At 56.5% G+C, this 102,543-nt stretch carries 85 protein-coding genes, 1 tRNA gene and 1 pseudogene (1 of these 87 cut by a window edge); 54 read left to right on the top strand and 33 right to left on the bottom strand.

Going from position 1 to position 102,543, the window contains the following annotated elements; translation table 11 throughout:
* The first annotated feature begins 30 nt into the window (after positions 1–30).
* From G5193_RS17395 to G5193_RS17385, 3 genes are all read left to right on the top strand, one after another.
* Complete coding sequence (locus G5193_RS17395; protein ID WP_421206637.1) at positions 31–3,513, top strand: VWA domain-containing protein; 3,483 nt, start codon at positions 31–33, stop codon at positions 3,511–3,513.
* Positions 3,514–3,598: 85 nt separating this feature from the next.
* On the top strand, positions 3,599–4,159 hold the full coding sequence (locus G5193_RS17390; protein WP_042056172.1) for a hypothetical protein: 561 nt from the start codon (positions 3,599–3,601) through the stop codon (positions 4,157–4,159).
* Between the two features lie 56 nt (positions 4,160–4,215).
* On the top strand, positions 4,216–4,932 hold the full coding sequence (locus G5193_RS17385; RefSeq protein WP_005337338.1) for an SIMPL domain-containing protein: 717 nt from the start codon (positions 4,216–4,218) through the stop codon (positions 4,930–4,932).
* Between the two features lie 136 nt (positions 4,933–5,068).
* Here G5193_RS17385 and ahpF read toward each other — a convergent pair whose 3' ends face one another.
* From ahpF to G5193_RS17370, 3 genes are all read right to left on the bottom strand, one after another.
* Positions 5,069–6,649 (bottom strand): alkyl hydroperoxide reductase subunit F, encoded by a 1,581-nt coding sequence (gene ahpF / locus G5193_RS17380; protein WP_421206635.1) that lies wholly within the window; start codon positions 6,647–6,649, stop codon positions 5,069–5,071.
* Positions 6,650–6,772: 123 nt separating this feature from the next.
* Complete coding sequence (gene ahpC / locus G5193_RS17375; RefSeq protein ID WP_005337335.1) at positions 6,773–7,339, bottom strand: alkyl hydroperoxide reductase subunit C; 567 nt, start codon at positions 7,337–7,339, stop codon at positions 6,773–6,775.
* Between the two features lie 703 nt (positions 7,340–8,042).
* A complete protein-coding gene (locus tag G5193_RS17370) occupies positions 8,043–8,489 on the bottom strand; it encodes a CBS domain-containing protein (protein WP_013723842.1) in 447 nt (148 codons plus the stop codon).
* 212 nt (positions 8,490–8,701) lie between these two features.
* Here G5193_RS17370 and queA point away from each other — a divergent pair, with 212 nt between their 5' ends.
* From queA to G5193_RS17330, 8 genes are all read left to right on the top strand, one after another.
* The gene (queA, locus tag G5193_RS17365) at positions 8,702–9,754 is read left to right on the top strand and encodes a tRNA preQ1(34) S-adenosylmethionine ribosyltransferase-isomerase QueA (RefSeq protein ID WP_042056163.1); all 1,053 of its coding nucleotides are present in this window, start codon (positions 8,702–8,704) and stop codon (positions 9,752–9,754) included.
* A 74-nt stretch (positions 9,755–9,828) separates the two neighbouring features.
* Positions 9,829–10,965 (top strand): tRNA guanosine(34) transglycosylase Tgt, encoded by a 1,137-nt coding sequence (tgt, locus tag G5193_RS17360; protein ID WP_005337329.1) that lies wholly within the window; start codon positions 9,829–9,831, stop codon positions 10,963–10,965.
* A gap of 49 nt (positions 10,966–11,014) precedes the next feature.
* Complete coding sequence (yajC, locus tag G5193_RS17355) at positions 11,015–11,350, top strand: preprotein translocase subunit YajC (RefSeq protein WP_005337327.1); 336 nt, start codon at positions 11,015–11,017, stop codon at positions 11,348–11,350.
* A gap of 18 nt (positions 11,351–11,368) precedes the next feature.
* On the top strand, positions 11,369–13,222 hold the full coding sequence (secD, locus tag G5193_RS17350; RefSeq protein WP_005337324.1) for a protein translocase subunit SecD: 1,854 nt from the start codon (positions 11,369–11,371) through the stop codon (positions 13,220–13,222).
* A 10-nt stretch (positions 13,223–13,232) separates the two neighbouring features.
* Positions 13,233–14,180 (top strand): protein translocase subunit SecF, encoded by a 948-nt coding sequence (secF, locus tag G5193_RS17345; RefSeq protein WP_005337322.1) that lies wholly within the window; start codon positions 13,233–13,235, stop codon positions 14,178–14,180.
* Between the two features lie 84 nt (positions 14,181–14,264).
* On the top strand, positions 14,265–14,633 hold the full coding sequence (locus G5193_RS17340) for a rhodanese-like domain-containing protein (RefSeq protein ID WP_005344690.1): 369 nt from the start codon (positions 14,265–14,267) through the stop codon (positions 14,631–14,633).
* 90 nt (positions 14,634–14,723) lie between these two features.
* On the top strand, positions 14,724–15,659 hold the full coding sequence (gene nlpI / locus G5193_RS17335) for a lipoprotein NlpI (protein ID WP_005344691.1): 936 nt from the start codon (positions 14,724–14,726) through the stop codon (positions 15,657–15,659).
* A 600-nt stretch (positions 15,660–16,259) separates the two neighbouring features.
* Positions 16,260–17,237 carry an AraC family transcriptional regulator gene (locus tag G5193_RS17330; RefSeq protein ID WP_227342450.1) on the top strand — a complete coding sequence of 326 codons (978 nt, stop codon included), beginning with the start codon at positions 16,260–16,262 and terminating at the stop codon, positions 17,235–17,237.
* A 95-nt stretch (positions 17,238–17,332) separates the two neighbouring features.
* Here G5193_RS17330 and G5193_RS17325 read toward each other — a convergent pair whose 3' ends face one another.
* The 3 genes from G5193_RS17325 to G5193_RS17315 all read right to left on the bottom strand — a co-directional run bounded on the left by G5193_RS17325 (position 17,333) and on the right by G5193_RS17315 (position 22,486).
* Positions 17,333–19,714, bottom strand: coding sequence for a beta-glucosidase (locus tag G5193_RS17325; protein ID WP_421206632.1), 2,382 nt, complete (start codon positions 19,712–19,714; stop codon positions 17,333–17,335).
* A 420-nt stretch (positions 19,715–20,134) separates the two neighbouring features.
* Positions 20,135–20,593, bottom strand: coding sequence for a serine protease chaperone (locus G5193_RS17320; protein WP_216953341.1), 459 nt, complete (start codon positions 20,591–20,593; stop codon positions 20,135–20,137).
* 18 nt (positions 20,594–20,611) lie between these two features.
* Entirely contained in the window at positions 20,612–22,486 is a 1,875-nt protein-coding gene (locus tag G5193_RS17315; RefSeq protein WP_421206630.1) for a S8 family serine peptidase, read from the bottom strand.
* A gap of 607 nt (positions 22,487–23,093) precedes the next feature.
* Between G5193_RS17315 and G5193_RS17310 the strand changes: the two genes are divergently transcribed.
* Entirely contained in the window at positions 23,094–23,879 is a 786-nt protein-coding gene (locus tag G5193_RS17310; protein ID WP_421206641.1) for a MetQ/NlpA family ABC transporter substrate-binding protein, read from the top strand.
* A gap of 85 nt (positions 23,880–23,964) precedes the next feature.
* On the opposite strand, the gene G5193_RS17305 is transcribed toward G5193_RS17310, so the two are convergent.
* Positions 23,965–25,815, bottom strand: coding sequence for a DUF3413 domain-containing protein (locus tag G5193_RS17305; protein ID WP_139460789.1), 1,851 nt, complete (start codon positions 25,813–25,815; stop codon positions 23,965–23,967).
* 47 nt (positions 25,816–25,862) lie between these two features.
* Entirely contained in the window at positions 25,863–26,090 is a 228-nt protein-coding gene (locus G5193_RS17300; RefSeq protein ID WP_005333874.1) for a YejL family protein, read from the bottom strand.
* 73 nt (positions 26,091–26,163) lie between these two features.
* Between G5193_RS17300 and yejK the strand changes: the two genes are divergently transcribed.
* The 5 genes from yejK to G5193_RS17275 all read left to right on the top strand — a co-directional run bounded on the left by yejK (position 26,164) and on the right by G5193_RS17275 (position 32,626).
* Positions 26,164–27,213, top strand: coding sequence for a nucleoid-associated protein YejK (yejK, locus tag G5193_RS17295; RefSeq protein ID WP_019445372.1), 1,050 nt, complete (start codon positions 26,164–26,166; stop codon positions 27,211–27,213).
* A gap of 395 nt (positions 27,214–27,608) precedes the next feature.
* A complete protein-coding gene (malE, locus tag G5193_RS17290; RefSeq protein ID WP_005333871.1) occupies positions 27,609–28,790 on the top strand; it encodes a maltose/maltodextrin ABC transporter substrate-binding protein MalE in 1,182 nt (393 codons plus the stop codon).
* A 75-nt stretch (positions 28,791–28,865) separates the two neighbouring features.
* A complete protein-coding gene (gene malF, locus G5193_RS17285) occupies positions 28,866–30,518 on the top strand; it encodes a maltose ABC transporter permease MalF (protein ID WP_421206628.1) in 1,653 nt (550 codons plus the stop codon).
* Positions 30,519–30,530: 12 nt separating this feature from the next.
* A complete protein-coding gene (malG, locus tag G5193_RS17280) occupies positions 30,531–31,421 on the top strand; it encodes a maltose ABC transporter permease MalG (RefSeq protein WP_005333868.1) in 891 nt (296 codons plus the stop codon).
* A 68-nt stretch (positions 31,422–31,489) separates the two neighbouring features.
* Positions 31,490–32,626, top strand: a complete 1,137-nt coding sequence (locus G5193_RS17275) for an ABC transporter ATP-binding protein (protein WP_005333867.1) — start codon at positions 31,490–31,492, stop codon at positions 32,624–32,626.
* Between the two features lie 112 nt (positions 32,627–32,738).
* Here the strand turns inward: G5193_RS17275 and ppk2 are convergent, their stop codons facing one another.
* Positions 32,739–33,554 carry a polyphosphate kinase 2 gene (gene ppk2 / locus G5193_RS17270; RefSeq protein WP_005361444.1) on the bottom strand — a complete coding sequence of 272 codons (816 nt, stop codon included), beginning with the start codon at positions 33,552–33,554 and terminating at the stop codon, positions 32,739–32,741.
* 128 nt (positions 33,555–33,682) lie between these two features.
* Between ppk2 and G5193_RS17265 the strand changes: the two genes are divergently transcribed.
* Positions 33,683–34,483, top strand: coding sequence for an alpha/beta fold hydrolase (locus tag G5193_RS17265; RefSeq protein ID WP_421206626.1), 801 nt, complete (start codon positions 33,683–33,685; stop codon positions 34,481–34,483).
* Between the two features lie 111 nt (positions 34,484–34,594).
* Here G5193_RS17265 and G5193_RS17260 read toward each other — a convergent pair whose 3' ends face one another.
* From G5193_RS17260 to G5193_RS17250, 3 genes are read right to left on the bottom strand one after another with little or no spacing between them, the layout of a single operon-like run.
* Complete coding sequence (locus G5193_RS17260) at positions 34,595–35,401, bottom strand: MipA/OmpV family protein (protein WP_421206624.1); 807 nt, start codon at positions 35,399–35,401, stop codon at positions 34,595–34,597.
* A gap of 38 nt (positions 35,402–35,439) precedes the next feature.
* The gene (locus G5193_RS17255) at positions 35,440–36,507 is read right to left on the bottom strand and encodes an AI-2E family transporter (protein WP_421206622.1); all 1,068 of its coding nucleotides are present in this window, start codon (positions 36,505–36,507) and stop codon (positions 35,440–35,442) included.
* Between the two features lie 25 nt (positions 36,508–36,532).
* The gene (locus tag G5193_RS17250) at positions 36,533–36,766 is read right to left on the bottom strand and encodes a sulfurtransferase TusA family protein (protein WP_069529159.1); all 234 of its coding nucleotides are present in this window, start codon (positions 36,764–36,766) and stop codon (positions 36,533–36,535) included.
* A gap of 121 nt (positions 36,767–36,887) precedes the next feature.
* On the opposite strand from G5193_RS17250, the gene G5193_RS17245 reads away from it, so the two are divergent.
* On the top strand, positions 36,888–38,342 hold the full coding sequence (locus G5193_RS17245; protein ID WP_005333848.1) for a M48 family metalloprotease: 1,455 nt from the start codon (positions 36,888–36,890) through the stop codon (positions 38,340–38,342).
* Positions 38,343–38,460: 118 nt separating this feature from the next.
* Here the strand turns inward: G5193_RS17245 and G5193_RS17240 are convergent, their stop codons facing one another.
* Positions 38,461–38,943: a TlpA family protein disulfide reductase gene (locus G5193_RS17240; RefSeq protein ID WP_421206619.1), complete on the bottom strand. Its 483-nt coding sequence runs from the start codon at positions 38,941–38,943 to the stop codon at positions 38,461–38,463.
* A gap of 60 nt (positions 38,944–39,003) precedes the next feature.
* Here G5193_RS17240 and arsC point away from each other — a divergent pair, with 60 nt between their 5' ends.
* Positions 39,004–39,354 (top strand): arsenate reductase (glutaredoxin), encoded by a 351-nt coding sequence (gene arsC, locus G5193_RS17235; RefSeq protein WP_040066495.1) that lies wholly within the window; start codon positions 39,004–39,006, stop codon positions 39,352–39,354.
* Positions 39,351–39,734, top strand: a complete 384-nt coding sequence (locus tag G5193_RS17230; protein WP_421206617.1) for a DUF2069 domain-containing protein — start codon at positions 39,351–39,353, stop codon at positions 39,732–39,734. The genes arsC and G5193_RS17230 overlap by 4 nt, the downstream gene beginning before the upstream one ends.
* Positions 39,735–39,790: 56 nt before the next feature.
* Here the strand turns inward: G5193_RS17230 and G5193_RS17225 are convergent, their stop codons facing one another.
* Positions 39,791–40,399, bottom strand: a complete 609-nt coding sequence (locus G5193_RS17225) for an ACP phosphodiesterase (RefSeq protein ID WP_421206615.1) — start codon at positions 40,397–40,399, stop codon at positions 39,791–39,793.
* A gap of 386 nt (positions 40,400–40,785) precedes the next feature.
* Here G5193_RS17225 and G5193_RS17220 point away from each other — a divergent pair, with 386 nt between their 5' ends.
* Together G5193_RS17220 and iadA are read left to right on the top strand one after the other, a co-directional pair.
* Positions 40,786–41,568, top strand: coding sequence for an ABC transporter substrate-binding protein (locus tag G5193_RS17220; protein ID WP_019445361.1), 783 nt, complete (start codon positions 40,786–40,788; stop codon positions 41,566–41,568).
* A gap of 66 nt (positions 41,569–41,634) precedes the next feature.
* Entirely contained in the window at positions 41,635–42,765 is a 1,131-nt protein-coding gene (gene iadA, locus G5193_RS17215; protein ID WP_421206611.1) for a beta-aspartyl-peptidase, read from the top strand.
* Positions 42,766–42,868: 103 nt separating this feature from the next.
* Here the strand turns inward: iadA and G5193_RS17210 are convergent, their stop codons facing one another.
* Positions 42,869–43,771, bottom strand: coding sequence for a lysine exporter LysO family protein (locus G5193_RS17210; protein ID WP_421206639.1), 903 nt, complete (start codon positions 43,769–43,771; stop codon positions 42,869–42,871).
* Positions 43,772–44,304: 533 nt separating this feature from the next.
* Between G5193_RS17210 and G5193_RS17205 the strand changes: the two genes are divergently transcribed.
* From G5193_RS17205 to G5193_RS17155, 11 genes are all read left to right on the top strand, one after another.
* Entirely contained in the window at positions 44,305–45,075 is a 771-nt protein-coding gene (locus tag G5193_RS17205) for an ABC transporter ATP-binding protein (protein ID WP_005344729.1), read from the top strand.
* Positions 45,076–45,124: 49 nt separating this feature from the next.
* Complete coding sequence (locus G5193_RS17200; RefSeq protein WP_005337307.1) at positions 45,125–45,898, top strand: ABC transporter substrate-binding protein; 774 nt, start codon at positions 45,125–45,127, stop codon at positions 45,896–45,898.
* Between the two features lie 211 nt (positions 45,899–46,109).
* A complete protein-coding gene (locus G5193_RS17195) occupies positions 46,110–46,850 on the top strand; it encodes an ABC transporter permease (RefSeq protein ID WP_005352911.1) in 741 nt (246 codons plus the stop codon).
* Positions 46,851–46,853: 3 nt separating this feature from the next.
* On the top strand, positions 46,854–47,546 hold the full coding sequence (locus tag G5193_RS17190; protein ID WP_005337302.1) for an ABC transporter permease: 693 nt from the start codon (positions 46,854–46,856) through the stop codon (positions 47,544–47,546).
* Positions 47,547–47,722: 176 nt separating this feature from the next.
* Positions 47,723–48,385 carry a TIGR01621 family pseudouridine synthase gene (locus tag G5193_RS17185; protein WP_421206608.1) on the top strand — a complete coding sequence of 221 codons (663 nt, stop codon included), beginning with the start codon at positions 47,723–47,725 and terminating at the stop codon, positions 48,383–48,385.
* A 7-nt stretch (positions 48,386–48,392) separates the two neighbouring features.
* On the top strand, positions 48,393–49,091 hold the full coding sequence (locus G5193_RS17180; protein WP_421206606.1) for an HAD family hydrolase: 699 nt from the start codon (positions 48,393–48,395) through the stop codon (positions 49,089–49,091).
* Between the two features lie 224 nt (positions 49,092–49,315).
* Entirely contained in the window at positions 49,316–50,452 is a 1,137-nt protein-coding gene (hppD, locus tag G5193_RS17175; RefSeq protein WP_421206604.1) for a 4-hydroxyphenylpyruvate dioxygenase, read from the top strand.
* Positions 50,445–51,596, top strand: a complete 1,152-nt coding sequence (locus G5193_RS17170; RefSeq protein ID WP_421206602.1) for a homogentisate 1,2-dioxygenase — start codon at positions 50,445–50,447, stop codon at positions 51,594–51,596. The genes hppD and G5193_RS17170 overlap by 8 nt, the downstream gene beginning before the upstream one ends.
* A 10-nt stretch (positions 51,597–51,606) precedes the next feature.
* Positions 51,607–52,602 carry a fumarylacetoacetate hydrolase family protein gene (locus tag G5193_RS17165; protein ID WP_421206600.1) on the top strand — a complete coding sequence of 332 codons (996 nt, stop codon included), beginning with the start codon at positions 51,607–51,609 and terminating at the stop codon, positions 52,600–52,602.
* Positions 52,603–52,740: 138 nt separating this feature from the next.
* Complete coding sequence (gene maiA, locus G5193_RS17160; protein ID WP_005361400.1) at positions 52,741–53,376, top strand: maleylacetoacetate isomerase; 636 nt, start codon at positions 52,741–52,743, stop codon at positions 53,374–53,376.
* 457 nt (positions 53,377–53,833) lie between these two features.
* Entirely contained in the window at positions 53,834–55,330 is a 1,497-nt protein-coding gene (locus G5193_RS17155) for a C69 family dipeptidase (RefSeq protein ID WP_421173011.1), read from the top strand.
* Positions 55,331–55,502: 172 nt separating this feature from the next.
* Here G5193_RS17155 and G5193_RS17150 read toward each other — a convergent pair whose 3' ends face one another.
* Positions 55,503–56,027 carry an acyloxyacyl hydrolase gene (locus G5193_RS17150; RefSeq protein ID WP_421206598.1) on the bottom strand — a complete coding sequence of 175 codons (525 nt, stop codon included), beginning with the start codon at positions 56,025–56,027 and terminating at the stop codon, positions 55,503–55,505.
* Between the two features lie 1,171 nt (positions 56,028–57,198).
* Here G5193_RS17150 and G5193_RS17145 point away from each other — a divergent pair.
* The 15 genes from G5193_RS17145 to G5193_RS17075 all read left to right on the top strand — a co-directional run bounded on the left by G5193_RS17145 (position 57,199) and on the right by G5193_RS17075 (position 78,248).
* Positions 57,199–57,573, top strand: a complete 375-nt coding sequence (locus G5193_RS17145; RefSeq protein WP_201996467.1) for a hypothetical protein — start codon at positions 57,199–57,201, stop codon at positions 57,571–57,573.
* Positions 57,560–59,368: a polysaccharide biosynthesis/export family protein gene (locus G5193_RS17140; protein ID WP_254204258.1), complete on the top strand. Its 1,809-nt coding sequence runs from the start codon at positions 57,560–57,562 to the stop codon at positions 59,366–59,368. The genes G5193_RS17145 and G5193_RS17140 overlap by 14 nt, the downstream gene beginning before the upstream one ends.
* 65 nt (positions 59,369–59,433) lie before the next feature.
* Positions 59,434–60,234, top strand: coding sequence for an ABC transporter permease (locus G5193_RS17135; RefSeq protein WP_421206596.1), 801 nt, complete (start codon positions 59,434–59,436; stop codon positions 60,232–60,234).
* Positions 60,235–60,244: 10 nt separating this feature from the next.
* Positions 60,245–60,895: an ABC transporter ATP-binding protein gene (locus G5193_RS17130; protein WP_421206594.1), complete on the top strand. Its 651-nt coding sequence runs from the start codon at positions 60,245–60,247 to the stop codon at positions 60,893–60,895.
* Positions 60,896–60,910: 15 nt separating this feature from the next.
* The gene (locus G5193_RS17125; RefSeq protein ID WP_421206592.1) at positions 60,911–62,137 is read left to right on the top strand and encodes a sugar transporter; all 1,227 of its coding nucleotides are present in this window, start codon (positions 60,911–60,913) and stop codon (positions 62,135–62,137) included.
* Between the two features lie 228 nt (positions 62,138–62,365).
* Positions 62,366–63,358 carry a CgeB family protein gene (locus tag G5193_RS17120; protein ID WP_421206590.1) on the top strand — a complete coding sequence of 331 codons (993 nt, stop codon included), beginning with the start codon at positions 62,366–62,368 and terminating at the stop codon, positions 63,356–63,358.
* 48 nt (positions 63,359–63,406) lie between these two features.
* Positions 63,407–64,582, top strand: coding sequence for a non-hydrolyzing UDP-N-acetylglucosamine 2-epimerase (gene wecB / locus G5193_RS17115; RefSeq protein ID WP_421206588.1), 1,176 nt, complete (start codon positions 63,407–63,409; stop codon positions 64,580–64,582).
* Positions 64,583–64,649: 67 nt separating this feature from the next.
* Positions 64,650–65,900, top strand: a complete 1,251-nt coding sequence (gene wecC, locus G5193_RS17110; RefSeq protein ID WP_421206586.1) for a UDP-N-acetyl-D-mannosamine dehydrogenase — start codon at positions 64,650–64,652, stop codon at positions 65,898–65,900.
* 54 nt (positions 65,901–65,954) lie between these two features.
* On the top strand, positions 65,955–70,754 hold the full coding sequence (locus tag G5193_RS17105; protein WP_421206584.1) for a glycosyltransferase: 4,800 nt from the start codon (positions 65,955–65,957) through the stop codon (positions 70,752–70,754).
* A 46-nt stretch (positions 70,755–70,800) separates the two neighbouring features.
* Positions 70,801–72,315, top strand: a complete 1,515-nt coding sequence (locus G5193_RS17100; RefSeq protein ID WP_421206583.1) for a heparinase II/III domain-containing protein — start codon at positions 70,801–70,803, stop codon at positions 72,313–72,315.
* Positions 72,302–73,072 (top strand): hypothetical protein, encoded by a 771-nt coding sequence (locus G5193_RS17095; RefSeq protein ID WP_421206582.1) that lies wholly within the window; start codon positions 72,302–72,304, stop codon positions 73,070–73,072. Before G5193_RS17100 ends, G5193_RS17095 begins: the two co-directional genes overlap by 14 nt.
* A gap of 149 nt (positions 73,073–73,221) precedes the next feature.
* Entirely contained in the window at positions 73,222–74,226 is a 1,005-nt protein-coding gene (locus G5193_RS17090; RefSeq protein WP_421206580.1) for a galactosyltransferase-related protein, read from the top strand.
* A 22-nt stretch (positions 74,227–74,248) separates the two neighbouring features.
* Positions 74,249–76,339, top strand: a complete 2,091-nt coding sequence (locus G5193_RS17085) for a capsular polysaccharide biosynthesis protein (protein ID WP_421206578.1) — start codon at positions 74,249–74,251, stop codon at positions 76,337–76,339.
* A 7-nt stretch (positions 76,340–76,346) separates the two neighbouring features.
* Positions 76,347–77,681 carry a capsule biosynthesis protein gene (locus tag G5193_RS17080; protein WP_216953368.1) on the top strand — a complete coding sequence of 445 codons (1,335 nt, stop codon included), beginning with the start codon at positions 76,347–76,349 and terminating at the stop codon, positions 77,679–77,681.
* Between the two features lie 60 nt (positions 77,682–77,741).
* Positions 77,742–78,248 carry a hypothetical protein gene (locus tag G5193_RS17075; RefSeq protein ID WP_421206576.1) on the top strand — a complete coding sequence of 169 codons (507 nt, stop codon included), beginning with the start codon at positions 77,742–77,744 and terminating at the stop codon, positions 78,246–78,248.
* A 317-nt stretch (positions 78,249–78,565) separates the two neighbouring features.
* Here G5193_RS17075 and asnB read toward each other — a convergent pair whose 3' ends face one another.
* The 4 genes from asnB to G5193_RS17055 all read right to left on the bottom strand — a co-directional run bounded on the left by asnB (position 78,566) and on the right by G5193_RS17055 (position 83,313).
* Positions 78,566–80,230 (bottom strand): asparagine synthase B, encoded by a 1,665-nt coding sequence (asnB, locus tag G5193_RS17070; RefSeq protein WP_421206574.1) that lies wholly within the window; start codon positions 80,228–80,230, stop codon positions 78,566–78,568.
* Positions 80,231–80,422: 192 nt separating this feature from the next.
* Positions 80,423–80,791, bottom strand: a complete 369-nt coding sequence (locus tag G5193_RS17065; protein WP_421206572.1) for a cupin domain-containing protein — start codon at positions 80,789–80,791, stop codon at positions 80,423–80,425.
* Between the two features lie 143 nt (positions 80,792–80,934).
* On the bottom strand, positions 80,935–82,509 hold the full coding sequence (locus G5193_RS17060; RefSeq protein WP_005344770.1) for a cation:proton antiporter family protein: 1,575 nt from the start codon (positions 82,507–82,509) through the stop codon (positions 80,935–80,937).
* Positions 82,510–82,563: 54 nt separating this feature from the next.
* Positions 82,564–83,313, bottom strand: a complete 750-nt coding sequence (locus G5193_RS17055) for an HAD-IIA family hydrolase (protein WP_005337281.1) — start codon at positions 83,311–83,313, stop codon at positions 82,564–82,566.
* A 197-nt stretch (positions 83,314–83,510) separates the two neighbouring features.
* On the opposite strand from G5193_RS17055, the gene G5193_RS17050 reads away from it, so the two are divergent.
* Positions 83,511–84,575, top strand: coding sequence for an adenosine deaminase (locus G5193_RS17050; protein WP_421206570.1), 1,065 nt, complete (start codon positions 83,511–83,513; stop codon positions 84,573–84,575).
* Positions 84,576–84,688: 113 nt separating this feature from the next.
* Here G5193_RS17050 and G5193_RS17045 read toward each other — a convergent pair whose 3' ends face one another.
* The 4 genes and pseudogenes from G5193_RS17045 to G5193_RS17030 form a co-directional block, all read right to left on the bottom strand.
* Positions 84,689–85,675, bottom strand: coding sequence for a zinc-binding dehydrogenase (locus tag G5193_RS17045; protein WP_421206568.1), 987 nt, complete (start codon positions 85,673–85,675; stop codon positions 84,689–84,691).
* Positions 85,676–85,822: 147 nt separating this feature from the next.
* Positions 85,823–86,944: an alkene reductase gene (locus tag G5193_RS17040; protein ID WP_421206566.1), complete on the bottom strand. Its 1,122-nt coding sequence runs from the start codon at positions 86,942–86,944 to the stop codon at positions 85,823–85,825.
* Between the two features lie 196 nt (positions 86,945–87,140).
* On the bottom strand, positions 87,141–88,676 hold the full coding sequence (locus tag G5193_RS17035) for a TerC family protein (protein ID WP_421206564.1): 1,536 nt from the start codon (positions 88,674–88,676) through the stop codon (positions 87,141–87,143).
* A gap of 302 nt (positions 88,677–88,978) precedes the next feature.
* Positions 88,979–89,905: pseudogene (locus G5193_RS17030) on the bottom strand (cation diffusion facilitator family transporter).
* Between the two features lie 167 nt (positions 89,906–90,072).
* On the opposite strand from G5193_RS17030, the gene G5193_RS17025 reads away from it, so the two are divergent.
* From G5193_RS17025 to G5193_RS17010, 4 genes are all read left to right on the top strand, one after another.
* Positions 90,073–93,144 (top strand): FAD-binding and (Fe-S)-binding domain-containing protein, encoded by a 3,072-nt coding sequence (locus tag G5193_RS17025; RefSeq protein ID WP_421206562.1) that lies wholly within the window; start codon positions 90,073–90,075, stop codon positions 93,142–93,144.
* Positions 93,144–93,632 carry a hypothetical protein gene (locus tag G5193_RS17020; protein WP_216978998.1) on the top strand — a complete coding sequence of 163 codons (489 nt, stop codon included), beginning with the start codon at positions 93,144–93,146 and terminating at the stop codon, positions 93,630–93,632. The genes G5193_RS17025 and G5193_RS17020 overlap by 1 nt, the downstream gene beginning before the upstream one ends.
* Before the next feature lie 168 nt (positions 93,633–93,800).
* A complete protein-coding gene (locus G5193_RS17015; protein ID WP_064336666.1) occupies positions 93,801–94,262 on the top strand; it encodes a hotdog fold thioesterase in 462 nt (153 codons plus the stop codon).
* A 180-nt stretch (positions 94,263–94,442) separates the two neighbouring features.
* Positions 94,443–96,338, top strand: a complete 1,896-nt coding sequence (locus G5193_RS17010) for a DEAD/DEAH box helicase (protein ID WP_199258754.1) — start codon at positions 94,443–94,445, stop codon at positions 96,336–96,338.
* A 450-nt stretch (positions 96,339–96,788) separates the two neighbouring features.
* Here G5193_RS17010 and G5193_RS17005 read toward each other — a convergent pair.
* The 9 genes from G5193_RS17005 to G5193_RS16965 form a co-directional block, all read right to left on the bottom strand.
* Positions 96,789–96,876: transfer RNA gene (locus G5193_RS17005), tRNA-Ser, on the bottom strand.
* Between the two features lie 145 nt (positions 96,877–97,021).
* The gene (locus G5193_RS17000; RefSeq protein ID WP_005337196.1) at positions 97,022–97,639 is read right to left on the bottom strand and encodes a TPM domain-containing protein; all 618 of its coding nucleotides are present in this window, start codon (positions 97,637–97,639) and stop codon (positions 97,022–97,024) included.
* A gap of 20 nt (positions 97,640–97,659) precedes the next feature.
* Entirely contained in the window at positions 97,660–98,385 is a 726-nt protein-coding gene (locus G5193_RS16995; protein ID WP_421206559.1) for a TPM domain-containing protein, read from the bottom strand.
* Positions 98,382–98,972, bottom strand: a complete 591-nt coding sequence (locus G5193_RS16990; protein ID WP_005346564.1) for a LemA family protein — start codon at positions 98,970–98,972, stop codon at positions 98,382–98,384. The genes G5193_RS16995 and G5193_RS16990 overlap by 4 nt, the downstream gene beginning before the upstream one ends.
* An 85-nt stretch (positions 98,973–99,057) precedes the next feature.
* A complete protein-coding gene (gene mepA, locus G5193_RS16985) occupies positions 99,058–99,795 on the bottom strand; it encodes a penicillin-insensitive murein endopeptidase (protein ID WP_005359850.1) in 738 nt (245 codons plus the stop codon).
* The gene (locus tag G5193_RS16980) at positions 99,789–100,694 is read right to left on the bottom strand and encodes an amino acid ABC transporter permease (RefSeq protein WP_421206557.1); all 906 of its coding nucleotides are present in this window, start codon (positions 100,692–100,694) and stop codon (positions 99,789–99,791) included. The genes mepA and G5193_RS16980 overlap by 7 nt, the downstream gene beginning before the upstream one ends.
* Positions 100,694–101,515 (bottom strand): transporter substrate-binding domain-containing protein, encoded by an 822-nt coding sequence (locus tag G5193_RS16975; RefSeq protein WP_019444714.1) that lies wholly within the window; start codon positions 101,513–101,515, stop codon positions 100,694–100,696. The genes G5193_RS16980 and G5193_RS16975 overlap by 1 nt, the downstream gene beginning before the upstream one ends.
* Before the next feature lie 2 nt (positions 101,516–101,517).
* Complete coding sequence (locus tag G5193_RS16970; protein ID WP_421206555.1) at positions 101,518–102,315, bottom strand: amino acid ABC transporter permease; 798 nt, start codon at positions 102,313–102,315, stop codon at positions 101,518–101,520.
* Positions 102,308–102,543: the final stretch of an amino acid ABC transporter ATP-binding protein gene (locus G5193_RS16965; protein ID WP_075115892.1), read on the bottom strand. 535 nt of this gene lie beyond the right edge of the window; the window shows 236 of its 771 coding nt (coding positions 536–771); its start codon lies beyond the right edge, outside the window; it ends in the stop codon at positions 102,308–102,310. The genes G5193_RS16970 and G5193_RS16965 overlap by 8 nt, the downstream gene beginning before the upstream one ends.

Raw genomic sequence — 102,543 nt, 5'->3', positions numbered from 1 at the left:
TTTAGCTTGCCGGCGGACTGGAGCGGGGTCGTGAATGGCAATGTGGCGGGGACCACGGACGAGGGTGGGGCAGACAGCAAGCCCTTCACAGTGACCGTCACTGCAACTAATGATGCTCCCATGCTGACTGTCTCGGATCTGCGCATATCCGAGGAGGGATTACCGGGATCCAATCCAGACAATTCACCCAATCCCGGCGATATTACCGATAGCACCTCGACCCATGCGACGGCAAGTGTGACAGATATCGACAGCAATACCTTTACGTTCACTCTTTCTGCTCCATCTGGCCTGAGCTCTGGAGGGGTACCAGTTGTGTGGAGTGGTATAGGGTCTGCGACACTGGTGGGTTCAGCGGGAGGGATCCCAGTCATACAAGTATCTGTAGATCCGGTTGGTAAATATACCGTCACCTTGCTGGGGCCCATCGATCATGAATTTGGAGACAATAAGGAAGGACTGAAGACATTTACCTTCAACCTGTCAGCCAGTGATGGTGACTTGAGTGATACCAAGCAGGTCAGTGTTGTTATTGAAGACGATATGCCCGTGATCACAGGCATCGAAAGTCTGGAAGTGATGAATGTAGCCGACATCACTACCGGTGGATTGTTTGGCGTCTCTTTTGGTGCTGATGGCCCTCTGGGTACTGGTGGACTGAAACTGACTGGATGGCCTGATTTGGCAGGGATCACCGAAACCTTGTCGACTGATGGCAAGACTCTGGTAGCAACCATTGATGGTAGTGGGCAGCCACCTAAAGTGTTCTATACATTGACACTCAATGACGACAATACTTACAGCTTTGAACTGGTTACTCCCCAGCCAACCCAAACTTTCTCGATCGGGGCACAGTTCGGTGCTGGCGGGCCTGTTGAGACGATCGGAGTTACTGCTGGCGGGATTGGTGTACTGTTCGATGGTCTGCTGTTCAATGGCAGCGTCAATAATCCTCAGGATCTGCCGGGGAGTGATGCAGATAATCTCAACCCGAACAACAATGGTTTCGGGATTAAGAACGGCAACCTGGACAATAACGAAGGGTTCAAGGTATCCACGACTGCAGCCGTTGATGGGCTCTCTTTCAACGTCTACGGGGTTGGCAACACCAATACCAGCACCATACAGTGGGTGGCTTATGCTGCCGATGGCGTGACCGTCGTCGATTCCGGAGAGCTTGTTCTGTCAGGACTCAAAGGGTCGATGCAGTTGGCCAGCATAGAACCCGATGGGGAGTTCAGCCAGCTTTATGTCCGCTTTGTGCTGAATGGCAATGACTCGGTGAGGATCGAGAATTTCGGAGTGATCGACAAGATCACGCCTCCTGATATTGACCTTGATTTCAGTGCTACCTTGACTGATGCCGATGGAGATAAAGCCAGCGCCAACTTTACTGTATCGGTCAAGAGCAATGAGCCTCCCGTCGCGTCCAATATTCTGGTTGTGGGCAGCAACACCTCGGATACCCCCGACACTACCGGGACCCCCGGCACGGATGATGATCACAAGGTGCCCAACTCCAACGGTAGTGTGGATGGTCTGGTTGCAGGCGGTGCTGGTCACGATATTGTGGTGGGGGACATCGGCGGCACCAGTACCAATTTCATCCCGGGTGAGAATTACAATATTGCCCTGGTGGTCGATGTGTCTGGAAGTATGGCTGGAGCACGACTGAATATGCTCAAGGCCTCCCTGACCCATTTGGCCAACCAGTTGAAAGATCATGATGGTGAGATCAATGTCACCTTGATTGGTTTTGCGGCGAATGCCAGCGAGAGTGTGACAATAGTAGGGCTTGATGCCAGTAATGTGAGCAACCTGACCAATGCCATTGATGCACTGGTTGCCAATGGTGGCACCAACTATGAAGCCGCGTTCAATCAGGCCGTGCAGTGGTTCAATGATGGTAGCAAGGCTGCTCCCGGTTACCAGAACCTGACATTCTTTGTCACGGATGGTAACCCGACTTACTACCTCAATGACAGCAATCAGGTCGCCGGACCAGGCAACAGCACCACATTTGAGGTGATCAAGGAGTCGGTGGATGCTTTTGTTTCACTCAGTGCCATCAGCCAGGTCAATGCAATCGGGGTGACCAATGATGTTAACAAGGATTTGTTGAAGTTCTTTGATAACACGACTGAAACGGCAGATCAGTTTTACTCGGCAGGCAGCTTCCTTGACTTGGCCACATTTGGTAGTGGTAGCGGCATAAATGCCGCCTCGGGATGGGTGCTCAGTGGTGATGCTCAGGGATCGCATACTGTTACAAATGGAAGCTTGCGGATCCGGGATGATCGAACCGGTTCTGATTCTGACAGGACAATATTGGCGCTCGCCGTGGCCAATGCCATCCAGGTTTCTGCGGCACAAGCCGGAGCAAGTCTGCAGTTCCAGTATGCCTTGAATGGTGTTAATAGCAGCGACAGCTTCACCTGGAAGTTGGTGAAACTCGAGGGTGGCGTCTGGGATATGCTCAATCCAGTGCAAACGGGCACCATTACTGGCGTTAGTTCATCTGTTTTGACGGCTTACAGCACTATCACAACCGATGGACTGCCTGTCGGGCAATACGGGTTTGTGTTCGAACTGCTCGACAGCTCCAATGACCGGAATGCTGAGGTACGGATAGACAATATCCGGATCGAGCAGGGTTTCAATGCCCCGATCGGCGATGCCCAGATTGTGACCAGTGCCGAGCAGTTGACGGCAGCCCTGACCGAGGGGGATCAGATTACTGTGTTGCTGGGGGCCGGCAATGACGTGGCCGATGGTGGTGTTGGCAATGACATCCTGTTTGGCGATGTACTCAATACCGATACGCTGGCCAGCGAGTTGGGACTGGATCTGCCCCAAGGTTCTGGTTGGCTGGTATTTGAAACGCTGGAGTCCAGTCATGGGTGGACACGTGAACAGACGGTGGATTACATCCGGACCCATATTACTGAGCTGAGTGGGGAGAGTAGCCGCAGTGGTGGTAATGACACCCTATATGGTGGCAGTGGCAACGATATCCTTTTTGGCCAGGAAGGGAACGACACCCTTGTTGGAGGTGTCGGTGATGATTATCTGGATGGTGGTTCTGGTAGCGATATACTCACGGGCGACCTTGGTAAGGACATTCTGATCGGCGGCCTTGGCAGCGATACCATGACCGGTGGTGGGGAGAGTGACACCTTCAAGTGGCTGGCGGGGGATGCGGACGGCAGTATCGATACCATTACTGATTTCACTTTAGGTGATACCAACAATGGTGGAGATGTACTGGATCTCTCGGATCTGCTGGTCGGCGTACCTGCAGTGGGGAACAACGAGGATCTGGCAGCCGTGCTGGACAACTATCTGCAGTTCAACACGACGACCAAGACGTTGACGATAGATCCTGCCGGGGCCGGTGGGAGCCCGGAACTGACCATCCAGTTCCAGAACTCACTCGACCTCGCCTCACTGGGCTCCAATCAGGAGATCATCAAGCACTTGCTGGATGACGGTAACTTGAAGGTTGATCCGTAACCCTCTCTCGGGGCCGGGCTTGCCTGGCCCCTGTTTTTTCTTTAGGTGGATGGATAAGATAGCGGCCGTAGAAGAGAGGGTAATCATGCAGTCATTCAACTGGGTCGACATTGATGGCATCCGTTATAGCTGGGATGGACAGGGCAACATTACCTGCGCAGGTCAGTTTGGCTATCAGGCCTCGATCGCCGGTGATCGGCTGGATGGGATGGAGATAGAGAATGAGGCCGGTGATGTCGCGGGCTCGCTCTATGTTGACTTTGCTGCAGCCTCTATCACCTATGTGCCTGTTTTGGATACCGAGTCTGCCCATAACATGATTCTGGTTGGCCATGAGCAGGGTCAGCAGGAGTATCCACTGGTCAGTTTTCACCCTCCGTTGTTGCAAAATTTGCTTGGGCCGTCTGATACCATCCCTTGGTCTGCGATGGAGGAGGCAATTGGTGGCACCGATCTCGGACAGGCGGTGCAAGGACATGTTCTGTCGTGGGACTCGTTCCATTTCGATGATGAGGTGCAGGTCTGCGGTGCGACATCGTCACAAGATAAGGTAGAGCAGAGCCCAGATGTCTGCAGCGTGGTCACCATCAGTCTCGATCTGACCAATCAGATACTGGATCAGTTCCCCCCCTCGCATGATATATGAATCCCGTAGCTGCACGGGCATAATGGCCTCAATCTTTTCGATTGAGGTTTTTTTCTATGTGGCGTCCCCTTCTTACTCTTTCCGCTCTGGTTGTCAGTGCTCCGCTGCTGGCGATTGAAGTGCCGCAAGCGCCCCATCTGGTGGTGAGCGGTTATGCCGAGCAGAAGACCGAACCCGATATGCTCACCCTCAATGTGGCGGTGAGTGCACTGGATAAGCAGGGCCTCAAGGCCAAGCAGCAGGTCGATACCAAGGTCGCAGCCTTTTTCAGCCAACTGGAAGGGCTGGGGATCAAGCGCAGCGATGTTGAGGCTGGCAACCTGATGGTCTCGCCGGAATATCAGTATGGCGAGAACAAGAAGCCGGTATTGTTGGGATACCGTGCTCAGCGACAATTGGCGGTGAAGCTCTATCAGCTCGACAAGTTGAGCCCCCTGATGGATACCGCACTCAAAGCCGGGCTGGAGTCCGTATCCCAGATTGAGTACGGGTTGAAATCGCCGCAGGTCATCAAGGAGCAGGCCCGTTTGAATGCCGTTGAGGATGCCAAAACCAAGGCTGAATCTCTGGCCAAGGCCTTCGGGATGAAGCTTGGCAAGGTCTACAGTGTGGAGTACCGCAATGCTTCGCCCATTACCGCCTACAGCCGCAACCTGAAGGTAGTGCAGGCCATGGCGATGGCTGCACCTGCGGCGGATATGGCGGACAACAGCTATCAACAACAGCAGATCACGGTAAGTGATAATATCGAGGCTGTTTTCTTGCTGGAGTGATGCCCGTCGTTTAAGTCCAGTCATGAACACCCCCGCCATTTGCGGCGGGGTTTCTATTGCGCATCGATGCAGATATAAAAAAGCCGACGCTCGTGTTTACTAAATCGAGCATCGGCTTTTTGTTGCGCTGGGTTTATCAGGCGGTCACAGCATCAGCCTTGGTCGCTTCCGGCGCCGGGTTGCGGATGAGGTAATCAAACGCACCCAGTGCGGCGGTGGCGCCAGCACCCATGGAGATGATGATCTGCTTGAACGGTACCGTGGTGGCATCGCCAGCGGCGTAGACGCCGGGCAGGGAGGTCGCCCCTTTGGTATCGATCTCGATCTCGCCAAAGCGGGTCATGGCAATCTCGCTCCCTTTGAGGAACTCAGTGTTCGGTACCAGGCCGATCTGGACGAAGATGCCCGCTACCGCCAGGTGCTTGATCTCACCGGTGGTGCGATCTTCGTAATCCATGCCGACCACCTTGCTGCCATCACCGATCACTTCGGTGGTGCGAGCGCTCATGATGATGTCGATATTGCCCATGGAGCGAGCCTTCTTCTGCAGCACTTCATCGGCACGCAGGGTGTCGGCGAACTCCACCACAGTCACATGCTCGACGATGCCAGCCAGATCGATGGCCGCCTCGATACCGGAGTTACCGCCACCAATCACAGCTACTCGCTTGCCCTTGAAGAAGGGGCCATCGCAGTGCGGGCAGTAGGCCACGCCCTTGGTGCGGTACTCAAGCTCGCCCGGTACGTTCAGATCACGCCAGCGGGCACCGGTAGCCAGGATCACGGCGCGGCTCTTCAAGGTGGCACCAGAGGCGAGATCCACGTTCACATATCCATCTTTGCTGATGGCGGCGGCGCGCTGTTCGGTTATCACTTCCACGCCGTACTGTTTGACGTGCTGCTCCAGGCTGGCGGCCAGTTTGGGGCCTTCGGTGTAGGGCACGGAGATAAAGTTCTCGATACCGACGGTGTCCATCACCTGACCACCGAAACGCTCGGCAACGATGGCGGTGCGAATGCCTTTACGGGCGGCATAGATGGCCGCTGCGGCGCCAGCCGGGCCACCGCCCACCACCAGTACGTCGTAGGGATCTTTCTCATTCAGCTCGGCAGCCTTGCGCTCGGCGGCGCCGGTGTCGAGTTTGGCGACGATCTCTTCCAGCGATATCCGGCCCTGGCTGAACGGTTGACCGTTCAGGTAAACATTCGGTACCGCCATGATTTGACGCTCGGCGACCTCTTCCTGGAACAGGGCGCCGTCGATCATGGTGTGAGTGATGCCGGGGTTCAGGGTCGCCATCAGGTTGAGGGCCTGTACTACGTCCGGGCAGTTGTGGCAGGAGAGGGAGATATAGGTCTCGAAGTGGAACTCACCTTTGAGATTGCGGATCTGCTCCTGCACTGCCGCATCGGCCTTGGAGGGGTGGCCGCCGCTTTGCAGCAGGGCGAGTACCAGAGAGGTAAATTCATGACCCATGGGGATGCCGGCAAAGTGAACACGCGGTGCTTGGCCCTGGGGCGCGACGCTCATGGAAGGCTTGCGAACGGCAGTGCCAGAGGTCTGGGTGATCTTGGGGGACATCTCGGCGATCTCGCTGGCCAGTGCCAGCAGCTCTGCAGATTTGTCGCTGTCGTTGCCGGACACGCTGATCTCGATGGGATTGACGATGTACTGCAGATAGGTGTTCAGCTGTTGTTTGAGGTTGGTATCCAACATGGTCGAATTCCTTCTTGTAATGGCGAGTTGGCATTAAATGTGAGTCGGTCTGCTTTCAGGCCTATTTGGCAATGCCGGAAAGCAGACCGGCCCTTATGCGGGCCGGTCTTGGAAGCGGGAGGCTTAGATCTTGCCTACCAGATCCAGGGACGGGGCCAGAGTGGCTTCGCCTTCTTTCCATTTAGCCGGGCACACTTCACCCGGGTGGGAAGCAACGTACTGGGCTGCTTTGACTTTGCGCAGCAGTTCCAGTGCGTCACGGCCGATGCCGCCAGCGTTGATCTCGACGATCTGGATGATGCCCTGCGGGTCAATCACGAAGGTACCGCGGTCAGCCAGACCAGCTTCTTCGATCATCACGCCGAAGTTGCGGGTGATGGTACCAGTCGGGTCACCAATCATCGGGTACTGGATCTTCTGAATGGTGTCAGAAGTGTCGTGCCATGCTTTGTGAGTGAAGTGGGTATCGGTAGAGACAGAGTAGATCTCAACGCCCAGCTTCTGGAATTCAGCGTAGTTGTCAGCCAGGTCGCCCAGCTCGGTCGGGCAAACGAAGGTGAAGTCAGCCGGGTAGAAGAAGACCACGGACCACTTGCCTTTCAGGTCAGCGTCAGACACCTGAACGAATTTACCATTGTGGTAGGCGGTAGCATTGAACGGCTTGATTTCAGTGTTGATGTAGGTAGACATGTAATTGCTCCTTGGTGATGTACATATGCCGGTCTGGTGTTGAAGAGTCTGCCAGACGAGGCGCTTAACTTTCGATGGATTCATCATAGGGGCTTCCACTAATCGAGAAAAGCCGCAATTTTGAATCGCTTAAATCTACTTATTAGATAACTCACTATGGCTGTACCTAACATGAATATCTCAGGCCTACTGAGATAACTCCTTGTCGTGGTTCAATATCTGTGCGCTACATCGCCTTTTCAAGGCATGGGAAGAGGTGTGCAGAGCCACGATAACGCGATGAGATAAACGGTGGTGCAAACATATAGAGCAAACAGGTGGCGAGGAGGTTGAGACCGTTCCTCGCAGCGATGGGGGATGTGCTGACAAGGGGGAGAGCAGAAAACGCGGATAAAAAAATCCCGGCGCTATCGCAACGACAGGGCCGGGTCATCAAACAAGGAATGGCTATATAAACAAATGCTTTACAGCAAAGACTAACTACGGGGTGTGCAAACTTGCAGACATATGAGAGGAAGATAATGGGTGCACAATCCCTCGTCTTCCCCTCGGCAACTATTGCATGGGAGGGATAATAGTGTGACGCAGATCACAAGGCAAGTGTTTGTTGTAATTTTTCAATCAAAATGAAAGTGTTTCATCATTTCAGCTTATTTAGACGGCTGAAAACGCTTTTATTGTAATTTAATTACAACTTAATCTATCAAAAGTCGGTAGGTGGTTCCTGCTCTTCCATCAATTCCAGCAGGTTGATGGCCACGGCAATAAAGTCCGACTCGGTGACAATGCCGATGAGCTTGCGTCCTTTGAGTACCGGCAGGCAGCCATATCTGTGGCGCTGCAGGTAAAGTGCTGCCTCCTTGATGCCGGCGTGAGGATCTACGCTCGCCACTTGCCGTGTCATGATCTCGTCGAGTTGCACGCTGTCGGTAAATTCGGCTTCCCGCTCCGGGCTGATGAGCAGCAGCTTGGATTCCCGGGTGGCCAGGATATCGGTGAGAGTTACCAACCCCAGCAGGTGATGCTGCTCGTCGACGATGGGAATGTGGCGGATCCGCTCCTGCTGCATCAGGTCCATCGCCTGTTTGACACTGTTTGACGGACCCAGAGTGAAGGGGTGTTCGGTCATGATTTCGGATAGGGTCATCATGGTGGGCCTCCTTGTGTATCTGCTTTCACCCTAGCCCAGCGCCCATTGGCAAAACATGATCAGGGTCAATACAGAACATTAAAGAATCATTAACCGGATGTGTGTCTCAATATTGCTCGCTACCCCTTGTCTCTCTTGGGTTTTTGGTCTTTTGGGTTGCCTTGGAAGATGGGGATAACTAGACTAGCCGCCGATTCCCCCCGAGGTGAAAGATGCAAGTATCCGATTTTCATTTTGATCTGCCAGACGAGCTGATTGCCCGCTATCCGATGGCAGAGCGTACTGCCAGCCGCCTGTTGCAGCTCGATGGTCAGACTGGCGCCCTGCGCCACGGTCAATTTGTGGATGTGCTGGATCAGCTCAATCCGGGTGACCTGCTGGTATTCAATAACACCCGTGTCATTCCGGCTCGCATGTTTGGCCAGAAGGCCAGCGGCGGCAAGCTGGAGGTACTGGTCGAGCGCATTCTGGACGAGCACAGCGTGCTGGCCCATGTCCGGGCCTCCAAGGCGCCCAAGCCCGGCACCCGGATGATCATGGATGGTGGTGTGGAGGCAGAGATGCGCGCCCGCCACGACGCCCTGTTCGAGATCCACTTCCTCGACCCGCGTCCGGTGCTGGAGATTTTGGAGGCCATCGGCCACATGCCGCTGCCCCCCTATATCGACCGCCCCGACGAGGATGCCGACAAGGAGCGCTACCAGACCGTTTACAATCAAAAGCCGGGCGCTGTCGCTGCGCCGACCGCCGGCCTGCACTTTGATGAGCCGCTGCTTGAGAAAATTCGGGCCAAAGGGGTTGAAACGGCCTTCGTCACCCTGCATGTAGGGGCGGGCACCTTTCAGCCGGTGCGGGTAGATAAGATTGAAGATCACCACATGCACTCCGAGTATGCGGAAGTGCCGCAAGAGGTGGTGGATGCCATCGCGGCCACCCGTGCCCGTGGTGGCCGGGTGATTGCGGTCGGTACTACTTCGGTCCGTTCGCTGGAGAGCGCGGCCAAGGTCACCCTGGCGCAGGGCAAACCGCTGGCGCCCTTTTTTAGTGACACCGATATCTTCATCTTCCCTGGTTACCAGTTCCAGATTGTCGATGCCATGGTCACCAACTTCCATCTGCCGGAGTCGACCCTGATCATGCTGGTCAGCGCCTTCGCCGGTTATGACAACGTGATGGCGGCCTATCAGGCAGCCGTGGTCGGACAGTACCGTTTCTTCAGCTACGGGGATGCCATGTTCGTCACCCGTCGCCAGGTTGAAGCATAAGCTTCAGCTTATTTACCGGGCCGTGAGCGGCCATCCTATAGTCAGACTGTTTATCTGACGCAGCCGAGGTAGCAATGAAATTTGAACTGAAAACCACCGACGGCCGTGCCCGTCGCGGTCAACTGGTCTTCGAACGTGGTGTGGTACAAACGCCGGCCTTTATGCCGGTCGGGACGTACGGCACCGTCAAGGGGATGACCCCGGAAGAAGTGCGTGAAACCGGCGCCCAGATCCTGCTGGGTAACACCTTCCACCTCTGGCTGCGTCCGGGTCAGGAAGTGATGCGTGCCCACGGCGATCTGCACGATTTCATGAACTGGCAGGGCCCGATCCTGACCGACTCCGGTGGTTTCCAGGTGTTCAGCCTGGGCCATATTCGCAAGATCACCGAAGCGGGCGTCCACTTCCGTCACCCCATCAATGGCGAGAAGATCTTCCTTGACCCCGAGAAGTCCATGGAGATCCAGTACGATCTGGGCTCCGACATCGTGATGATCTTCGACGAGTGCACCCCGTACCCGGCTACTTATGAAGAAGCGCGCAAGTCCATGGAGATGTCCCTGCGCTGGGGCAAGCGCTCCCGCGACAAGTTTGATGCACTGGGTAACAAGAACGCCCTGTTCGGCATCATTCAGGGCTCGGTCTACGAAGATCTGCGGGATGTCTCCCTAAAGGGGCTGCTGGAGATCGGTTTCGACGGTTATGCGGTCGGTGGTCTGGCCGTGGGTGAACCCAAAGAGGACATGCACCGCATCCTCGAGCACGTCTGCCCGAAAATTCCAGCCGACAAGCCGCGTTACCTGATGGGGGTCGGCAAGCCGGAGGATCTGGTGGAAGGGGTGCGCCGTGGTATCGACATGTTCGACTGCGTCATGCCGACCCGCAACGCCCGCAACGGCCACCTGTTCACCACCGATGGTGTGGTGAAGATCCGCAACGCCCAACATCGCAACGACACCAGTACCCTGGATGCCGAGTGTGATTGCTACACCTGCAAGAACTACAGCCGAAGCTACCTGCACCATCTGGACAAGTGCAACGAGATCCTCGGTGCCCGTCTGAATACGATTCATAACCTGCGTTATTACCAGCGTGTGATGCAGGGTTTGCGGGACGCGATCGAGCAGGGTAAATTAGACGACTTTGTAACAGAGTTTTACCGTCGGCAAGGGAAGCCTGTGCCTCCGTTAGCTGAAAATGACGTTAAATAACAACAACATATAATTTTTTTTTAAATCTACATCAATAAGAGGTTGTTAAATGAGCATTATCTCCAAGGCGTATGCAGAAGGCGCAGCACCGGGTGCACAGGGTGGTGGTATGGAAATGATCATCATGCTGGCCGTATTCGGCCTGATTTTCTACTTCATGATCTATCGTCCCCAGGCCAAGCGTGCCAAGGATCACCGCAATCTGATGAGCTCATTGTCCAAGGGTGATGAAGTGCTCACTTCCGGTGGCCTGGTTGGCAAAATTGCCAAAGTGGCTGCAGACAGCGATTACCTGGTGATCGCCCTGAACGACCAGACTCAAGTCACCATCAAAAAGGACTTCGTCTCTGCCGTTCTGCCCAAGGGTTCTATCCAGTCCCTTTAATCTCCCAAGGAGCACAGCGTGTTGAATCGCTATCCGCTGTGGAAATACCTGATGGTGATCCTGGTGATCGCCATCGGTTTTCTATATGCAGCCCCCAATCTTTACGGCGAAGATCCGGCTTTGCAGGTTTCTGCCAGCCGTGGTGCCGAAGTCAAGCTAGATACTCTTGATCTGGTGAAAGAGACCCTTGAAGCGGCCAAGATCCCGGTCAAACATGCTGCATTCGAGCACGGTTTTATCCTGATCCGTTTCAAGAACACCGAAGACCAGCTGAAGGCGCGCGATATCGTTGCCAACAAGCTGGGCGACAACTTCATTACCGCACTCAACCTGGCACCTTCCACTCCCGCCTGGCTCGAAGCCATCGGTGCGGCGCCTCTGAAGCTGGGTCTTGATCTGCGCGGTGGTGTGCACTTCCTGATGGAAGTGGACATGGCCGAAGCACTGACCAAGCAGCAAGAGCAGATGGTGCAGGATTTCCGCTCCGAGCTGCGCACCCAGAAGATCCGTTACTCCGGCGTGCGCCGGGTCGGTGATCAGGTGCAGGTGATCTTCCGTGACGAAGCCGATCAGGAACGCGCCGTTTCTCATCTGCGTCGTCAGAACCCTGATTTGACCTTCACTACCGAGCAGAAAGGGGATGAGTTCATCCTGCTGGCTGGTCTGAGCGAAGCCAAGATAAAGGAAGTGAAGAAGTACGCCCTCGAGCAGAACATCACCATCATCCGTAACCGGGTCAACGAACTGGGTGTGGCCGAGCCGCTGGTACAACAGCAAGGTGCCGAGCGCATTGTCGTTGAACTGCCCGGTATTCAGGATACCGCCCGCGCCAAGGAGATCCTGGGGGCAACCGCGACCCTGGAGTTCCACATGGTCGATGAGACTGCCGACATCCAGGCTGCGGCCGACGGCCGTGTCCCGCCCAGCTCCAAGGTCTATAACGATCGCAACGGTCGTCCCGTGGTGCTGCAAAAGCGGGTGATCCTGACCGGTGACCACATCGTGGGTGCCCAGTCCGGTTTCGACGAGTACAGCCGTCCCCAGGTCAACATCAAGCTGGATGGCCAGGGTGGCAACAAGATGGCCAACTTTACCAAGGACAACGTCGGTAAAGGGATGGCGACCGTCTTCATCGAGTACAAGCCGGTCGGTCAACCTGGTCCGGATGGCAAGCGCAAGTTCCGCAAGCAGGAGGAGGTGATCAACGTCGCCACCATCCAGTCGCGTCTTGGCAGCCAGTTCCGTATCACAGGTATCGACAACGCCAACGAAGCCCACAACCTGGCGCTGCTGCTGCGTGCCGGTGCCCTGATCGCCCCGATCCAGATCGTGGAAGAACGCACCATTGGCCCGAGCCTGGGTCAACAGAACATCGACAGCGGTATGGAAGCCATCGGCTGGGCCATGCTGGTGATCGTGCTGTTCATGGGGATCTACTACCGCGCGTTCGGCTGGGTTGCCAACTTGGCGCTCTGTATGAACCTGGTGTTGATTGTCGGCATCATGTCGATGATTCCGGGGGCCACCATGACATTGCCGGGTATCGCCGGTATCGTCTTGACGCTGGGTATGGCGGTGGATGCCAACGTGCTGATCTACGAGCGTATTCGTGAAGAGATCCGCAACGGTCGGGGTGTTCAGCAAGCCATCCATCTGGGCTTTGATCGAGCATTCTCCACCATCGCCGACTCCAACGTGACCTCGCTGATCACCTGTGTGATCCTGTTCGGTATCGGCACCGGCGCCATCAAGGGCTTTGCCCTGACGCTGGGCATTGGTCTGACCGCCTCCATGTTTACTGCCATCACAGTTTCCCGTGCCATTATCAACCTGGCTTGGGGTGGACGGCGTATCGACAAGCTGCCCATCTGAGGATAGAGAGATGTTTCAGATTCTACATTTTGAAAAACCGATCCCGTTTATGCGCTATGCCAAGCCGGGTGTGGTTTTCTCTTCCGTGCTGATGGTGGTAGCCCTGTTCTTCCTGTTTGATCGGGGGCTGAACTGGGGTCTGGACTTTACCGGTGGTACCACTATCGAGGTGGGGTTCCAGCAGTCGGTGAGCCTGGACAAGATCCATGACGCTCTGGAAGAGCAGAAGATTGAAGGGGCAACCCTGCAACACTTTGGCTCCAGCCGTGACGTGCTGTTCCGCCTGACCCCGAAAGAGGGGGTCAAGGTAGAACAACAGGGTAACGAAGTGCTGGCGGCTGCCAAGCAGCTCGACGAGGGCGCAGTGCTCAAACGCGTCGAGTTCGTCGGCCCTTCCGTGGGTGATGAACTGGCGACAGACGGTGCGCTGGCCATGCTGGCCTCCATCCTCTGTATCCTGGCCTACGTGGCAGTGCGTTTCGAATGGCGTCTGGCGCTGGGGGGCATTCTCTCCCTGGTGCACGACGTGGTGATCACGCTGGGTGTCTTTGCCTACTTCCAGTACGAGTTCGACCTGACCGTACTGGCGGCGCTGATGACCCTGGTGGGTTACTCCCTGAACGATACTATCGTGGTGTTCGACCGCTTGCGGGAGAACTTCCGCAAGGTGCGTAAAGGGGATACCGAATACATCCTGGATCTCTCCATGACCGAGACCCTGAGTCGTACCATTATCACCTCCGGCCTTACCTTTATCGTGGTGCTGGCGCTGCTGCTCAAGGGCGGTGCGCTGATCCACGGTTTTGCCGTGGCCATGGTGATCGGTGTGGCGTTCGGTACCTACTCCTCCATCTATGTGGCGAGTGCGTTTGCCATGTTCCTCGGCGTCAAGCGCGAGCACATGCTGCCCACCCAGGTAGAGAAAGAGGGTGCGGACCAACAGGAAATCCTGCCGTAACAGTGAAGAGCGCCTCATGGCGCTCTTTTCTTATCTCTGCGTGTCGTTTGCTGACGCAGATGATTTCAACAAAAGGAGCTTGCCATGCAACACAATCCCCGTTTTTTGGCGCTGGTTGACGGGATCCGCTCCCGCATCACTGAAACCGATGTTCACCAGATCAAGCGCTGGCAGGACGAAGGGCGCACGTTTCACCTGATCGACGTGCGGGAAGAGAGCGAGTGGGCCAAAGGCCATCTGCCCGGAGCCCAATATCTGGGTCGTGGAGTGATTGAGCGGGATATCGAGACCCTGTTCCCGGATCCCGAGACCACGCTCTATCTCTATTGTGGTGGCGGTTTTCGCTCCGTACTGGCGGCCGACAATTTGCAACAGATGGGTTATCGCAACGTAATCAGTGTTGACGGCGGTTTTCGCGGCTGGCTGGAGGCCGGATACCCTGTCGAATCCTGATTTATTTGATGGAGAGGGGCTCAGCTACATGACAAAGTGGCGGCTGACCTTTACCATATGCGGGGTCAAGCGTAAGCGTCGGAGTGTTCATTGAACGTCAGGAAAGGGATTGGATACCTCCTTGGTATCCTGTTGCTGCTACCCATGTGGGGTTGCAGCAGTAGCAGTCATGTCAACACCCCTAAGGTTCCCAAGGCGCAGCCTGCTTCACTGGTATTGGCGACCCCCCTGCAGGTCTCCTACCAAAGCGAGTTGGCGCTCGCCCGACTCGGGCAGATGCTGAGTGAAATGGAGTTGACCACGGAGCAACGGGCCGAGTTGTTCTATGAACGTGCCGTGGTGTTTGATCGCGTCGGCTTGCGTTCCCTTGCCCGTCTCGATTTCAACAGGGCCCTGCGGGAGAAACCGGATTTCGCTGAAGCCTACAACTTCATCGGTGTCTATCTGGTACAGCAGCAGAACTACGACGAAGCCTATGAGGCATTCGACTCAGCCCTCGAGCTGGCACCCGATTATGACTATGCCTACCTTAACCGCGGTATTGCCCTCTATTACGGTAATCGTCCCGAGCTGGCAGCGGCCGATATGAAGCGTTTCTACGAAGCGCAGCCGGAAGACCCTTATCGGGTGATCTGGCTCTATCTGGCCGAGCAGAAGCTCAATCCCGCTGCGGCCATGAGCCGGATGCGCGAGCGCCTCAACAAGTACGATGACGACGCCTGGAACTGGGATCTGGTTCGCCTCTATACCGGCGAGATCAACGCGTCCCAGCTGATGGGCAACGTGGTGAAAGGGGTGAAGGATAACCGGGAGCTGGCCGAGCGCCTGTGTGAAACCTATTTCTATCTGGGCAAGTTCGAGTTGGGCAAAGGCAACCGCAAGGAAGCCATCAGCTACTTCAAGCTGGCGCTCTCCAACAACGTCTATGACTTCATCGAGCACCGCTATGCTCTGCTCGAACTGGAGTTGATGGCGCGCAAACCCTTGCCGCCGGGTGCCCAGAGCAAAGGCGAACAGCCCTCCTGAATGGAGATGGCGATTACCCGGTGATAAAAAACCTCGATATGAGGCTAATGCCAGTCAGTAAAGCCTGACTGGCATTGTTTTTATCTGCTTTTTCACACCCACTCCCGTGGCTTGGCTCCATGTCACAGTGAGCTTCGTGTCGCTAATCCACACAACCCTACCAGTTTTTCCAACTCTGCCGCCCGCCTCTGAATAATGAACGGGCACATCTGATCCATGCAGCTCAACAGATGGATGGGGCCGACTCCGTGTGAAACCCGGTCGGCTCGTCGTATGCCTCCTGATATGGGTGATTCTCTTCCCTATCGCGGTGGGCGACTGGTTGACTATCGCTGCTCTTGTCCGATTCCTGCCGGACTGCCTCTCTCATAATGGGTGAGGCTGACGATAGGGAGTAAATATGCGTGCTGGCCCGTGCTTTTACACTCCGTTACATCTGCTCGTCCTGTGACCGCCCCATAATGGTCCTTGGTCTCCTAACCCTGTTCGATGGGAGGTGGATCAGTAGTCGATAAAGTGGAGATCACGAGCAATTTCCTGTCAGCACGGAGGCCTGGACGACGGATGTCACAGAGCGTATCAAACCAGTTGATCAGACGAATGCTGGGAGCCTGCCAGCAGCAGGGGGGCGATCCCGATGCCATTTTGATGGCGGGCGGCCTCACGTCGTTCGACATCGAGCGGGAGCAGGGCCGGCTGCCGGCCCACAGCCACTACCGGATGCTGCAACTGATGCAGCCCTATCTGGCCATTTTTCACGAAACCATCCTCTCCTACGACATCGGCCAGCTCTACCAGCACTATCCACCCCTCATCAGCCTGTGCCTGAACCAGCCATCACCGCGGGCGGCGCTAGAGATGCTGCTGGCCTATCGCCCCATCATCGGCAGTTGTGACGAGCTGCGGGTGCGGCGGGGGGCGCAGGCCAGCCAATACCTGTATGTCAATCAGGGGCCCGCCAGCCTGGGGGCGAGTCAGGCCATCCCCAACTTCATCATGCTCTACCGGATTTTGCGGGTCTATCTGGCGGATCCTCGGGTCTCGGTGGGCTTCACGGGGCGGCCGCCACCGCGCCATCAACTGCTGGACCAGTTCTTCGCCACTAGCTGCCGCTGGGAGCAGGGGGAAAACACCCTGACCATCGACAATGCCCAACTCGACTGCCCCAGCCAGTGCTACAACGAGCCGCTGGGTCGTCTGCAACTGGCCCAGCTGGCGCAGATCTGCGCCGACATCGCCGAGCGGGCCCCCTTTGCCTGTCTGGTGGGGGAGCGGATCCGCCACAAGATCCGGGAAGGGGAGCTGGAGAGCAACGAGAGCCTGCTCAAGGAGGTGTGCGCGGCCATGAATGTCAGCCGCTGGACCCTGAATCGCAAATTGCAGGGGGAGGGGAGCAGTTTCTCGACCCTGCTGAGGGAAGCGAGGGTGAGCGAAGCCTGCCGCTTGCTGGGTGAGGGGGATCAACCGCTGCAGAGCATCAGCGATCGGGTCGGTTTCTCGTCCCAGAGCGCCTTCAACCGCTTCTTCAAGGCCAACACCCGGATGACGCCGCTGGCCTATCGCAACGCCCGCCAATAAAAACGGGACCGGTGCAAGGCCGGTCCCGTGGGCGGGTCATTGCTGGGCAATGTTCGGGCAAGGCCGGGCTGGGGGCCCGGCCGTGCCTGCCTTTGTTAGCGGGTGATGGTGGTGACGCTGGCGGGATCCACCCCGGTCGGCAGTGCCAGTGCCCCTGGCGTGGTGTTGCTCACCACGATCTCCTTGCTAACCGTGAAGCTGACCGGCGTGCTGGCGGAGACATCCGACGAGGGGCTGATGTAGGCGCTGTAGCGGCCCGGCTCCACGATCCACTGGTTGCTGGCCTCATCGAAGCTGGCGAGGATGCTGGCCGGAATGGTGAAGCTCAGCTGTTCGCTGGCCCCCGGTGCCAGTTGCGCCGTCTTGGCAAAGGCCTTGAGCTCGATGAGCGGTTTCTTCAGCTTGACCTCGGGGGCGGTCACATAGACCTGGGCCGCCTCCTTGCCTGCCACGGCGCCGGTGTTGGTGATGGTGGCGGTCAGCACCAGGTTGCCGGCGCTGCCGTCCGCTAGGGTATTGCTGGCGATGGCGGGGCTGGTGTAGCTGAAGCTGGTGTAGGAGAGACCGAAGCCGAACGGGTAGGAGACCGCCTGCTCGAAGGTGCTGTAGTAGCGATAGCCCACGTAGATCCCTTCGTTGTAGTAGAGATCGTCCGGTTCGCCGTCCCCGTCGGTGTCCTCGCCCGGGAAGGTGCCGGCGGAGGGTACGCTGGCGTAGCTGTGCGGGAAGCTCTGGGCCAGTTTGCCGCTCGGGTTGACCGCGCCGGAGAGCACGTCCGCCACCGCGTGACCGGTCTCCTGGCCAGCCATGTAGGCCAGCAGGATGCCATCCACCTTGTCGCTCCACTGGGCGGTGTCGATGACGCCGTTGACGTTAAGCACCACTACCACCTTCTTGCCCTGGGCGTGGAAGGCGTTGCTCACCGCGTCGATGAGGGCGCGCTCGTCATCGCCGAGCAGATAGTCCCCCTTGCCGCTGCTGCGATCCGCTCCTTCCCCGGCCTGGCGGCCGATACTGATGACGGCGGCTTGCTGGGTGGCAGCCGCATTGGCGATCAGCGCCGCCAGCTCGCCGCTGATTGGCGCCTCGGCGCAGGTGTAGTAGCCCTTGGCGCCAAATTGCCCCTCATGATAGACCTTGTTGTTCTCGTAAAAATCGCGGTAGTAGCTCTGCAACGCCTCGTTGACCGGGAAGCGTGCCGCCAGTCCCTGCGCGATGGTGGTGGTGCTGGCGGCGTTCACATCCCCGCTGCCGGTGCCGCCCTTGTAGGTGTTGATCTGGTTGATGCCAAAACTGGCCAGGGTGCTGCTTGCCGCCAGCGGCAGGGCCGCGGCGTCGTTGCGCAGCAGCACCATGCTCTCGGCACCGGCCTGACGGGCCAGTTTGGCGTGAGCGATCAGATCCGGGCTGTTGCTGATGGTCAGCTGGCTGTAGGAGGGGCTCTTCATCACCTGGGTCAGGATGTGGATGGCGGCCTCGTTTACCTTGGTCTCGTCGAGATCGCCGTGCTCGATGGATTGCTGCAACTGCTCCTTGACGTTGCCTGGCTCGATCAAATCCTGCCCCGCCAGCACCTGCTTGTAGGCATTGTTGGCCACGTCGCCGGCAAACCAGTCGGACATCACCAGGCCGTCAAACTTCCACTCGCCGCGCAGAAGGTCGGTCACCGCATCCTTGCGCTCGTTGACATAGGTGCCGTTGACCTTGTTGTAGGAGGTCATCACCGCCCAGGGCTGGGCCTCGTCTACCGCTATCTGGAAGCCGCGCAGGTAGATCTCGCGGAAGGTTCTCGGTTCGCCGATGTCGTTGATCTGGTTGCGGTTGGTCTCGGAGTTGTTGCCGAAGTAGTGCTTGATGGTGGTGCCTACCCCGTTGCTCTCCACCCCGTTGACCATGGCGGCGCCGATTTTGCCGGTGAGCAGGGGGTCTTCCGAGTAGTACTCGAAGTTGCGGCCATTGAGCGGGTTACGCTGGATGTTCATGCCCGGGGCCAGCAGGATGTCGACCCCGTACTGGCGCACCTCGTCCCCCATGGCTTCGCCGACGGCCTTGACCAGCTTGACGTCCCAGCTGGAGGCGAGCAGCGAGCCGATGGGCCAGGCGGTGGCATAGTAGCTGGCGCTGTCACCGTCGCGGTTGGCGTTGATCCGCACCCCGGCCGGCCCGTCCGCCAGTTTGAGGGCCGGAATGTCGATGCCGTCCGCGCTGCGCAGCACGCCGTTGATGTAACCCGCCACGCCGGGCACGTCCTGTTTGACGTTGATGGCGCCGTTGGCACTGCCGTAACCGGGGCCGGAGAGCAGGTCCAGCTTCTCGCTCAGGGTCAGCTTGGCCACCATGGCCTCGGCCTGGCCGCGGTAATAGGCATCGTCCTTGACCAGGGGATCCGAGTCATTCTGGTTGCAACCGACCAGCAGGCCGGCCAGCGCCAGGCTGACACCCAGTGAAACCGCTTTCAATTTTGTGGTGATAGGCATGAAGACGTCCTCGTAACTGTCTGAATAAAAATACAAAGGAGATATCGACACCGGGCGCAAGGCATCCGCCCGGGCTGGGCCGCTCTGCTGGCGGCTGCCATTGGATATCGCAAGGAAGGCCGAACGGGCCGGTGGGCCGGCGTTTGGCTGCAGGCAGGTTAACAAGCCGGGCGATGGCTGCCTTGCCCTGGGGGAGCGAGAAATGTGCCGGCGGGAGCAAGGGGGCCGAGTTGTGAGCAAGGTCGCATCGAAAGGCGGTGCCAAAGCAAAGGTGGGGGTGGCAAGAGGGGAAAGGGCAGGGGAGAAGGAGGGAAAACGGATGGCCTGACGGCCACTGAGGATGGCTGCGATCAACACGCGAGGGGGCCGGCGGCCCCCTCGAAGATCAGCTGATATGCCCGGGCAATGGCCCGGGACGGCTCACTTGGGCTGTTTGAGGGCCCCGGCGAGTTCAATCTGCACCTTGACCCCCTCCTGCTTGAGCGCCGTGGCGACGGCGTTCAGATCGGTGCCCGGCTTGGCTTCCAGCAGGGCGATGCCGCCGCTGCTCTGCTTGAAGCGCAGGCCGTGCCGGCTGGCCAGCGCGCTGGCCTGGTTGTCATCGGCTTCCACCAGCAGGGTGCCGCTGACGGTGAGCTCGGGGCTGGCGGCCCCTTGCATCAACACGTCACCGCGGCGCAGGGTCTGTTGCGGGACCTTGCTGTCAAGGCTGCGGGCGACCCGCTTCTTGCTGCCGTTGTCAGGAATGAGGTAGGTCTGGCCATTTACCTCTATAGTGCTGTACTGCTTGCCATCCATGGTGACGGACTCCTGGGCGCAGAGCTGTCCCGAGAGGGGGGCCAGCAGGGTTGCCAGAAGCAAGGTAACAGGTTTGTTCATGGTAATACTCCTAGCGTGTTAGCTGCGGTTGGCATCGTGACCCAGGACCCGCAGGGACCATGAGATCAGCTTGCCCGGTTGGCGATTGTTGCGCTCGGTCAGGGTGGTACGCTCACGGGTCTCGCGATTGAGCAGAGAGACCTGACGGGTACCGTTGGCAACGTCGGTTACTTCCAGTCGCCACTGGCCTTGCGCCGATTCGCCGTAGAACTTGTTGGATAGCATCCGCATGTCGCGCAATCCCTTGGTTCGCACAAAGCCCAGTTGCTGCTGGTCGAGAGATTGGCCGACCAGGCTGTTGAAGGGGCTCAGCAGGATGCTGCGGGTGCCGGCGGGGGAGACCAGTTCGATCAGCAGATCGGGCAGACGCTGATGATCCAGACTCACCATCACCTGAACCGCTTCTACCGTCAAGGGTGTCGCGATGCGGGTTGTTGAGCTGGTCGGGCTGTTGCCCACATCCGCAATGGCGGCGGCACTGCCGGTGACATTGATCTTCTGCCATGGCAGCTGTACCAGCGGGGGCAGGGGCTGGTGATTGGCTGCCAGCTCAAGGGCCTTATTGACGTCGATCAGACCGAAACCGTAAGTCGGGCTGAACCACATGCCGGCGGCATTGCGCTCCCACCCTTCCAGTCCTTTCACGTCGCGCACCTTGCCGGTGCTGCTGGTGTAGCTGACCATCACAGGTTTCTGTGTGGCATCGACCCGGGTTGCGCTGCGCGCCAGCAGATCCCGCAGGTCACGTACCGACAGATCCGGGTAGGCGGACATCAGCAGCGCCATGGCGCCGGAGGTGCTGGGGGTGGCGGAGGAGGTGCCGTTCATCACGCCGTTGTAGTCGCAGCTGGCATCCAGTTGCGGGTTGCCGTGCAGCCGGTTGGTGCTGGGATCGTCGGTGCGGTTGTAACCCATGTCGCAGCCGGGCAGATCCGTGGTCACCATCGCCGGAGCGTCGGTGCCGTACTCGCCGCCGGTCGCGCTCAGGAAGATGTTGCTGCCGACGCTGGAGTAGGAAGATCTGACGCCATCGGCGTTGAGCGCGCTCACCACCAGGTTCCAGAAGTTGCTGTTGGAGGGATCGAGGTTGCTGTTTTCAAACGGCAATTTGGGGCCATTGCCGGTGCGGTTAAGCACATAGCCGCCCGCCGCTATCTTGTTGAAGCCGTTGCCGGCGGCCTTGATATAGGCCGCGCCCTGCGCCTTGAGGGTCTGCTGTTCAAACAGACGATCAAGCTGGGATTGATCCAGAGAGTTGGCAGAGCGGGGATCCACCACACTCATGCCGTAGCTCTGGTTGAACACCCGGTTGTCGCGACTGGCATCGCTGTCGCCAAGGGCGTAGAGCCAATCCTTCTGCAACTGCTGGCTGTTGTCATCCAGCAGGTTGAATCCCTGCAGCTGGGCTCGCGGGGCTATCCCCTTGGTACCGATGGCGTTGTCTACCGCCGCAATAATGCCGGAGACAGAGGTGCCGTGGGCCGTATCCGGATCGGTCGGTGTCGGGTCATCGCTGCCGGTTACCACGTTTTTCGAACCCGGACGTACGTTCTCCGCCAGATCCGGGTGGGCGATGGCCAGACCATCATCCACCACGGCCACATTGACTCCCTGGCCCAGCACGCCGGTGCGATGAGCCCACCAGAGGTTGAGATCATTGCCCGCTATGCCGCCACGGGCGCTGAACCCATCCTGGCCGCTGTTGAGCAGATACCACTGCTGATCCTGCAGGGGATTGGTACCTGGCAGGCAGCGCTCGGTGCTGCTGCGTCCGATATCCATGCCGTTCTCCTTGCCGGTGAGCGGCGCACAACCTTCATTTGCCTGAACGAGCGCACTGGGCAGGGTCGACAGCAGTGCTGTGATCGCCAGTGCTAACGATGTTTGCTTCATTATTTTTTTAACTCCATCTTGGATCGCACCATCCTGAGTGCGACGGAAATCTATACACGGGTGGTAGGGGTTCAAAAAGAGCCATTTTCAAAAAACGCAATGAGGTTCAAAGAAATCCGATCTGGTTTATGGTAGGTATTCCAATGACACTGGTTATGTGTTTTATTGAGAATGGTTCTCACCGTTCGCTACTGATCTTTTTATCTGTAATTCACTCCTCTCGCGACTCTCCTTCGCCGCAGCCATCTCGATTCGGGGCAATCCCGAGGGGAGCTCGTGCGCTCTTGGAAATAAACGGCATGGTGGTGTGTGCCAATGTGAGTGCTGGTATGCGTTCGGGTGAGCCTGCAAGGTGATAAGGTGGGGGTGGGTCAGTGGTTTATTGCTTGGCGGCGGTGGATGGCTCTGTTATGGTAACTTAAATAGCCGTTTGGATGGCTAGATTGCTGCGGTGTGAAGGGCGTTACTTCTGAGGGCGGCCCCGCCGCAGGCCCATAGCTTGATGCGTACCTGACAGGGAGTCCCTATGCCGTTTCGTTCCTTCTTACCTTCTTCTTTGACTGCTTCCTTGCGCGCCACTGCTGGCGCCAGCACCTTTATTGCCGCGATGGCGGTCGGGAGCCTCTCTTTTTCCGCGGTTGCCGCCGATGCGTCCTTGCCGAACAAACAGGAGATTGTGATTGGTACTACGGTGGGGGATTTTGCCGACATGGTGACCGACTCCATCAAGCCGCAGCTGGAGGCCAAGGGGTATAAGGTCAAGCTGGTGGAGTTCACCGACTATGTGACCCCCAATATTGCTCTGGCTGACGGATCACTGGATGTGAACTGCTTCCAGCACAAACCTTATCTGGAGAGTTTTGCCAAAGATCGCGGCTTGTCGCTGGCACCCATTACCCAGGTGCCAACTGGCCCGATGGGGCTCTACTCCGGCAAGCTGGCAGCACTCGACAAAGTGAAAAAGGGGAGCACGGTGGCCATCCCCAACGATCCCACCAATCAGGCGCGGGCGCTGTTGATGCTGCAGGATCTTGGTTGGCTCACTCTCAAGGAGGGGATAAACCCGCTCAAGGCCAGCGAGTTTGATGTGGTGAACAATCCGCACAATCTCAAGCTGGTACTGCTGGAGGCGGCGCAGTTGCCCCGCTCGCGGGAGGATGTGGACTTCTCGGTGATCAACGGTAATTTTGCCGCCTCCAGCGGAATCCCGTTCAGTGAAGGACTGTTTCTGGAGCGCAGCTACGATTTTATCAATTGGGTGGTGGTGAAAAGCGCAGATGCGGAGCAGCCGTTTGCCAAAGATGTGGCGGCGGCCTACAACTCGGCGGCGTTCAAAGCCTATGCAGCCAAGCGTTTCGTTGGCTACAAGTACCCGCAAGGGTGGGGTGGCTAACAGTCGTGAACGTGGCCCGGCTATACAACGAAAAACGCCCCGAATTCGGGGCGTTTTTTATGGTATCAAGCCATCAACGGGCGCTTCACTGGTTGCGATAGAAGCGGTTCAGCTCGTTCATCACCTGGATCATGGCGCCCATATCCGGGGTGCCGTGCTTGATCGGGCGATAGCTGTTGCGCTCCAGCAGTTCGAAGTCACCCTGCTTGTTGAAGTGGGTGATGGTGTCCCCTTCATAGATGGCGAAGTCGTTCTGATCCCCGGCCAGCAGCCAGTTGCGCGGGCTGGTATCAAACAGCGAGCGGCCAACGCTGTAATCGCGCGCCGGATTGCGCACGCCCAGCATCCCCTGCATCAGGGTCGGCGCCAGATCGAAATGGCTGCTCGGTTGTTCCCGAACGTCACTGCCGCGCCCCGGCCAGGCCAGTACCAGCGGTACCTGCACCTGATAGGGTGAGTAGTTGCTGCCTGCGCCCCAGCTGTTGCTGCGGGTGTCGTTGAACTCCTGACCGTGGTTGGAGGTGATGACGACGATGGTGTTGCTGTCCATCCCCTGCGACTGCAATTTGGTCAGCATCTGCTCAAGCAACTGGTCGGTATAGAAGACCGAGTTCTTGTAGCGGTTTTCCAGTTTTTGCAGGTTCTCCGCCCGATAGGCGGTCGCCGGATTGAAGTTGGCGAGCTCCGGTTGGAACGGCCCCTTCATGGTGGCGGGCAATTGGTAGTCGCCGGGGCTCGAGAGATAGACCAGCGAGAACCAGGGACGCTCGGGAGAGCGCTTCTCCAGCCACTGTTGCCAGTCGGTCAGCAGCTTGCCATCGTCACTCTGTTCGGAGACAAACACCTGTTTGCGCAGACCGGCGAGGATGCTCTTGCGATACTTCTGGGCATCTTCCATCGCGCCGAACAGCCCGAACTGGTAATCCTGGCGCAGCATCTCGTCGAACAGCACCGGCGGACGCTTGTCGCTGCTGATGTCCTTGTAGTAGTGACCGGGCAACCCGTAGAAGAGGCTGAACATGCCCATCAGGTCGTCGTTGCCGCCACTCAGGTGATTGCGGAACGTCAGATGCTGGTCCGCATAGCGCTGCAGATTGGGCATGTTGATGTTGTTGAGCATGTCAAAGCGCAGCGAATCGACCACCACAATCAGCAGATTGTTGTGAGTCAGGGGGGCGTTGACGTTGAGCGGGCGCAGCGGATAGTGCATCCGGCTGTCGCTGTTATCCCCCTGGGAAGCAGCCTGCTTCTCGTACTGATCCAGATCCAGCCAGCCATGTTTGGCCAGGAAGGAGCGGGCCGTCATAGGGTAGGAGAGGGGGAAGTTGGCTCTCTGCATGGTGATCGGCTGATAGAGGGTCGCATCGGCCCAGCTGTTGACCACGTGGGTCAGAATAAAGCAGATCAGCAGGGCCAGTCCCACCTGATTTCCGTACTGGCGGCGCTTGCGCTTGTTGATCTTGCGCCAGACATAGGCCGACAGCAGCAGTTGCAGCAGGAAGATGGTGGGCACGGCAACGAAGATGATGCTCCAGATTGAGCCCTCTTCGGTTTGCGCCTGATCCAGCAGCAACTGCCATACCTGACTGTTGAGGTGGAACTTGAACAGCCGGAATACCTGGGTGTCGATTAGCAGCAGCACCAGCGCCAGGGTGGCGATGATGGCCGAGATGAACCGCAGCGGTTTCTCTTTGGGCAGCACGAAGCTGAGCGGGAAGATCGTCAACAGGTAGGTGACAAAACTCAGAAACGAGAAGTGGCCAATCCAGCTTACAACGAGATAGATCACGCCAAGCGTGGTCGATGGCCAGCTGATGGCACCCAGATAACGGGTGGCGATGAGCATGGCCAGAATAATGTTGAAGAAGGAGAACCAATGCCCCCAGGTGATCAGGCGAGAGACATTATCACGATAGGGGTTACCGGTTTCGACCATAGTGATCCATCTGCGTTGAGAAACGTCAAATCAACAGAGTCGGGGACTCAGTGTGCGTCGTGGCGATTATCGACCGATGCGGTCAGGGCCTGGACAAACTTTTCAGTGATGGCCTGGCGCTGGGCCGGTGCCATACCGTTGATGATATTGGTGGTCAGATTGCCAAGCACCATAAGGCTGAGATCCACCGGCGCTTTATGCTTTTCCAGCGCGGTGATCAGGTCGTTCATCAGGGCGTCAAATTGCTCGTTATTGTACTTTGATACGATAGGCATAATCTTCAGTTCATCTCGGTTCAAAGCGCCTTATAATACTTCACCCTTTCGGCTAACACTATGGCTTTGTGACATGAGTCTCGATATCGACAAGATCATTCTTCACTCCTTGCGCCAGGGCGGCGATGGTCAACCCCACGCCGATACCCGCAGCCAGACCCTGCCCCCTGATGAGGCGGTACAGGGACTGATGGCGGAACTGCATCGGATCTACAACGGCAAGGGCGGCAAGGGCTTTGGCTTCTTTGCCGACCCCGAGGCCGCCGTCGCCGAGCTGGCCGACGGTGAAGAGGCTCCCAAGCAGCCTTCACCCGCGTTTCGTATCGCACTCGAACAGCTGCTCGCCGAGCAGACCGAATTCGTTCCCTTCTCGGTCACCGTGACCCAGATGCTGGTCAAGCAGCTGGTGGAGCACGCCCTCGATGAGCAGGGGGTGCTGCTGTTTGCCAAATATAACTACGTCGGGGTCGATTATCTGCTGATTGCCCTGCTTGAGGGCAAGGAGAGCGTCACCGTCAGCGAAGCGCTGGAATTGCGCCATATCCAGTATCTGGATATCGGCAAACTCAATCTGGTGGCCCGCATTGATTTGACCGAATGGAAAACCCAACCTGATTCGCGCCGCTATATCACCTTCAGCAAGGGGCGCATTGGTCGCAAACTGGGCGACTTCTTTATGGATCTGCTGGGTGCCCGCGAGGGGATGGATGCCAAGGTACAAAATAAAGGCTTACTGCAGGCGGTCGAAGATTATTGCGACAGTCGTCAGCTCGAACCGACCGAGCGCAATGACTATAAAAAGCAGGTCTTCAAATATTGCACCGAACAGGCGAGCGCCGGTGAAGAGATCGAAATCAAGGAGCTGTCTGCAGAATTGCCTGGTGACGGTGACCTCGATTTTTACAGCTTTATCGGTCAGGAGTATGAGCTGGAAGAGCGTTTCCCGGCGGATCGCTCTACCCTGCGTGGTTTGACCAAGTTTGTCGGCTCCGGCGGCGGTCTGACTTTGAGCTTTGAGCAGAAGCTGTTGAACAGCCGGATCTTTTACGATCCCCAGACCGACACCCTGACCATCAAGGGTGTGCCGCCCAATCTCAAGGATCAGCTGCTGCGCCAGTCATAATGTGATCCGGCCTTCATTTTTGGCAAAAAGACACCGCAGTTCGCTGCGGTGTCTTTTTATTTAATGGGGCAGGGGGTAGCGAAAGCAACTCGGTGCTTTGTTAACAAATTAAACAGAATTATCCATGTGAAAGGGTTTTCAATGAGGTGAAAACCCTTTCATTCATGTCTTTTTATTTCTATTTGGTAATTTAATTTCTTGTGTTGGCGAGAAATATGCCAATAAATGGCGCTAACCCCCTGAAATAAGAAAATGTTTTCAAAACTTTCTGGAAGGAAATACGTAATTGCATTTCAAAAATGCGAGTTGCGTCATGTGAGCCGTTTGCCGCTTGGGATAATATTCATCTCGCACACAATGCTCTTACAGCGCGGAACTAATACAAGGAAAGGCTCATGAAAAAGAAATTGCTGTCATCCCTGATCGGTCTGGCCACTCTTGGCGTCGCTTGCTCTGCTACTGCTGCCATCGATGAAGGCCAGCTGACCATCTGGATCAACGGTGACAAGGGATACAACGGTCTGGCTGAAGTGGGTAAGAAGTTTGAAGCAGAAACCGGCATCAAGGTTACTGTGGCTCACCCGGATCAGGTTGAAGTGAAATTCCAGCAAGCCGCCGCCACTGGCAACGGCCCGGACATCTTCTTCTGGGCTCACGACCGTTACGGTGAGTGGGTCAAAGCCGGTTTGCTGGTTCCGGTAACGCCGAACGCTGCCACCAAAGGCAAATTTGAACAGCTGGCATGGGATGCCATGACTGTTGATGGCAAAACCTATGGCTACCCGGTTGCCATGGAAGCAGTCAGCCTGATCTATAACAAGGACCTGCTGCCCGAGCCGCCGAAAACCTTCGAAGAGATCGCCAAGATTGACGAGACTCTGAAGAAAAACGGCAAGCGCGCCATCATGTGGGCTTATGACACCCCGTACTTTAGCTATCCGCTGGTGGCTGCCAACGGTGGTTACGCCTTCAAGAAAACCGCTACCGGTTATGACGTCAAAGATACCGGCGTGAACAACGCAGGTGCCAAGATGGGCGTGGGCTACATCTCCGAGATGATCAAGTCCGGTCACCTGGAAAAAGGCATCGACTACGGTGTGATGGACGCCAAGTTCAACAAGGGCGAAGTGGCCATGATGATCAATGGTCCCTGGGCCTGGAGCAACCTGGACAAGAGCGGCATCAAGTACGGCGTAGCGCCGCTGCCGACCCTGAACGGCAAGCCGGCCAAAGCCTTCGTTGGCGTACTGGGTGCCACCATCAACGCTGCCAGCCCGAACAAGGATCTGGCTATCGAGTTCCTGGAAAACTACCTGCTGACCGATGCCGGTCTGGCGCCGGTTAACGCCGACAAGCCGCTGGGTGCCGTTGCGCTGAAATCCTTCCAGAAGACCCTGGAATCCGATCCGCACATCAAGGCCACCATGCTGAACGCCCAGGCTGGCGAGCCGATGCCATCCGTTCCCGAGATGAGCCGTTTCTGGTCTTCCTTCGAAACTGCCCTCAAGAACGTGACCTCCGGTCGTCAGGGTGTTGACGAAGCTCTGGATACCGCTGCCAAGCGTATCGTTCAGTAAGCACGCACTACCCGGGAGGCCGTCATGGCCTCCCACTCTCTCAAATCTCTCTTGGCGTTATAAAGGTTAATTGGCATGGAAGTAGTACCTTCTGTTGAGTCCTATGCCGGTCCGAAGGATAAGCACACCTGGCTTAAGTGGACCATAGCGGCCCTGGTTGCCATCCTCAACGGCTACGCAGCCGTGATGATGTACGCCAGTGGCGAGTGGGTATTCGCGCTGCTGGATCTGGTGGTGGTTTCCGTCGGTCTGTATGTCTTCATGAACAAGAAGACCTATGCCCATCGCTACATCTTTCCGGGTGTTGCGGGCATGGTTGTGTTTATCATCTTCCCTCTTGCCTACACCATTGGCATTGCCTTCACCAACTATTCGGGGTCCAACTTGCTCTCCGTGGAGCAGGCGCGGGACTACCACCTGAAGAAAACCTACAAGGTGGCGGGCGGTGAATTCGATTTTACCCTGCTGGGTGGCGACAACGGCCAGTTCCAGCTGCTGCTGACACAGGATGATCAATCCTTTATCAGCCAACCTGTTTCCCTGATGACCAACAAGGCCCGTGAGCTGGCGTCCCGCGAGGGCCGTGTGCAGATCACCCAGCAAGTGGTCGAGCTGCAGCCCTTCACCGGCGAAGCGGCCAGCAAGGCCGCACCGATCCGCGCCATTGTTGAGCATCGTACTCACCTGAGTGACCTTGATCTGGTGCTGCCGGATGGCGGTACCCACCTGACCCTGAGCAGCCTGCGCAAGTTTGCCGCCCAGAAGCAGCACTACACCCGTCTGATGGATGGTGCCGTGCTCAAGTCCGGCGTGGTGATCAAAGACAGCAACCTGCTGCGTGATACCCAGAATGGCGAGCTGATGCTGCCCAATGGCGAGACCGGCTTCTATCAGTACATCGACGAACAGGGTCAGTTTGTCGGCAAGGGTATTGCTCCGGGCTTTGTGGTGAGCGTCGGTTGGAAGAACTTCGCGCGCATCGTCACCGATCCGGGCATCCAGTCACCCTTCCTGCAGATCTTCATCTGGACCGTGATCTTCTCAACCTGCTCCGTCGCTTTCACCCTGGCTATCGGCATGGTGCTGGCCTGTCTGGTGCAGTGGGAAGAGCTCAAGGGGCGCGGTTTCTATCGGGTCATGTTGATCCTGCCCTATGCGATCCCGGCGTTTATCTCCATCCTGGTGTTCAAGGGGTTGTTCAACCAGAACTTCGGTGAGATCAACATGTTCCTGGAAGCGGCGTTTGGCATCAAACCGGACTGGTATACCAACCCCTTCCTGGCCAAGGTGATGATCCTGATTGTCAACACCTGGCTCGGCTACCCCTACATGATGATCCTCTGCATGGGCCTGCTCAAAGCCATCCCGGAAGATCTCTATGAAGCGTCCGCCATGGACGGTGCCGGTCCGGTGCAGAACTTCTTCAAGATCACCGTGCCGCTGCTGATGAAGCCGCTGACACCGCTGTTGATTGCCTCGTTCGCATTCAACTTCAACAACTTCGTGCTTATCCAGTTGTTGACCAACGGTGCGCCCGACATCATCGGCGCCAGCACCCCGGCCGGTACCACCGACTTGCTGGTGAGTTATACCTACCGGATTGCGTTCCAGGGATCGGGTGGTCAGGACTACGGTCTGGCCAGTGCCATCGCCACAGCCATCTTCCTCATCGTAGGTGCGCTGGCGCTGCTCAACCTGAAATTGTCCAAAGCCGACAAGCAGCTGTAAGGAGGCTTCAACATGGCAATCGTACAACCCAAATCAGTCAAATACCGGGTGTGGGCAACCCACCTGGTCATGTGGGGCTTCCTGGCGTTGATCATCTTCCCGTTGATCATGGTTATCGCCATCTCGTTCCGTAACGGTAACTTCGCGGTAGGGGAGATCATCCCCTCCAATCCGACGCTGGATCACTGGAAGCTGGCGCTGGGCATGTCCATCACCAACGCCGACGGCAGCATCACGCCGCCGCCGTTCCCGGTGCTGACCTGGTTGTGGAACTCCATCAAGATCGCCGGCATCACTGCCCTGATGATCGTGACGCTCTCCACCACCTGTGCTTACGCCTTTGCCCGCCTGCGTTTTCGTGGCAAGTCCACCATCCTGCAGGGCATGCTGATTTTCCAGATGTTCCCGGCGGTGCTGGCACTGGTAGCCATCTACGCGCTCTTTAACAAGATTGGTGACTACATCCCCTGGCTCGGTCTCAACACCCACGGTGGCCTGATCCTGGCGTACATGGGGGGGATTGCCCTGCACGTCTGGACCATCAAGGGCTACTTCGAGACCATCGACTCCTCCCTGGAGGAGGCGGCGGCCATCGACGGTGCAACCCCGTGGCAGGCATTCCGTCTGATCCTGTTGCCCCTGTCGGTGCCCATCCTGGCGGTAGTGTTTATTCTGGCCTTTATCGGTTCCATTACCGAGGTGCCCATGGCCTCCATCCTGCTGCAGGATGTGAACAATCTGACCCTGGCGGTCGGGGCTCAGCAGTACCTCTATCCGCAGAACTATCTGTGGGGTGATTTCGCGGCGGCCGCAGTGCTCTCCGGTTTCCCCATCACTGTGGTCTTCCTGTTGGCACAGCGCTGGTTGGTTGGCGGTCTGACTGCTGGTGGTGTGAAAGGTTAAGTTTATGGCCGGGGGAGTTGACTCCCCCCGCTATCACGATTTGCAAAGATTCAAGAGCGGAGCTCGTCATGGCTGAAGTAGTACTCAACAACGTTCGCAAAAATTACGATCCGGCTGTTCACAAGGACACCCTGCGCAACATTAACCTCTCCATCAAGGAGGGCGAATTCATCGTCTTCGTCGGCCCGTCAGGCTGCGGTAAATCCACCCTGCTGCGGATGATCGCGGGTCTGGAAGACATCACCAGCGGTGAGCTGACCATCGGCGGTCGCTACATGAACGACGTACCGCCGGTAGAGCGCAACGTCGGCATGGTGTTCCAGTCCTACGCCCTTTATCCGCACATGAACATCTACGAGAACATGGCCTTTGGTCTGAAGCTCAAGAAAATGGACAAGGAGAACATCCACAAGCGGGTGATGCGCGCCGCCGAGATCCTGGGTCTCGAGCCGCTGCTGGACAGAAAGCCCAAGGCGCTCTCCGGTGGTCAGCGTCAGCGTGTCGCCATCGGTCGCTCCATCGTGCAGCAGCCGCAGGTGTTCCTGTTTGACGAACCGCTCTCCAACCTGGATGCCGCGCTGCGGGTCAAGATGCGGATCGAGATCGCCAAGCTGCACAAAGAGCTTAACTCCACCATCATCTACGTGACCCACGATCAGGTGGAAGCGATGACCCTGGCCGACAAGATTGTGGTGCTGAGCCCGCTCAAGGCGGAAGCTGCCACCAACCTGGAACAGTTTGGTTCACCGCTGGATCTCTACCACAACCCGGACAACAAGTTCGTGGCGGGCTTTATCGGCTCTCCCAAGATGAACTTCCTGGCGGGCGAGTTGCTGGAGATTGGCGAGCAGGAGTGCCTTGTCAAGTTGACCTCTGGCGATACCGTGCGTGCCCGGGTCGATGCCCGCAGTGGCGCTGTGGGTGACAAGGTGGAGCTGGGCATTCGCCCCGAGCACCTGATGCCGCTGGATCACCCCCATGCGCACAGCAAGGTGAGCGGGATCGTGCAGGTGGCCGAGCACCTGGGCGCCGAGTCCTTCGTTTATATGGATGTGGATGGTCACGACTTTACCGTCAAGGCCACCTCGGATGTGGATGTGGCGACCGGTCAGACCTACAGCGTGGGTATACCGGCCGAAGCCTGCTACCTGTTCGATGCCAAGGAGCAGGCGTTCCCCCGTACCGCCAAATATATCCGTACCTGATTTTTTGTTGTGCTGGTTTTCCTTTCTTAATAATCAATGCCTTTTTGCCGGTCGTCAGACCGGCTTTTTATTGCCTGCGATTTGAACATGCAGGTAAGCAAGGTAACCCGGTTCAAGCCTCGAGTTCGGCGGTAATATCGGGCACAAAGGTCTGGCTGGCCAGCGGCGGGCGCTCATACCCTTCGGTCTTGATGGGGGGGAGCTTGATAGGCTCGTAGTGGATCGCCTCGTAGGGCACCTTGCTCAGCAGATGGGCGATGCAGTTGAGCCGGGCACGGCGTTTGTCGTCCGCCTCCACCACGAACCAGGGGCAATCCTCGGTGTCGGTGTAGGTGAACATGTCATCCTTGGCGCGGGAGTATTCCACCCAGCGCGAGCGGGACTGCAAATCCATCGGGCTGAACTTCCAGCGCTTGATGGGCGTATTTATCCGCTCCTTGAAGCGCTTCTCCTGTTCCTCATCGCTGACCGAGAACCAGTATTTGATCAAGGTGATGCCGGAGCGGATCAGCATCCGCTCAAACTCGGGGCAGGCGCGCAGAAACTCGCGATACTCGGCATCGCTGCAAAATCCCATCACCCGCTCGACTCCGGCCCGGTTGTACCAGGATCGGTCAAACAGCACCATTTCGCCAGCGGCGGGCAGGTGGGCCACATAACGCTGAAAGTACCACTGGGAGCGCTCCCGATCGGAGGGGGCGGGCAGTGCCGTGACCCGGCAGACCCGGGGGTTGAGCGGTTCGGTAATCGCCTTGATGACGCCCCCTTTACCGGCGGCGTCCCGTCCTTCGAACAGCACCACTACCTTCAGCCCCTCCTGCTTGACCCACTCCTGCAGCTTGACCAGCTCCTCCTGCAGATGGGCAAGGTGGTGCTCGTAGCACTTCTTGTCCAGACGCGGCCGCTTCTTGCTCTTCTCCTTCGCCATGGGCTTCTCCTTTTGGCATCCTTTCATGGGTGACTTCTTTGAGTCACTGTCAGCTTGCACCAGGGAGGCGTCACCTGCCAAGGGGGACGTGATACACTGCCCGCCCATCGCTGGCAACAGGAGATAACATGAAGCATTTTATGGAGATAGCGGGCCGCCGGATGGCCTATCTGGACGAAGGGCAAGGGCCGGTACTGCTGTTTGGCCACAGCTATCTGTGGGACAGCGCCATGTGGGCGCCGCAAATCGAGGCGTTCAAGGGCAGCTATCGCTGCATCGTCCCCGAGCTGTGGGGCCACGGTGATTCCGACCTGCTCCCCGAAGGTAGCTGCACCCTGGCGACTCTGGCGCGGGATCACCTGGCGCTGCTCGATGCCCTCGGCATTGAGGAGTTCGTGTTGGTGGGCCTCTCCATCGGCGGCATGTGGGGTGTTGAGCTGGCGCGCATGGTGCCAAACCGCCTTAAGGGTCTGGTGCTGATGGACAGTTTTGTCGGCCTCGAGCCCCAGATCACCTGCGAGCGCTACCTCGGCATGCTGGCGATGATCGAGCAGCTCGGCACCGTGCCGGCGCCCATCATCGAACAGGTGGCGCCTATCTTCTTTGCCAACCAGCCCGATACCGACTTGCTGGCCGATTTCAAGGCGCGTCTGGCTGCTTGGCCAAATGAGAAGATCGCCGCCATGGTGGCGGTGGGCCGCAGCTTTGTGACCCGCGAAGATCGTATCGAGTGGCTGGAGGAGATCACCACTCCCGCACTGGTGATGACCGGCTGCGAGGACAAGGCGCGTCCGGTGCTGGAGGGCTATCTGATGGCCGAGATGCTGGGTTGCCCGTTCAGGGAGATCCCGATGGCTGGCCACATCTCGTCGCTGGAAAATCCGGCCTTCGTCAATCAGCAACTGACCGAGTTTCTGGCGGCGCTGTAAGCCTGAATTGGCAGCTTGAGCAGGCTGTACTACCAGCCTGATGGTCGTGAAAAAGGGAGCCGAGGGCTCCCTTTTGTTTGGTCGTGTCTCACGGTTCAAGACTCATAACCGTTACCAGATATAGCCCAGCGCAAAACCCGCATAGAGCTCGCCATCGTGCTGGACGATGGGGCTGTTTTTGATGTCCCGATCATACCATTCGTAGTTCATGGCAAACATGCCAATCCAGTTGGGGCTGAAGCGGTAGCTGGTGATGAGGGCCGCCATCGGGGATAGGGTGGTACCGGTATCCCAAGCGGGCCGCTGGGCAGTCGCCTCGCTTTCGGAGATGCCGCCGAAGTAGTAGTTGGCCATCTTGTCGCTGCGCAGCATCAGCCCCATCCCCGGCATGATCAGCAGGTTGTCACGCAGGATGGGGAAATCGGCCCACAGCAGCAGCTCCTGTCCCTTGCTGCGGCCGGTGACATCGCTGTTGGCACGCACGGTCAGCAGGGCATAGGGGGTGATGATGTTGCCACCGATCCCGCCTTCCAGCTGCCATTTTCGCTGCTCCATGCCAGTAAAGGCCGGAGCATCCTCGGGATCCAGATTGCCAAAACGGACCCGGCCATAGCCGTAGAGGGCCACGTTCTCATCCTTGTGGAAGTAGTAGCGGGCCCGATCCCCCAGAAACATGAATTGGTCGCCGAAGTAGATAAAGCCGGGGATGGCGTAGAGGGCGTTGTCCTGCGCTTCATAACGGGCCTGCCCCCCGATGAGCGCCGCACCGGCGACAAAGCCTTGTGGCACCGGGCTGGTAGGGCTGTCGCTGGTGAGCAGATCCATGGCGCCAAGATCGATATCGGCACGCGCTGGGAGGGCTGCAGCGAGGAGCAGGGCCGTCAGCCCTGCCGCTCTGATTCGACGAAAAAAGGTCATGGACACTCCGTTGTCACGATTGCAGGGGAAGCAGGTTATTATGCGGCACTGGGCATCTCTTCACGTTTTGGCCAGGCATTGAGCACCGCCTTGACCAGGGTGGCGAGGGGAATGGCGAAGAAGACACCCCAGAATCCCCACAAGCCGCCGAAGACCAGCACGGCGATGATGATGGCCACCGGATGGAGGTTGACCGCTTCCGAGAAAAGCACCGGCACCAGCAGGTTGCCATCGAGAGCCTGAATGACCAGATAGGCCACCATCAGCCAGGCGAACTCGGGGGTGAGCCCCCACTGGAACAGGGCCACCATGGCGACCGGAACGGTCACCACGGCAGCGCCGATATAGGGGATCAGCACCGAGAAGCCGACCGCGACCGCCAGCAGCACCGAGTAGCGCAGTCCCATCAGGGCGAAGGGAACATAGGTGGCGATGCCGACGATAAGGATCTCGATCACCTTGCCGCGGATGTAGTTGATGATCTGGTTGTTCATCTCGACCCACACCCGGTTGACCAGGGTGCGGTTGCGCGGCAGGAAGCGGCGCAGGCTGCCCATCAGTACCCGCTTGTCTTTGAGCATAAAGAAGACCATCAGCGGCACCAGAATGAGGTAGATCATGATGGCGACCACGTTGACCAGCGAACTGAGGGAGGCGCTTACCAGATGCTCGCCGCCGCTGAGGATGCGCTGGCGAATATTGTCGATGACGGTCTCCACCAGACTGACATCGATGAGCTCGGGGTATTTGTCCGGCAGGGTGCGCACATAATCCTGAGCGTGGGTCAGCATGGCCGGCGCCTCTTTGGCCAGATTGATCCCCTGACTGACCAGCGTCGGGATAAGACCCAGCAAGGAGGCGACTGCTACCGCAATAAAGAGGATCAGAATGACGCTGGTGGCCAGGGTGCGCGACAGCCCCGCTTTTTGCAGCCGGGCGACCGGCCACTCCAGCAGATAGGCCATTACCAGTGCCACCAGCAGGGGGGCCAGCAAATCGCCAAACAGCCAGATGATGGTGAAGCAGAACACCAGCAACAGGAAAAGGGTAACGGCATCGGGATCGGAAAAACGGGTCTGATACCAGTGCTTCAATACTTCTAACATGACGGCATCCTTACATCACTGGGGCTCAAGATGGTTGTTTCGCCCCGACAACCAACTGCAAAGAGAGGGTTTTGTCCGCTTCTTGCTGCACCTCGACATGGTGGCCCTGACGGTGCAGATAGGCCGGAATATCCTGCCGGGAGCCCGCATCGGCCAGCCGGATGGTGACGGTTTGACCGCTTTTGGCCTCCCTTAACCAGAGCTTGAGCCGGATCAGCGGCTCGGGGCAACGCCAGGGGGTCAGGTCGAGAATTTCCATGGGGGCTCCATCAGGCAGGTGGCCGCTATTATGGCCGTGATAAGAGCATGAAACAACGCTTGTAGCCCTTGATGGGCAAGGGTATTCTGCCGAGGCCCTTTCTGATGGAGATAGAGATAACGTGGCACGTTTTTCCCCCCTGATGGCATCGCTTCCCCTGCTGGCTTCCCTGATGGGCGCCACGTTTCATGCCGAGGCCAACAATCAGCTTCCCGACATCGGCACGGCCGGGGTTGCTGCCCTGCCCATCGAGCAGGAAGTGCGTTACGGCAACGCTTTTATGCGCTTTGCCCGTGCGGGTCTGCCGATCATCGATGATCCGGTGCTGAGCCAGTACATTGACGATCTGGGTCAGCGATTGCTGACCAACGCCGATGGGGTGCGTTTCCCGTTTACCTTCTTCCTCATCAATGATCCCAGCATCAACGCGGCCGCCTTCCTCGGCGGGCGAGTCAAGGTGCACACCGGCCTCTTCCTCTACGCCGACAGCGAGAGCGAGCTGGCCTCGGTACTGGCCCACGAAATCACCCACGTGACCCAGCGCCATATCGCCCGTTATATGGAAGCGCAGGCGAGCAGCTCGGCGGTGACCCTGGCCGGTCTGGTGGGCTCCATCGCGCTGGCGGTGATCAACCCGACTGCCGGTATCGCTGCGCTGCAGACCACGCTGGGCCTCTCCATGCAGTCTGCTATCAACTACACCCGCGACAACGAATATGAAGCGGATCGCATCGGCATGAAGACGCTTTATGATGCCGGTTTCGACCCCATGGGGATGGCCAACTTCTTCCAGAAACTGGCTGCCGAGTACCGTTACGCCAGCAAGCCGCCGGAAATGCTGCTCACTCACCCGCTGCCGGAGACCCGGATCAGCGAGGCACGCGCCCGGGCGGGCAGCTATGGCCGCCGCGACTTGCCGCCCAGCCTCGACTTCTGGCTGGCCAAGGTGCGGATTCAGGTGCGTTTTGGTACCGATACCCCGCAGGGGCTGCTGAGCTACTTCGATAGCCGGATCCAGAAGGGGGATTACCCGCTCAAGGATGCCGCCATCTATGGCAAGGCGCTGGCGCTGATCCAGCTCAAGCGCACCGACGAAGCGGATACCCTGATGCAGGAGCTGGCGGCCCGTCATCCGGAAGATCTCTTTATCGTCGATGCCCAGACCGACATCGATCTGGCCAAGGGGCGCAGCGCCCAGGCCATCGCGCGCCTCGAGAAGTTCCGCAGCCGGATGCCGGATAACGAAGTGGTGGTGGTCAACCTCGGCAACGCCTACCTCGAGAGCGGCAACTACAAGAAGTCCATCGCCATCCTCGACCCTTATGCCCGTGCCCATGAGGAGAACAATCTGGCCTGGAACCTGCTGGCCGATGCCTATCGCAAGGCGGGCAGAATGACCGAGCTGCATATGGCGCGGGCCGAGATGCTCGCGCTGCGCGGGGATTATCAGGCGGCCATCGACGAGCTGATCGTGGCGCGCGGTACCACCAGCGACCGGATGACCCTGGCTCGTCTGGAGGCGCGCATCACCGAGCTGGAGCGGGCCAAGAAGGATCTCGACAGCCTCAAGGGTTGACGGGCCAGCGGCTCTCACTCGTGACAAGGGCGCCCCAGGGGCGCCCTTGTTGTTTTATGATGGCGAAGAGAATGGCGGGAACGCCAGCGGGCTGGCTTTTTCGCAAGGATTTGGGTGCTCAGTGGCCCACTGATTTGACGGATGCCCTGAGGGCCTCGAGTCGTGATGGGTTGAGTTCGCCAACCAGGGTCTGCTGGAGCTTGCCCTCACCATCGAGCAGATAGCTGGTGGGCAGCCCGGCGGGGTGGGGGAAGGGGAGGCTCGCCTCCTGCCTGGCGATGAGCAGTGGCACCTTGATGTGGTACTGCCCGGCCAGTTTGGCGAGCTCGGCCGGGGTGGCCGGGTCGTAGTTGACCATCACCACGGCAGTTTGCCCCTCATGAGCCAGCGCCTCCAGCAGCGGTATCTCCCGCAGGCAGGGGGCGCACCAGGGGGCGAAGTAGTTGACCAGCAGCGGCTTGCCGGCAAAGTGGCGCAGGCTGACCGACTGCCCTGTGGCATCGGTAAATTCGGGGGCGGGTGTGCAGGCGCCCAGCAGGCCCGCCACAATCAGCCAACAAATTCGTTTCAATTCCTTTCCACTGCCGCTTACCCTGACCATCACTTTCCCCTACAATAGCGCCGTTTCTAGTCCCATCTTGCGATTAATCAGGGAGTTACCATGAGCGAGACCCAAATCTACCACAATCCGCGCTGCTCCAAGAGTCGCGAAACCCTGGCTCTGCTGGAACAGCACGGGATCGCCCCTGATGTGGTGCTCTATCTGGAGCAGGCCCCGAGTGAAGATGAGATCCGCAACCTGCTCTCTCTGCTCGGTTTTAGCGATCCCCGCCAGCTGATGCGCACCAAGGAAGAGCTCTACAAGGAGCTGGGATTGGCCGATGTCAGCGGTGATGCCCTTATTCGCGCCATGCACCAGCATCCCAAGCTGATCGAGCGCCCCATTGTCATCAAGAATGGTCAGGCCCGCATTGGTCGCCCGCCGGAGCAGGTGCTGGAGATCCTCAAGTGAGCACCCGCTTCGCACGTTGGCTGACTCTGGTCGGCTTCTTTGGTCTGCTGGGCTGGGTCATCCTCTGGCATCTGTGGCTGTCACCCCACCCGGCCCTCAACCCCTGGCTGCTGCCGGTGATCTGGACGGTGCCGCTGCTCTTTCCCCTCAAGGGGATAGTGCAGGGCAATCCCTACACCCACGCCTGGGGCAACTTCGTGTTGATGCCCTATTTCCTCCACGCCCTCACCCTGATCACCACGGATGAGGGGGAGCGGTGGCTGGCGGTGGTGGAGCTGGTCTTCACCACTCTCGCGTTTGTCGGCACCATCTATTACGCCCGACTGCGTGGTCGGGAGCTGGGCTTAAGCATTCGCAAAAAGAAAGACGAAGCCAACTGATGACAAACGCCCCGCAAGGGGCGTTTTTTATGGGGAAGCAGCGCTATCCAGAGGGATCACTGTACCCCTTGGGCTGCCCGATATTGGGCCAGCTGCTGCTGGCTAAAGTCCATCAGCTGGGGATAGAAGCGCAGAAATCCCGCCTCGCATGTTTGCCACTGCGACTCATCAAGGGTCAGCAGCGCCTCTCCCAGTTGTACCGGGCGGCGCAGTCGGCGACCTATGCCATTTAGCGCTTGCCCCAGCCCCTCCTTGTGGCGGTAGGAGGCGATCCAGTTCTGCTCGGCCATCCGCTTGAGGGGGAGTGGCAGTCCATCCGGCAGGCGTGGGTGATCCGCCAATAGCTGGTCATAACTGCGTTGCAGGAAGCGGGGCAGGGGCTCGGTGCTGAACAGCTCCCAGTGCTGGCTCAGCCAGTGGTCGTAGATCATATCCACCACTATGCCGCCAAAGCGGCGCCAGGGGGCCTCGAAACAGGCGACGGTCGCCTTGTGCTCGGAGTGGCTGTCGGTGAAAGCGTCAATTTTGCGGTGCAGCCAGATCCCCTCATCGAAGTGGGCGGCAAGCCCCGTGGGCAGCGTGCCTTTGACAAAATCACCGAGCAGGTTGCCGGTGAGGGAGCTTCGGGTGTGGGCAGCCAGATGGAGATGGGCCAGAAAATTCATCGGTCGCTGTGGGTCTGTTATGGGATGGCAAGGTGCTTCGAGCCTAACGGATCCCGCCCGCCTTGACCATGATCGGGATTTTGCTACTGCCCTGCGGCTGCCTCTTGCCGGGCAAAATTCGGGCATGCTAAGGTGATGCCATCTTTGTCACAGGACGCGACAAACCACCATGATGCGCAAAGCCAGAGGCTTTTTTCTGGCCTTCTACTTCAAGCCTTTCTATCTCTCCGAGTGGTTCGACGAATAGATCGAACCTCTGGAGCAGTTCACTGACGCCCGCTTGGGCGTGATCTCGCTCATCCAGATTTTGCCGCTTTTGGTCATCGCATGCATTCGCTTGCGGTGCTTTGTCCGCGCCTGTGCGCTTTTTATGTAATGGAGTACACATGATGAAGATCAGACTGACCCTCTCAGCCCTGTTTGTTGCCAGCCTGCTGGCCACCCCCGCCATGGCCAAGGAGTGGAAAACCGTGCGTTTCGGGGTGGAGGGGGCCTACCCGCCCTTCTCCTGGACCGATGCGTCGGGCGAGATCAAGGGGTTTGATATCGATCTCGCCAACGCCCTGTGTCAGCAGATGGCGGTCAAGTGCGAGCTGGTGGCGCAGGATTGGGACGGCATGATCCCGGCCCTGCTGTCGCGCAAATACGATGCCATCATCGCCGCCATGTCGATCACCGACGAGCGGCGCCAGAAGGTCGATTTCACCGAGAAATATGCCCATATTCCCAATCGCTTTGTGGCGGCCAAGGGGACCGAGCTGACGCTGACCCCGGAAGGCATGGCGGGCAAGCGCATCGGGGTGCAGCGGGCCACCACCCACGACAAGTACCTGACCGACAATTTTGGCTCGAATGTCACCATAGTCCGCTACGGCAATGCCGATGAGGCCTATCTCGATCTGAAAGCGGGTCGGGTGCTGGCCCTGCTGGCCGATGCCTCTGCCATTGAGCAGGGGCTCCTTGGCAAAGAGGGGGGCGACAAGTTCGATTATGTAGGGCCCGCCCTGACCGATCGCCAGTGGTTTGGTGATGGCATGGGGATCGCCGTGCGCAAGAGCGATAAGGAGCTCAAGGGCAAGCTGGACGAGGCGATCAAGGCCCTGCGTGCCAATGGCACCTATCAGCAGATCAACCAGAAGTACTTCAAGTACGATATATATGGTGGTTGACGGGGGGAGGGAGCTTGCTCCCTCTCTTTTCATTGGGCAAGCGACTATCGTGCAAGGAGGATCGCCATGTTGACCCTGATCGAGGGGGCCGAGATCTTCAGCCCCACCCACCTTGGCCAGCAGGATCTGCTGGTGGCTGATGGCCGTATCGCCTGGATGGGCAAGGGGTTGACGGTGCCTGCAAACTGGCCGCTGCATCGGGTCGATGGTCGTGGCCGCTATCTGGTACCCGGGTTGGTGGATCCGCTGGCCCATATCACGGGCGGCGGCGGTGAGGGGGGCTTTGCCTTTCGCACCCCTGAACTGGCGGCGAGCGAGGCGCTCAAGGCCGGCGTCACCACCCTGGTGGCGGCGCTTGGCACCGACAGCCTGACCCGCACTCCCGCGCAGGTGCTCGGCAAGGTGCGCGAGTTTCGCGCCGCCGGGGTGAGCGCCTTTATGTATACCGGCTCCTACCATCTGCCGGTCAAGACCCTGACCGGCACGGTGGAGTCGGACATCATCCTGATCCCAGAGGTATTGGGGGTGGGGGAGGTGGCCATCAGTGACCACAGATCCAGTGCGCCGACCCACGACGAGCTGGCCAGGCTTGCCAGCGAGGCGCGGGTGGCCGGGCTGCTTGCGGGCAAGAGCGGGGTCAGCTTCTTCCATGTCGGGGATGGCAAGGGGGCATTGGCCCCCCTTCGGGCCCTGCGCGATGAGACCGATATTCCGCTGCGCCAGCTCTATCCCACCCACTGCAACCGCAATCCCTGGCTCTTTGCCGAGGCCATCGAGTGGGGCAAGGCAGGAGGTTGGGTCGACCTCACCACCTCGAGCTTTCCCGATCTGCTGGAGGATGGCGAGCGGCTTGCCGCCGATGCGCTCGTCGAGCTGCTGGCCGCCAATGTGCCTGCCGAGCGCATCACCTTCAGCTCGGATGCCAACGCCAGCCTGCCGCGCTTTGATGGCGAAGGGCGGCTAATCGAGATGCGCTGCGGCCAGATTGCCAGCCTGTGGCAGCAGTGCGTGCGCGCGACCCGGCTCGGTGTCTCGCTGGAGAAGGCATTGGCCGTGGTGACGAGCAATCCGGCGCAGGCGCTGGGGCTTGGCAGCAAGGGGCGTATCGGGGTTGGGCAGGATGCGGATCTGCTGCTGGTGCACGACCGGACGTTTGCTATCGAGCGAGTGATGAGTGGCGGCCAGTGGCGCGAATAAGGCTGCGGGCAATATCGCAGCCAGTGCGAGTGCGTGGTTGCTCCAAACAGCAAAAGCCCGACAACAAGGTCGGGCTTTTTTATCTGCAATGTGGGAATCAGGCTTAGAGCGCCAGAAACCCGAGGATCAGGATGGGGCCGAGCAGGCTCAGGATAAAGCCGGAGACAATGGCCACCGGCACCACCTGAATACCCCCTGATTTCTGGATGACCGGCAGGGTGAAGTCCAGCGCCGTGGCGCCGCCGTAACCGATGGCCGCCGAGGGGTGGTGTCGCATCAGGATCGGGATGATCAGGATGGCGATAAGCTCGCGCCCAAGATCGTTGATAAAGGCAGCAGAACCGAGCACCGGCCCCAGTTTGTCGGCCACCAGAATGCCGGAGAGCGAATACCAGCCGAAGCTCGAGCTCATCGCCAGACCATGGGCAAAGGGCATGCCCAGCAACTGGGCCGCCAGCAGGCTGCCCAGCCAGCTGCTGAGGATGACGGTGGCGGCTATCTTCATCCCCCAGGGGTTGAGCAGGATCTGGCGCAGCCGCATGCCAGAGTTGCGCATCTGCACCCCGATGAGAAACAGCAGCAGCATCAGGGCCCACTCGCTCCACTTGTCGATGGGCAGGGCGCGCAGATCCACCAGTAGACCCAGCAGCACACCGCCGAGCACCACAAAGCAGAGCTGCAGGGATTCCCACAGCAGGTGCAGCTTGCCCGGCATCTTGGCATCGCTCGCCTCGTGGGTCGGCGGCGTGCGCTTGTCGAGCCACCAGAGGGCCAGCAGGTTGCAGACCGTGATCGCGGTGAGCATCACCCCGGCGACCTTGAAGATCACCGCCAGATTGCTGCCCAGGTTCTCCACATAGGCAAGCCCGAGCCCCATCAGAAACAGAATGAGGTAGACCATCTTGCCCAGACTCTGGTTGACCAGCTTGATCAGTCGGGCAGAGGAGAGGGGAACCAGATAGCCGATTGCCAGTGGCAACAGGATCAGCAACACATTGAGCAGCATCGAGGCCTCGATCACAAAAACTGATAAAAACACCACCTTATCATTACTTATTGGCTCTGTGTCACATATCTATCGCTTTCATGGCCGAAAACAGCCCTTTTGGGGGCAGATTGTTACTTTTTTGCCACAACCTCTCTGTTTGATAAGGTTCTGTGCGAGCCCGAGTGCACCAATGAAATCAAGTTGATCCAATCGGGTGGTCGATATTTCGCTCGGCAAGGGGGTGCATAAAGCCATTTTGGTGCCTGTTTGGCACACATCACGCTTTTCTCTTGCCACTGATATGATTGGGGTATAAAAAGGCGGTATCGGAATAGCCATTGAAACGGCTGTTTATGCAAACAAAGTGCTGAAAAATACGCAAAGAGCGAATAAAAATAGAGCGGATCCCCTGAAGACCCTCGTTCTGTATTGTTTTTTCACTATCCGGGTGATATTTTCGCTGAAGGTTGCCATCGGTTAACTTTTTGTTAAATGTACGGTGGTTGAGTCACGCCCCCTGCGGCGTCTAGGGACAGACAAGGTTGTAATGGATGAGCGACGTTGCCGCACTGGAAGTACGTGATCTGCACAAATATTTTGGCACCCACGAAGTGCTCAAGGGCATCGACATGACCGCCCACAAGGGGGATGTGATCTCCCTTATCGGCTCCTCCGGCTCGGGGAAGTCGACCTTTCTTCGCTGTATCAATCTGCTCGAAACCCCCTCATCCGGCACCGTCTCGCTCCATGGCGAGTTGATCCGGATGAAAACCAGCCGCGCCGGCGAGCGGTTGCCCGAGGATATGCGTCAGGTGGAGCGGATCCGCAGCCGACTGGCCATGGTGTTTCAAAGCTTCAATCTCTGGTCACACATGACCATCATGCAGAACATCATCGAAGTGCCGATCCAGGTGCTCAAGGTCCCTCGCGCCGAAGCGATGGCCAAAGCGGAACTCCTGCTCAACCGGGTGGGGTTGTGGGAGCGGCGTGACTACTATCCCGGCCACCTCTCCGGTGGTCAGCAGCAGCGGGCCGCTATTGCCCGTGCGCTGGCGGTGGATCCCGAGGTGATGCTGTTTGATGAACCCACCTCGGCACTGGATCCCGAGCTGGTGGGGGAGGTGCTCGGCCTGATGCGCGAGCTGGCCGAAGAGGGGCGCACCATGCTGGTGGTAACCCACGAGATGTCTTTTGCCCGGGATGTATCGAACAAGGTGATGTTTCTGCATCAGGGGCGGGTGGAAGAGGAGGGCAACCCCAAGGAGATTTTCGCCCATCCCAAATCCGAGCGGTTCAAGCAATTCATCTCCTCCATCTACTGATGGCGGGATGCCTGGTTACCCAATCAACTGTTTTATCAAGGAGAGATACATGAACAAGCTGATGCTGGCGACAGCCGTAGTTACTGCCCTCGCGTCCGGTAGCCTGATGGCCAAGGAGTGGAAAGAGGTCCGGATCGGGGTTGAGGGTGCCTATCCCCCCTTCTCCTGGACCGAGCCCAGTGGCGAGGTGAAAGGCTTTGATATCGACATCGCCAACGCACTGTGCGAAGAGATGAAAGTGAAGTGCACCCTGGTCAAGCAGGACTGGGACGGCATCATTCCGGCGCTGCTGTCGCGCAAGTTTGACGCCATCATCGCTACCATGGACATCACAGAAGAGCGCAAGAAGAAGGTGGACTTCACCCAGAAGTACCAGCACATTCCGGCCCGCTTTGCCGCCAAGAAGGGCACTGATGTGCAGCTCGACAAAGCCTTTATGGAAGGCAAGTCCGTCGCGGTGCAGCGTGCGACCTCCATGGATACCTTTATTACCGACAACTTCCCCAACGCCACCATCAAGCGTTACGGCACCGCCGATGAAGCCTATCTCGATCTGAAATCCGGTCGTGTGGACTATGTGCTGGCCGACTCTGCCGCCATCACCGACGGTCTGCTGAAGAAAGAGGGCGGTGATGCCTTCGAATTCGTCGGCCCGAAACTGACCGATCCCAAGTGGTTTGGCGAGGGTGCCGGTATTGCGGTGCGCAAGGCTGACAAGGATCTGAAAGAGAAATTCAACGCCGCCATTCTGGCGCTGCGTGCCAACGGCAAGTACAAGGAAATCAACGACAAGTACTTCGAGTTCGACGTTTACGGAGAGTAAAACAAAGAGACGTTTACGGCGAGTAATTCCAAAAACGTCTACGGCAAGTAACGACAGGTTGATCCCGTCAGTAGTCATCGGGCCCGTCACCTCCCTGAGGGAGTTTACGGGCCCGCATTGATTGCAATGGAGCTGCACATATTTCATTCGGACTGCTATGGAGCCTTCTGGTTAGCAGGTGCGTGAAGATTCAGTGGCGATGGAGCTGCATATGTTTGATTTGAAAGGATACGAAGCCTCGCTGCTGGAGGGCGCCTGGGTCACCCTGGAAGTGGCGCTGGCCTCCCTGCTGCTGGCGTTGCTGCTGGGGATGCTGGGGGCGCTGGCCAAACTCTCTCCCTACAAGTGGGCCAGGGCCATCGCCACTGGCTACACCACCATCATTCGCGGCATCCCCGATCTGGTGCTGATGATGCTGCTCTTCTTTGGCGGCCAGGTGCTGATCAACGGCATCTGCACCTGGGTCAACGAGACTTACAACAGCTGGCTACTGGAGAGTAATCCCAATCAGGAGTGGGTCTCCCTGCTCCCGGACTATATCGACATCAGCCCCTTTGTGGCCGGTGTCGCGACCATCGGTTTTATCTTCGGCGCTTACATGACCGAGACCTTTCGCGGCGCCATTCTGGCGGTGGACAAAGGCGAGCTGGAGGCAGCACGGGCCTTTGGCATGCGGGCAACCCAGGTGTTTGTGCGGATCCTCTTCCCCCAGATGATGCGCCACGCTCTGCCCGGGTTTGGCAACAACTGGCTGGTGCTGCTGAAAACCACCGCGCTGGTCTCCATCATCGGCCTCGATGACATGGTGCGCAAAGCCTCGTTGGCGGCGGGCTCGACCCAGCAACCCTTCACCTTCTACATGGCGGTGGCGCTGATCTTCCTGATCTTCACCGCAGTCTCCACCTCGGCGCTCAAATGGGCCGAGCGTCACTATGCCATCAAGACGAGGTAAGCCATGGATTTCTCAATCATTCTCAAAGAGTGGCCCACCTATTGGGAGGGGCTCTATACCACCGTCTGGCTGGTGGCTCTCTCTCTGATCCTTGGGTTGATGCTGGCGGTGCCCATGGGCATCCTGCGCAATAGCCGCAACTGGCTGATCAAGGGGCCAATCTGGGCCTATATCTACTTCTTTCGCGGCACCCCGCTGCTGGTGCAGCTCTTTATCATCTACTACGGCGCCGCCCAGTGGGAGTGGCTGAAGAACAGTGCCGCCTGGTCGCTCTTCTCCGAAGCCTGGTTCTGTGCGCTGCTGGCCTTCACTCTCAATACCGCCGCCTATACCGCCGAGATCGTGCGCGGGGCGGTACACAATATGCCGCGCGGCCAGATTGAGGCAGCCAACGCCTTTGGCATGACCCGCTGGCAGACCCTGACCCGGATCATTTTGCCCAACTCGTTTCGTCGGGCACTGCCGGCTTACAGCAACGAGGTGATCTTCATGCTGCAGGGCTCGGCGGTGGCGGGCATCATCACCATCGTCGATCTGACCGGCGCGGCGCGGATCATCAACTCCCGATACTACAGTCCGTTCGAGGCGTTTTTGACCGCTGGGCTGCTCTATATGCTGCTCACCTTTGTCATCGTCTGGCTGTTCAAGAAGTGGGAAGCGCGCTGGCACGCCCATCTGCGCCCGCGCAATGTGTAAGGGTTGAGCTGCCAAGATGAGCGAAAATGGCCCCGCCTGTTGCAGGCGGGGTCATTTTTCATCTTCATCCTCTGCCCGCCCGGTTTGCCAAATGGCGGCCGAGCAGGGAGAATGCAGCACTCCCTTGCGCTGCCAGCCGTTGGCTGCGTGCCTTATTCCCCAGTTCCCGAGGTTTTATGTACCGGATATTGTTTGAGCATCCCGCTTTCCTGGTTATCGACAAGCAGCCCGGCATCGGCATGCATGACGAGAAGGGAGAAGATGGAGGAGAGACTGAGCCCGGGCTGGTCAATCGGGTGAAGGCCGATACGGGTCTTACCCTCTATCCGGTACACCGGCTCGACAAGATGACCTCCGGTCTGGTGCTGCTGGCCCGCACCACGGAGGCGAACCGCGAGCTGAGTATGGCCTTTGCGGCTCGCGAGGTGAGCAAACAGTATCTGGCGCTCTCCGATCGCAAACCCAAGAAGAAACAGGGTTGGGTGAAGGGGGATATGCAAAAGGGGCGCGGTGGTAGCTGGATGCTGGCGCGGACTCTGGATAACCCAGCCATCAGCTGGTTTGATTCGGTGTCGGTGCGCGAGGGGCTGCGGCTCTATCGCATCAAGCCGCAGACCGGCAAGACCCACCAGATCCGGGTTGCCCTCAAAAGCATCGGCGCCCCCATTCTCGGGGATGAGCGCTATGGCGGTACGTCAGCCGATCGCGGTTATCTGCATGCCTGGCGGCTCAGTTTCACCTTGGCGGGCGAGCCGTTCGATTTTGTCTGCCCGCCCACGCAGGGGGCCGAGTTTGTCACCCCCGAGCTGACCGCCGCGATTGCCGCTCTTGCACCTTGAGGCTCCCATGATAAGCCGCTCGCCAGCTGAACCAGTGGTGCCGAAAGAGGGCGTGGGCAATAGAGATAACGGGAGTGCAACGCGCTGGATCCTGGCCGACTTTGACGACACCCTGGCCCCCGGTGACAGCCACGCCGGTCTGCTGTGCTATATCCTGCGGCGCCGGATCTGGCCACTGTTGCTGTTGCCGGTGATTGCGCTGGGTGGGTTGGTCTATCTTGTGCCCAGCCAGCGGCGGTGCGGCATCTCCCTTATCTGGTGGGCTATCACGCTTTGGCTCTCTCCCCTCGGTTGGCGCAAGCTGGTGCGCGCCTACTGCCACACTCGTCCGGGGCTCTTTCGCGAGGCGCATCGGCTGCTTGAAGAAGAAGGGCATCGCTGCTGGGTGATCTCCGCCAGCCCGCGGGCGCTGGTACGGGCCCAGCTTGCTCTGCAACGGCCTGCAGACTTGCCTTATCGCACCATAGGCTCTCTGATGCACTACCGGCTTGGCGGTCTGATGCCCCGCTTCTACTGCCACGGTCAGCACAAGTTGCTGCCAGAGATCTGCACCCTTGATACCGAGCTGGCCTTGAGCGACAGCCTGCACGATCTGCCGCTGCTGGGGTTGGGGAAAGAGGCGTGGTTGATCAATCCGACGCCCACGCGACTGCAAAAAGCCCGTGCCCGCTTGCCCCATCTGATGGTCAAAAACTGGCAACTGTAAGGCAAAGCTGACAGCCATGCGGGTCGTCACACTTTGATCCGCAAGGCCGTGGCTTGAATGTCACACTTCATTTACATCTTTTGCTGCCAGCTGCGAAAAACTATCTGCAACCTGCCTCTTCTCTTCCTGCTACGCCCTATCTCTAATGAAACAAGTTGTTAACACTTGCTGCGCCGCTGCGTGCCGCAATCCGTTTTAACCGAATCAAGAGCAAGGAGCGCCCGATGAATGCCACCTCTTCCGCCACCCACACCATCAATCCGTTAGGCACCGACGGTTTCGAGTTTGTCGAGTACACGGCCCCCGATGCCAAAGGGATTGCCGCTCTCAAGAGCCTGTTTGTGTCGCTCGGGTTTGCCGAGGTCGCCAAGCACAAACACAAGCAGTGCTGGCTCTACCGGCAGGGGGATATCAACTTCGTGGTCAATGCCGAGCCTCACTCCCAGGCGGAGCAGTTTGCCAGCCTGCACGGGCCTGGCGTTTGCGGCATGGCGTTTCGGGTGAGTGATGCGGGCAAGGCCCAGCAGTTCGCCATCGCCAAGGGGGCCAAGCCCTTTGTCGGCAAGATTGGCCCCATGGAGCTCAACATTCCCGCCATCTATGGTATCGGCGAGAGCACCCTCTCCTTTGTCGACCGCTATGGCGACAAGGGCTCCATCTACGATGTAGATTTTGTCTTCTACCCCGACTGGCAGGCCCGGATGGCGGAGGTGGATGCCGGTCTCATCGAAATCGATCACCTGACCCACAACGTGCATCGCGGCAATATGGATGTCTGGTCCAACTTCTACGAGCGGATCGGCAACTTCCGTGAAATTCGCTACTTCGATATCGAGGGCAAATTGACCGGGTTGCATTCACGCGCCATGACCGCTCCCTGCGGCAAGATCCGCATCCCCATCAACGAGTCGGCGGATGACAAGTCGCAGATTGAGGAGTACCTGCGCCAGTACAAGGGGGAGGGGATCCAGCATATCGCCATGGCCTCCAGCGATATCTACCAGACCATCCGCACCCTGCGCAGCCGCGGCACCGGTTTTATGCCGACCCCGGATACCTACTACGAGAAGGTGAATAGCCGGGTTGAGGGGCATCAGGAGGATCTGGCGGCCCTCAAAGAGCTGCGTATCCTCATCGACGGCTCCCCCACCAAGGATGGCATCCTGCTGCAGATCTTCACCGATACCGTCATAGGCCCGGTCTTCTTCGAGATCATCCAGCGCAAGGGCAACGAAGGGTTTGGCGAGGGTAATTTCAAGGCGCTCTTTGAATCGATCGAGCTGGACCAGATCCGCCGCGGCGTGCTGGATGGCGGTGAGGATGAGAAGGGTGCCCGCAAAGAGGGAGCGAGCAATGCGTAACTGGATTAACTTTCCCCACCGGGAGGGAACCCACTCCCGACAGGCCCATGCCGATCTGCCGGAACAGGCCATCTATGAGCGCGAGCTGGGGCGTAGCGGCTTTTTTGGCCCTGCCACCCACATGCATCACAAGCATGCTCCTACCGACTGGAACAGTTGGGAAGGGCCACTGCGGCCACGGCTGTTTGACCTCAATGCCCTGCAAGAGGAAGTGAGTTCGCTCTCCCCCTGGGTGGCCCCCGACATTCTCAGCAACCCCCATTGCCGCTACCGGATATGGCGGCTCTCCGAGGCGATGCCGTTTCTGGTGCGCAATGCCGACGGTGACGAGCTGCTCTTTATCCACGAGGGGGGCGGCGAGTTCTTCTGCGACTACGGCCACCTGACTCTGCGCGATGGCGACTATGTGGTGATCCCCCGTGGCACCATGTGGCGCATCGAACCGACGGCGCCCATGTTCATCCTGATGATCGAGGCGACCAACGACAGCTATCAGCTGCCGGACAAGGGGCTGGTGGGCAATCACGCCATCTTCGACCCGACTGCGCTCGATGTGCCCGCCATCAACGAACGCTTTTTGGCCCAGCAGGATGAGAATCCCTGGTCGCTGCAGGTGAAACGCCACGATCAGGTATCGGTCATCACCTGGCCCTTCAACCCGCTGGATGCGCAGGGGTGGCACGGGGATTTGTGCGTGGTGCGCCTCAACTGGCGGGATATCCGCCCGCTGATGAGCCACCGCTACCATCTGCCGCCGTCAGCTCATTCGACCTTTGTGGCGAGCCGCTTCGTGATTTGTACCTTCGTGCCGCGCCCCATCGAGAGCGATCCCGGCGCCCTCAAGGTGCCCTTCTATCACAGCAATGACGATTATGACGAGGTGCTCTTTTACCACGCCGGGGACTTCTTTAGCCGGGACAATATCGAGCGGGGCATGGTCACCTTCCATCCCGCCGGTTTCACCCACGGCCCCCATCCCAAGGCGTTTGCGGCAGGGCAGGCCTATGCCAAGAAGTTCACCGACGAGGTGGCGGTCATGCTAGACACCCGCGATGCGCTGAACGTTGGCAGTCTGTGCGAAGGGATCGAGAACACCCGGTATGTCTCCAGCTGGCAGCGCCCGGACGCGGCTGCCGGCAAATAAGGAATCGCTTATGAAATTGGCAACATTGAACAATGGCAAGCGCGATGGCGCTTTGGTGGTGGTGAGCCGGGATCTGACCCGGGCGGTACGGGTGAGCGAGATTGCCCCGACTTTGCAGGCCGCTCTCGACGAGTGGGCCGAGGTTGCCCCCAGGCTGGAGGTTGTCTATCAGCAGCTTAACGAGGGCCGTGTGGCCGAGGCGTTCCCCTTTGACGAAGCGTCTTGCCTCTCTCCGCTGCCGCGTGCCTATCAGTGGGCCGATGGCAGTGCCTACGTCAACCACGTGGAGCTGGTGCGCAAGGCTCGCGGCGCCGAGATGCCGGAAAGCTTCTGGCACGATCCGTTGATGTATCAGGGGGGCTCCGACAGCTTTTTGGCTCCCCGTGGGCCGATTGTCATGGGCTCCGAGGAGTGGGGGATCGATTTCGAGTCGGAGGTGGCCATCATCACCGACGATGTGCCGATGGGGGTGAGCCCGCAGGGGGCCGCCAGTCACGTCAAACTGTTGATGCTGGTCAACGATGTGAGCCTGCGCAATCTCATTCCGGGGGAGCTGGCCAAGGGATTTGGTTTCTTCCAGTCCAAGCCGTCCAGCGCCTTCTCGCCGGTGGCCATCACCCCGGACGAGCTGGGGGATGACTGGCGCGATGGCAAGGTGCTGCTGCCCCTGCGCACCCATCTGAACGGCGCCCTGTTTGGCGCACCGGATGCCGGGGTGGACATGACCTTCAACTTCTTTGAACTGATTGCCCACGCCGCCAAGACAAGACCGCTCGGGGCGGGTTGCATCATCGGCTCGGGCACCGTCTCCAACTACGATCGCAGCGCCGGTTCATCCTGCATCGCCGAGCGCCGCATGCTGGAAATTCTTGATTGTGATCAAGCTACAACCTCCTATTTGCAGTTTGGTGATAGAGTGTCGATCGCGATGGAAGATCGCTCTGGCCAAAATCTGTTTGGCACCATCTCTCAACAGGTGGTGCCAGCGAGCGGTCAGGGAGGTTGATGGCCAGCGCCGGTTGGCGGCAAGGATATTCCGGATATGTCCGGATCACGACGAGCCTCAACCGGTGCCGGATACACAAGGAGGCAGGTGACGAGCATCTGCCGGGCTTCGGGCCCAGATAAAAAGCAGGGACAGATTATGTTGCAGTTGTTTGGCTATTGGCGTTCATCGGCAAGTTTTCGGGTGCGGATCGTGTTGCAGCTCAAGGGGCTCGCCTACGAGCAGCATCCCATCAATTTGCGGCAAGGCGAGCAGAGCGAGAAGGCCTATCGCCGGATCAACCCGCAAGGGCTGGTGCCGTTTCTGGTGGATGGCGATGTGCAGATCGGTCAGTCGGTCGCCATCATGGAGTACCTCGACGAGACCTATCCCGCCTACTCCCTGATGCCCTCTTCCCCCGACGCGCGGGCACGGGTGCGCCAGATCGTCAACATGATCGCCTGTGATATTCACCCGCTCAACAATCTGCGGGTACTCAACTATCTGGAAGAGCACTTCAGGGCCAACAACGAGCAGGAGGCCCGCTGGTATCGCCACTGGATTGACGAGACCTTCACCGCCCTCGAACAGCTGTTGATGACCACCGCCGGTGTCTACTGCGTCGGCAACGAAGTGACCCTGGCCGACTGCATGCTGGTGCCCCAGGTCTACAACGCCCGCCGCTACGACATGACCCTGGACGATTACCCCACTATCCGCCGCATCGTCGCCAACTGCGAACAGTTGCAAGCCTTTATCAAGGCCGCCCCCGCAAACCAGCCGGATGCGCAGTGACCTACTGACTTGAATCGCGGGATGGCGTCAGCACGCCATCCCGCGCGTTATATCTCCTCATCTCTTTATTTCCCTTCTGTATGCGCCTTGCGTGCCTTGTGTTGACGGCTGAATGTCGCCAAGGATCCTGCACTTGTCACACTTATCAACATTTTGCATCGATTGAGTCTTTATTGTTGGTGTTTTGGGCTGTCAGTCACACTCAAGTCAGTTGATTGGGCCTAGTATCGCCACGCCAGCGGGACAGCGGAAAGCAGAAATGCGCACAGGTCGCCTATCAGGGGGCCTGGCTACCTCCCTGGTTTCCATGGTTTATTCGCACTGCTCTTTTTCGTGTTTACGGTTTGATGGCCCGCACTGTCCGGCCCGTGTCACCGCGCAGATCCCTTGTGACAGCGGCAGGTTGACTGGCGCGCCACCGCTTATTTGCAACCACTCTGTGCAACAAGGAGATCTCATGTATTCCTTCAAAAAGTGCGTCGTCGCACTCTCCATCAACCTTGCTCTCTTCTCGTCGGCGTTCGCCTGTACCACCTTGCTGGTCGGCAGTGAAGCCAGCGCCGATGGCTCCATGATGGTGGCCCGCAGCGCCGACAGCGATGCCCTGAAAGCCCAGCATTTCGTGATCCATCCGGCCAAGCAGGGGCAGAGCGGTATGCACAGCTCCAAGGCTCACAATGGCGCCAATGATTTCAGCTACCCCTTGCCGAAAAACTCCCTGCGCTATACCACGGTACCGAACTGGAAGACCCAGCTGCATGGCGCCACCGGGTTCAACGAGAAGGGAGTCGGGGTGAGCGGCACCGAGTCCATTTTTGCCTCACCCGAAGCGCTCGCCTTTGACCCCTATGTGGAAGATAAGGGGATCACCGAGGATGACATTCCCGATGTGTTGCTCTCCCGGTCCACATCGGCCCGCGAGGCGATCTCGTTGCTTGGCAACATCATCGAGACCATAGGCGCGGGAGAGGGATTTGGTGTCGCCGTGGTGGATGATAACGAGCTCTGGTATCTGGAGACTGCCACCGGCCATCACTGGATGGCGCAGCGTCTGCCGAAAAATCACTACTTTGCCACCGGCAATCAGGGCCGCCTGCAGCAGTACGATCCCGCCAGTGCCGATATGATGGGATCGAAAAATCTGATCGAATTTGCCACCGAGAAGGGGCTCTACCATCCGCAAAAGGATGGGGCGTTCAACTTCTCGAAAGCCTATACCCGCGATGACGAGCGGGACCGCACCTATAACGATCCGCGGGTCTGGACCATCCAGCAGATGTTCAACCCCTCGCTCAAGCAGGCGGTGGATGCCGGTCGTCAGTTCCCGGTCACCCTCGCCCCCGAGAAGAAGATGACGCTGGAGGAGGTCAAGGCGGTGCTGCGCAATCACTATGACGGCACCGAACACGATCCCTACAGCAAGGGGTTGAACGGTCAGGAGCCGTGGCGCCCAGTCAGTGTGTTCCGTACCTACGAGTCCCACGTGATGCAGGTACGCCCCTGGATGCCGCGTGAGGTGGGGGAGGTGACCTATGTGGGCCTCGGCATGGCAGATCTGACCGCCTTCGTTCCCTACTACAGCGGTCTGGAAGCCTATCCGGCGCACTATGCCATGGGTAGCGACAAGGCCGACAGCGACTCCATCTACTGGAAATATCGCAAGCTGCAGACCCTGATAATGACCGATTACCCCAAATTGGCCCCCATAGTGAAGCAGGCTTACCAGAGCTGGGAGGCGAAGATTGCCAAAGAGCAGAAAGAGATGGAAGCCAACTATCTGAAAACGGTCAAAACCGACAAGGCCGCCGCCAACAGCATGCTCAACGACTTCAATCTGCGGGTGATGAAGGAGGCCGAAATGCTGACCGACGATCTCACCAACCAGATCTTCACGGTGCGCACCCAAGATATTCAGACCGATATTTTCTTCGCCAACAAAGCGAAAAAGGACTGATTGCACCCCATGATGTGGTGGGGCGGCAGAGCGTGTCGTCATCCATGTCTTGAGTATGGTGATCTTCTCACTGTCACCTTTGTTATCAGAAGACGACATAACGAAAAGCCTTCACGGGAGTGAAGGCTTTTTTGCAGAGTGTGTTCAGATGAGCACGACGAAGCCTGTCTGGCTAAAAACGGTACTCGATATGGAGGGTATGGCTGTCCAGCCCCGGGTTCTTGTCATACATATAGGCGTTGGACATGTGCTCATACTGATAGCCGATCAGCCAATTCTTGGTGATGGCGTAACCGAGGCCGATACCCAGAGCGAACTGCAAGGGACCGCCGTAATCCTTGTAGCCGTGGCCGCGGGTGCCAAATTGATACTGATCGAGCCAGACCATTTCGCCGGGGATCCAGGTCACCCAGTTACCCCATTGGCATTCGATACGGGCACCGCCTCCCAGTCTTGCTGTCTCTTCATCTTCTACCTTGAGGGTACCGCCACGCACTCCCAATCCAAATTGACAGGCCGAGTCTCCCCAGCGCCAGAACATGTGGTGAAACTTGGCATCGGCGATCTTGATGTCAAGCTTTTCATTGCTGAACGCCTTGCCCAGCTGCAGGGCAAGAACATTGTCATTGGCCACGGCCCCTGTGCTGGTGAGCAGTGAAACCAGCAGGCCAATCCTTGATAGAGTGTTAGCGTCCATGCCCCCTCCAATGTCGTTGAGACCCTGTGGTGCCGATTCAATCGGACACATATCAGGCATAGTCAACAGGCAATAACCCTGTCAATCACGGCCAGAAAAACTAAAAAAAACCATGTTGGCGAATAAATGGTCTATCGCTTTTATGTTCTCAATAACGGGGGAAAAACGGAGTCTGGCTGAACGTTATTTGAACAGTTTGTTATGTGTGATGTTAATGGCGGTCACTTTTCAGGCAATGGCTGAGTGGATTGATGGGGATATCAGAGAGGTTGCCGAACTCGAATAAAGTATTGCTAACCATATTTTAATTGAAAGTTCAATGGATGTAACTCACAAAAAATTAATTTCTTTTTGGAGGAGCGAGGGATAATTAAGAAATTTCTAAATTAATCTTGCTTGTCGTCAAAAATATTTACACCGTGCGAATACATTTATTACCAATGTTGCTTTGAGCGTAAATCTTTTAAAAACAGAGTCTTGTGTCCCTCCTTGTCGTGTGAAGAATGCAGGTGAGTTTTTTGAGTGTTGACCCAATTGTGGCTTATTGATAGCATTCGAAAAAAATGAGAATAAGTATGATATACGTCACATTGTGACGCTCTCATGCACGGGGTGGGTGCTTACATTGCAATCAACTTCTGTCTGCTTTTTGAGCTGGCAGGCATCGTTATTTTCCCTCCTGTTTTAATTTTACATCCATTTTGTCTGTTTTTTGTCCGGGAAGATGTCATTGCCGTGCGGTAGCTATGGCAAAAAAACAGTGTTTCGCATCAACATCGCTACATCTTTACAGCAATTGAGCAGCATTGCTCATTTTAGAGCTCATGCCTACTTCTGATGAGACTATTGCTGTTCTGTCTGAGATCCATCATATATCGTGTCTTGCTCGATTCACTCAGAACATTCTGAAATGTGTGCTGTAAATGGTAATTTTTTGAGCAAAGCCCTCTTGTTCAGACTGCCTGGTATCGCTTCGCAGTCTCGGCAGATTGTCTGTTGATGAGGAACTCAAAACCCGCTTTTGCAGTTGCAGGGCTGGGGATGAACAGCCACATGTCAGTTCGTTTTTTGGTCATGAAAGATAATGAGTCGATCGGCAATAGCGTTGCCAGACCATAAGGCGACCTGGCTTTAACAGATCAACACTTGACTCCATGGGAAATATTGACACATGAATTTTGCAACCCGGTTATTGGCCATATCGTTAGCCATACAAGTTGGTGGCTGTGCATATGAGCCAAAGCAGGTAGAAGCGTCTCGTCCTCTCGTCAACCCGTCAGTTGCTACTGAATTGTATGCCATGCCTCCCGATCTGCAGCAGGCGCTGAATACACTGCCACAAGGCGCTGCATTCAGTAGAAACAATGTTACCTATACCCTGGGGCAACGCTATGTTTCGGCTCTGGGTCTTGAGTGCGTTGAGTTGTTGTTTAACAGCATGCAAGGCCATTCGCAAAGGCGCGCGGCATGCAAGACTGAAGAACAATGGTATCTGATACCTCAACTGGAACAGACCTCTGTCAGCAACCTTCTTGCTGAGCAATAAAATGAAGGCACATGTTTTGAACAAAATGAAAATTTATCAGCTCGGCACACTTCTGTTTCTCATCAGTACATCCTGCGCAACCATGGCCATTGCCGCCCCGGATTTAGCGCAAGCAAATGGATCATCATTTGGTTACACCCTTTCAGGAAAGGCTGCTGAAAACACCGGCACCCAGCTTGGTGGTCAAGCAGCACTGAGTGGGCAGGCCAACACAAGTTCAACGACCGGGAGTTTTACCCAACAGAATCGTCAAGGGATGTTGTTACCCGGTGAGGCAGATGTACGTAAATTACTGCCCCTGGCAGAGGCTGGATTACCTCCTCCCTATGGCGCCAATCTGTTTGCCGGTGGCTATGAGACCGAACGCAGCGATGGCTTGAATGACAATTATCTGATAGCGCCAGGGGACAAGCTTAATATCTGGATCTGGGGTGCCGTCAATTTTTCAAATGTAGTGACGGTAGATAATCAGGGCAATATTTTCATCCCTGATGTCGGCCCGATAAATGTCAAGAATGTACCTGCCAGCCAGGTCAATAATCTGGTGACCAGCAGGATTGGCGATGTTTTTACAAATAATGTCAATATCTACGTCAACCTGCTGACAACAACTCCCGTGAGTGTGTTTGTCACTGGCCCGGTAATACGGCCAGGCCAGTATGCGGGTCAATCCTCTGACAGTGTGCTCTATTTTCTAAAGCGGGCTGGGGGGATCGACTCGGAGCGCGGCAGCTATCGCCAAATAAAGGTATTACGCCAGAACCAGGTCATCCAAAAAATCGATCTGTATGAATTCATGCAGCAGGGCAAAATGCCCAAGCTCTCTTTTAAAGATCAGGATGTCATCCTGGTAGAGCCACAGGGCCCGATGATAAATGTCGCGGGCAAGGTTCGTAATCCCTTCCGTTTCGAATTGACTCAGCGTAATACGCTAGGCTCGGAGCTGGTTAACTACGCACTGCCGCTTGCCAAGGTGAGTCATGTCGGGGTGATAGGTGACCGTCCAAGTGGTCCATTCTCCATCTATTTACCTTACAAGGATTTTGCCAGCCTCCAGCTTAAGGATGGTGACAAAGTCTTGTTCAATGATGACATGCATGCACAGGTTTATGATGTGCAGGTCGCAGGTAGCTATATGGGGCCCTCATATTTCACTGTGCGCAAGCAGACCAAGCTGCATGAGCTGCTCAACCATATTCCCATTGACCCACAGCTTGCCGATTACCAATCCATCTACCTGATGCGCAAGAGTGTCGCTGCGCGGCAAAAAGAGATGTTGGAAGAGTCGCTCAACCGGTTGGAGCGCAGTGTGTTTACTGCTCCTGCCAGCTCGGATGGTGAAGCGTCGATCCGTGCCAAAGAGGCAGAACTGGTGATGCGCTTTGTCGAAAAGGCCAGAAAAATCCAGCCACTTGGCAAGGTTGTGGTCGCAGACAAGGGGATTGTTGCGAACATTCAGCTGGAACAGGGTGACCAGATTGTCATACCGAACAGAACGGACCTGATTCAGGTCGGTGGGGAAGTCTTGATGCCACAGGCTGTGGTCTATAACGCCAATGCGACTCTCGATGACTATGTGGCCTGGGCGGGTGGATTTACCGAGCGTGCGAATGACCAGCGGATTGCCGTGGTTCATGCCAACGGATTGGTGGAGTTTAAAGATAAGGGGAGTGTCCAGCCCGGTGATCAGATCCTGGTGTTGCCCAAGGTTGACAGCAAAACCATGCAATCGGTCAAGGATATTACTCAAATCATCTATCAGATCGCCGTGGCTGCTAACGTAGCAATTAACTAAGCCGCTTCTTGCTGTAAAAAAGCAGACTCGCCAATAGGCGAGTCTGCTATAGGTAAAGCGAACTAATGAATAAACCGATTCTTAATCAAACGCCGCGCACATCCCTGCAGGTGTTGCGAGATGTTGTCTTTGGCCTGCTTATTCGTGAGCTTAAAACCCGCTTTGGTAGTTACCGGTTGGGTTATGCTTGGGCCTTTATTGATCCTTTGCTAATGATTAGTGTATTCAGTCTTATCTTTGGCCTTCGCAACCACAGCGGTTTTGGTGGGGCACCGGCACCACTCTTTATCACCGCCGGGTATTTGCCTTTTCTCTTTTTTAAAAATGTGGTGAGCAAACTGCAAACGGCAGTTAGTTCCAATATGGGGCTGTTTTGCTACCGTCAGGTCACCCCATTTTCAACCTTTATTGCCCGTTTTATGCTCGAAACCATGGTGGGGATGATGGTGGGGGTAATACTGGTTCTAGGGCTACTCTGGCTGGGCTTTGATGCCATCCCCGCCGATCCGCTGCAGGTGATACTTATCTATCTGCTGCTGATGGTATTCTCGTTTTCCCTCGGCATTGTCTTTTGTGTGATCTGCAACCTGATGCAAGAGGCCGACAAGTTTCTCGGTCTGCTGATGATGCCATTGATGTTTATCTCTTGTGTCATGTACCCGCTAGCCACTATTTCGGCCCAATATCGGCACTGGTTTTTATGGAATCCGCTGGTACATGCCCTTGAGCTTATTCGCAGTGGCTGGATTGCCGGCTATAGCAGCCCATATGTTAGTTGGGAGTATCTGGCTGCTGTCACCTTGATACTGCTCACCTTCGCCATGAGTTGCTATCGGTTAAGCCATCGTCGCTTGATTGCAAGTTAAAGTGATCCACATGATTGTTCTTGATTCTGTTACCAAGTATTACCCGACCAAATTTGGCCGTAACTATGTGCTGCGCGATGTATCCCTCACCCTGCCTCGGGATCGCAATATCGGCATTCTGGGGGTCAACGGGGCGGGCAAATCTACTCTGTTGCGACTCCTCGGGGGCATGGATATGCCCAATCGTGGCAAGGTAAGCCGACATTGTCGGGTCTCTTGGCCACTGGCGCTGGGAGGGGGATTTCAAGGCAGTATGACGGGCCGTGAAAATACCCGTTTCGTCTGCCGCATTCATGGGGTGCGCGAAACGGCTGCGGTTGAGGAGTGGGTCAAGGAGTTCTCGGAAATAGGTCAGCATTTCGAGCTACCAATCAAGGGATACTCCAGTGGTATGCGTTCCAAATTTTCCTTTGCGGTTAGCATGGCGTTTGATTTCGATATCTATCTGACTGACGAAATCACCTCGGTGGGCGATGCCCGCTTTAAGCAGAAGTGCATCGATGTATTTAACGAAAAACGTGAAACTGCCAGCCTTATTATGGTGTCGCACGATATGAAAAACCTGCGTCAGCAGTGTGATATGGGAGTTTTATTACGAAATAGCCGATTGGAGGTATTTGACAATATCGACGATGCGATCCGTATTTATCAAAATCTATAATAAGCACAATTAAACATGACACAACCTATCAGAACAGAAAAGCCATCACGCTTCGTGCGGAAGCTTCGCAAACTTGGCAAAGAGCCGAAGCGTTTCTTTATTGATTCCAACGGTTATAAAATCGCTCATCGTTCCTGGCAACAGAGTCTGAAACTGGGCAGCTTTTTGTGGGTTGTAGCCTGCTTTACCATGGCATCGATCTATTTTGGTGGCGTTGCTTCAGACCGTTATGTCAGCCGAAGTGACATCATTATCAAGCAGGCAGATCAAATCAAAATGTTGCCCGATGCCCTGTCTATGCTGGGGCTGGGTGGTAGCAATCATCAGGACGTATTGCTGGTACAAGAGTACCTGCGCTCCTGGGATCTGCTGGCCAAGCTGGATCGCGAATTGGCGCTTAAAGCGCACTACCAAAGCCATGATGCCGACTTCTTCTCCCGTTTATCGGGGGAGGCGACCCGCGAAGAGTTTCTTGAATATTACCGTGATCACCTGACCTTGCGTCTTGATGAACTCTCCGGTGTATTAACTATCGAACTGCAGGCTTTTGATCCTGTATATGGCCAGCAGGTAGTTAGCATGATGCTGAAAGAGGCGGAAGGTTTTATCAACAAGCTGGGCCACCAGGTCGCCATGGATCAGCTTGCGTTTGTCGAGCAAGAGGTTAACCGTTCCCATCAACGCTTGCAGGCAGAGAAAGCCAAGGTACTGGCGTTTCAAAATAGCCATCAGCTAATCAGTCCGGAATCGACCAGCACTGCACGCCTTGGTGTGGTCAGTGAAATTGAAGCCGAGCTGGTGCGCCAGCAGGCAGAACTGAAGCAATTACGCAGTTATATGAAAGAGAGCGCACCAGGGGTGGTGTCGGTGCAAAGCCGTGTTGATGCGTTAAGCAAGCAACTGAAACAGGAAAAGGCGAAATTGACCACCAATGATGCCGGTGCTGGCACTCAGGTGGCGCCTGAGGCGATGAACGAAATCACTGCCCAATATATGGATCTGCAAACCCAGGCCACTCTGGCTGCTGATCTCTACAAGACGGGCCTTATCAGTCTGGAGCAAGCTCGCGTTGAGGCATATCGCAAGCTGAAACACCTGCTGGTCGTGACGAAGCCAACCTTGGCGGAAGAAGCCGAATACCCACGCCGCTTGTATAACCTAGTCACAATTGGTGTTCTGCTTTGCCTCTTCTATGGCCTGATTGTTATGGGGCTGGCGACCTTGCGTGAACATCAGGATTGATAGGGTGATGCAAGATAGGTCAGATCTGTATTCTTGGCAGATGAGAATATCATCTGCCAAAGAGATAACGTTGAGGAATGAGGTCTGCCTGTCAGAATATAGCCAAGTGACTATTTTATAAAAATTTATTGGTTTTTTGATAAAAACCAGTGTGCTGTTCATATTCCACGCTATGTAGATAATAGGTGGTTATGATTTTTACTGGATTATATATGTGGATCAATTTCTTTGGGCAATAATAAACGACCATGTATTGCTTTAGTGGCCGACCAGTTTACTACATTCAGTTTGGCTCCAGACGCAGATTTAATTCAAATAACACCGATAGATTGGCAATGGAAGTTAAGATTTTACAAACCTGACTTTTTATTTGTCGAATCAGCCTGGCGTGGTTATAAGGATAGCTGGAAAGGGAAAATAGCCAGTTATGCCCATAGTTCGCCTAATAAACCAGAGCTGCGGAGGTTGCTGGAATTCTGCCAAAAGCGGAAAATCACAACAATTTTCTGGAACAAAGAAGATCCGTTTCACTTCGAACGCTTTGCTGATGCGGCCGCGTTGTTTGATGTAGTCTACACCACGGACTCCGGCTCACTGGAGCGCTATCATGCGCTCCCCCATCAGCGTTTTCAGCATGTCGGTGTGCTGATGTTTGCTGCCCAGCCACGCTGGTATCAACCTGCAGAGAAGGGAGTGCGGGGTCAGGAGGTCGCATTTCTGGGTGGCTATTATGGTAACGAGCTGGCTGAGCGAAGCAGGGTTCAGGAGGATATTCTTCTGGCATTGCGAGATAAGAATCTGATTATTTTTGACCGGTTTTGGCAGAAAGGAAATGGCTGCAGCTATCCTGAGAAAATACAACCTTACTGTAAACCTGCGATCACTCAAATGTCAGTTGCGAAGGCATATCAGCAATATCAAATATACTTAAACTTCAATACGATTAGTCAATCTTCAACAATGCTATCCCGTCGGGTATTTGAATTGGCCGCTGCTGGCTGCCCTATTATCAGTACGCCTTCGATCGCCATGGATAACATTTTTGGCAAGAGCATTGTCGCAGTGCAGGATGGTGCTGCGGCGCGCGAATGGTGTGAACAATTACAAAATAATGTTCGACTAAGAGACGAATTGGGTCAAAACGCGATGGAAATCGTGCTGGCCCAACACACCTGGCAACACAGGCTGACACAGCTCAACAGTGAACTCAGTCTTTATTAGTTAATTTCGGATAGATAAAACCAATTAGCTCACACGGGAGTGATTATTATGCCAATTAAGGCGCAGCGAGTATTGATCGTTTTTGGTACCAGACCGGAAGCCATCAAGATGGCCCCTATCGTCAAGGCTTTCCAGGCCAATCGCAAGGTTGACGTCAGGGTTTGTGTTACCGGGCAACACCGGGAGATGCTGGATCAGGTTCTCAACCTGTTCGAAATTGAGCCGGAATATGATCTCAACATCATGAAGCCGGGCCAGGATCTGACCGATGTCACGACCGCCATCTTGCAGGGGCTCAAACCCGTTTTTGCCGACTTCAAACCGGACCGCATTCTGGTGCACGGTGACACGGCTACGTCGTTTGCGGCGACACTGGCTGCCTACTACCACCGTATCGCGGTTGGCCATGTTGAAGCAGGGCTACGCACCGGCAACATCTACTCTCCCTGGCCGGAAGAGGGGATGCGTCGTTTGACTGGTGGCATCGCCGATCAACACTACACCCCGACGATCAGCTCGCTGAAAAACCTCATCATGGAGAACATCGCTCCGGAGACCATCTTCGTCACCGGTAACTCGGTGATCGACGCCCTGATTGAGGTTTCCCAACGCATTGATAAAAACCTTGGCATGAAGGCTGAACTGGCCGCGCGCTTCCCTTTCCTCGACAAGAGCAAGAAGCTGATCCTGGTCACCGGCCATCGCCGCGAAAACCATGGCGATGGCTTTGAGCGGATCTGCAAGGCGCTCTCCGTGCTGGCCCAGCGGGATGATGTGCAAATCGTCTATCCGGTTCATCTCAACCCCAACGTACAAGAGCCGGTCAACCGCAACCTCAAGGGGCTCGACAATGTGCATCTGATCGAGCCGCAAGATTACCTGCCGTTCGTCTATCTGATGAAGCAGAGCTACCTGATCCTGACCGACTCGGGCGGTATTCAGGAAGAGGCGCCCACCCTGGGCAAACCGGTGCTGTGCATGCGAGACACCACAGAGCGTCCTGCTGCAGTCAAGGCCGGAACAGTTCGTCTGGTGGGGACCTGTGACGAGACTATCGTTGCAGAAACCGTTCGCCTGCTGGATGACGAGCTGGCCTACCAGGTGATGAGCCATGCCAACAACCCCTATGGGGATGGCAGAACCAGTCAGCGCATCGTTGAGGCCGTCATCGGCTTGAGCGGCGCCCTCGGCCAGCAGATTGATAGCAGCCTGCAAGTGGCCTGATTTACAGATTACATAACTGTCCTTGGGGGCATATTGCCCCCAGTTTTCCTTTTGAGAGCACAAAATAATGAAATTCGAAACCATCTCCGTCGTTGGTCTGGGTTATATCGGTTTGCCAACAGCAGCAGTCATTGCCAGCAACGGCATTCGGGTTATCGGTGTCGATGTCAACCAGCATGCGGTAGACACCATCAATCAGGGCAAGATCCATATCGTGGAACCGGGCCTGGAAGATCTGGTCAAGCAAGCGGTGCAGGATGGCCACTTGAGCGCACACACCAGCCCGCAGAAGGCGGATGCCTTCCTGATTGCCGTACCGACTCCGTTCAAGGGTGAAGATCACGAACCGGATCTGAAATATATCGAGAGTGCTTCCCGTGCCCTGGCGCCCATGCTGGAGAGAGGCAATCTGGTGGTACTGGAGTCCACTTCTCCGGTGGGGGCCACCGAACAGATGGCCAAATGGCTGGCCGAAGAGCGCAGCGATCTGACCTTCCCGCACACTGTGGCAGAAGGCCAGACCCCTGACATCTTTGTTGCCCACTGCCCGGAGCGTGTGTTGCCCGGTCAGGTGATCCGCGAGCTGGTGGAGAACGATCGCATCATCGGTGGCATGGACAAGGCTAGTACCGAAGCCGCCACTCAGGTCTACAAGATGTTTGTCAAGAAGGGTGAGTGCATCGCCACCGAAGCGCGCACCGCCGAGATGAGCAAGCTGACCGAGAACGCCTTCCGCGACGTCAATATCGCCTTTGCCAACGAGTTGTCACTGATCTGTGACCAGCAGGGCATCAATGTGTGGGAGCTGATCTCCCTTGCCAACCGTCACCCGCGAGTCAATATCTTGCAGCCGGGTTGCGGCGTGGGTGGCCACTGCATCGCAGTCGATCCCTGGTTTATCGTCAACCAGAATCCTGAGACTGCCAAAATCATCCACCAGGCTCGCCTGGTCAACGACTACAAGCCGCACTATGTGGTGGAGCAGGTAGAAAAAGCGGTTGCCGGTCTGAGCAACCCGAAAATTGCCTGTCTGGGTCTGGCTTTCAAACCGGATATCGACGATCTGCGTGAGAGCCCGGCACTGGATATCACCAAGACCCTGGCGAACAACCCGGCCTATCAGATCCTGGCAGTTGAGCCCAATATCGAAGCTCTGCCGCCGGTACTGGAAAACCGCAATAACGTGTGTCTTTCTTCGGTTTCTGAAGCAATACAACAGGCTGACGTTGTTGTTATTCTTGTGAAACATAAGTCCTTTATCGGACTGCAGGAGAATGATTTCTCAAGAGCCAAAGTTATTGACTTTGTCAATGTATAAACTTTAACGCTTTAAAATCAGCTTCTATTTATAGCCATGAGTAAATGTGTACTCATGGCTCTTTTACAAGAAAAAATGGCTATGACTGATATAGAAAAAATTAAGCGTGAGCTTGAAGAGTACAAGATAGAAAACCACACATTAAGACTTAAGAATGATAAAATAAAAAGCACTGTATCATATCGCCTAGGCAATGCTTTAATAACCGGGTTCAAAGGATATCGTCAGTTCATTATGCTGCCCTACGCACTTTATAAGCTGCGTCAAGAAATAAGAGGCAGGAGAAAAAAGAAAGAACAAAAGAGCAAAAATAAATCTCTCGTACTCTCACAGCATTCATTTTTCATATTAAGAGATGCGGTAGTTTCTAGCCATATCATGACCGAGCAAGGTGAAATCAACCTTCTTGGCCACATTCAGGTCGAGGATAATGAAAAACAGAATGCCGCATTACTGATCTTCAACATCTCGGGAGAAAGCAATAAAGCTCTGGCAAATAAAATTGGTGTCAGCTGGTCAGAGAAGGTTGGTATGTATCATTACTTGCCAACAAATAATGGCTCCTGTGATTTCTCTTTACAACTTAAAAATGTTCCAGCAGGGAGACTGGAAGTTGCAGCAAGACGTTGGCATAGCAAAGGTTTGGTAAAAATATCAGGGGCGCTGACAATCCAAGAGGAAGCCTCATCCGAAGATAAATTACGCCAATCAGGTATTACTGAAAAATATACCATCTTTTATCATAAAAACTCTGTGCATGATTTTATCATTGCATTGAATAAAGATAACTCTCTTACAGAGATGGATCGAGGGATAGTTCTATCTAATATTCTTAAGGGACTTACCGCGAAGGATCGCAGCTCAATTCAGTCATTGGTCACAGAGATAATAAAATGCTCAATGCCACCAGAGCAAGTTCATGCTGTTTGCCAGCATCTTTATAATGAAGGATGTTATAGAGAGACACATACACTTTATGCTCACTTTAAATCTGGCCTAGACAGTTATAAGAGAAAGTTCATTACAGATATTATTGGGATATTGGATAATGGACTGGGTGTGCCAAATAAATCAGCGCGGAAATTTGCTGCTTCATCTAATAATATCAACTATCTCATTCATTGTTCATTACCACATCATTCTAATGGCTATGCCACTCGTAGCCACTCTGTCCTAACATCACTCAATGCACTAGATATTGATATTACTGGTATTACCAGACCAGGATATCCTTGGGACGTTCGTTTTTCGTCTCCCCCTAGTGATGACTTGCACCATGTTATTGATAATGTCAACTATCGTCATCTTTCAGGCCCTGTCCAGCGAGAGTTGACCATCTCCGAATACATAGACCATGCATCTCGTGTCATTGAATCTAATACCATTGATAATGGTGCTAAATATATTCATGCATGCTCGAATTATCTGAACGCATTCCCTGCTTTATTTGCCGCTAGAAGATTGGGTATTCCTTTTATCTATGAAGTACGTGGTTTTTGGGAGATAACTGAATCCTCACGCAAGCTTGGATGGGAAAATTCAGATAAGTATCAAGTTGATAAGCAACTTGAAACACAGCTTGTACAATCCGCCGATGTCGTCATCACTCTCACTGAGGCCATGAAGGCTGAGATTGTAACGAGAGGGGTACAAGCAGAGCGAATCTTCGTCGCTCCCAATGCTGTTGACCTAGATAAATTTGTTGCTCGGCCGATGAATCTTGAGCTTAAAACTGAGCTAGGTCTTCATGAAGAGCTAACAATTGGCTATGTCGGTTCAATTGTTGATTATGAAGGCCTTGATGATCTCCTGATTGCATCTAGCCAGCTTATCCAGGCAGGATACCGATTTAATGTACTTATCATTGGAGATGGCGGCGCTTTGCCGGGTCTCAAAAAACTTGCCAAAGATCTCGACATAGAACATTGTGTAAAGTTCACCGGAAGAATACCGCACGAGTCCGTTGTAGATTACTATTCAATCATTGATATCACTCCATTCCCTAGAAAAAGTCTCACCGTTTGTGAACTTGTCTCACCGTTAAAACCCTTTGAGGCTATGGCTCTCAGTAAATGCATCATTGCTTCTGATGTCCAAGCAATAAAAGAGTTTATTATCGAAGGGGAGAATGGCCTTCTTTTCGAGAAAGGAAATATTGCTTCTTTGAAAGATGGGTTATCAAAGTTACTCACTGATCAAAAATTAAGGCAACACTTGGCTACCAGTGCCAAAGCATGGGTTTCAGAGCAGAGAACTTGGAAAAGAACAGGGCTGGTTTTCAAGTCAGCATATGATTTTATCAATAAGCAAGAACTCATTTCACATGAGAATGGGGACTTATTATCCTTAAAACAACATGCAGCATACTATCTTGGTAAAGAAGCCTATATTGATATTGCAACAAAACCCCATACGAGTTTCGTTGTCGAGGGAAATACCAGATATATGCTCAAAGGGAAGTGTAATATCAGCCACGCCCGTTCAGCCTTGGTACAATTTAAGTTGTCGCCTGACGTTTCAAAAGAGATGTATGTGACACTTGGCTATCATTGGTCAGAACGAATGGGGGCATACCGTTATATCCCTGTGTTCAATGATGGAAATTACTGCATACCTTTCAAAACGGCTAATAACTCCCTTTTTGCAAGTATCACCATACACCCCTGGGGAAAGAGTGCTGAGAAGATCCTGCATCATAACGTAGTCAATATTGAGAAAAGTTATAACGATAAGGCTGCCGCTGTTTCGGCAATCACGAGTATGGGCTCATGTAAAAACATAGCTATTTATGGTGATGTCAATACGAATCTCATTGATGGTGCTGCGATTTGGCTTATCTCTCTTGCTAAAACACTTGCCAAGATAGAGCACGTTAATGTATTTGTATTTTTGAAAGATAAAATAAAAAGCACAGAAGTTATTGATGATGCCTATAGGTTTGAAAATATTTATTTGATTGAACCCGACAAGGGGCCAATGAAACCAGAAGCAGTTGTCAATACGTTCAAGGACTTTGAAGAAGAGCATGGTTGTTTTGACGCCGTTATCGTGAGAGGGGCAGATGTCTGTAAAGCCCTTGCCGATGCTGGAACTCTGGATGGCAGACTGATTCCTTATTTAACTGATATTCCGCAATCTACCGAGTTGTTGACTGTTGAATGGAAAAATAAAATTGATGATATCATTTACTCTTCCGGCCATGTACTGTGTCAAACAAGTGAGTTGTCTGATTTCTTTGCTTTGAACTTCCCTGATGCTACTACGTCATTGCTTCCACCTATGGTGCCAGCCAAGTTGACCGGAAGGCGAATTGAAGATAACCAAAAGCAAGTTTTGATATACGCTGGTAAATTTGCCCCGGAATGGGGAATCCGTGAGTTATTCAGTACATTTAGAAAATTGCAGGAGACATTACCAAAGCTCGAGCTGCATATTTATGGTGATAAGATTCACAACCCAAAAGATGACCCTAGTTTTTATCAAGAAACGTTGCAACAGCTCAGCAGCGGCAATGGTATTGTCTGGCACGGGCGAGCTGCTCGTCAGCAAGTACTAAATGCCCTGCTTTCTGCAGATCTTGCATGGGCGTGGCGTCATGATAGCCTTGAGCAACACACCAAGGAGCTCTCCACGAAGCTACTCGAGTATGGCCTTGCCAAGATTCCCGTTCTACTGAATCGTTCACCCTTGTATGAAAAATTGTTGGGCAGTAAATTCGAACTATTCGCCAGAAATCAACAAGAGCTCGAGCAACGAGCCCGTTTTGCCTTGATGCTCAAGAAAACAAAGCGTTTGACAGCACCACTGGAGAATCTGGTCAAGCAACACACCTTCGAACACGTCGCTGTCAAGCATTTACAACCCATGCTTGAGAAATTCCCTATGAGGAATAAGTCCGTTATCTTGTTAGCAGGTCATGACCTCAAGTTCTTCACTCACTTGGAGGCAACTTTCAAGCAACAGGGCTTCACCGTGTTAATAGATCGGTGGTTGGGCCATAACAAGCACAATGAACAGAGAAGCAAGGCGCTGCTTAGTCGGGCTGACATTGTCATCTGCGAGTGGGCATTAGGTAACGCGGTCTGGTATAGCCGTCATCTGCAAGCTCATCAGAAGCTACACATCCGCGTGCATGGACAAGAGGTTAACCTCGAGTACTTTAGCAAGATGGACTTTAGCAAGATTAGCTCTATTAATTTTGTGAGTCAGCATCTACTCGATGATGGTCTGCTAAAGCAACCTATGATTCCGCACGAGAAATGCCATGTAATTCCAAACTATGTTCTTTGTGAAAAATTGAACCGACCTAAAATTGATGGTGCTGAGTTTAATATTGGCCTGATTGGTATTGTCCCCAAAATGAAGCGCCTCGATAAGGCCTTGGACATCTTGGAGGAAGTTCGTAAAAAGGATTCTCGTTATTGTCTTTTTATTAAAGGTAAAAAGCCGGAAGACTATCCTTGGATGAAGAACAGACCAGAAGAGATGGCTTTTTATGAAGCGCAATATGCTCGCATTGAAAATAGCAAATGGTTAAAAGGTGCCGTCTTCTTTGATGGGTTTGGTAGTGATATGGCAACTTGGTATCAGAAAATTGGTTATGTATTATCAACTAGTGATCATGAATCATTCCATCTGAGTGTTGCTGATGGTGCGGCAAGTGGGTCATGTCCTATTGTAATAAATTGGCCAGGCTCTGACACACTATATCCGAAATTTTTCATTTTTTCAGATACCGAGTCCGCGGCCATGAAGATCGTAAAAAATAACAATTTCATGCACGATAATAAATCATCTTCAGAGAAATTTGATATCGCAAACATATCAATGAAATGGCTCAATCTCATCAGTTAAAATAATGGTCGCCCTCTCAGATAGAGAGGGCTATTAAAGGTAACACATGTTCTCAGCCTATCGCATTGGAATTCAAGGCTCTTTTGATAAAAGTGGTTTTTATTTTAAAGCAAGACACGACGCAGACACGGTACATATTAATGATAAAACATTTTACATAGACAATAATGACAATAATGTTGTATCACAGATACTTATGTTCAGGTTTTCTGATTCATATTTGAATGATCTAGCTATCAATTCTCAAACGTTATCACTCAACTCTGTATTAGAGATGTGGTTAAATATTGACAAGAGTAATCAAGATAGACCGATTCATTGGGACTCCATGGTTGCGGGGAATCGACTGTTAAAATATCTGTTTATAGTAGACTCCTTATCTTCTGGTAACCTGAAAATAGATAAACATGTAAAATTATCTATTACAGAAAGGATTATTTACCATGTAGATATATTGGAACGTAAAAAACCACTTCCAATTAATAATCATGGTCTGCAAGCAATGCATGCACTTGTTGGTGTAGCAAAAAGTGGATTGGCGGGCCTTTCCTTGGGCCATCAAACGACACTAGTGGAATCAGCGTTTCGTAGCTTATTCAATGAGGAAGGATTCTGCTTAGAGAATTCATCAGAGTATCATTTCTATAGTTTGCAGCTGTTAGATAGCTTCATATCATCTGGTTGGTATAAAGAAACCAGACTTCATGAAATTTTTGACAATGCCAAAAAATTTTCAAATATTTTATTTTCATCTCCCAGTGAAGCCTTCAGTTTTGGTGATTCTGATCGAACATTACTAAGAAGGCAAATACAAAAAAAAGTTATTCACTCTGGTGAAGTAAAGGAAGGCTTATTTTGTAAGCCACAGTCAGGTTTAAGCCTATCGAGAATAGTTAAGGATAATTATTATAGTTCTTTAATTCTAAGCAATTTGTACAATGGTGAGTTCCATAATCACCATGACTATTTATCGATAGAGTGGTTTCACAAGGATATATGGGTAATCTGTGACCCTGGTAAATTCACCTACAATAAATCAGAATATAAAGACTGGTTTATTTCCGATTTGGCACACAATACCTTTTCTCTATCTAGACTAAAGCACGACCATAAAAATTCCAATAAAATTGTGTCTTGCTATAAAGGAAATAATCATGCTTTATTAGGGCAGATATTTGACTCTAATTTCTGTCTGACTAGAAGTATTGAACATCACTTCGAAAAAATAATTATTAATGATTATTTATATGTGCATGATATAAGGATGAATAAATGCATACAATCATTCTTGACCATTGATAGTTCATTTGATGAAGTTGTCAGCGAACATACGCATTCAGTTTGCTTGAAAAGCCGTGAAGGGTATATTGTAACTATATCATCAGGTTCTGACATTTCACTTTCGAGAGGTTCTAGTGATCCTATTTCAGGTTGGGTAGCACCGAGGTATGGAATAAAAGAATCAGCGTTTCAAATTATTTTTAATTATCCAGAAAGTAGAAATATAATTAATAACAAGACAACAGTGATTATATCAAGGGTCGAAAATGTCTCTGTCTGAAAATCATCAGGTTAATGTTAACGGCATCGAATTCAAGTTCATCTTAAATAAGATCGAATGCGCTCGAAATGGTGTCATTATTTTTATGCCGTCGGCTAAATCTAACTTAACAAAAAAAATACACCCCTACTTTCCTCGTGTTATGTGGTCTAAAGAACTAGGTGATTATTGCTCGATTTATGTATCTGACCCATTTGATGGTAAAGAGTATACCGATAATTTTTTGGCAAGCTGGTTTATTTCTGAAGATGGTAAGTCCGCATTGCCTGAGTTAGCATCAATCTTTATGAGTTTAATTCCTGTTAATAGCGGGCCTCTTATTGTATATGGTTCTTCAATGGGTGGTTTTTCTGCATTATATATCGGGAGAATGATCAATTCTGATGCGATTATTGCTGAAGGCCCTCAAATTAACTTGGAGAGGTATCCTACCAGCCGTAATCTGATTGACTCATTACGTTCTCCTCCTTCTCCTGAATGGACAAACCTCTTTCACTTTTATAGAGAAAATGGATTTCCAAGTGGAATGGTTAAAATATTTATCAATGTCGGTGACGCTGCACATATTAAATACATCACAAATGAAATTACTGATCCTGACAATGCGAAGATGATGAAATCCATAAAGCCAGACATGTTTGAAATAAAGATATTACCCCACTTATCAGGTTACGGTCATGTCAATATGCAAATGGAAGAAGGAATTGGAACTATTAGAGAAGTTTTTTCATTATTAATGAGAAAAAAGCAAAAGTAGATCTAAATGCACAATGAAGCTCTTTGTAACTCTGACTGTGTTGACACTTTCGTGAAATTTTTTCATATAGTTGTCTATTTGCAGTCATAACTACATATGCTTGTCTAAGTTCAATCAAGTCCATCGACTATTCACATCACGAGAACAAAATGGATATTGGGGTTGTTATCCCATATTGTCATAGAAAGAAATATCATAATAATGACACTGATAGAATTGAAAGTATACTTAAAATATTCGTGGGTACTGACAAAATAAACGCCCACGTTTGTAAAGTATATGGCGGAGATATATTTTCGCCTGGTTTGGCTAGAAATAAATCCGTTTCAATTTGCAAAGAAAATATTATATTCTTCATGGATGTTGATTTATTATGTTCGCATGATTTTGTTACATATCTCCTTACTAGGAAAGATATATATACCATTGATTCTGTGAGTTTTTTTGAGATGTACCCCTGTCTCTATCTGACCAAGGAGGAGACAGAGCGCTTTGATGGGGATTTTCAGGGCTGTTTGGAGTCTTTTTTGCGGGGAGAAAATCACCGGGTGGAGGGAATCGCCCTGGCTAGCAGTTGCTTGCTGATGAATCGCGAGTGGTTTTTGCAGTTGGGGGGCTTTGACGAGCAGTTTGTCGGCCATGGCGGCGAAGATCTCGAACTGATTGATAGGCTCACCCGTCATTACCCCATCGGGCCACGACCGGATGACTATGCCCTTAATATCAAGGCCCAGCATCCGGGGGATTATCAGGGGTTTCGGCGCTATTTCAGTTATTATGCGCTGCCCCATCTGTTTGCCGGCCGGTTTCTGGTTCACCAGTGGCATCCGCGCCCCCTGACTCACCCTTACCACAAACGGCGGGCTAACAATGATCAGTTGCTTGAGCAGATGCTGGCTCGCAGTGAAGCAGAGCGAGGCCCGTTGAAAGGGCCCGTGGTGCCCTGTAACGACCTTGGCGGGGAGCTGCCGGATTTTCGCGAGTGGATGATCCGTTTGCAGGAGGAGGCGGGCTATCCGGTGAGCGAATATCCGGGGCTGTTGCGCTGGCAAGAGGGGGTGCAGCGCAAGCGGCCACTGTGGCGCAAGCTGCGCAAGCTCTACCTCAACCCTCGGGCCTTTTTCAGAGATATGTTTAAGCCCACATCTCGCTGAACTTTTTATCTGAGCAATTTGCATGACTCTATGGACACAATCCAGCGGCATACTGGCCCGCAGCACTCAAATCAGCGCCTGTCTGGGACAACCCTTGGCGCGCTTTGCTTCCCCTGATGCCGTACAGCCGGGGGATGTGCTGGTCGGCTGGGGCCAGAAGGCTAATACCCACCAGATCAAGGAGCAGGCCAAGACCCTGAGTTTGCCCTATTGGCAGCTGGAAGACGGCTTTATCGGTTATATCGGCCACCCCGCCAGGGGGGGCAAGGCGGTCTCATTGATCGCCGATCCGGTGGGGATCTATTACGATGCCCGCCAGCCCAGCCAGCTTGAACAATTGATTGCCACCCCGTGCGAGCCACAGATGTTGGCACGGGCCGAGCGACTGATCGATGAGCTGGTACGCCTCGGGGTCACCAAATACAACTGTTATGCCACTGCCCCCGATCAGTCGATTGCCAGCGGCAGCGTGACCGCCCTCTCTGCCGTCGGGGACTATGGCGGCTTGCCATCAGGGCTTGCCACTCGTCTGCAGCAGAGCGCCAAACCCAGGATCCTGCTGGTCGATCAGGTGGCGGGGGATCTCTCCATTCCGGGGGCGCTGGCCAGTGAAGCTGATTTTGTGGCGATGGTGGAGGCGGCCCGCCGCAATCATCCCGATGCGCGCCTGTTGCTGCGCACCCATCCCGATACTCGCCTTGGCAAGAAGCGCGGGGTGTTGGCCCGTCTGAACCTGGATGATGTGGAGATTGTGGCCGATCACTGCCATCCCCATGCGCTGCTCAATGTGGTGGATGCGGTCTATACGGTGTCATCCCAGCTTGGTTTTGAAGGCCTGTTGCTTGGCAAGCCGGTCTATTGCTTCGGTATGCCGTTTTATGCGGGTTGGGGGCTGACCCATGACAGCAAGCAGTGTGAACGGCGCAACGTAAAAGTGTCGCTCGCCCAGCTGGTCGCGGCAGCCTTGATCCGCTATCCCCGCTATCTCGACCCTGTGCTGGGCCAGCGTTGCGAGGTAGAGGAGGTGGTCGCCATTATTGCCAATCAGCGCCGTCCCGCGCCGCGCTGGCGCAGGCTTTATCTGGTCGGTTTCTCGCTGTGGAAGCGGGCATTTATGCAGGCGTTTTGCCAGCATTTGGCCGATGAGTTGCGCTTTGTGCGCAAGCCACCCAAGCGGTTGACCGGTGACGAGCAGATATTGGTGTGGGGTAGCCGCCACCCCGATCTCGCCTCTGCAATCCGGGTCGAGGATGGTTTTATTCGCTCGAGGGGGCTGGGCTCCAATCTCTGTCGTCCCTCCTCCTTGTCACTGGACCCGGTCGGGATCTATTTCGACAGTCGCACTCCCAGCGGGCTGGAACAGTTGCTCAACTATCAGGAGTTGACAGAGGCGGAGGTCAAGCGCGGGGATGCGCTGCTCGCCTTGCTACGGGAACACAGGGTCAGCAAATACAATGTGGGCGAGCCGCAGCACTACACCAGGCCCGATGATGGTCGTGAGCTGGTGCTGGTGGTGGGTCAGGTAGATGGCGATGCCTCCATCCTGACCGGGAGCCCCCATATTCGCAGCAATGAGCAGTTGCTGTGGGCGGTGCGAGCGGCCAAACCCGATGCTCATATTCTCTACAAGCCACACCCTGATGTGGTGGCGGGCAATCGTGGTGGGGCGATTTCTGCGGCTTGTCTGGCGGAGTGTGTCGATAGCCAGGTGCTGGATATTGGGCTCACCAGCCTCTATCCCCATGTGGATGAGCTGCATACCATGACCTCGCTCAGTGGCTTCGAGGCGCTGGTGCAGGGGGTCAAGGTGACGACCTGGGGCCAACCCTTCTACAGTGGCTGGGGGTTGACCACGGATGCCAATCCGCCTGCTCGTCGTCGACGTAGTCTGCCGCTGGCGGCGCTGGTCTATCTGACGCTGGTTGCCTATCCGCTCTATCTCGATTGGCAGACCGGGCTCTGGATAAGTCCGGAGCAGTTGATCCACCAACTGGCGAAGCAGGGACACTCATCGGCCCAAAAAGCGAGCCGCTGGCAACGCTGGCAGCTCAAGCTCGGTTACTTGTTCCAGACGCTCATGCAGCGCCCCTCTCTCTCCCCGTTTTTGAGATAAGTCGTCAATGAAGATTTTGTTACTGCAAGGCCCGCTTGGCCCTTTCTTTCAGACCCTGAGTCGCCAGTTGACCGAGGCGGGACATCAGGTGGTGAAGATCCATTTCAATGGCGGGGATGAGTGCTGGCCCTGTGCCGGAAAAAATCTGCGTTTTCGCGGGAAACCGGAAAGCTGGAACGCCTTTTTCCGCCGGGTGCTCAAGCAGCAGGGTATCGATACGGTGATCTGTTACGGGGACTGCCGTTATTACCATCTGGAGGCTGGCCGTATCTGCAAGTTGAAGCGAGTGCCATTCTGGGCGATGGAGGAGGGCTATCTCAGACCCGATTTCGTCACGCTGGAGCAGGGGGGGGTCAATGCCTTCAGCCCCTGGTATGAGCGGCGCGATCAACTTGCCCAATTGGATTGGCCTGTGCCTTATGACAGCTCGCTCAAGGTGGGCAAGACCTTTGCGGTGCGCGCCTGGTATGCCAGTCGCTACCACATCAACAAGTCGCTGTTCCGTTGGCGTTATCCCCACTTTGTGAATCACCGTCCCTGGAGTCTGGTGCAGGAGGCGATGGGGTGGGTCTGTGGCGCCATGGTGAAATACGGCAACTTGCGCCAGGATCGCGCCCTGCTCAAGGCGTTGCCGCAGCACGCCGGGCGGATCTTCTTTGTGCCACTGCAAGTGACCGAGGATTTTCAGATCCGGGAGCACTCTGACCTGAGCGGGGTGGAGGAGATGGTTGCGCAGGTGATCAACTCCTTTGCGGAGCATGCCAAACCCGAAGATGTGTTGCTGTTCAAGCACCACCCCATGGATCGGGGCTATGTCAGTTATCGTGCCCAGATAAACAGACTCATTGCGGTGCTTGGCCTGGAGGGGAGGGTCTTTTACGGTTATGAACTGCCGCTGCCAACCCTGTATCCCTTGCTCAAAGGGGTGATCACCATCAACAGCACGGTCGGTCTCTCTGCTTTGCTCCATGATGTACCCACCTTCTGCATGGGGCGGGCACTCTATGATATTGACGGTCTGACCACCAAAGGTTCGCTGGCCTCCTTCTGGCACTCGCAGAGCCCTGTATGTGCCGAGACATTCAAACGGGTGCGCCACTCCTTGCTCCATCTGACCCAGCTCAATGCCAGTTTTTACCGTCATCTGAAAATGAGTGCGCTGGCGGTCATGGAAAAAATGAAGCTTTCAGCGCCGAATATGCGTGATGAGCTTGTATCGCCGGAACGCCGTATGAGGGTGAATAATACCATGTGCCTTACATTACCCTGGCTGGCCACTCTCGATGGTATTAGCGACCCGTTTACATCTATCGGTTCAACCGCTCTGATGTTACTCGTTTGATGTCTGCCTATTTTTGATTTAGTGTGTTAGTGAGAGGTAAATAAAACCAGGAAGGTTAACATGAACATTCACGGTTGCTTGTTATCCATTGGACTCTTGGGGTTGCCGACTTTTTCCATGGCAGCTGAACATGATCTTTCACTTATTATTCACGGGGCATCAATACACAGTGATTGTTCGCAGGGATCAGGAAAAAAAAGCAAAACCTGTGACTTTAATGGTTTTAACCCGGGATTGGGATTGGCGTGGGTGTTCTTGGGTGACAACGACACGGGAAAACTTGCGCTGCGCGGCGGGCTTTATCGGGATTCTCTAGAAAATACAGCTGGTTATGCGGGTTTCTCTTATCGGAAAGAGTGGTATCTCACCGAACATGTTTTTGCTGGGGTAGGGGCGCAGGCTGGTTATCTCAACGGTTCGGGTATTGATGGTTTTGCCGCTTTGCCGATAGTGATACTGGGTTACAAGTCAGTTGCATTGGAAGTCGGTTATGCACCCAAGGTTGATTGGGTACCTGGGGGAGACCATGTCGCGGTCACCACCTTCTCATTGCGATGGACGCTGTAATATTAGCGAAATATGATCGCCATTACGCATTGTACTTTGTCATTTTGCCACGTTTTTTTAATACACATTTGTGGTGGATATAATCTGGCAAGCTGTGTGAAATATATTTCAGGCCAGATTTTGACTTGTGAGTCATAAAATGGTGCCCCATTTTATCTGAGCAACAATTATTGTGGATTTATTTCAAGATGAGCTAAGTGGCATATTCATTTATCAATATTGATTGCATCTGGAACATTTAAAAATAAAAAGCCCTTCACCATGGTGAAGGGCTTTTTGCTATCTGGCGTTAGCCGATGGGGTCGCCCCGCTCTGGCTTAGTAGCCCTGCTGGTGCACGTCCATCACGGCGCGGCCTGACGGGTCGGCCATCTCCTTGAACTTGGCATCCCACTCCAGCGCGGTGGGGGTGGAGCAGGCGACCGACTTGCCGTAGGGCACGGTACGGGCGGCGGCTTCCAGCGGGAAGTGCTCGTCGAAGATGGCGCGGTAGAAGTAGGCCTCCTTGGTGAGCGGGGTGTTGATGGGGAAGCGGAATGCCGCCGCCTCGAACATCTGATCCGTCACTTCCTGTTCCACCATGGCTTTCAGGCTGTCGATCCACGAATAGCCTACGCCGTCGGAGAACTGCTCCTTCTGACGCCAGGCCACTTCGTGGGGCAGCAGGTCTTCGAATGCTTCGCGCAGGATGTGTTTCTCGATCTTGCCCTTGCCACACATCTTGTCGGCAGGTTGCAGGCGCATCGCCACGTCCATGAACTCCTTGTCGAGGAAGGGCACGCGACCCTCGACACCCCAGGCTGCCATCGACTTGTTGGCGCGCAGGCAGTCATAGAGATGTAAAGAGGCGAGCTTGCGCACGTTCTCTTCGTGGAACTCGCGGGCGTTGGGCGCCTTGTGGAAGTAAAGGTAGCCACCGAACAGCTCGTCAGAGCCTTCGCCGGAGAGCACCATCTTGATCCCCATCGCCTTGATGTAACGGGCCATCAGGTACATGGGCGTGGAGGCGCGGATGGTGGTGACGTCATAGGTCTCGAGGTGATAGATGACGTCGCGCAGGGCATCCAGACCCTCCTGCACGGTGAAGTGGATCTGGTGGTGGATGGTGCCCAGATGATCGGCCACCTTGCGGGCAGCGGCCAAGTCAGGCGACCCTTCCAGCCCCACGGCGAAGGAGTGCAGTTGCGGCCACCAGGCTTCGCTCTTGCCATCGTCCTCGATGCGGCGCGCCGCATAGAGCTTGGTGATGGCGGAGATAACGGAGGAGTCCAGTCCGCCGGATAGCAGCACGCCATAGGGCACGTCGCACATCAGCTGGCGTTTGACCGCCGCTTCCAGCGCGGCTTTCAGCTCGGCCTTGTCGCTGACGTTGTGCTCGACCGCGTTGTACTCCATCCAGTCACGCTGGTACCAAGTTTTAAGCTCGCCATCCTTGCTCCACAGGTAGTGTCCCGGCGGGAAGGTTTCGACGCTCTTGCAGACCGGCACCAGCGCCTTCATTTCGGAGGCGACATAGAAGTTGCCGTGCTCGTCGCGACCGGTATAGAGGGGGATGATCCCCATGTGGTCGCGACCAATCAGGTAGGCATCCTGTTCGGCGTCATAAAGAATGAAGGCAAAGATGCCGTTGAGATCGTCGAGAAACGCCGGGCCCTTCTCCTTGTAGAGAGCGAGCAGCACTTCACAGTCAGATTTGGTCTGGAACTGGAAATCGACCTTGAGGCTTTTCTCCAGCTCTTTGTGGTTGTAGATCTCGCCGTTGACCGCCAGCACATGGGTGCGCTCGGGGTTGTAGAGCGGCTGGGCGCCATTGCCCGGGTCGACGATGGCCAGACGCTCATGCACCAGAATGGCTTTGTCTGAGCTGTAGACGCCGGACCAGTCAGGCCCGCGGTGACGAAGTCGCTTGGACATCTCCAGCGCCGATTTGCGCAGGGCTACTGCATCGAACTTGATATCCAGAATGCCGAAAATTGAACACATTGGCGGTAATCCTCTTGATTTTTATATGAGCCCCCCACGTTTGGGCTCGAAATTCCGTTTACATTCCTCGTCAAACACAATGCCTAGCGGAAAAACCTTTTGCAAGCGGGAAAACCGCAGAAAATCATGCCGTAAGCGTCAAGCGGATCAACAGGATAAGGGCTGCTGCAACGGGGCTGGGTGACGTGAACGTCAAGTCGAGGCGGGCTCGAAGATCACATAAACCTTGCGACAAGGGGTGAGGGTCTCCCACTCACCGACAAAGCCTGCCGGAATCACGAATTGATCCCCGGGTTTGAGAGCAAGCTGGCCGCCCTCACTGTCGTGGATCACCACATCCCCCTCCAGCAGCTGGCAATACTCGTGCTCGGTGTAGTGGATGACCCAGCGGCCCGGCTCGCAAGCCCAGAAGCCCACGTGAAACTGCTGGCTTGGGTCGGAGTAGTGGTTCCACACCGTTTGCGCCGGGTGGCCCGCTTTAATGCGCTCGGGGGCTGGCATCAGCGGGGTAGGGGCCGCCTCGTGGCGGCCCGGCAAAATCCAGTCGTTGAGGGTCTTCATGGTGCCTCCTTGGCTGCGGCAGATAGGAACGCGGGGCCATCCCGGCCCCACGTTTGTTCGTTTTATTAAACGAGGTTGTGCATAACTTAAACGATGTGCATTCCCTTGCCAAGAGCCCTTGCCAAGGGCCGCTGGTCGACGACTCAGAGCGGCTGCAAGCGGCGGATCACATGGCGGGCAAAGCCGCTGCCCGCCTCGTTGTAGACGTTGAACACCGCATCCACCCCCTGCTCCTGCAGGGAGGCGATATCATCCTCGAAGCGGACGATGGCGGCGATCTTGCCGTTGAATCCATGGCTGCGCAGCTTCTCGATGGCGTAGAGGTTACCCGAGTGGTGGGGCATCGCCAGCAGCACCAGATTGACCTGATTGGAGAGCAGCACCTTGTCCCAGAAGTCGGTATCGGTGGCATCCCCCTCGATGACGTTCATCCCCTGGGCGCGCAGGGTGGGTAGCTTCTCGCTGTCGTTCTCCACCCCGAGGATGACGTTGCCGTACTTGTTCTCCAGCTCGAAGTAGGCCCCCTGACCGATCCGCCCCATACCGAGGATGATCACCTCGGCATCACCAAGCTCTATGGGCCTGTCTTCCGGATGGAGGTTGCTCGCTTGCAATCCTCGCAGCCAGTGGCCGATGCGGTGATAAATGCGCTCGCTCTGGGCATTGAGCGGGGCGGAGATCATAAAGCTCGCCGCCAGCGCCAGCGAGACCGCCACCAGCCACTCGTGGGAGAGCCAGCCTGCCTTGGCGGCGATGGCGGCGACGATCAGGCCAAACTCCGAGAAGTTGGTGAGCGCCAGGGTCGAGAGGAGGGCAGTACGCACCCTCAGGTGGGCGCCGCTGTAGACCAGATAGTAGAGAACGCTTTTGAGCGGCAGGGCCAGCACCAGCGCCAGTGCCAGCAGCATGGTGTCGTGGGTCGGCAGGCCGTTGAGGCCGATGGTGAGAAAAAAGCAGACCAGAAAGAGGTCTTTGAGGTTGAAGAGCGCCTTGGCCAATCCCGCCGCAGCCGGATGAGAGGCGAGCAGCATGCCGATGATGAGGGCCCCCAGATCCGGCTTGAGGCCGACCACTTCAAAACCGGCTGCCCCGACCACCAGCGCCAGAAACACCCCGAACAGCACCTGCAATTCGCCGTGCCCGGCCCGCTCCAAGAGCTTGAACAGCAGCGGGCGCAGCAGCGGCAGTCCCAGCACCCAGAGCGCCCAGATGCTGGGCCACTTGCCACTGGAGAAGGCCAGAAACGCCACGGCGAACACGTCTTGCATGACCAGTACCCCGATGGCGATACGGGCGTAGAGGGCATTCATGTCGCTGCGATCTTCCAGCACCTTGACTGCGAAGACGGTGCTGGAGAAGGAGAGGGCAAAGCCCAGCAGCAGCGCCAGTTTCCAGTCCAGCGAGAGGGCAAGTTCAAGCCCCAGCCCCTTGCAGACCAGCAGCACTACGGTAAAGAGCAGGGTGGAGAGCAGCAGGTGCAGGCTGGTGGTGCCCCACACATCGCGCCGCATCAGGGTTTTGATATTGAGCTTGAGACCGATGGTGAACAGCAGCAGGGTGACGCCGAGATCGGCCACCTCGCTCAGGGCGGGAGTATTTTCATATCCCATGCCGTTGAGGATAAAACCGGCGGCCAGAAAGCCGAGCAGGGGGGGCAGGCCAATCAGATTGACTACCATGCCGCAACCAAAAGCCACGGCGATCAGAATGGGTTCCATAACAGATCCTGCAAGGGCAGGAGAGACCTGCCCTGTTTAACGCTTGGGTGGTGATTAGACGATATCGATATCGACCACGGAGTCGAAAATATGGTTCGGCCTGAACGGCATACGGTCGATATCGGCGACCTTGCTCACCCCGGAGAGCACCAGCACCGTTTCGAGACCGGCCTGAAAGCCCGCCAGAATGTCGGTGCGCAGGTTGTCGCCGATGATGATGGTGTCGTCGGAGTGGGCCTCCATCCGGTTGAGCGCCGCACGGATGATCCAGGCGCTCGGCTTGCCGACATAGAACGGCTTCTTGCCGGTCATCCGCTCGATGGGGGCGCACAGGGCGCCGCAGGCCGGGTGCATCATGGGGCCGTGGGTATCGGGGTTGGTGGCGATAAAGCGGGCCCCCTGATCGACGAACTTGGCGCCCTGTTGCATCATGGTCCAGTTGTAGTTGCGGGTCTCGCCCACCACCACGAAGTCCGGGTCGATATCGGTGATGGTGAAACCGGCCTTGTAGAGCTCGTGGGTCAGCGCCCCTTCACCGATCACATAGGCCTTCTTGCCATCCTGTCGCTTGAGAAAGTCGGCGGTGCCCATGGCGGAGGTGTAGAAGCACTCCTCCGGCACTTCGATCCCGGCGGAGCGGAAGCGGTTTTGCAGATCTTTCTGGGTCTGGGCCGGGTAGTTGGTAAGGAACAGAAGCTTGCTGCCCTGCTCCAGCAGGCGATGGACGAAACGGTCGGCACCGGGGATGAGATCGTTGTTGTGCAGGATGACACCGTCGATATCGCAGATGACGTTCTTCTTCATGAAAACTCCTTGTCAGGGCGCAGGCGAGCCGCCAATCGTTAAGATGTTCAATCATTTATGATTTTTGTGACGCCATTATAAGTCTGTTTGATGACAAGTCTCCCCTGTCTTGCCACTTCGGTGCACAATAAAGCTGTCGTCGGGTCAGTCTGGTGGAGGGGCTGACGCCGGATCACTTTGCTGATGGAGCCGTTGCCATGGACACCCCGATTCCCAAGCCAGTCACAACCGAACACCTCACCGCCGCGCAATTTATCGCCGGACTGCCGAAACTGGAGCTGCACCTGCATATCGAGGGCAGCCTCGAACCCGAGTTGATGTTTGAGCTGGGCCGCCGCAACGGTGTGCCACTGCCCTGGCCCAATGTCGCCAGCGTGCGCGCCGCCTATGACTTTGACTGCCTGCAATCTTTTCTCGACCTCTACTATCGCGGCGCCAGCGTGCTGGTGACCGAGCAAGACTTCTTCGACCTCACCTGGGCCTATCTTGAGCGTTGCGCCGCCGACAAGGTGGTGCATGTGGAGATCTTCTTTGACCCGCAGACCCACACCTCTCGCGGTATCCCCTTTGCGACTGTGCTGGGCGGTATCGAGCGGGCGCTGCAGAGCGGGGAGAAGGAGTTTGGCATCAGCTGGCGCCTTATCATGAGCTTCTTGCGCCACCTGAGCGAAGAGGATGCCTTTGCGACGTTGGAAGAGGCTATGCCCTTCCTGTCGCGCATTCATGGCATCGGCCTCGACTCCGGGGAGAAGGGCAATCCGCCGACCAAGTTTGCCCGGGTCTTTGCCAAATGCCGCGAGCTGGGGCTGCCGGTGGTGGCCCACGCAGGTGAAGAGGGCCCTGCCGACTACATCTGGCAGGCGATCAACGAGCTGCAGGTATGCCGCATCGATCACGGGGTGCGCTCGGCAGACGATCCCGAGTTGCTGCGCTATCTGGCGGATACCCGGCTGCCGCTTACCGTCTGCCCCCTCTCCAACACCAGGCTCAAGGTGTTCGGCAATATGGCCCAGCACAATGTGTTGCGGCTGCTGGAGCAGGGGCTCTGCGTCACCATCAACTCGGACGACCCTGCCTACTTTGGCGGCTATATGAATGCCAACTTTGTGGCGCTGACCGATGGCCTTGGCGCGACCATGAGTCAGCTCTGCCGCTTGTCGCTAAATGCCGTTGAGGCGAGCTGGCTCTCTCTGGCCGACAAGGCGCGGCTGACCCGGGAGATCCGCAGTTATGCCGAGACTCACGGGGTGATCCTGCACTGAGTCAGGCGCCAATGAAGTCGAGATGAGATGCACTAGATATAAAGAGAGGCCCGCCATCACTGGCGGGCCTCTTTCGTTTCAATGGTCGGTGTGGTTATTAGGGAAGGTCAGCGTTATGCCACTCGCACCAGAAACTTCTCACCCTGTCCTTCACGCTTGAAGCGCTCGAGCAGGGTGGGCAGTGCCTCGAAATTGCCCACCACCAGCGGCGGCAGGGTCAGCTTGCCGCTCGTCATCTGCTCCATCATGGCGACACCGGCGGCCACCAGTCGGCTCCACTGCTTGTCGGTGCCAAAGGCGTGCTGGGCACCGAGCGCAATCTCGTGCAATGAGTGGCAATGGGCAAAGGCGGGCAGCGGATTGTGCGGGATGCGCCCCAGCACAGTCACCATATGACCGTAGTAACCAAGGGCGGGCAGCAGGCTCTCGGCCTGTTGGCTGGAGACCAGATCGATGATCCCCTCGAACGGCTCGTTGCCGTTGGCGGCCTGCAAGGTGGCCAGCCAGTCTGGTTCCCGATAATCGGCCACCCCCTGCACGCCGATCTGTTTGAGCCACTGATGGTGGCGTGAGCTGGCGCTGGCAAAGACCCGCGCCCCCTGCTTGAGGGCGAGCTGCACCGCAAAACGGCCGACGCTGCTGCCGGCGCCGGTGATGAGCAGTGCTTCTCCGTGCAGGCGCGGCAGCTTGGCCAGTGCCTGCCAGGCGGTGAGACCGGGACAGGGCAGGGCGGCGGCCGCCTCGTCACTCAGGGCATCGGGCACCGGCAGCAGGGCGCGGGCGGGCACTTTGGTGTGGCGGGCAAAGCTGCCGTGGTGACGCAGGTCGGTGTGATAGGCGACCCGGGTGCCGAGACGCAGATGGCTGACGTTGGCGCCGAGGGCCACGATAGTGCCCATGCCATCGACGCCGGGCACCTGACCGTCCAGCCAGTTGGAGTGGCCATATTCGATCAGCTTCCAGTCCACCGGGTTGAAAGCGATAACCCGGTTGGCTACCAGTACCTCGTCAGGGGCGAGCGGTGCCAGGGGCAGATCGGCGAGGGTAAGCTGGGTCGGTTCACCGGGGGCATGCCAGCACCAGGCTTGGGTGTGATTCATGATGACTCCTTGTGAAAGCGAGGGGAGAGAACAACGAGATCATTGCAACAGTGATTCGGTCAGTCATATCACTGTTGCTAATGCGCAACAATACAGCAGGCCCCAACCTGTGGGGCCTGCTTCACGTGGCCGGTTGGCCATCGGCAATCAGCGGCTGGTAGCTGCGTCATCGGCCTGATAGACGGGGTAGTCGGTCAACCCCTTCTCGCCGCCGCCAAACAGGGTGGCCGGATCGTGGGGGGCCAGCGGATAGCCGTGGCGCAGCCGGTTCGGCAGATCCGGGTTGGCAACGAAGGGGCGACCAAAACCAATCATGTCGGCCCAGCCCGCTTCGAGGGCGGCGCGTGCGCGATCACCATCATATTTACCGGCGTAGATCAGGGTGTTGGGGAAGGCATCCCGCAGACCCAGCTTGAAATTCTCCGGCATCAGGGGGGCATCGTCCCAGTCCGCCTCGGCAATGTGCAGGTAGACCACGTTGAGCTGGCCCAGCAGGCGGGCGGCCGCCAGATAGGTCTCCTGCGGATTGGCATCGACTGTGCCGTTGAGGGTGGTGAGCGGCGCAAGACGCACCCCGACACGTTCGACCCCGATTTCACTACTGACCGCCTCTGCCACCTCTTTGAGAAAGCGCAGCCGGTTTTCCAGCGATCCGCCGTAACTGTCGGTGCGGGCGTTGGATTCGGAGTCGAGGAACTGGTTGATCAGATATCCGTTGGCGGCGTGTAGCTCGATGCCGTCAAAACCGGCGCTGATGGCGTTGCGGGCCGCCTGACGGAACTGTCCCACTACCGCATCGATATCGGCCTGGGTCATGGCGCGCGGGGTGACTGTCTCGACAAAGCCCGGCGCATCGCTGCCGTTATCGACGAACACCTTGACGCCCACTGCGGGCAGGGCTGAAGCGGAGATGGGCTGGGCGCCGCCGATGTTGTCCGGATGGGTGACCCGGCCCACGTGCCAGAGCTGGGCGAAGATGGAGCCCCCCTTGGCATGCACGGCATCGGTCACAAGCTTCCAGCCAGCGATCTGCTCTGCGCTGTAGATCCCCGGCGTCCAGGCATAGCCCTTGCCCATGGGGTCGATTTGGGTGCCTTCGCTGATGATCAGGCCCGCCTCGGCGCGCTGGGCGTAGTAGCTCGCCATCATGGCGTTGGCCACATCACCGGGCTGACTGGCACGGGAGCGGGTCATGGGGGGCATCACGATGCGGTTGGCAAGGTGCAGCTGGCCAAGGCGCAGGGGGCAGAACAGGTGATCGTGGCTCATCTTGAGTTCCTCATGGTGGAAGTGAGGCCACTTTATGCCGCCATCTTGTTGTGAAAAAGAGGGGTAATTGCACAAGAGAATTGTGCTTGATGCAGCAATCAGCACAAACCGCCGGGAAAGGAGGCGTTGAGGCATAAAGTTGAAGCATAAAAAAGAGGGCCGTCTGGCCCTCTTCTGTTTTCTGCTGGTGGCAGGCTCAAGCCGTGGCGGGCATCACTTTCACCCGCTCGATGCGCCGCTCGCTCACCTCGATCACCTCGAAGTTGAGCTGCTGCAGTTGCAACTGCTGACCCGGGGTGGGCAGGGTGCCGAAGTGGGAGAGCAGCATGCCCGCCAAGGTCACGTACTCGTCGCTCTCGCTCACCAGCCCCTCGTGCTCCAGCACCTGCTCCACATGATGGATGTTGGTGCTGCCGTTGATCAGCCACCCTTCGCCATCGCGCACGATATCCGGGGTTTCGTCCTCGTCCGGCAGCTCGCCGACGATGGCCTCCAGCAGATCGTGGGTGGTGACCAGCCCCTGGATCACGCCAAACTCGTCGGAGACCAGAATAAGGCTCCCCTTGGCTTTGCGCAGCTCCGCCAGCAGCTTAATCACGTTGATGGTCTGCGGCACGATAATGGGGTCGTTCTGCTTGGCCAGCGCGCTTAAGGATTGCCCTTCGTTCAAGGCAAACAGCAGGTCGCGCGCCTTGACCACGCCGATCACCTCGTCCAGATCCCCGTCACAGACCGGGAACAGGCTGTGGGGTTCGCGCTGCAGCAGGGCGCGGATATCCTCGCTGGAGTCGTTGATATCAATCCAGGCCATCTCGGAGCGCGGCGTCATGATGGTGCGGATGGAGCGCTCGGCCAGCGACAGCACCCCGGTCACCATGTAGCGCTCCTCCTCGCCAAAGCTCACCGGCGCGGCGGTCGGGGCATCCAGATCGTCATCGGGTCGGTCCTGATACGCCTTGCTTCCCATCAATTTGAAGATGGCGGCAGTGGTGCGCTCGCGCAGGGGCTGTTTGGATTCGTGACGCATGGCACTGCGCTGGGCCAGCTGGTTGAAAAACTCGATCAGCACCGAGAAGCCGATGGCTGCGTAGAGGTAGCCTTTCGGAATATGAAAACCGAACCCTTCCGCTACCAGGCTGAAGCCGATCATCAGCAGGAAGCTCAGACAGAGCACCACCACGGTGGGGTGGGCGTTGACGAAACGGGTTAGCGGTTTGGAGGCGAGCACCATCACCACCATGGCGATGGTCACGGCGGCCATCATCACGCCAAGGTGTTCCACCATGCCGACGGCGGTGATGATGGAGTCGAGCGAGAAGACCGCATCGAGCACCAGAATTTGGGCGATCACCACTCCGAAGCTGGCGTAGGCGCCGACCGGGCCATCATCTTGGGGTTTGGCTTCCAGCCGCTCATGCAGCTCGGAGGTGGCCTTGAACAGCAGGAACAGGCCGCCCCCCATCAGGATCAGGTCCCGACCGGAGAAGGGGTGATCCCACAGGTGCAAAATCGGGGTGGTCAGGGTGACCAGCCATGACATGACGCTCAAGAGCCCAAGTCGCATCAGCAGGGCCAGCGACAGGCCGATAATGCGCGCCTTGTCCCGCTGGGCGGGGGGCAGTTTTTTCACCAGGATGGCGATAAAGACCAGGTTGTCGATCCCCAGCACGATTTCCAGAATGATCAGGGTAAACAGACCGATCCAGATATGGGGATCCAGCAGCAATTCCATTGTGACGACCTCAATAAAAACAGACAGAGCAAACAGTGATCACGGCGCAAGATGGCCGCAGTAACAGCAAGGCAAAGGTGTTATTCAGAGGCGCTGATTAAGCAGAAAAAGATAGGCTTTGACAGAGAGAGACGAAGGGCAACTTCGGGGATTGTCCATGATGGGCAATAAAACCTCGGGTGAAAAATGAGCCCTGATGATAGCGGCTGGCGCCGATTTGGCAAGAGCCGCGTCAGTGGGCGTAATCGGGGGTTGTGATGCGACAGGGGGAGGCGGCCGTGCCGCGCTCCCTCGTGCGGTCGTTACAACCAGCGCTTTTCGCGGGTGAAACAGACCGACAGCCAGGCATCGCCAAGGGTATCGCCAAGGCGAGACCAGAGCTCCTGACGCAGGGCATCCTGACGTTCGACGGGCCACTCCTGACCCGGCGCCACCAGAATGTTCAATTCCAGATCGAAGCGGCGACCGCTCTAGGCCAGATGGCTGTAGCACTCGACGCCATGGCGCTGGCGCAGCGCCTCGACTTCGCTCTCGACCAGTTGGGAGACATCCCCTCTGGGGGCAATTTTCAGCACTTCCCGCAGGTTGCGACCGAGCACCTTGATGGGAATGAGGGTGGCACAGAGGGCCAGCAGCGAGACCAGCACCGGGTCTATGTAGCGGTTGTATTGGCCGTAGCCGATGGCATCGAGGCCGATGGCAACCACAAAGCCAATCAGCAGAGTGGCGCTGAGCAGGGTATCCACCAGCCACTCCTTCGAGTCGACCATCACCAGTTCGGAGTCAACCTGCTCGGCGACCAGGGCTTCAATCCGGTAGAGGATGGCGCAGAAGAAGGTGGAGACAACGGCATAGATAAGGGCGTGGCCGAGATCGATCTCCCGTCCGCCAGCAAGCAGGGTGGTGACGCCGTTGTAGAGTGCCGCCAGACAGAGCAGCAGAATAATGGAGCCGTTGATGACGTTGGCGATGGGCTCGAAATGAGCGTAGCCATACTGGAAGCGGTCATCGGAGGGGCGGGTAACAAGATAGGCTGTGATGAGGCCAAGGCCCGTCATGCCCATGCTGAACAGGGTGAAAATACCATCGAGCATGATGGCATTGGAGCCGACGAACAGGCCATAGCCGATGCCGAAGATGGCGAAAGTGATGCAGCCAAACAGCGACAGGGTGAGTGCCTGCTTCTCTGTGGTGACCAGCGTACTGATAACATGGCTGTGGTGAGCCATAAAAGTCCTCCTTTCAAATGGTTAATATTGCTACGCGCAAGGGGTTTTCTAGCTGATATACTGCCCGCTCACATGTGAGCGGACTGGCCTGATTGCCATTGATAGGCGAGGGGCCAGTCGTAGTCGCCGGGGTGCCGGCATCAAGCAAAATAAGGGAACAAGGATTCATGATCCCGAGACTCGATTACCAGGACAGTTTGTCACCCACAACCCTGTCGTTCCTAGAGTTGCTAGGGCGCAGCGCCTTTCGTGGTGATATCGAAAAGTCTTATGCAAGCCGGTTGGCGATGGCGACGGACAACAGTGTCTATCAGGTAGTACCTCAAGCGGTTCTCTATCCGCGCAGTGCGGATGACATAGCAGTGATGCTCAAGCTGGCGGCTGAGCCGGCGTACCACACTCTGAGTTTTTTCCCTCGCGGTGGCGGTACCGGCACCAACGGTCAGTCATTGGGCGGCGGCATTATCGTCGATCTCTCCCGTCATATGAACCAGATCATGGAAATTAATCTGGAAGAGGGGTGGGTACGCGCCCAGGCCGGGGTGGTGAAAGACCAGCTCAATGCCTATTTGAAGCCCCACGGCTACTTCTTCTCGCCGGATCTCTCCACCTCCAACCGCGCCACTCTGGGTGGCATGATCAACACCGATGCCTCGGGGCAGGGCTCGCTGGTATACGGCAAAACCTCGGATCACGTACTGGGGCTCAAAGCCGTGCTGGAGAATGGCGACCTGATGGCGACCGAACCGCTGACCGGCGAGCGACTGGCCGACAAGCTGGCGCTGGAGAATCGGGAAGGGGAGATCTATCGCACCCTCTATCGTATCGGCAAGGAGCGCCGAGCCGACATCGAGGCGACCTTCCCCAAGCTCAACCGCTTTCTGACCGGCTACGATCTCAAGCACCTCTATCAACCCGATACCGACACGCTGGATGTGAGCCGGGTACTGTGCGGCTCGGAAGGATCCTTGGGCTTTATCACCGAAGCCAAACTCAATATCACCCCCATCCCGCGCTACCGCACCCTGGTCAACGTCAAGTACGACAGCTTCCCCTCCGCCCTGCGCAATGCCCCCTTTATGGTGCAGGCGCAGGCTCTCTCGGTGGAGACGGTGGACTCCCGGGTGCTCGGGCTGGCCCGCGCCGACATCATCTGGCATTCGGTGAAAGAACTTATTCAGGATGTGCCCGGCAAGGATCTGCAGGGACTCAACATCGTCGAGTTTGCCGACACCGATGAGGCAGAACACAAGGCCAAGGTGGCGGAGCTCTGCCGCCGTATCGACAATCTGCTCGCCAAGGGGGAGGCGGGGATCATCGGCTATCAGGTGTGTGACCACCTGCCGAGCATCGAGACCATCTACACCATGCGCAAGAAGTCGGTGGGGCTGCTGGGCAACGCCGAAGGACGCAAGAAGCCGGTGGCCTTCACCGAAGATACCGCCGTGCCGCCAGAGTCACTGGCCGATTTCATCATGGAGTTTCGCGCTCTGCTGGATGCCCACGGCCTCGACTACGGCATGTTTGGCCACGTTGATGCCGGTGTGCTGCACGTGCGCCCGGCGCTCGATTTGTGCGATCCCGAGCAGGAGGTGCTGCTGCGCCGCATCTCCGATCAGGTGGTAGCGCTCACTGCCAAATATGGCGGCTTGATGTGGGGCGAGCACGGCAAGGGCTTTCGCTCCGAATACAGCCCCGCCTTCTTTGGCGAACTGTGGGAAGAGCTGCAGCGGGTCAAGGGGGTATTCGACCCGGGCAACCGCATCAACCCGGGCAAGATCTGTATCCCCTATGGTAGCGGCGCCGAGCTGGTGTCGGTGGATGGCCCCAAACGCGGCAAGTATGATCGCCAGATCCCGCTCGCGGTGCGCACCAGCTACACCCGCGCCATGGATTGCAACGGCAACGGTCTCTGCTTCACCTTCGAGACCGACTCCCCCATGTGCCCCTCGGTCAAGATCAGCCGTGATCGTCGCCACTCCCCCAAGGGGCGGGCGGGCCTGATGCGTGAATGGTTGCGTCAGCTGGCAGAGCAGGGCTTCGACCCGTTGGCGGAAGAGGTGGCGCTGCAATCCGGTGGTGTGCGCTTTAAACAGCTGGTGGACAAGGTGCGCAACAGCTGGGCCAAACAGCGCGGCGAGTATGACTTCTCCCACGAGGTGATGGAGGCGATGGCTGGCTGTCTGGCCTGCAAGGCGTGCACCAGCCAGTGCCCGATCAAGGTGGATGTGCCCGATTTTCGCGCCCGCTTTATGCAGCTTTATCATGGCCGCTACCTGCGCGCCCCCAAGGATTACTTCGTCGGCACGGTGGAGAGCTATGCGCCGTTGCTTGCCAAGGCGCCGAAGCTGGTCAACTTTTTCCTCGAAAAAGAGTGGGCCCAGAAGGCGACCGAGAAGAGCATCGGCATGGTGGATGTGCCGCTGCTCTCGGTCCCGACCTTGGCCGAGAGCCTGCACGATAACCGTGCCCGCTATTTTGATCTGCCGGGACTGGAGCGGATGAGCGTCGAGCAGCGCAAGCAGGTGGTGCTCATCGTGCAGGATCCCTTCACCAGTTATTACGACGCCCCCGTGGTGCGCGACCTGGTGAAACTCGCCAGCAAGCTCGGCTTCCAGCCCTACTTGCTGCCCTTTAAACCCAACGGTAAACCCCAGCATATCAAGGGGTTCCTGCGTGCCTTTGCCCGCACTGCAGCCAACAGCGCCCAGTTCCTCAATAAGGTAGCGGCGCTTGGCATTCCCATGGTGGGGGTGGATCCGGCCATGGTGCTTTGCTATCGCGACGAGTATGCCAAGGCGCTGGGGTCGGCTCGCGGCGATTTTCAGGTGTTGTTGCCGCAGGAGTGGCTGCTCTCGCTGCCGGCAGATCAGTTGCCTGCTCGAACCGACAAGACCAAGAGCAAGGAGGGGAGCGAGCCCTGGTATCTCTTTGCCCACTGCACCGAGAAGACCGCCAAGCCCTCCACTCACGGTGACTGGAGCACCCTGTTTGGTCGCTTCGGGGCCAGTTTGCAGCCGGTCTCTGTGGGGTGTTGCGGTATGGCGGGCACCTATGGTCACGATGTCAAACAGGTGGAGAACTCCAAGGGCATTTATGGGTTGAGCTGGGCTGACCCGCTAGCCCGTCTACCCAAAGCGCGCTGTCTGGCGACCGGCTATTCGTGCCGTAGTCAGGTCAAGCGGATGGAGGGGGAAAAGCTCAAACATCCATTGCAAGCCCTGCTGGAGCTGCTCTGATGCTGACGTTTCCCAAGCGGTTTCGGGTGCCGAAGGCCTATCGGCACCCACGTTTCTTGCTGTTACCCGCCACTCCCGCTCAGGCGGTGGTGGAGTTTGTCGCCATGTTGCGCGAGCGCGAGCAGCTCCATCAGCTGTTTCGCCCGAACGATCTCTGGCCCTCGGCCAATTTCAGCCTGAGCCAGCACGAAGGGGATCTGGAGTGGCAGCAGTCGGAGTTTCTGGCCAAGCGCTCGTTCGCCTATGGCCTCTGGAGTCCGGATCGGGAGCCGCAATTTTGGGGTGGGGTTTATCTCTACCCCTCGGTGCTGCCGGAGGTAGCGGTGGAGCTCTTCTTCTGGAAGGTGGCAGAGGCGCCCATCACGGATGAGGAGCTGGAGATTCAGCTGCGCGACTGGCTCGCCAGGGTGTGGCAGTGGCCAGCCCCCCGCTTGCCGGGGCGAGATGTGCCTTGGGCCGAGTGGCCCGGCGTTACCTACCCCTGGTGACATCCCGCTTAAGGGCATGATTGTGTAACACGCAGCGCCGGGTCGGGGCTGCGTTGTTACCACGTCACCCGGTAACCAACAACTCACATAACCGAACCATGTTGCCGGTGGAGGGCGTTTCACCCATATCGGTACGCATTCATCGCTTACATAAGGAGTCTGCTCGCAATGAGTCACGATATTGCGCCCATCTGGCGTAAACCCATGAGTCTGGAGGGGCTCAACGCCACCTCTCGCAACACCCTGATGGCCCATCTCGATATCGTCTACACGGCTTTTGGCACCGATTGGCTTGAAGCGACCATGCCGGTGGATCATCGCACTCACCAGCCCCTGGGCATGCTGCATGGCGGCGCATCCGTGGTGCTGGCGGAAACCTTGGGATCGATTGCCGCCAATATGGCTGTCGGGCCAGATAGCTACTGTGTGGGGCTGGAGGTGAATGCCAACCATCTGCGAGCCAAGCGGGAAGGGGTGGTGACCGGGCGTTGCACGCCGCTCCATCTGGGAGCAACAACCCAGGTGTGGCAGATTGAAATTCGGGACGAACGTGAGCGTTTATTGTGCACCAGCCGACTGACCATGGCGGTGCTCAAACACAAGCGGGGCAAGGACTCCAGCGAGGAGTGATCTGCAATAACGCACTATGAGTGCAAAATAAGCAAGCCATACTCGCCAGATCCCTCTATAATTGCCAACGTCTTGAGAGGCTTATCACATTTTTCAAGACAGCAGAACAAAGTGGCGCTATAATCGCCGCCTTTTTGCTATTCCGCGGTGTTAGCCGCCTGCCTTAATCTGGAAGAATCTATGTCTGATACCGAACAACTGCCCCTTTTTAGTGAGCTTGGACTGGCCGCGCCTGTATTGAAAGCGCTGCAGGACGTGGGCTATGAGCGCCCGTCACCGATCCAGGCCGCAGCAATTCCCCACCTGATGGCGGGACACGATCTGCTGGGGCAGGCGCAAACCGGTACAGGGAAGACCGCTGCTTTTGCCTTGCCTCTGTTGTCTCGTCTGGAAGCTGGTAACCGCAACACCCAGATCCTGGTGCTGGCGCCTACCCGCGAACTGGCGCTGCAGGTGGCTGAAGCGTGCCAACGCTATGCCCACCACATGCCTGATTTCCACGTGCTGCCGATCTACGGTGGTGCCTCCTACGAAACCCAGACCCGCGCCCTGCGTCGTGGTGCCCAGGTTGTCGTCGGTACTCCGGGCCGCGTGATGGATCTGATCCGTCGCAAGAACTTGGATCTCTCCGGCCTGAAAGCTCTGGTACTGGACGAAGCTGATGAAATGCTGCGTATGGGCTTCATCGACGACGTGGACTGGATCATGGAGCAGTGCCCGAGCTCTCGTCAGGTTGCTCTGTTCTCTGCCACCATGCCGGAGCAGATCCGTCGCGTGGCCCAGAAGCACCTGAAGCAGCCCAAAGAGATCAAGATCGCCTCCAAGACTGCTACCGCTACCACTATTCGCCAGCGTTACTGGCAGGTAACCGGTCTGCACAAGCTGGACGCCATGACCCGCCTGCTGGAAGTGGAATCCTACGAAGCCCTGCTGGTATTCGTACGTACCAAGAACGCTGCCGAAGAGCTGGCTGGCAAGCTGGCCGCACGTGGCCACGCCTGTGAAGCGCTGCACGGTGACATCCCGCAGAAGCTGCGTGAGCGTACCGTTGACAAGCTGCGTCAGGGCCAGCTGGACATCCTGATCGCCACCGACGTGGTTGCCCGTGGTCTGGACGTTGAGCGTATCACCCACGTAGTGAACTACGACATTCCGTACGACACCGAATCCTACGTTCACCGTATCGGCCGTACCGGTCGTGCCGGTCGCAAGGGCGAGGCCATCCTGTTCGTGGCTCCGCGCGAGCGCCGCATGCTGCGCGCCATCGAGCACGCAACCCGTCAGGCCATCGAGCCGATGAAGATGCCGAGCACCGAGGACATCAACCAGCACCGTCTGGCCAAGTTCAAGGAGCGCATCCGCGAAACCATGATGGGCGAAGAGCTCGAGATCTACCACAACCTGGTAAACGAGCTGATCGAAGAAGATTCTGCCGATCCGCTGGAGCTGGCTGCCGCACTGGCCAAGCTGGTACAGGGCGACCAACCGCTGCTGCTGGATGACTCCATCCCGGATCCGCTGTTCAACAACAGCAACGATCGTGGTGGCTTCGAGCGTCGTGACTTCAACGATCGCGGCGGTCGTGACTTCGGTGACCGTGGCGATCGTCCGGCCCGTCGCATGCCGTCCCTGGAGCCGCGTCCGCTGAAAGACAACCCGGACGTGGAGATGGAGCGCTACCGTGTCGACGTGGGTGCCCATCACGGCGTCAAGCCGGGCCAGATCGTGGGCGCCATCGCCAACGAAGCGAATATCGAGAGCCGCTTCATCGGCAACATCGACATCGCTGACGACTTCTCCACCGTTGACCTGCCCAAGGGCATTAGCGCCGATGTGCTGGAAGTGATCAAGAAAGCCCGTGTTTGCCAGCGTCCGCTGCAGATCACTCGCTACACCGAGGTGCCGGCCGGTGGCAACACCAGCAGCCGTCCGCCGCGCGGTGATCGTCCGTTCCGTGGCGACCGTCCTTTCAACAAGGATCGCCGTCCGCAGGGTGACCGTCCGTTCAACAAGGATCGCCGCGAAGGTGGTTTCAACAAAGATCGCAAATTCGGTGGCAAGCGCCGCGAAAGCTGATTGCTGATCCCGTTATGAAGAAGGCCGCTCATTGAGCGGCCTTTTTTTGTGCCAGCCTCTCGCGAGGCGGTAAGGTGCTGGTGCGCCGAGGATAACAGGAAAACTGTGCTCAGAGCCTTGTGGTGAGCGCTCAGGCTGCCATAAAGCTGTCATGCTGAGGAGATAGATGACGCCGACGTGGCATGCCTCACCATCGCCCTGAGGGTGGTTTGCTGGGTACCCGTCGCTGAGCGTTAGAAAAGGGGGGCATGCCGGCTAATGACACAACGGCGATGAGCAAGCCCATGCCCAACCAGCTGCTCCATGGGAAGTGCCGGGGAGGTGTTGCTCATACAGGCGATGGTCTGGCGAGAGTGCTCACCTGTTTTTGTCGTTGTTGCCGTTGTCGGCACCGATGTTTGTGTTTTCCGGAAAGCAAAAAACCGACCCTGAGGTCGGTTTTTTTAAATTTGGCGGTGAGGGAGGGATTCGAACCCTCGATACGTTGCCGTATACACACTTTCCAGGCGTGCTCCTTCAGCCACTCGGACACCTCACCAAATTTTCGTTCACTGCGCTGTTGCGCTGGAACGGGGCGTAATTTAGGGGAAAGGGCTGTGTGGGTCAACCTCTTTTCCCCTTATTTTTCATAATCTTTTCCGAATGCCTAACCCTTGCGCAGAATGCCGGTTTTTTAAACCGGATCAGGGCTTGTCGAGGATGATCAGACTGTCCGGTAGCTCGTTTTGATCCCGGGTGGCCGGGAAGGCGTCGGTCAGAATGGCGCTGACGCGCTCCACGCACTCCAGAAAACCCTGTTCGATCTCCTTGTTGCGCACTCGCGCCACGAAGTCGTCGATGATCTCCTGCCACTGGCCATTGTCGATATGCTGGGCGATGCCGTCATCCACCAGTATTTCTACATAGTGCTCGGCGGCAGAGACGAAGATCAGCACCCCGAGCCGGTCGCGGGTGCGGTGCAGCCCCTGTTCGACAAATTGCAGGCGTGCCATCAGGGCCGCCCGGTGCTGGCGAACCTTCTTCGGGATGAGCCGCATTTTTATTGGGGTCCAGTGGAACAGCAGGCTCAGCAGCAGCCAGACCGACCACTGTACCAGCAGGATTTCGTACCAGCCGAGCCAGAAGCCGAGCTGGAACACCAGCAGCGGCGTGAGCATCGCCAGCAGCGCCGCCCAGAGGGTGGGAATGTAGCGATAGCCATCGCTGGCCGGGGCCAGCACGGTGACCAGTTCAGCATCAGTCTCTAGCTCCGCTTCGCGCACCTTGGCCTGAAGCGTGTGGAAGAACTGTTTAGAAATCATGATTTGTCTCTTTACTCCTGTTACCAGCCACCGGAGGCTCCGCCGCCGCCAAAACTGCCGCCGCCACCGCTGAATCCGCCGCCAGAGCGACCACCAAAGGCGCCGGCACCCAATCCACCGGCCATGTAGGTCGACCGACGTCGTCCTCCTGGCCCACCGCCACCACCGCCGCGCAGGTTGTGGAGCACGATCATCGCAATCACCACCAGAATAAACAGCCAGGGGCCGCCACCCTTGTCACTCTTTGGCTGCTCGACCGGCTGATATTCTCCGGCGAGTGCCTTCATGATGCTCTGGCTGCCCGCCATGATCCCGGCCACCATATCGCCGCGCTTGAAGGCGGGCAGGATGCGGCCATGGATGATGTTGGCGGCGATGGCGTCGGGCAGGGCGCCTTCCAGCCCATATCCCACCTCGATCCGCACCTTGCGCTCATCCTGGGCGATCAGCAACAACACGCCATTGTTTTTGCCTTTCTGGCCGATCCCCCAGTGGCGACCGAGCTGGTAGCCGTACTCCTCGATGGTCTCCCCATCGAGGCTGTCGACGGAGACCACCACCAGCTGGATGCCGCTGCGCTTTTCAAAGGCGGCCAGCTGTTGGGTCAGTTGATGGGCCTGTTTGCGGGACATAAGACTGGCTTCATCCACCACCCGTCCGCTCAGCGTCGGGAAGTCGGGTGCCGCTTGCAGGGCAGTGGCCCAGAGCAGCAGACAGGGAAGAAACCAGCGCAGCATCATCTTCATTGGAAGCTGACCTTGGGCGCCTCATCGGCACCGGGTTTGGCACTGAAACTGGGTTTGGCCTCCAGATCCGAGTAGAGCAGCTTGGACCAGATAACGCCGGGGAAAGTGCGGATCTCGGTATTGAACTGGCGCACCGCCTCGATATAGTCGCGGCGAGCCACCGAGATGCGGTTCTCGGTTCCTTCCAGTTGGGCCTGCAGGGCAAGGAACTGCTGATCCGCTTTCAGCTCGGGGTAGCGCTCTACCACCACCATCAGGCGAGAGAGGGCGCTGGAGAGCTGGTTCTGCGCCGCTTCAAACTCCTTGAGCTGGGCAGGATCGCTCACCTGCACGCTGCCGACCCGGGCACGGGCATCGGTGACCGCCTTTAGGGTCTCCTGCTCATGGCTGGCGTAGCCCTTGACGGTGGCGACCAGATTGGGAATGAGATCGGCACGGCGCTGATACTGGTTCTCAACCTGCCCCCAGCTCGCCTTGACCTGCTCATCCAGGGTCGGAATGTTGTTCATGCCGCAGCCGGTCAGGCCGAGCAGCAGGGTCAGGGTCAACAGGCTCTGCGTGGTTCTGCGCCAGAGTGATGTGGCCATCTTGTTGTTCTCCTTTGGTATTTCGAGTCGATAGTGCGCCATGGATGGTGTACGACCAAGAGTGCATCACCATACCAGCTTGGGGTCAGTTGCCACAACGCGCAGGTAGCTCAGGTCGCTTGTTGATGCCTGAGACCTTGGGCAACTGGGGCTTGTCTTTTAGCCAGGAGGCCAGCTCTTCCCCACAGCCATTGCCGGGCGGAATGGGAGCCTGGGGTTCACAATCGGGGCTGCCCACCGGGCAGCGCAGCCGCACGTGGAAGTGGCTGAAGTGGCCCACCCAGGGGCGTAGCTTGGCGACCCAGGGTTCGTTACCAGCCTGTTGGCAGACCGCGGATTTGATCACCGGATTGACGAAGATGCGGGCCACCTCGGGTTTGCTGGCCGCAAGCCGCAGCAGGGTGAGCTGCTGGGGGCCAAAGCGGCCCGGTAACATCTTGTAGCTGGGTTCGTCGATCAGCGCCCACTCCTTGGGGGCATCCTGCTCCCATTTGCTGATGGGGCGGTTGGCCATGCGAAACCAGATATCGGCATCGAGTCCGGTCTGATGGCTTCGATGGCCGGAGGTAAAGGGGCCGCCCCGGGCCATCGCCAGATCGGCGATGTAGAGATCCGGCAGCCCGGCCATGCGGGTCTGGTTGGCCAGCGCTTGCAGGTAGTGGATAAGGTCGGGGTGGCCGTAGTAGCGCAGCCGTTTGGTGCGGATCACCTGATAACCCGGCCCTTCGAGGGGCAGGGATACGCCGTTTTTCAGGCAACCGGCGGCATAACCACCGATGGCTTCCGCTTGCAATACAGTCGCCAGCAACAGGGACGTCAGCATGTGCGTGCTCCTTGTCTTGCTTCGAGTCGGCTCAGCAATACGAACAGACTCAAACATATAAATAAATAGGCCGCGGCTACCAGCAGCCAGATCTCGTAGACCAGTCCGCTGGAGTTGGCCATCTCGGTACCGACGAAGGTGAGCTCCTGCACCGAGATAAGGGAAACAATGGCGGTATCCTTCACCAGCGCAATGAGCTGGCCGGTGAGGGGGGGGAGCATCAGCAGCATGGCCTGCGGCAGGATCACATGGCGCAGCCGCACCCAGGGAGAGAGCCCGAGGCTCTGCGCCGCCTCCCACTGGCCACGGGGGATGGCGGCCAGCCCGGCGCGGACGATCTCGGCGACGAAGGCTGCGCTGATCATGCCAACGCAGAGGGTGCCTGAGATGAGGTTCTCCCAGCGGGCAGGTGGGCCAAACAGCGCCTCTTGCCACGGGGAGAGTGATACGGTGCCGAGCCAGCGGGAGAGGCCGCTCGCAGGCAGCAGCTGGTTGGCGATAAAGAAGTAGAAGATGAAGATAAAGACCAGCGGCGGCAGATTGCGGATCAGCTGGATAAACAGGGTCGCGGGCATCACCAGCCAGGGGTGGCGGCTGAAGGCGGCTACCCCCAGCGCAGTGCCGAGCAGCAGCGCCAGTACCATGCCGAGCAGGGCGATGCGCAAGGTGGTGATCAGACCGCTGAAAAAGTAGGGCAACTCGCCGTGAGGGCCGGGGGTGAACAGCAGGTCGAAGGCTTCATGCCAGCGCCACTGATAGGCCACCCCGATGTGCAGGCGGCTGGCCAGCCAGAGGCCAGCCAGCAGCAGGATCAGGGCGATCGCCCCATCCAGCCAGTTGATGTTCCGACATGCCCCACGGATGATGCGCCGGATGGTCTCTTTTAGAGCAATCAGCATCAGGGATTGGCGACCTGCGCTTCCCACGCTAGCGACTTGAACCAGTAGTCATGGCGCGCTTTGAGCCAGCCATCGGCCTGACGGGCGGCGATCCACTCGTTGAACTGCTCAGCCAGGGCATCATCCCCCTTGCGCAGGGCAAAGCCTTCATCGCCTTGTGCCAACGGCTCGGCAAACGGCATAAAGAGGGCATCCGGGTGGCGCAGCGCTTCTTGCTCGGGTTTCGGGGAAGAGGAGAGGGCGCCGTGGGCGCGGCCGTTCAGCACCTCCTGAAATACCTGTGACTCGTCATCAAACTGGCGCAGGGTGGCCTTGGGGAAGTGTTCTTTTGCCACCTGTACCGGTGAGGCGCCACGACGTACCGCCAGGATCACCCCGCGCTGGTTGAAGTCCGCCACGGTTTTCTTCTCTTTGGCCAGGGTGCTGGAGGCGGCCAGCTGCACCCCCGAATGGGAGTAGGCCTGGGTGAAGCGCACGCTCTTCTCCCGCTCGGGGGTGATGGTGAGGCCGCCGATGATGACGTCATATTTTTTCGCCAGCAGGGAGGGGATGATGCCATCCCAGGCGGTAGGCACGAACTCTACCTGCCAGCCGTTATCTGTGGCGAGGCGACGGGCCACGTCAATCTCGAAACCGATTAGCGCCCCTTGCTTGTCGCGCATCGCCCAGGGGGCGAAGGTGGACATGCCGACCCGCAGGGTACCGCTCTGCTCGATCTGCGCCTGGGTGTCGGAGGGGGCAGTTTCTGCCAGTGCCGGAGTGAGCAGGCTTGCCAGCAGCAGGGCTGCGCCCGACAGGGTGGTCTTGAATGACAGATTCATGGTTAGCGTCCTTGTTGATCCGGATTCAGGTGACGGGCCAGTGCCCGCGAACAGGCTGACAGCGTCAGGGTTAACAGCAAATAGAGGGCAGCTACGGTAAACCACACCTCAAAGGTCAGAAACGTATCGGCAACCAGAGTACGCCCTTCGTTGGTCAGATCGAAGATGGCGATCACACTCACCAGCGCCGAATGTTTGATAAGGGAGACCAGCTCGTTGGTGAGCGGCGGCAAGGTGATGCGCACCAGCTGGGGCAGGATCACCTTGCGCAGGGTGATGGTTCGCGACAAGCCAAGCGACTGGGCTGCCTCCCACTGTCCTTTGGGAATGGCCTGTACGCCTGCACGCAGCACTTCGGCGGTGAAAGCGCCCTGATAGAGGGAGAGGCTCAACACGGCGCAGGCAAGGGGGGCCAATCCCAGCATGGGGCCCAGCAAGAAATAGAGAATATAGAGCTGCACCAGCTGGGGCGTGGTGCGCACCAGCGCCAGATAGGCGATGGCGAGCCATGGGCCGAGCCTGGAGGGAAGCAGCCGCAGGCTGACCACGCACACCCCGACCGCCAGAGTGCCCAACAGGCTGAGCAGCGCCACCTGCAAAGTGACCAGCAGGCCGTTTAGCAAGGGGCCGGCATAAAAGGTTCCCTCATCCCACTCGCCGAGAAAGGGCAACATCCGCGGCCACTGCCACTCATAGCCCATCTGGCGAGCGCCGCTATAGAGCGTCCAGCCCAGTAGCGCAAAGAGCATCACAGTGCCTGACAACCAGCCGAGCAGGCGGGGGCGATTGAGCCTAGCCATGATAGCTGAGCACCTGTTCGAGGAAGGCCCGGGTTCGCGGGTGCCGAGGGGCGTTGAACAGTTGGGCGGGCGGGGCCGACTCGATGATCTTCCCCTCGTCCATAAAGAGCACCCGATCCGCCACTTGACGGGCAAAGCCCATCTCGTGGGTAACGCAGATCAGGGTCATCCCCTCGTCAGCCAGCTCGCGGATCACATCGAGCACTTCGCGGATCATCTCGGGGTCGA

This window comes from Aeromonas sp. 601027 (genome assembly GCF_049174455.1).
Lineage (GTDB): Bacteria > Pseudomonadota > Gammaproteobacteria > Enterobacterales > Aeromonadaceae > Aeromonas > Aeromonas veronii_A.
Note: the sequence above shows the minus strand (reverse complement) of the source record. Positions and strands in the feature narration are given on the sequence as shown.

Excerpts from the sequence above, each read along its gene's own strand:
- G5193_RS17310 (WP_421206641.1), top strand. The coding sequence starts at position 23,094 with ATGGCGGTCGGGAGCCTCTCTTTTTCCGCGGTTGCCGCCGATGCGTCC.
- G5193_RS17055 (WP_005337281.1), bottom strand. The coding sequence starts at position 83,313 with ATGAAGAAGAACGTCATCTGCGATATCGACGGTGTCATCCTGCACAAC.
- G5193_RS16995 (WP_421206559.1), bottom strand. The coding sequence starts at position 98,385 with ATGAAGATGATGCTGCGCTGGTTTCTTCCCTGTCTGCTGCTCTGGGCC.
- G5193_RS17135 (WP_421206596.1), top strand. The coding sequence starts at position 59,434 with ATGAATAAACCGATTCTTAATCAAACGCCGCGCACATCCCTGCAGGTG.
- G5193_RS17205 (WP_005344729.1), top strand. The coding sequence starts at position 44,305 with ATGAGCGACGTTGCCGCACTGGAAGTACGTGATCTGCACAAATATTTT.
- G5193_RS17010 (WP_199258754.1), top strand. The coding sequence starts at position 94,443 with ATGTCTGATACCGAACAACTGCCCCTTTTTAGTGAGCTTGGACTGGCC.
- G5193_RS17095 (WP_421206582.1), top strand. The coding sequence starts at position 72,302 with ATGTCTCTGTCTGAAAATCATCAGGTTAATGTTAACGGCATCGAATTC.
- G5193_RS17080 (WP_216953368.1), top strand. The coding sequence starts at position 76,347 with ATGAAGATTTTGTTACTGCAAGGCCCGCTTGGCCCTTTCTTTCAGACC.
- yejK (WP_019445372.1), top strand. The coding sequence starts at position 26,164 with ATGAGTCTCGATATCGACAAGATCATTCTTCACTCCTTGCGCCAGGGC.
- G5193_RS17155 (WP_421173011.1), top strand. The coding sequence starts at position 53,834 with ATGTATTCCTTCAAAAAGTGCGTCGTCGCACTCTCCATCAACCTTGCT.
- malG (WP_005333868.1), top strand. The coding sequence starts at position 30,531 with ATGGCAATCGTACAACCCAAATCAGTCAAATACCGGGTGTGGGCAACC.
- G5193_RS17145 (WP_201996467.1), top strand. The coding sequence starts at position 57,199 with ATGAATTTTGCAACCCGGTTATTGGCCATATCGTTAGCCATACAAGTT.
- tgt (WP_005337329.1), top strand. The coding sequence starts at position 9,829 with ATGAAATTTGAACTGAAAACCACCGACGGCCGTGCCCGTCGCGGTCAA.
- G5193_RS17060 (WP_005344770.1), bottom strand. The coding sequence starts at position 82,509 with ATGGAACCCATTCTGATCGCCGTGGCTTTTGGTTGCGGCATGGTAGTC.
- ahpF (WP_421206635.1), bottom strand. The coding sequence starts at position 6,649 with ATGTTGGATACCAACCTCAAACAACAGCTGAACACCTATCTGCAGTAC.
- G5193_RS17195 (WP_005352911.1), top strand. The coding sequence starts at position 46,110 with ATGTTTGATTTGAAAGGATACGAAGCCTCGCTGCTGGAGGGCGCCTGG.
- G5193_RS17320 (WP_216953341.1), bottom strand. The coding sequence starts at position 20,593 with ATGAACAAACCTGTTACCTTGCTTCTGGCAACCCTGCTGGCCCCCCTC.
- malE (WP_005333871.1), top strand. The coding sequence starts at position 27,609 with ATGAAAAAGAAATTGCTGTCATCCCTGATCGGTCTGGCCACTCTTGGC.
- asnB (WP_421206574.1), bottom strand. The coding sequence starts at position 80,230 with ATGTGTTCAATTTTCGGCATTCTGGATATCAAGTTCGATGCAGTAGCC.
- G5193_RS17090 (WP_421206580.1), top strand. The coding sequence starts at position 73,222 with ATGGATATTGGGGTTGTTATCCCATATTGTCATAGAAAGAAATATCAT.
- G5193_RS17250 (WP_069529159.1), bottom strand. The coding sequence starts at position 36,766 with ATGGAAATTCTCGACCTGACCCCCTGGCGTTGCCCCGAGCCGCTGATC.
- G5193_RS17220 (WP_019445361.1), top strand. The coding sequence starts at position 40,786 with ATGATGAAGATCAGACTGACCCTCTCAGCCCTGTTTGTTGCCAGCCTG.
- G5193_RS17165 (WP_421206600.1), top strand. The coding sequence starts at position 51,607 with ATGAAATTGGCAACATTGAACAATGGCAAGCGCGATGGCGCTTTGGTG.
- G5193_RS17275 (WP_005333867.1), top strand. The coding sequence starts at position 31,490 with ATGGCTGAAGTAGTACTCAACAACGTTCGCAAAAATTACGATCCGGCT.
- G5193_RS17340 (WP_005344690.1), top strand. The coding sequence starts at position 14,265 with ATGCAACACAATCCCCGTTTTTTGGCGCTGGTTGACGGGATCCGCTCC.
- G5193_RS17325 (WP_421206632.1), bottom strand. The coding sequence starts at position 19,714 with ATGCCTATCACCACAAAATTGAAAGCGGTTTCACTGGGTGTCAGCCTG.
- G5193_RS17150 (WP_421206598.1), bottom strand. The coding sequence starts at position 56,027 with ATGGACGCTAACACTCTATCAAGGATTGGCCTGCTGGTTTCACTGCTC.
- G5193_RS17130 (WP_421206594.1), top strand. The coding sequence starts at position 60,245 with ATGATTGTTCTTGATTCTGTTACCAAGTATTACCCGACCAAATTTGGC.
- queA (WP_042056163.1), top strand. The coding sequence starts at position 8,702 with ATGCAAGTATCCGATTTTCATTTTGATCTGCCAGACGAGCTGATTGCC.
- malF (WP_421206628.1), top strand. The coding sequence starts at position 28,866 with ATGGAAGTAGTACCTTCTGTTGAGTCCTATGCCGGTCCGAAGGATAAG.
- G5193_RS17390 (WP_042056172.1), top strand. The coding sequence starts at position 3,599 with ATGCAGTCATTCAACTGGGTCGACATTGATGGCATCCGTTATAGCTGG.
- G5193_RS17305 (WP_139460789.1), bottom strand. The coding sequence starts at position 25,815 with ATGGTCGAAACCGGTAACCCCTATCGTGATAATGTCTCTCGCCTGATC.
- hppD (WP_421206604.1), top strand. The coding sequence starts at position 49,316 with ATGAATGCCACCTCTTCCGCCACCCACACCATCAATCCGTTAGGCACC.
- G5193_RS17200 (WP_005337307.1), top strand. The coding sequence starts at position 45,125 with ATGAACAAGCTGATGCTGGCGACAGCCGTAGTTACTGCCCTCGCGTCC.
- G5193_RS17075 (WP_421206576.1), top strand. The coding sequence starts at position 77,742 with ATGAACATTCACGGTTGCTTGTTATCCATTGGACTCTTGGGGTTGCCG.
- G5193_RS16975 (WP_019444714.1), bottom strand. The coding sequence starts at position 101,515 with ATGAATCTGTCATTCAAGACCACCCTGTCGGGCGCAGCCCTGCTGCTG.
- G5193_RS17315 (WP_421206630.1), bottom strand. The coding sequence starts at position 22,486 with ATGAAGCAAACATCGTTAGCACTGGCGATCACAGCACTGCTGTCGACC.
- G5193_RS17125 (WP_421206592.1), top strand. The coding sequence starts at position 60,911 with ATGACACAACCTATCAGAACAGAAAAGCCATCACGCTTCGTGCGGAAG.
- G5193_RS17265 (WP_421206626.1), top strand. The coding sequence starts at position 33,683 with ATGAAGCATTTTATGGAGATAGCGGGCCGCCGGATGGCCTATCTGGAC.
- G5193_RS16990 (WP_005346564.1), bottom strand. The coding sequence starts at position 98,972 with ATGGCCACATCACTCTGGCGCAGAACCACGCAGAGCCTGTTGACCCTG.
- G5193_RS17185 (WP_421206608.1), top strand. The coding sequence starts at position 47,723 with ATGTACCGGATATTGTTTGAGCATCCCGCTTTCCTGGTTATCGACAAG.
- ahpC (WP_005337335.1), bottom strand. The coding sequence starts at position 7,339 with ATGTCTACCTACATCAACACTGAAATCAAGCCGTTCAATGCTACCGCC.
- G5193_RS17025 (WP_421206562.1), top strand. The coding sequence starts at position 90,073 with ATGATCCCGAGACTCGATTACCAGGACAGTTTGTCACCCACAACCCTG.
- G5193_RS17045 (WP_421206568.1), bottom strand. The coding sequence starts at position 85,675 with ATGAATCACACCCAAGCCTGGTGCTGGCATGCCCCCGGTGAACCGACC.
- mepA (WP_005359850.1), bottom strand. The coding sequence starts at position 99,795 with ATGCTGACGTCCCTGTTGCTGGCGACTGTATTGCAAGCGGAAGCCATC.
- G5193_RS17180 (WP_421206606.1), top strand. The coding sequence starts at position 48,393 with ATGATAAGCCGCTCGCCAGCTGAACCAGTGGTGCCGAAAGAGGGCGTG.
- G5193_RS17015 (WP_064336666.1), top strand. The coding sequence starts at position 93,801 with ATGAGTCACGATATTGCGCCCATCTGGCGTAAACCCATGAGTCTGGAG.
- G5193_RS17065 (WP_421206572.1), bottom strand. The coding sequence starts at position 80,791 with ATGAAGACCCTCAACGACTGGATTTTGCCGGGCCGCCACGAGGCGGCC.
- G5193_RS17300 (WP_005333874.1), bottom strand. The coding sequence starts at position 26,090 with ATGCCTATCGTATCAAAGTACAATAACGAGCAATTTGACGCCCTGATG.
- G5193_RS17330 (WP_227342450.1), top strand. The coding sequence starts at position 16,260 with ATGCTGGGAGCCTGCCAGCAGCAGGGGGGCGATCCCGATGCCATTTTG.
- G5193_RS17225 (WP_421206615.1), bottom strand. The coding sequence starts at position 40,399 with ATGAATTTTCTGGCCCATCTCCATCTGGCTGCCCACACCCGAAGCTCC.
- G5193_RS17085 (WP_421206578.1), top strand. The coding sequence starts at position 74,249 with ATGACTCTATGGACACAATCCAGCGGCATACTGGCCCGCAGCACTCAA.
- G5193_RS17240 (WP_421206619.1), bottom strand. The coding sequence starts at position 38,943 with ATGGTCAGGGTAAGCGGCAGTGGAAAGGAATTGAAACGAATTTGTTGG.
- G5193_RS17105 (WP_421206584.1), top strand. The coding sequence starts at position 65,955 with ATGGCTCTTTTACAAGAAAAAATGGCTATGACTGATATAGAAAAAATT.
- G5193_RS17370 (WP_013723842.1), bottom strand. The coding sequence starts at position 8,489 with ATGATGACCCTATCCGAAATCATGACCGAACACCCCTTCACTCTGGGT.
- G5193_RS17050 (WP_421206570.1), top strand. The coding sequence starts at position 83,511 with ATGGACACCCCGATTCCCAAGCCAGTCACAACCGAACACCTCACCGCC.
- secF (WP_005337322.1), top strand. The coding sequence starts at position 13,233 with ATGTTTCAGATTCTACATTTTGAAAAACCGATCCCGTTTATGCGCTAT.
- G5193_RS16970 (WP_421206555.1), bottom strand. The coding sequence starts at position 102,315 with ATGGCTAGGCTCAATCGCCCCCGCCTGCTCGGCTGGTTGTCAGGCACT.
- G5193_RS17100 (WP_421206583.1), top strand. The coding sequence starts at position 70,801 with ATGTTCTCAGCCTATCGCATTGGAATTCAAGGCTCTTTTGATAAAAGT.
- G5193_RS17040 (WP_421206566.1), bottom strand. The coding sequence starts at position 86,944 with ATGAGCCACGATCACCTGTTCTGCCCCCTGCGCCTTGGCCAGCTGCAC.
- maiA (WP_005361400.1), top strand. The coding sequence starts at position 52,741 with ATGTTGCAGTTGTTTGGCTATTGGCGTTCATCGGCAAGTTTTCGGGTG.
- G5193_RS17170 (WP_421206602.1), top strand. The coding sequence starts at position 50,445 with ATGCGTAACTGGATTAACTTTCCCCACCGGGAGGGAACCCACTCCCGA.
- ppk2 (WP_005361444.1), bottom strand. The coding sequence starts at position 33,554 with ATGGCGAAGGAGAAGAGCAAGAAGCGGCCGCGTCTGGACAAGAAGTGC.
- G5193_RS17210 (WP_421206639.1), bottom strand. The coding sequence starts at position 43,771 with ATGCTGCTCAATGTGTTGCTGATCCTGTTGCCACTGGCAATCGGCTAT.
- G5193_RS16980 (WP_421206557.1), bottom strand. The coding sequence starts at position 100,694 with ATGCTGATTGCTCTAAAAGAGACCATCCGGCGCATCATCCGTGGGGCA.
- G5193_RS17385 (WP_005337338.1), top strand. The coding sequence starts at position 4,216 with ATGTGGCGTCCCCTTCTTACTCTTTCCGCTCTGGTTGTCAGTGCTCCG.
- wecC (WP_421206586.1), top strand. The coding sequence starts at position 64,650 with ATGAAATTCGAAACCATCTCCGTCGTTGGTCTGGGTTATATCGGTTTG.
- G5193_RS17000 (WP_005337196.1), bottom strand. The coding sequence starts at position 97,639 with ATGATTTCTAAACAGTTCTTCCACACGCTTCAGGCCAAGGTGCGCGAA.
- G5193_RS17035 (WP_421206564.1), bottom strand. The coding sequence starts at position 88,676 with ATGGAATTGCTGCTGGATCCCCATATCTGGATCGGTCTGTTTACCCTG.
- G5193_RS17255 (WP_421206622.1), bottom strand. The coding sequence starts at position 36,507 with ATGTTAGAAGTATTGAAGCACTGGTATCAGACCCGTTTTTCCGATCCC.
- arsC (WP_040066495.1), top strand. The coding sequence starts at position 39,004 with ATGAGCGAGACCCAAATCTACCACAATCCGCGCTGCTCCAAGAGTCGC.
- yajC (WP_005337327.1), top strand. The coding sequence starts at position 11,015 with ATGAGCATTATCTCCAAGGCGTATGCAGAAGGCGCAGCACCGGGTGCA.
- G5193_RS17190 (WP_005337302.1), top strand. The coding sequence starts at position 46,854 with ATGGATTTCTCAATCATTCTCAAAGAGTGGCCCACCTATTGGGAGGGG.
- G5193_RS17020 (WP_216978998.1), top strand. The coding sequence starts at position 93,144 with ATGCTGACGTTTCCCAAGCGGTTTCGGGTGCCGAAGGCCTATCGGCAC.
- iadA (WP_421206611.1), top strand. The coding sequence starts at position 41,635 with ATGTTGACCCTGATCGAGGGGGCCGAGATCTTCAGCCCCACCCACCTT.
- wecB (WP_421206588.1), top strand. The coding sequence starts at position 63,407 with ATGCCAATTAAGGCGCAGCGAGTATTGATCGTTTTTGGTACCAGACCG.
- G5193_RS17260 (WP_421206624.1), bottom strand. The coding sequence starts at position 35,401 with ATGACCTTTTTTCGTCGAATCAGAGCGGCAGGGCTGACGGCCCTGCTC.